This is a genomic window from Nocardiopsis sp. SBT366 (assembly GCF_001083815.1).
Lineage (GTDB): Bacteria > Actinomycetota > Actinomycetes > Streptosporangiales > Streptosporangiaceae > Nocardiopsis > Nocardiopsis prasina.
In genome coordinates this window covers 1-115,343 of record NZ_LAVM01000003.1, presented here as the reverse complement: position 1 = coordinate 115,343, position 115,343 = coordinate 1, and the positions used below count along the sequence as shown (strand labels likewise).

The following is a 115,343-nucleotide window of genomic DNA, read 5'->3' as shown; positions in this document are numbered from 1 at the left end:
TTCTGCCCCAGGGAGGCGATGGCGCGGTTCTCGCGGACACGGAGCACGAAGGACAGCGCGTAGGAGACGAGGCAGACCACCAGCACCGGGACCGGGCCACAGGTCTGGTGCCAGGACAGGCTCCAGACGGCGACGGCGAGGAGAGCCGGGTACACCGCCCAGGCGACGCCCATGCCCCAGTTCCCCGGCTTGTCCCTCGTCGCCCGCGGCGGCTGCGTGCGTGCGCACTCGAAGGCGTGACCGACCGCGAAGAGGAGCAGCACGGCGAGGATCCCCGCGCTGGTGAAGTGCAGGTGCCCACCGGAGGTGGGCGTGACGGCCAGGGTCCCGAGGTAGGCGTACAGGCCCAACAGGTACGAGCCCCTCATCTGTCGTCCTCCTTCCCGGATTCGGTGCGTTCCCTCAGGTAGGCACGGGTGCTCAGGACAGCGAAGCCCGTGGCGGTGGGAACAGGGCGAGGGGCCAGAGTGACGGGACTCCGACCGGGTGGATCAGGTTCAGTGCGGCTGGCAGCGCCGCGACCAGAGCCATGGGCCAGGCCAGCCACACGAAGACGACGCTGACGAGCGGCGGCCTCGCTGTCCCGGAGAACCGGCCGGGCAGGGCCGGGGCGATCACCACGAGGATCTGCCCGACCAGCACCGCCACCAGAGCGAACAGCATGAGCACGAAGAAGGGTCGGCTCTGGTTGATGGATCCGTTGGTGAGGATCGTGTACAGCATGAAGCTCACCAGAGCGGCGGCCACGGTGGCGGCGCAGAAGCTCTGTGAGGCGGCCGTCGAGTACCCGCGGGGTGCCTCCGGAACCGGGCGGCGGTGGGCCCGGGTGGCGAGGAAGGCCAGAACCAGAGCCGTGAGCGGAAGCAGGAGGAGCGGCCAGAGCCACGGCAGGAGCCCCGTTTCGGAGAACACCAGGGACAGGGGGATCACCGCGAACAGCCACGGCATCCAGACGAAGGCGACGGCCTGTTCCGGTCGCGCCGAGGGCGCTCCGGGGCGCTGGGGCAGGGCCGCCAGGTACAGGACGCCCAGGCTGGAGAAGGCCAGGGCGAGAAGGTTGGTGGAGCCGTGGTGGAGGGGGTGACCCGTGGTGAGGGTGAACCACAGGGTGACGCAGAGAATCGCGGACACGATCGAACCGATTCCGAGGCGCGAGGACGCGTGGATCGGGGGCCCGGAGGGGGAGGGCACTGGGGGCCTTTCAGGGGACTGTCCAGGCTCGGGGCGGCGGGTTCGCGGCCTCCCGCCGGACACAGTCAAAATACTGACATTCCCGTCTTAACGGTCCCTTTGGCCGTTTCTGGTCAGCGCCCGTTGAGGGTGTCGATGACCGCCTGCTCCCGCCGCTGGGCGAGCCGGTCGGCCCGCTCGAAGTGGCGGTTGGCGAGTTCCGCGCGGGCGGGGGCGGTGCGCACCGTGGGCCACAGGGCGTCGATCTCGGAGTTGAGCGAGGACCCCACCAGCACGGCGATCGCCATGACGTACAGCCACGCCAGGATCGCGATGGGGGCGGACAGCGAGCCGTAGATGCTCACCTGTCCGAAGGAGGCGTCCAGGTAGGCGCGCAGGCCGGCCGAACCGGCCAGGAGCACGAGGGTGGCCAGCAGCGCCCCGGGCAGGTGCCGCCACAGCGGGGTGCGGACGGGGACGCTGAGCGCGTAGAGCAACGTGACGGCGGCGGTGACGAGCAGGGCCACCAGCGGCCAGTAGAAGAGGTTGAGGTGACCGACGGTGAGCGGGAGCAGATCGTGGACGATGTCGGGGCCGGCCACCAGCACCGGCAGCAACAGGACCGCGAACAGCAGCCCTCCCAGGTAGGCGAAGAAGGCCAGCACCCGCTGCCACAGCCAGCCGCGCAGTTCGTCCAGGCCGTAGGAGATGGTGATGGAGCGGATGAAGACGTTCATCGCCCGCGAACCCGACCACAGGGACACCAGGAAGGTGACGGAGAGGACACCGCCCGGGACGCCGCCGAGGAAGTCGTCGACCAGCGGCTCCACCACGCTCTCGACGGTGGCGGGAGTGAGGATGCGCGCCGCCAGGTCCAGCATCCACTCGCGGATCTCCACCACGAGGTCCTCCCCGAACACCATGGCCAGCGGCCCCAGAGCGCCGAGAAGACAGAGCAACAGCGCGGGGAGGGAGATCAGTGCGAAGAAGGCCGACTCGGCGGCCAGGCCGACGACCCGGTCACGGGAGAAGGCCCGGATGGTGCGCAGCACGAGCAGCGTGCCGCTGTGGAAGACGGGATGGCGTCTGAGCCAGGCGTCGACCATGCGCCACAGGCTTTCCCAGAATCCCACCACAGGGAGAACGTTAGCGCTCCTCAGGACGGTCGGCACCATCGCGGCATGACGTGACTCACATTCGGGCCCGATCGGCACGCCTGGACAAGCGCCGGACGCCCGTGCCATTCTCGAAACATGAACGCTGTTCTCGACCCCATGCTCCGCGTGCGCCGCCACGTGGACTTCCTGCGGGTCAGCAGCGCCATCTGTTGCAGCGTCGGATAACTTCTCGCCGCCTTTTGACGCACCCTCAGGGGTGCGCGCGGCCCCGGCGCTCCCCCTCTTCCTTCAACTCCCACACGGGCTTCACCCGTGACACCAGCCACGACGACGTGCGGTGTCCACGGGCCAGTGGTGCGGGCGCCGGGATCGTGAGCACCCCGCGACCCCAACGGAGACACCCGCGATGCCTCCCTCTTCCGCGCAGCCCGGCAAGCCACCCACGGCAGCCAAACCCAAGCGCCGCCGTGGTGAGGGCCAGTGGGCCCTCGGCTACCGCGAACCGCTGAACAAGAACGAGGAGAACAAGAAGAACGACGACGGGCTCAACGTCCGCGATCGGATCATCAACGTCTACGCGAAGGGCGGGTTCGACTCCATCGACCCGGCCGACCTCCGTGGGCGCTTCCGCTGGTTCGGCCTCTACACCCAGCGTGCCCCGGGCATCGACGGCGGCAAGACGGCCGTGCTGGAGCCCGAGGAGCTGGACGACCGCTACTTCATGCTCCGCGTGCGCATCGACGGCGGCCAGCTGTCGGCGGCCCAGCTGCGCGCGGTCGCGGAGATCTCCCGTGACTACGGGCGCGACACCGCAGACATCACCGACCGGCAGAACGTGCAGTACCACTGGATCCGCGTGGAGGACGTCCCCGCGATCTGGGAGAAGCTGGAGTCCGTGGGGCTGTCCACGACGGAGGCCTGCGGGGACACCCCGCGCGTGATCCTGGGCTGCCCGCTGGCCGGGGTGGCCGAGGACGAGGTCCTGGACCCCACCCCGCAGATCGAGCAGATCTACGACGAGCACATCGGCAGTCCGCTCTACTCGAACCTGCCCCGCAAGTTCAAGTCGTCGCTGTCCGGGTGCACCGTGCACTGCGTGAACCACGAGATCAACGACATCGCCTTCGTGGGCGTGCGCGACGAGGCGGGAGAGGCCGGGTACGACCTGTTCGTCGGCGGCGGTCTGTCCACCAACCCGATGTTCGCGCAGCGGCTGGGCGCGTTCGTGCGCCCGGACCAGGTGAGCGAGGTGTGGGCCGGGGTCTGCGGGATCTTCCGCGACTACGGTTTCCGGCGCCTGCGCACCCGTGCCCGGATCAAGTTCCTCATCAAGGAGTGGGGCGCGGAGAGGTTCCGGGAGGTCCTGGAGCAGGAGTACCTCGGCTACGCGCTTCCCGACGGCCCCGGTCCCGTGCTGGACCCGGGGGTGCGCCGCGACCACGTGGGCGTGCACCGCCAGCGCGACGGACGCTTCTACGTGGGCTTCGCGCCCAAGGTGGGCCGGGTCTCGGGCGCCTCGCTGCTGCGGGTCGCCGAGATCGCCGAGGAGCACGGGTCGGACCGCATCCGCACCACCGCCGACCAGAAGCTGGTCATCCTCGACATCGAGGAGGAGCGGGTCCCGTCGATCACGGCCGCGCTGGAGGCCGAGGACTTCCAGGTCAACCCGAGCGTGTTCCGCCGTCAGACCATGGCCTGCACCGGCATCGAGTTCTGCAAGCTGGCGATCGTGGAGACCAAGGGCCGCGCGGCCACACTCATCGACGAGCTGGAGAAGCGGCTTCCGGACTTCGAGGAGCCGGTGACCATCAACGTCAACGGCTGCCCGAACTCCTGCGCGCGTATCCAGGTCGCCGACATCGGTCTCAAGGGCCAGCTGGTCATGAACGACCGGGGTGAGCAGGTGGAGGGCTACCAGATCCACCTGGGCGGCGGCATGGGGCTGACCCAGGCCTTCGGCAAGAAGATCCGCGGGCTGAAGACGACCGCCGACGATCTCCCCGACTACGTCGAGCGGGTGCTCCGGCGCTTCCAGGAGCAGCGCGAGGACGGCGAGAACTTCGCTGCCTGGGCGGGCCGCGCCGACGACGCGGACCTGAAGTGACCACCTGACACCCAGAGGCCCGGGCGGTGCGCGCCCGGGCCCGCCCGACCCCCTCACCCGGGCCGGGTCCACCGGAAGGAAGAGGTGCGCCGTGTCCGAAAGGGCCGCGCCTTACTACTGCCCCTACTGCGGCGACGAGGACCTGATGCCCGAGGAGGGCGCCGCCGTCAAGGGTGAGGGCTACCCCTGGGCCTGCCTGTCGTGCGCCCGGGTGTTCCGAGTCAAGTACGTGGGCCTGCGCTCCGCCTCGTTCTCCGCGGGCGGAGCCCCCTCCAGACCGACGGAAGGCAGCGAATGAACGCCACCATCACCGAGACCGGCGGACCGGAGCTGGCCGAGCGGGCCGCCCGAGAACTGGAGGAGGCCTCGGCGCCGGAGATCATCGCCTGGGCGGCCGAGACCTTCGGCTCCGAACTCTGCATGACCTCCTCCATGGCGGACGCGCTCATGGTGGACCTGGCGTCCAAGGCCGCTCCGGGGATCGACGTGATCTTCCTGGACACCGGTTACCACTTCCCCGAGACCATCGGCACCCGTGACGCCGTGGCCTCCGTGTACGACGTCAACCTGATCACCGTGGAGCCGCTGCGGACCGTGGCCGAGCAGGACCTGGCTCTGGGCCCCCGGCTGCACGGGCGCGACCCCGGCATCTGCTGCCACCTGCGCAAGGTGGAACCCCTCCAGCGGGCGTTGGAGCCGTACTCGGCGTGGCTGACGGGGCTGCGCCGGGAGGACTCGGTGACCCGCCGGGACACCCCGGTGGTGCAGTGGGACCGGCGTCGGCGGATGACCAAAGTCAACCCGATCGCCCGGTGGACCCAGGAGGAGGTGGACGCCTACATGTCCGAGCACGGGGTCATGGTGAACCCGCTGCAGTACGACGGCTTCCCCTCGATCGGCTGCGAGCCGTGCACCCGTCGCGTGGAGCCGGGCGAGGACCCCCGTAGCGGCCGCTGGGCCGGGACCGGCAAGACCGAGTGCGGAATCCACGTATGAGCGCCGGTGCGGGGCACCGACCGGGCACCTCGGTCCCGCTTCTGGCGGTGGCGCACGGAAGCCGGGACCCGAGGTCGGCCCAGGCGGTCTCGGCCGTCTTCGATCGGGTGCGTGCCCTGCGGCCCGGGCTGGACGTGCGCCTGTCCTTCCTGGACCACGTGGCCCCCGCGGCCGAGGAGGCCCTGGACGAGCTGGCCTCCGGCGGGGCCGGTGAGGTCGTGGTCCTGCCCGCCCTGCTGACGGCGGCCTTCCACAGCAAGGTGGACCTGCCTTCGGTGCTCGACCGGGCGCGTGAGCGCGGCCCGTGGCTGCGGCTGCACTACGCCGACACACTGGGCCCGCACCCGCTGCTGTTGGACGCGGTGGAACGGCGTCTGGCCGAGGCAGGGGCCCACGCCGAGCCGGGGACCGCGCTGGTGCTGGCCTCGGCCGGGTCGAGTGACGCCGGGGCCAACGCGGTGATCCGGTCGATGGCGCGCGAGCTCGCGGAACGGGGCCCGTGGGGCGAGGTGGTGGCCGCCTACGCCTCGGCGTCCGAGCCGAGCCCGGGCCGGGCGGTGCGGGAGCTGCTGGAACGCGGCCACCGCCGCGTGGCGGTGAGCGGCTACCTGCTGGCTCCCGGTTTCTTCTCCGACCGGGTGCGTGAGCAGTCGACTGCGGCGGGGGCGTCCGTGGTCGCCGACTCCCTCGGAGACGTGCCCGAGCTCGCCCGTGTGGCGCTGGAGCGCTACGACGCGGCGGTCGCGGCCCGGCACGCCGACGTGCGGGAGTCTGCGGCACGCCCGTGAGGGGTCGAGGGCGGGCGGCCAAGGTGCCGCCCGCCCTCACGTGTTCCCGACCGGCGGCGCCCCGGCGAGAGGGACGGCCAACGGCCGCATCAGGCGGCGGCCGGGTCAGGCGGCGGTGACGGCCGCGGCGAGCAGGATCACGGCGGAGAACAGCAGCGCGCCCGGGGCTCCCACCGCGCCCGCGACGCCGGCGGCCGCGGCCGGTACGGCGACCTGGCCCACGCGGTTGCCCCAGATGCGCAGGGCCAGGGCCGCCCCTCGGGACCCCTCCGGGGCCAGGGTGGCGACCTGAGCCATGGTCAGGGGCTGCCCCAGACCGAGCAGGAAGCCGCCCACGACCAACACCACCGCCAGGACGGCGAACCCGCCCAGGGGCAGCGCCACCAGGGTGAGCGCGACCGCGGCCACGGCGGTGCTGGTGACGACCAGCGCCCTGCGCGACCACCGGCGCCGCATCCACGGCAGTGTGAGGCGTGAGAGCAGCGAGGCACCGGCGCGCATACTCAACAGGACGCCGACGAGCATCGGGGACAGGCCACGGCTCTCGGCGATGAGCGGCAGGTAGGCCGTGAGGATGTCCACTGCGGTCAGCAGCGCCAGGCTGGTGAAAAGTGCCGAGGGCATGCGGCGGCGGCGCAGGAGGTCCCTGGTGGGGACCGGGGGCGCGGCCCTCTGCTCGGCGGTGCGTCTCATCGGGCGCAGCCGCGCCAGGGGGATCAGCGGCAGGACTCCGAGGGCGGCGACGACCCCGGCCACCAGCAGCGCGGTGGAGGTCGCGGAGAGCAGTTCCGCTCCCGAGGCGTCGGCGAGGATGGCCCCGGAGATCAGTGGTCCGGCGAGCTGGCCCAGGGAGGCGGCGGCGGTGAACCAGCCGAAGTCGCGGTCCAGGTGTTCGGGGCGCGAGTAACGGGCGATGAGTGCCTGAGCGGAGACCATGCACAGCAGGTGCCCGACACCCACGACCGTGCTGGCCAGGGCCAGACCGAGCAGCCCACCGGAACCGGCCAGGAACAGGCTTCCCACGGCCAGGATGACCGAGCCCAGACCCGCGATCCAGGCGATGCGGGCCGCGCGGTCGGTGAAGCGGCCCAGGGACACCGCGATCACCAGCGGAAGCAGTGCGTAGGCGGCGGTGACCAGCCCGACCTCGACGGCGTCCCCGCCCACGGCGATGGTGCGGTAGGAGATGAGGGGACGGACGAGGTTGAGCGCGGTGTGGGTCAGGACCACGCTGCCCAGCAGTCCCCAGAGCCACCGGGAGCGTTCCGTCGGTCCCGAGTCCGTCATGGTCCCCCTCGCGGCGTGTCCTGTGTGGACACCTCGCGGATTCGTCCCGTGACGGGATGATGGCATGAGCGGGGTGTCGTACGGCGTCGGGCATCGTATCGAAGGGGCCGGTCAGGGAGGCCTACCGGGGGTCCGGGGTGGGCCGCTCCCGGGTGGCGGCGGGTTTCCTCGGGGCCAGCGTCGGCGAAGCCGTGCGCGGTCGACCAAGCGGAGGCAGCCGAAGTTTCGGGCGGTCGGCGTCCGTTCCCGGCCCCGGTTGAGTAGGTTCGGGGTACTGGAACCGAGCGGACGGAGTGGGCGATGACCGGGCGGGACGGAATCCGGGACATGCTGCGAGGACTGCGGGTCTTCGCGGGGCCCATGGCTACCTTCGACCCCTCCGCCGCCCCGGACGACCCGGTGGACCTGTTCGTGGAGTGGCTGGGCGAGGCCATCGAGGCGGGCGTGCCCGAACCGCACGCGATGACGGTGGCCACGGCCGACGCCGACGGGACGCCCTCCGCGCGCGTCCTCATCCTGAAGGACCTCACCGCCGACGGGTGGTCGTTCGCGACCACCACGACCTCCGTCAAGGGTCGGGAACTCGCACGGAACCCGAAGGCCGCGCTCCTCTTCTTCTGGGGGCTCCAGGGGCGTCAGGTACGCCTGCGCGGCCCCGTGGAGCTGGCCGGGCCCGACGAGCGCGCGGCCGACTTCACAGCCCGCTCGTTGGAGGGCCGGGTGGCGGGCCTGCACGGACGCCAGAGCCAGCCCCTGGACAGCCTGGAGACCATCCACACGACCGCTGAGGAGAGCCGCGCCCGGCTGGAGGCCGACCCCGGACTGGTGCCCGACAACTGGGGCCTGTACCGGCTCGCGCCCACCGAGATCGAGTTCTGGCAGGCGGACCCCGACCGGCGCCACACCCGTCTGCGGTACCGGCGCGAGGACGTCTCGGCCCCGTGGGAGCGCGGACTCCTGTGGCCCTGAACCGTTCGCCCCGCGTCCGTGCGCCTGAGCAGGAGCGGACCGGGGAAGGGCGTCGCGTAGACGTCACCGAACCGGCTTCGGTCGGGGGTTCCGGGCAGGGATAGGATTCCCGCACCCGCCCCACCCCCGAACCAGGATCGGAGCCGGAATGCCCGACACACACGAAGTGTTCAACCAGGCCACTCCGCTCGGTGACTACAGCGCCGCCGACGACCCCGCCCTCCTGGAGGGCCTGCGCCGCGAGGGCGCGGGCTGGGCTGAGGCCGACGTCCGCGAGATCGGAGACGCGGCGGGATCCGAGCGCGTGCGCGCGTGGGGCGAGTCCGCCAACGCCTATCCTCCGGTCCTGCGCACCCACGACCGCTACGGCCACCGCGTGGACGAGGTCGACTACCAGCCCGCCTACCACGTGCTCATGGACCAGGCCGTGGAACACGGTCTGCACGCCGCGCCCTGGGCGGACGAGCGTGAGGGCGCCCACGTGGCCCGAGCGGCCAAGTTCTTCCTGTGGTCGCAGGCGGAGAGCGGTCACGGCTGTCCGATCTCCATGACCTACGCCTCCGTCCCGGCGCTGCGTCACTCCCCCGAGCTGGCCGCGCGGTACGAGCCGCTGCTCACCGCGCGCTCCTACGACTTCGGGCTGCGGTCGCCGCTGACCAAGCGGGGCCTCCTCGCGGGCATGTCGATGACCGAGAAGCAGGGCGGCTCGGACGTGCGAGCCAACACCACGCGGGCCGTGCCCACGCCCGAGGGTCACCACCTGCTCACCGGTCACAAGTGGTTCACCTCCGCGCCCATGAGCGACGTCTTCCTGACCCTCGCGCAGGCTCCCGAGGGACTGACCTGTTTCCTGGTGCCGCGTGTTCTGCCCGACGGCTCCCGGAACCGGATGTTCGTCCAGCGGCTGAAGGACAAGCTGGGCAACAGGTCGAACGCCTCCGCCGAGCTGGAGTACGACGGTGCCGTGGCCCACGCGGTCGGCGAGCCGGGCCGGGGCGTGCCCACCATCATCGAGATGGTCAACAGCACCCGGCTGGACTGCGTGATCGGTTCCGCCTCGGGTATGCGCGCCGCCGTGGTGCAGGCCCTGCACCACGCCGAAACTCGGAGCACCTTCGGCTCACCGCTCGTGGACCAGCCGCTCATGCGCAACGTCCTGGCCGACCTCGCCCTGGAGTCCGAGGCCGCCACCGCGCTCATGACCCGCCTGGCCGGTTCGGTGGACCGCGCGGTGCGCGGCGACGAGGGCGAGGCCGCCTTCCGCCGCCTGGGCGTGGCCGTGGGCAAGTTCTGGGTGACCAAGCGCCAGCCGGTGCACGCGGCGGAGGCCCTGGAGTGCCTGGGCGGCAACGGGTACGTGGAGGAGTCGGGCATGCCCCGCCTGTTCCGGGACTCGCCGCTCAACTCCATCTGGGAGGGCTCGGGCAACGTGGCCGCACTGGACGTGCTCCGGGCGATGGCGAGGGCGCCGGAAGCGGTGGAGGCCTTTATGGCCGAACTCGGCACCGCCGCGGGCTCCGACGACCACTACGACGCCGCCCTGAAGCGGCTGGGTCAGGCCCTGGGCGATCTGGAGGAGGTCCAGTACCGGGCCCGCGCCGTGGTGGAACTGATGGCGCTGACTCTCCAGGCGTCGGTGCTCCTGCGCTACGCGCCCACCCCGGTGGCCGAGGCGTTCACCGTGTCCCGGCTGGGCGGCGAGTGGGGACACGTGTTCGGGACGCTGCCCAGGGGCGTGGACGCGGAGCTGATCCTGGACCGGGCGCGGCCCCGGCGCTGATCGTCGGGCTCCGCCTCCGCAGGCCGACGCCGTGACCCGTGTGCCGACCGCTCCCCTGGTGGGACGGTCGGCACCGCTGGTTCACGGGCCAAACCCCACCGACACCATTCCCACCCCTTTCACCGTCGCTCACATAAGCCGCAGAAAACGCAGAACGGGCACCCGAGAACGAACATCGGCCCAGTTCGGCATACTTCCGCGGCCGAAGCGGAAGAAAGAAGTCGTCACCATCAAAAACGCCCTTACGGGCCCTGAAACCTAGAGACTGACGACGCCTATGGTGGAAGTGTGGCCAGGTAGTTCCTATCCGCTCGGTGCGACCTACGACGGTTCCGGCACCAATTTCTCGCTCTTCTCCGAGGCGGCCGAACAGGTGGACCTGTGCCTGTTCGACGACGACGGCGAAGAGACCCGCATACCCCTGACCGAATACGACGGCTTCGTCTGGCACGGATACCTGCCCGGCATCGGTCCGGGACAGCAGTACGGGTACCGCGTCCACGGCCCCTACGCTCCCGACCAGGGGTTGCGGTGCAACCCGAACAAACTGCTCACCGATCCCTACGCGAAGGCGCTCAACGGCGACCTCACCTGGCACGAGTCGCTCTTCAGCTACCACTTCGCCGACCCGGACCGAAAGAACACGGCCGACAGCGCGAGATACGTGCCCAAGTGCGTGGTGGTCAGCCCGTTCTTCGACTGGGGCAACGAGACGCGCCCCAACACCCCGTACCACCAGACGGTGATCTACGAGGCGCACCTGCGCGGGCTGACGATGCGCCATCCGGCCATCCCGGAACACCAGAGGGGCACCTACTCGGGCCTGGCCCACCCGGAGGTCATCGACTACCTCACCTCGCTGGGGGTGACCGCCGTCGAGCTGATGCCCGTCCACCACTTCGTGCCCGAGCACGCGATGGTGGCCCGTGGGCTGACGAACTACTGGGGCTACAACACCCTGGCCTTCCTGGCTCCGCACAGCGGGTACGCCGCGCGCGGTTCGCGCGGCCAACAGGTGCAGGAGTTCAAGGCCATGGTGAAGTCGCTGCACGAGGCGGGCATCGAGGTGCTGCTCGACGTGGTCTACAACCACACCGCCGAGGGCGACCACATGGGCCCCACGCTGTCCTGGCGGGGCATCGACAACCTCGGCTACTACCGGGTCAGCGACGAGGACCAGCGCTACTACCTCGACTACACGGGCTGCGGGAACAGCCTGAACGTGCGCCACCCGCACTCGTTGCAGCTCATCATGGACTCGCTGCGTTACTGGGTCCTGGAAATGCACGTGGACGGGTTCCGCTTCGACCTCGCCTCGGCCCTGGCCCGCGAGTTCCACGACGTGGACCGGCTGAGCACGTTCTTCGACATCGTCCAGCAGGATCCGGTGATCTCCCAGGTCAAGCTGATCGCCGAACCCTGGGATGTGGGCCCGGGCGGCTACCAGGTGGGGAACTTCCCGCCGCTGTGGACCGAGTGGAACGGCAAGTACCGCGACACCGTCCGCGACTTCTGGCGCGGCGAGCCGGTCAAGGGCGAACTGGCCTCGCGGCTCGCCGGATCGAGCGACCTGTACCAGGACGACGGGCGCCGCCCCGTCGCCTCGATCAACTTCATCACCTGCCACGACGGCTTCACCATGGCCGACCTGGTCTCCTACAACGACAAGCACAACGAGGCCAACGGAGAGAACAACCGGGACGGCACGGACGACAACCGCTCCTGGAACCACGGCGTGGAGGGCCCCACCGAGGATCCCGCGATCCTCACGCTGCGCCGCAGGCAGGTCCGCAACTACCTCACCACCCTGTACCTGTCGCAGGGCGTGGTGATGATCTCGCACGGGGACGAGATCGGGCGTACCCAGGGCGGCAACAACAACGCCTACTGCCAGGACAACGAGATCGCCTGGATCGACTGGGAGGGGGCGGGGCTCACCGGCGACTACCCCGGCAACGACCTCCTGGCCTACGTGCGCGACCTGGCGCGGCTGCGTCGCGAACACCCGGTCTTCCGGCGCCGACGGTTCTTCCAGGGCAGCCCGGTGGAGGGCGCCAAAGCGGGGGCGGACGGTCTCCCGGACATCTCGTGGCTGCGACCGGACGGCTCGACCATGGAGGGTGACGACTGGGACACCGGTGAGCGGGCGCTGGGAGTGTTCCTCAACGGGGACGCCATCACCGAGCCCGACTCGCGTGGGCGCCGCATCCGCGACAGCTCCTTCGTGCTGCTGCTCAACAGCGGCCCCGAAACGGTGGAGTTCAAGCTTCCGGGCACCGAGTACGGCATGGCCTGGGAGACCGTGCTGGACACCGCCGATCCGGACGTGGAGGGGCGTCCGTTCGTCACGGCGGGCGGACCCGTCCGGGTGATCGACCGCGCCCTGACGCTGCTGAGGCGCGTCTCGCACCGCCACGGCTGACCGGGCACCCGTCCGGGACGGCTCCCCGGTACCGGAGGGGCCCGGGGAGGGGCCGGGGACCCGCGACGGGACCCGGCCCTACGCCGTGCGCCCGTCCCGCACCCCTAACCTGGGTGACCATGTCGAGCACACACAGCGCGGGTCCCGCCCCGGAGCCCGCCCGCTTCCGCGAACTCCTGCCCGTCCCCGGCAACACCGACGTGGACCTGGCCGAGGCCTACGCCTATCCGTTGGCCCTGGACCGGCCCTGGGTGCGCGCCAACATGGTCGCCAGCGCCGACGGCGGGGCGATCGGCCCCTCGGGGCGCAGCCGCGACCTGTCCTCCGACCCCGACCGCAGGGTCATGGGACTGCTGCGCGGGCTGTGCGACGTCGTCCTGGTCGGCGCCGCGACCGCACGCAAGGAGGGCTACCGCCCGGTGCGTCCGCGCGAGGTGTGGGATCGGCTGCGTGAGGGCCGTCCGTCCACGCCCCGTATCGCGGTGGTGTCGCGCTCGCTCGAACTCGACGCGGAGCTGCTCACCACGGCGCCCGACGACGCCCGCACGATCGTGTTCACCGTCGCGGACGCCCCCGCCGAACTCCGGGAGTTCGTGGCCGAGCACGCCGACCTCGTGGTGGTCGACGGCGTATCGGTGGGACCCGAGCACATCGTGAACGCCCTGGCCGAGCGCGGTCTGTACCGGGTGCTGACCGAGGGCGGCCCGCACCTGCTGGCGGAGTTCGTGGCGGCGGGGCTGCTGGACGAGCTCTGTCTGACGGTGAGCCCGCACCTGCTCGGCGCGGGCTCGCCCCGGATCGTCACCGGCGGCCCGGGGACGCCCGGCACCCTGGAGCGCACCTCCGCGAGGAGCACACCCGTGCGGATGGCGCACCTGTTGGAGGCGCAGGGCCACCTCTTCACGCGTTACCTGAGGGAATAGGGCGCCGCGCGGGTCCTCCCCGTAACCGCTCGGTTTCGGCCACCCCACAACGACGCATGAACCATCCCGCAACCGGACATACCCGTTGTGTGCCTCCCTAGGGAGGCACTCCGAATGGACACACCGCACCGGCGGGGCTCACCGGTGCGGCCCCTGGGCGAGAGGATGAACGTGGTGCCGACGTCCGAGAACGGGTCCCCTCCGGTGTACCGGGAGATAGCCGAGGAACTACGAGGACGGATCCGCTCCGGACGGTACGCCGACGGCGACCGCCTCCCCGGGGAGAACGCCCTCATGGAGCGCCACGGCGTCGCCCGGGCGACCGCCCGGCAGGCCCTGTCCGTGCTCATCAACGAGGGCCTGGCCGTGGCCGTGCGCGGGTCCGGCATCTACGTGCGCGCCTTCCGCCCCCTGCGAAGACACGGTGCCCGACGCCTCTCGAAGGACCTGTGGGGTGCCGGACGGTCCATCTGGCAGACCGACGGCGGCACACGGGGGTACGAGGTGGCGGGGCTCGCCGTCGACGAGCTCGTCCCGTGCGACCACGTCCTGAGGGCTCTGGACCTGGACGAGGGGTCCACCGTGGTGCGCCGCTCCCGTCTCTACCTCGTGGACGGCCGACCGGTGCAGAGCGCCGTCTCACACCTGCCCCCGCACCTGTGGGCGGGACGGGAGGAGGCCCCCGCCGCGCGCCGGGTCCGGGCCGAGGACAGCGGCCCCGGAGGCATCTACGCGCGACTCGCGGAACTCGGCCACGCCCCCGCCCACTTCACCGAGGAGATCCGGGTGCGCATGCCCACACCCGAGGAGGCGGAGGAGCTGAACCTGGCCCCGGGCACCCCCGTGCTGGAGGTGGCCCGGACCGCGCTGACCGCCGATCACCGGCCAGTGGAGTTCAACGAGATCACCATGGACGGTTCGGCGTACGTGTTGCAGTACGACTTCGACGCCTGAACACTCCCCGGAGGCGTCCCCGCCCCGCCTCGGGTCACGCGCGCCCCCGCGCCCGTTGATCGTGCACCCTCCCCACCTGGGGAAGACGCGAGGGGCGCCCCGTGTGGGGCGCCCCTCGCTCTCTCGTGGCGGACCGGACACGGCCCGCCGTTCGTCGCTACCTTGTGACGCTCGCGCTCGGACTCCGCGCGGTCACGGACTCCCCGCTCGGGGCCCCCGTGAGGTGGTCGCCCACGCGCGGACGCACCACGACCGGGACCACCTCGCTCGGAACCTCACCGTGTGGAGTCCCCTCGCTCGAGCTCTCCGTCTCCGCGCTCGGGGCTCGACCGCGACGGGAGACGAAGACCAGGTACGAGAGCGGTAGGAGGGTGAGTCCCACCGCCACGGCCCCGGCCGCCGCGAAGAACATGGTGTTGGACGAGGTCATCGCCCACTGCGCCATGCCCATCCCCAGCACTACCGCCACCACCAGGGCTCCGACGGCGATCGCCGTCACCAGCCCGAACAGCTTGCGGTCGCCCCAGGGCTCCGGCCGCGCGTACTCGATTCCGGCGACGGTGGAACGCAGGCTGAGCTCGGCGGCCCAGCGCAGTTCCCGTCCCACTCTCCGGCCCACGCGGGCAGCGCCGTCCCCGACGACCCGCACCCGTGACCGTGGTCCGGCGGTGGTCTGGTCCAACCACCACAGTCCGTACCGGATCCTGCCCACGCGCAGAGGCCGCTTGCTCACTCCGAGTGCCTCTTGAGCTGTAACAGCCATGCCACCTGCCTCAGTGCCCTCGATCACTGACCCCTGCAGGAGCCCCTACCCGCATGTTTGACCACCGAACGTCATCGAAGGTGAAGTTAGGCGTATGTGGCTTTTAAGGATGATTTACCTGAAGAGTGGGCTTAAGCCCGTTTTCTTCACACCGTGTCCCCTGTCGGCACCGGAGCGCGTTTCCGGGTAGCGTCGTCACCATGGCTGACGCAGCGGACCAGGCCCCGGACACCAACGGCGGGGCACCCAGGGACCTTCCCAGGAGCGACCAGGAGTGGCGCGAGCGCCTCAACGAGCAGGAGTACGCCGTGCTCCGCCTCTCGGGCACCGAACGCGCCTGGACCGGGGAGTACGTGGACACCAGGACCACCGGTGTCTACCGTTGCCGGGGGTGCGGAAGCGAACTCTTCCGCTCCGGCGAGAAGTTCGACTCCCACTGCGGGTGGCCGAGCTTCTTCGACCCGGCCGACACCGACGCCGTGACCCTGCACAGGGACGCCTCGCTCGGGACGGTGCGCACCGAGGTGCGATGTGCCACCTGCGCCTCCCACCTGGGTCACGTCTTCGAGGGCGAGGGGTACGACACCCCCACGGACCTCCGGTACTGCATCAACTCCGTCGCCCTCACCCTGGAGCCCACGGAGTAGGCGGCATGGCATCCTGGGTCGGGGACCGCCCGGACACCCGAACGGGACCGTCCCCGGATGCCAGCCGATCCCCGTTCCCTCCGGATCGGCGATAATCTCACCAGCGCACCGACGATCGGCCAGAAGTCGACCGGAGGGCGCGCGCGGCGGGACCCCACCCGGTGACCGCGCACACGCGAACCCGGCCCTCGCCGGGTTCACCCCTCACAGCGGTAACCGATGTGCGGGCGACCGACCGACCCGCGACGAAAGCGCTCGATGACCGACGACTCACCTTCCTCCTCCGTCTCCCCGCGCCCCCCGGCCAGACCACGCTTCGGCATGGCCCAGGGTTCCGCCCCGTGGCTGGTGCCCGCGCTCGGCGCGGCCGGCGTCGCCGCCCTGTCCGCCCGGCGTTCCCGGGCCGGGGCCGTGGTCGCCGCCCCGGTGATCGCCCTGGCTGCGGGAATGACCTGGTTCTTCCGGGACCCCAACCGGGGTCCGGCGACCGGGCGGGTACTGTCCGCGGCCGACGGCGTCGTACAGAGCCTCGACCCCCAGCCCGACGGGCGAATCAGGGTCGCGGTGTTCATGAACCCCCTCAACGTGCACGTCAACCGTGCGCCCCTCGCCGGAGTCGTGACCGGCGTCGAGCACCGCCCCGGGGGTTTCCGCCCCGCCTTCGACAAGGACAGCGAGCGTAATGAGCGCGTCATCTGGACCCTTGAAACCGAGATCGGTGAGATCACGGTCGTTCAAATCGCCGGCGCGTTGGTCCGGCGTATCGTCCCGTATCTCGCTGCGGGGCAGAAGGTCGAACAAGGCGAGAGGATCGGCCTCATCCGGTTCGGGTCACGCGTCGATGTCTACCTTCCGACCGGGGTCACCCCGGCGGTGGAGGTCGGCCAGAAGGTCCGCGCCGGAGAAACCCGTCTTGACGCCGACTGAGACCGTCCCCGCAGCACGGGCCGCCTCCGACCTCTCCGGTGAGGCGCCCCGGCTCCGTCTCGGCGTGGCCGACTACCTGACGCTGGGCAACGCCCTGTGCGGGTTCCTCGCGGTGTGGGCACTGGCCACGGCCCAGGCCGCGCACCTGGCCGGGGGCGCGGCGGGTCCGCTGCCGAAGTCGGCCATGGCCACGGCCGTGGGTCTGTTGATCGTCGCCGCCACCCTCGACGTGCTCGACGGCCGGGTCGCCCGCAAGCTGGGCGGCAGCGGCATGGGCGCGGAACTGGACAACCTCGCCGACGTGATCAGCTTCGGGTTCGCCCCGGCGTTCTTCTTCGTGGTGTGGGGCACCATCACGGGTGGCGCCGGAGTGCTGCCCGTGCTGGCGGGCGGCGCCGTGCTGCTCGCGGTGATCGTCCGGCTGGCCAGGTTCTCCTGCCAGGCCCCCGACGCGAACTACTTCACCGGACTTCCGTGCCCGTTCGGGGCGATGGCCGTGGTGACGATCGTGCTGCTGGACCCGCCGCTGCTGGCCGGGGTCGCGGCGGTGCTGCTCGTCTCGTGGCTGATGGTCAGCCGGATGGAGTACCCGAAGCCGCGTGGGAAGCGGATCTACGTGGTGCTGGGCATGCTCGCCACGGGCGTGGCCTTCATCGCCGCCTGGGGTCTGGGGCTGCCCGCCGGTGAGGCGCTGATCTACCTCATGAGCGCCCTGGTGCTGCTCACGATCGTCTCGCTCCCCTTCTACGTGATCGCCACACGTCGCGCGACGCCGCACGTCGGTCCGCACGTCGGTCCGCACATCGGCCCGCACGTCGGCCCGCACGTCGGCCCGCACGTCGAATAGCGTTCGCGGACGCCGGTCTGCGGCGTGTCGACAGCGAAGGACGGCCCCCGCGCCCAACGGTGCGGGGGCCGTCCTCGTCATACGGGGCGTTACGGCAGGGAGTCGACCAGCTCGGCCACGCTCTTGCGGCGCCCGGTGTAGAAGGGCAGCTCCTCGCGGGTGTGCAGGCGGGCCTTGGCTCCGCGCAGGTGGCGCATGAGGTCCACGATGCGGTACAGCTCGTCGGCCTCGAAGGCCAGCAGCCACTCGTAGTCGTTCAGACCGAACGAGGAGACCGTGTTGGCCCGCACGTCCGGGTACGGGGCGGCCATGCGGCCGTGCTCGGCCAGCATCGCGCGGCGCTCGTCGTCGGGCAGCAGGTACCACTCGTAGGAGCGCACGAACGGGTACACGCAGATGTTGTCGCGCGGCTCCTCCCCGGCCATGAAGGCGGGAACGTGGCCCCGGTTGAACTCCGCGGGGCGGTGCAGGCCCATGACCGACCACACCGCGGTGCCGGCGCGGCCGATCCGGGTCCGGCGGAACTCGGAGTAGACGCCCTGGAGCTGCTCCGGGGTGTCGGCGATCCACCAGAACATGATGTCGGCGTCGGCGCGGAAGCCCTGGACGTCGTAGCTGCCGCGCGTGGTCACGCCCTGCTCGGCGGCCTTGTCGAGGAGGCCCTGGAGCTCCTCGGCGGCGGCGGCGCGGTCCACGCCCTCCAGGCCGTCGACCCGGAAGACCGACCACATGGTGTAGCGGATGAGTTTGTTGAGGTCGGTGCCGTCCTGGGCGACGGCCTCGTTCTGCTGCCCCGTCACGGGTTGACTCCTTGCTGGTTCGGTCCGGCGGCGCTCTGGTCGCCGCCGCTGGTGCGGCTGTGGTCGGTGAGGGTGTCGGCCAGGCGCGCGGCCTCGAGGCTCGCGTCGGCGACACAGGCGGGGATGCCCACTCCCCCGTAGGCGGCGCCGCACACACCCAGCCCGCGGTGGCGTCGCACACCGGACCGGACCCGTTCCACCCGGTCGGCGTGGCCGACCCCGTACTGCGGCAGTCCGTCCGTCCACCGGGTCACCCGGGTCTGCACCGGCGTCCCGCGCAGACCGGTCACGTGCGCGAGGTCCGCGAGGGCGGCTCGGGCCAGTTCCTCGTCGGAGCGGCGCAGCGCGCCCGCGTCGCCGAACCGGCCGATGGAGCAGCGCAGGACCAGCAGGTCCTCCCCCGGGTTGACCCTATCCAGCTCCTGGGCCAGCCAGGGCCACTTGTTGCTGGAGAACGTGGCCGCCTTGATGGTCAGTCCCTCGCCCGCCGGGACCAGGAAGCCGGTGCCGGTGAGCGGGCGCGGGAAGGCGGCGGCGGGCAGGGCGAAGGTCACCAGCGCCATGCTCGCGTACTCGATCCGGCGCAGTTCCCCCGCGGCCCCGGGTTCGGTGTCGGCGAGCAGGCGTGCGGCCTCGGGGGCGGGGCAGGCGAGCAGGACCGCGTCACAGTCGACGCGCTCCTCGCCTACCGTCCCGTCCGCGCCCTCCAGACGCACCCTCCAGCCCCCGGGGGCCCGCTCCAGGGAGTGGGCCCGGGTACCGGTCCGCAGGTCCTTCTGCCGCGACGCCAGCGCGTCCACGAGTGAGGCGACGCCGCCGCGCAGGGAGGCGAAGACCGGTCCGGACCTGGTGGGGGCCGCGCCCCGACCGCTCAGACTCGTGTGCACGGCGCTCATCAGGGAGCGGTCGCGGCGGGCCATAGGGGCGATCTGCGGGAGGGTGGAGTCCAGGGAGAGTTCGTCGGCCCGTCCCGCGTAGACGCCTCCCAGGAGGGGTTCGACCAGGCGGTCCACCACCTGACGACCCATGCGTGCGCCGACGTAGGCGGCCACGGGCACGTCGGAGCGCACCGGGGTGCGGGGCCACACCAGGTCGAGGGCGGCGCGCAGGGTTCCGGCCGGGGAGAGGACCCCGCTGCGGGCCAGGGCCCGAAGGTCCCCGGGCACGCCCATGAGCTGCCCCTTGGGCAGGGAGCGGACGCGGCCGCGGCTGTAGATGGCCGCGCCACCGGACCCGGGGTGCACCACCTGGTCGTCCAGGCCGAGCTCACCGAAGAGGTCGAGGGCCTCGGGGCGGCGTGCGAGCACCGCCTCGGCACCGGCGTCGACGGACACACCGGCCACGGGCGAGGCGCGGAGCTTGCCCCCCGGGACGTCGGCGGCCTCGACCACCGTGGTGGTGACCCCCCGACCGTTCAGGCGGTGCGCGGCGGTGAGTCCGGAGACCCCGCCCCCGATCACGACGACATGCGGTGCTTCAGGCATGTCACCAGCTTCCCAGATGCCGCGCGTCACAGTGATCCGACGTCCCCGAAGACGGCCGTTGCCGTCCCGTTACGGCGCGGGGGAAACGATGCCCGCCCGGGCCGCGTCGAAGCGGCATGGACACCTCAGCGTTGACGCCGCCCCGCGCGGGCCGTACCGCCGGACTGACCGTCGCCTCCGGCCTGGCCGTCCTCCTGCTCGCCTCCTGTGCGACCTCCTCCGACAGCGGCGCGCCCGAACCCGCGCACCTGACCGCTCCGGAGCGGCAGGCCGACTCCGAGGCCGAGGCTGGAGCGGGGGCGGGGGCGGGGGTCGAGTTCTCCGCGCAGGGCCCTTCGGAGACGGAGGAAGGAACCAAGGGCGGTGGCACGGACGTGGAGGTCGCCGACCGGCGACTGGTCCACACCGCCGACATGACCGTGCGCGTCGAGGACGTGGCCGAGGCGGCCGAGCTGGCCAAGCGGCTCACCCTGGACACCGACGGCTACGTGGAGTCCGAGAGCCTCTCCACGCCCCGGGACGGCCACCCCGAGGGCCGCCTGACCCTCCGCATCCCCGACGAGGACTACGAGGGCGTGCTGGAGGACCTCGCCGACTTGGGCGACCGCTCCATGCTGGAGCGGTCCGTGCAGGACGTCACCGAGGAGGTTGCCGACGTCGAGAGCCGGATCGAGTCCTCCGAGACGGCTCTGGAGACCCTGCGCGGCTACCTGGAGGAGGCCCGGGACGTAGACGACCTCCTGCGGGTGGAGGGTGAGATCCAGCGGCGTCAGGAGGACCTGGAGGCGCTCCAGGCCCGGTTGAGGGTTCTGGACAACCAGACCTCCTACTCGACGGTGCACCTGACCCTCCAGCCGCCGACGACCTACCTGGAGGAGCCGGTCCGGGACTCCGTCGGTTTCCTGGGCGGCCTCGAACGCGGGTGGCGCGCGCTGGTGGACCTGGGGCAGGGGCTGGCCGTGCTCGTGGGCTGGCTGCTGCCCTTCGCCGTGGTGGTCGCGGTGGTCGGGGCCTGGCCGCTGTGGGCGTGGCGCGGACGCCGCAGGGCCCGCCGGGAGCTCGGCTCCGAGAAGGTCGCCAGCCCGGGAGCCGGGGCCCCGGGCGGGAACGACGGCGCGCGGACCGCCGCGCCGGCGCGGGACACGGAGACGGGCCCCGACACGAGGGACGACGGGGGCCGCGGCTGACCCGGACGACGCCCCCCGGAACGCGCCGAGGCCCGGCTCCCCACTCGGGGGCCGGGCCTCGGCGCGTGTGAGCGTGGCGGTGCGCCCCGGCGTGTTTTCTGGATGCTTTCGCCGGTGGCGGCCGAGCCGCCACCCATGCGAGCGGCCGCCTCCCCTACTGTGCGCTGCACGCGAGCTCCGCGGTCTCGCACAGCGGGGGTACTAGCTGGCTGTCTCCTCGTGCACGAAGGCGGTGAGGCGTTCGAGCATGCTCGGGTCCGTGCTGGGCAGCACGCCGTGGCCGAGGTTGAAGATGTGGCCGTCGGCGGCGCGGCCCCGCGCCAGGATGTCGCGCGTACGGTCCGCGACGACCTCCCAGGGAGCGAACAGGGTGGCCGGGTCCAGGTTGCCCTGGAGCGCCGTGCCCGGCTGGACCCGCTGGACGGCCTTGTCCAGGGGCACCCGCCAGTCCACGCCCACCACGTCGGCCCCGGCCTCGCTGAGCAGGCTCAGCAGCTCGCCGGTGCCCACGCCGAAGTGGATGCGCGGCACCTCGTACTCGCTCAGCTGACCGAAGATCCACGAGGTGTAGGGCAGCACCGAGGCACGGTAGTCCTCGGCGCTGAGCGCCCCCACCCAGGAGTCGAAGAGCTGGACCGCGCTGGCCCCGGCCTCGATCTGGGTCCGCAGGAAGGCCAGGGTGATGGTCGCCAGCCGCCGCATGAGCTCGTCCCACAGCTCGGGCTCGCCGTACATGAGCGCCTTGGTGCGCTCGTGGTTCTTCGACGGCCCGCCCTCGATGAGGTAGGAGGCCAGGGTGAACGGCGCACCCGCGAATCCGATGAGCGGCTTGTCACCGAGCTCACCCAGGAGCTGGCCGACCGCCTCGGTGACGTACGGGACGTCACCGGGTTCGAGCTCGCGCAGGCGTTTGATCCCGCTGGCGTCGCGGATCGGCTCGTCGACCACCGGGCCCACACCCGGCTTGATGTCCAGGTCGATCCCGATGGCCTTGAGCGGAACCACGATGTCGCTGAAGAAGATCGCGGCGTCCACGTCGTAGCGGCGGACCGGCTGCATCGTGATCTCGGTGATCAGGTCGGGCCGCGCACACGCCTCAAGCATCGGCACGTCGGCGCGGACCCGTCGGTACTCGGGCAGGGAGCGCCCTGCCTGGCGCATGAACCACACCGGCGTGTGGGACACCGGGAGGCGCCGGCAGGCGCGAAGGAAGGGAGATTCTTGAAGCGTCACCCTTGAATCGTGCCATGCCCGCCCCGGTGGTCTCACTCGGATCGACGTAGTCGGTGGTCACCGTCGGGGGAACGATCCGGGCCGGGCGGGGGCGAACCGGGTCGGACGGACTTCCGGGCGGTCCCAAGATCATCACAAAACACCGACACGCCGGGGGAACTGCGACTCCGCGCGGGTCTGTCGTGCCACGGTCGACTTCGTGCCCACCATCACACCATCGGCGGGGCACGTCCCGACGACCCCCGCCAGGACGCGTGATCACCACCAAATGAAGGCTGACGTTTCCACCATGCCCGATGTCGGTAGCGCCGAGAACGCTCAAGAGACGTTCCGGCGAGCGGTCGAGGCCCTGCGCTCTCCCCTCATCCGCCCCGAGATCGCCGTTCGGGAGATCCCCTCGCCCCAGCGGCTGGCGCCGCACTCCGCCGCCGTGTCCGCCGAGGTCTCGGTCCAGGGCGAGGAGATCGCCTGGGGACGGCTGATCGTCCTGTACGACCCCGAGGGCACCCGCGACTGGCCCGGCCCCTTCCGGGTGGTCTGCCAGGCCAACTCCGAGCTGGAGTCGGAGATCGCGACCGACCCCCTGCTGGGCCCGGTGGCCTGGAGCTGGCTCACCGACGCGCTGGAGGCCCACGGCGCAACCCACCACACCCTGAGCGGCACGGTGACCCGGGCCACCACCGAGGGGTTCGGCACCAAGGCCCACGAGGGAGCCACCACGGAGGTCGAGATGCGCGCCTCGTGGACCCCCGAGTCCGAGGACCTGTCCGGGCACATGAACGCCTGGCTGGCGTTGCTGGCGTCGGCTTCGGGGCTCCCGCCGCTGGACGTCACCGACATCGCACGCCAGCGATCCCGCCCCTGAGCACCCCTCGGACGCGCCCCCGACCCCGGCGCCGGACCTGGGAGGCCGGTATCGCCCGCCGATCCCGAAAGGGCCCGTATCTGCGTTCGGTGGCGACAGCGCATACCGTAGTGGTGTGGCGAACGCGTTGAACTCCAAGACAGACCCCCGCGAACCCGAAGACGACGCGGAGAGGGCGCCCCTACTGCGGGAGCCGCGCGAGGGCCTGCCCGAGGTCACCTCCGACGCGGCCTCACTGGCCGGAGTCATAGCCGCTCTGAACTCGGGTTCGGGGCCCGTCGCCGTGGACGCGGAGCGCGCCTCGGGGTACCGGTACGGGCAGCGCGCGTACCTGGTGCAGCTGCGCCGGGAGGGCTCGGGGTCGGCTCTGATCGACCCGATCGCCTGCCCGGACCTGAGTGAGCTCAACTCCGCGATCGACGGCGCCGAGGTGGTGCTGCACGCCGCGCACCAGGACCTGCCGTGCCTGACCGAGATCAACCTGCGCCCGAACCGGCTGTTCGACACCGAGCTGGCCGGGCGGCTGCTGGGCTACCAGCGGGTCGGGCTCGGGTTCATGGTGGAGCGTCTGCTCGACGTGCGTCTGGCCAAGGAGCACTCGGCGGTGGACTGGTCACAGCGCCCGCTGCCCGAGGACTGGCTGCGCTACGCGGCCCTGGACGTGGAGATCCTCATCGAGCTGCGGAACTCCCTGGAGACGGAGCTGGAGGAGACCGGGAAGCTGGAGTGGGCCCGCGAGGAGTTCGACTCCGTGCTGGCCGCTCCCCCCAAGGAGCCTCGCGCCGATCCGTGGCGACGCACCTCCGGTATCCACAAGGTCCGCAACCAGCGTGCCCTGGCCGCCGTGCGCGAGCTCTGGTACGAACGCGACCGCATCGCGCAGGAGCGCGACATCTCCCCGGGGCGGGTGCTGCCGGACGCGGCGATCGTGGAGGCGGCCACGGCGATGCCGCGCTCCGCGACGGACCTGACGAAGATCCGCCAGTTCGGTATCAAGCTGGCCCGCCGGTACGTGACCACGTGGATGAAGGCGCTGAACCGGGCCCGGGAGATGCCCCAGGCGGAGTTGCCGCGCCCCAACGCGCCCGGTGACGGCCCGCCCCCGGTGAACCGCTGGGCCGACCGCGCCCCCGAGGCGGCGCGCAGGCTGGAGGCGGCGCGGGCGACCGTGACGGGGATCGCGGAGGACGTCGTGATGCCCACCGAGAACCTTCTGCTGCCGGACACCGTCCGAAGGTTGGCGTGGGCTCCGCCGGAGCCCGTGGACGCGGACTCGGTGGGCGAGTTCCTGCGCACACGCGGCGCCCGGAACTGGCAGATCGGGCTCACTGCGGGACCCCTCGCCACGGCGCTCCTGGGTGCTGAAAAAGGCTGATCAGTACCCTCTTCAGCCGCTTTGAACCCAGACGTGACTGAACTCACCCCAACACGAGGGTGGTTCACGCCTGTTCCATAGCCCGCTGTCCGATTAAGTTATAGAAACGTGCTCTGAAAACTCAGGGCCGTTTCGTCAACGGGTGTGTACCGAATCGTGGGCTCACAAGGCTCTCGGCTCGTGTGATCAGGGAAATGTGGTGAGTCTGCTTGTCGTTCTGGCGTGCGCTGCTACGCGAGGCGGGGTTGACGCGTTCTGCCAAGGTCGAGTCGACCGAGGCCGCCATGCCCGCTTCCGACGATCAGTTCGAGGAACCCGCCGCCGTACCCCAGCAGGTACCGGCCTCGGCGGGCAGGGTGGCCGGGCAGCGACCGCTGCCCCAGCGGACGGCCGTGTCCGGCACGGTGGCCAAGGCCCCCACGGCCGGGACGCGGGCGGCTTCGCTGGAGCGCACCCTCCAGTCCCTGGTGGAGCGTCTGGGCACCGAGCACCCGGACACCATCACCGCCCGGAACAACCTGGCCACCAAGTACGCCCAGATGGGTCGGCGCCAGGCCGCTGTGCAGCAGTTCGAGCTGGCCCTGGGCGAGGCCGTCGCCGTCTACGGCGAGGAGCACCCCCGGACCGAGATCATCCGGGAGAACCTCGCCTGGGCGCTGGAGGACGTGGGCTGCCCCGCCGACGCCGCCGCGCAGTGGGAGATCCTGCTCGGCCAGCGGGAGAGCCAGTTCGGCCCGGCCGACGAGGACACGGTGGAGGCGCGTATGCGCCTGGCCGTGTGCTACCGCCGCAGCGGCCGGGTGGACGCCGCGGTGGCCCACTACGCGCGGGCCATCGAGGACGTCGCCTCCACCGAACGTCGTGAGGAGCTGCGGCTGGGCATGAGCGCGGCGCAGAGCATGGCCGGCCGGTACGAGGAGGCCGTCTCGCAGCTGCGCATGGTGCTGGCCGGGCGCCGCCGTCGCCTGGGCAAGGGCCACCTGGACACCCTCGCGGTGCACCACCGGCTGGGCCGCGCCTACACGCAGGCGGGCCGGGCGGACGAGGCGGTCGAGGTGCTGCGCGAGGCCTACAGGGTGGCGCTCAACTCCTCGGGCGACCCGGAGGTCAGACGGTTGACCATGAGACTTCGCCGCGACCTGGCGGGTGCCTACAACGCCGCCGGTCGCCACCGCGAGGCCAACGCGCTGCTCTGACCCGGGCGACACACCCGACGCTCACCGGGGCCGGGAACTCCATGGGGGTTCCCGGCCCCTTCCCGTGCCCGGGTGTGCGCACCGCGGGCGGGGGAAGGAGCCAGCCACGTGCGAAATCCATTCGCGTCCACCCGCCCTGCGCTGACATGATCCGTCCGTCGTCAGCCCCACCGGAGAGAGCCATGCGCGAACTGAGCCACGAGGAGATTCGATCCTCGTTCGTCAACTGCCCCAAGGGCGAGACCAAGCGGTTGAGCTTTCCCTCGACCCTGCCGGTCCTGGACTGGGAGGACACGGACTTCCTCGGTTGGACCGACCCCAAGGCGCCGGGCCGGGCCTACCTGGTGGTCGACTCCGGCGAGGAACCCCTTGGGATCGCCCTGCGACTGCCGACCGGGAACCGCAAGGCCAACTTCTTCAAGTCGATGACCTGCTCGTTCTGTGTGACGGTCCACCCCGCCGGTGGGGTTCGGCTGTTCAGCGCGCCCAAACCCGGCAAGGCCGGTCGGCAGGGGGACACGGTCGGCCTGTACATGTGCGCGGACCTCGCCTGCCCGCTCTACGTGCGGGGCAAGCGGGAGTCCGCGCTGATCCAGCCAGCGGAGACCATCACCCGTGAGGAGCGCATCCAGCGCCTGCACCTCAACGTGGACCGCTTCGCCTCCTCCTTCCTCACCCTCGGCTGAGTCCTCCGGGACACGGGCTCCGTGATCAGGTGAGTTCGCGGGCGGGCGGCAACGGAGAGGGGGAATCGGCCGGGGCCGCGTCCTCCTCCGGTTCCGGGGCGATGAGCTGCCCGGCGGCCAGGTCCCGGTAGAGGCCGTCACGTTCGACCAGTTCGGCGTGAGTACCCACCGCGCGGACCCGACCCGCCTCCAGGACCACGATCCGCTCCGCGCTGGTGACCGTCGACAACCGGTGCGCGACGACGATCACGTTGGTGTCGCGTGCCGCCGCCAGCATCACCGCCTTGAGGGCACCCTCGTTGGCGGCGTCCAGCTGGGAGGTGGCCTCGTCCATGAGGAGCAGCCGGGGGCGGCGCAGCAGGGCACGGGCGATCGCCACGCGCTGGCGTTCGCCGCCGGAGATGGTCACGCCCCGGTGGCCGATCGGGCTCTCCAGTCCGTCGGGCAGGCGTTCGACCAGGTCCGTGAGGCGGGCGGTGCGGATCACCTTCCGGAGCTGCTCCTCGGTGGCGTGCGGGGCGGCCATGGTGAGGTTGGCGCGCAGGGTTCCGTCCAGGACCGGCGCGTCCTGTTCGACGTAGCCGATCTGCGAGCGCAGAGCCTCGAGGGGCCAGTCGCGGACGTCGGTGCCGTCCAGGCGCACACTGCCGGAGGTGGCGTCGTAGAAGCGCTCGATCAGGGAGAACACGGTGGTCTTGCCCGAACCCGAGGGGCCGACCAGGGCGGTCAGGCCCGGCCCCGAGGCCTCGAAGCTCACACCGTGGTGCACCAGGGGCAGCTCGGGGTGGTAGCGGAAGGTGACGTCGGTGAGGCAGACCTCGGCGGGGCGTGCGGCGGCGGGTTCGGTGCGAGCGGCCCCTGGGTCCTCCTGTTCGAGGTCGGCGACCTCGTCGATCCGGCGGACGGCGGCCAGTCCGGTCTGGAGCTCGGTGGCCGACCGCACCAGGGAGCTGATGGGTTCCATGAGGTAGAAGAGCAGCAGCAGGAAGGCGATGAGGGAGGACACGCTCATGCTCCCCGCCGCCACCATGCCGCCGCCCACGCCCAGCACCACGAGGAAGCTGGTGTTGACCGCGAGCATGGACAGCGTGCCGGCCAGCGCGGTCCATCCGGCCACGGAGACTCCCCTGCGCCAGGACTCCACGGCGGCCTCGTCGAGGTCGGCGATCTCGGCGCGTTCGGCGGAGGAGGCCTTGACGGTGCGGAAGGCGCCGAAGATCCGTTCCAGGAGTGATCCCATCACTCCGAGCGAGGCCTGGGCTGCCTGGGTGGCGCGGCCGATCCTGGGCAGGACGACCCCCATGAGGAGTCCGACCGCCAGGATCATGCCCAGGGTGATCAGAAGCAGCGTCGGGCTGAGCACCCCCATGACGACGATGCCGCCGACCAGCAGGACCGAGCTGGTGAAGAGGTTGGTGATGCCGCTGGTGGCGACCGAGCGGAGCAGGGTGGTGTCGGCGGTGAGCCGCGAGACCAGGTCACCCGGCTTGAGCCGGTCGAGTTCTCCCACGCGCAACCGGACGAGACGGCCCACGAGGGTGCGCCGCACGCCGAGCACCACGCTCTGACCGGTGCGTTCGAGGACGAAGGAGCCCAGGGCACCGATGACGGCTCCGATGAGCACCACGGCCAGCAGGGCGAGGATCGGCCCGGAGATGGGCGCGCCGCCGCCCAGGGCGTCGATCACGTACTTGGCCATGAGCGGCTGGACCAGCCCGGTGACGCCGCCGAGGAACGTCAGGGCACCGCCGACGAGGAGCATCCGCCAGTGGGGCCGGGCGTACTCCCACAGTCGCCGCAGGGGTGCCCTGGGCGCCCGTCTGAGCAGTTCCTGGTGTTCGGTGTCAGGTCGTGGCATCGTCGTCCCCGTGTCGTCCCCGTCAGGTGTCCACTCACAGGTAACCGTCATCGCGTGTGCGCCCACAAGCGCCGAAGGTAGGGCGATCGTCCTACTTCGGAAGTGATCGGCCCCGCCGCTCGCACTATTTGTTACCGGCGAGTAGCATGGGCTCATACAGTCCACCCAACGCTTGGAGAAGGAGGGGCCATCGTGTCGCGAACTGCCCGCGATGTCGTGTTTGTCGATGGGGTCCGCACCCCGTTCGGCAAGTCAGGCAAGGGCCTCTACGCCGAGACGCGCGCCGACGACCTGATCGTCCGCGTCATCCGCGAACTGATGCGCCGCAACCCGGGCCTGCCCCCGGAGCGCGTCGACGAGGTCGCCATCGCCGCCACCACCCAGATTGGCGACCAGGGCCTGACCCTCGGGCGCACCGCCGCGATCCTCGCCGGGCTGCCGCGCAGCGTCCCCGGTTACTCCATCGACCGCATGTGCGCCGGCGCCCTCACCGCCGCGACCACGGCGGGCGCGGGCATCTCCTTCGGTGCCTACGACGTCGTGATCGCCGGTGGCGTCGAGCACATGGGCCGCCACCCCATGGGCGAGGGCGTCGACCCCAACCCCCGCATCATCTCCGAGAAGCTGGTCGACCCGTCCGCGCTGGTCATGGGCAACACCGCCGAGAACCTGCACGACCGGTTCCCGACCATCACCAAGGAGCGCGCCGACGCCTACGCGGTGCGCAGCCAGGAGAAGGTCGCCAAGGCCTATGCCGACGGCAAGATCCAGCCCGACCTGGTCGAGACCCTGGTCCGCTCGGCGGAGAAGGGCTTCGGACTGGCCACCCAGGACGAGCCGCCGCGTCCTGGCACCACCATGGAGTCGCTCGCGGGCCTCAAGACCCCGTTCCGCGCGCACGGCAACGTGACGCCCGGCAACGCGGCCGGTCTCAACGACGGCGCCACCGGCACGCTGCTCATGGCCGAGGAGGTTGCCGAGGAGCTGGGCCTGGAAGCCAGGATGCGTCTGGTCGACTTCTCCTTCACGGGCGTCGAGCCCGAGGTTATGGGTGTCGGACCGGTCCCGGCCACCGAGAAGCTGTTCGCCCGCCAGGGCATCACGATCGACGACGTCGGCCTGATCGAGATCAACGAGGCCTTCGCCGTCCAGGTGCTCGCCTTCCTCGAGCACTTCGGTATCGCCGACGACGACGCCCGCGTCAACCCGTGGGGCGGCGCCATCGCCGTCGGCCACCCGCTGGCCTCCTCCGGCGGCCGTCTGATGATGCAGCTCGCGCGCCAGTTCGCCGAGCGCCCCGACGTCCGCTACGGCATCACCACCATGTGCGTGGGCCTGGGCATGGGCGGGACCATCCTGTGGGAGAACACCAACTACGAGGGGGGCAAGTGAGCACCGCCATCGAAGAAGCCCGCGAGCTTTTCAAGGACGAGGTCGTCACCAACGCGATCTCCCGCGATGTCGAGCTCCCCTACGGCGCGGGCACCGCTGTCCTGATCACCTTGGACAACGGGCATGACCACACCAAGCCGAACACCTTCGGCCCCGGCGGTCTGCTGAGCCTGGACGCGGCGATCGAGGCGGCCAGGACGCGCACGGACATCGTGGCCGTGGCCGTCACCGGCAAGCCGTTCATCTTCGCGGTCGGCGCCGACCTCACCGGTGTCCCCGCGCTCCAGAACCGCGAGCAGGCCGAGGCCATCGGCAAGCTGGGACACGACGTGTTCCGCAAGCTCGGTGAGCTGGACGTGCCCACCTTCGCTCTGGTCAACGGCGCGGCCATGGGCGGCGGCGTCGAGGTGGCGCTGCACTGCTCGTACCGCACCGTGTCCTCCGGCGTCCCGGCCTTCGCGCTCCCCGAGGCCTTCCTCGGCCTGGTCCCCGGTTGGGGCGGCACCTACCTGCTGCCCAACCTGATCGGCGCCGAGAAGGCCCTGAAGCTGATCGTTGACAACCCGCTCGCCCAGAACAGGATGATCAAGGGCAAGCAGGTCTTCGAGATGGGGATCGCCGACGCGATCTTCGAGCCCGCCGACTTCGTCGAGGAGTCCCTGCGCTGGGCCGCGAAGGTCGTCAAGGGTGACCTCACGGTCGAGCGTCCCGAGGTCGACAAGGGCGAGGCCTGGGACAACGCGGTCAACATGGCCCGTTTCGTGGTCGAGGGCAAGTTGCACGGCGCCGCCCCGGCCCCGGCCCGCGCCGTCGAGCTGGTCGCCGCCGCCAAGACCGCCACCCGCGACGAGGGCTTCGACGCCGAGGACCAGGCGCTCGCCGACCTGATCATGAGCGACGAGCTCAAGGCCGGCCTGTACGCCTTCGACCTCGTGCAGAAGCGCGCCAAGCGTCCCGCCGGGGCGCCGGACAAGTCGCTGGCCCGCAAGGTCACCAAGGTCGGCGTCGTCGGTGCCGGTCTGATGGCAGGGCAGCTGGCCCTGCTGTTCGCGCGCCGCCTGGACGTGCCGGTCGTCATGACCGACCTGGACCAGGACCGCCTCAACAAGGGCGTGGACTACGTCCACGGCGAGGTCGACAAGCTCCTCAAGAAGGGGCGCGTCAACCAGGACAAGGCCAACCACCTCAAGGCCCTGGTCTCCGGTTCGCTCACCAAGGACGCCTTCTCGGACGCCGACTTCGTCATCGAGGCCGTCTTCGAGAAGATGGAGGTCAAGCAGCAGGTGTTCGCCGAGGTGGAGGCCGTGGTCTCCCCCGAGGCGATCCTCGCGACCAACACCTCCTCGCTGTCCATCACCGAGATGGCGTCGAAGCTCCAGCACCCCGAGCGGGTCGTGGGCTTCCACTTCTTCAACCCCGTCGCCGTCCTGCCGCTGCTGGAGATCGTGCGCGGCGACCGTACCGACGACGCCTCGCTGGCCACGGCGTTCGCCACGGCCAAGAAGCTGAAGAAGACCTCGGTCCTGTGCAAGGACGCCCCGGCGTTCGTCGTCAACCGCCTGCTCACCCTGTTCATGGGTGAGGTCCTGGCCGCGGTGGGCGAGGGCACCGAGCCCGAGGTGGCCGACCGCGCGGTCGCGCCGCTGGGTCTGCCGATGTCGCCGCTCATGCTGCTCCAGCTGGTCGGCCCGGCGGTCGGTCTGCACGTGGCCGAGACCCTGCACGGGGCGTTCCCGGAGCGCTTCGCGGTCTCGCCGCAGCTGGAGGCCGTGGTCAAGGCGGGCAGGACGGAGATCTTCGCACCGGACCTGACCATCGACCCCGAGGTGAAGGAACTCCTCAAGGGCGGGGACTCCCCCTCCGAGGAGAAGGAGATCCTGGACCGGGCCCTGCGCGCCATGGCCAAGGAGATCCAGATCATGCTGGACGAGGGTGTCGTGGCCGAGGCCGCCGACATCGATCTGTGCCTGATCACGGGCGCGGGCTGGCCCTTCCACACCGGCGGCATCACCCCGTACCTGGACAAGGTTGGTGTGTCCACCGAGGTGAACGGCAAGCCGTTCCACGAGGGCGCCCCGAAGGCCTTCTAGGCTCCCCGGTCGCCAAGGGCCCGGTCCCCCCACCAGGGGGCCGGGTCCTTTTCGTGTCACAGGGGACGACCCGGTCGGTCCGCGAGACCATGCTTCCAAGGAACCGGCAGCAACGGCCAGCGGGCCTTGGAGGAGCTCATGATGACGGACACCTACGAGTACACGAGTGCCTGGACCGAGAGCCTCAGGGCCGAGGGAAGGGCCGAAGCAAAGAGCGAGTCCGTCCTGCGTGTGCTCGAGGCCCGGGGGAAGTCCCCCGACGACGCGGCGCGGGAACGGATCGCGGCCTGCCGCGACCTCGGACAACTCGACGTCTGGTTCGACCGGGCCCTGAGCGTCGACTCCGTCGACGAGGTCTTGCGGGACTGAGGCGGATTCGGCCGACCGCCCGGGACGAGCGGTCGGCCGAAAGTAGAATGCGGCCATGAACGAGGCGAGTGGGTGGGTCTCCCCCCTGTGGCGACTGACCGGGTTCCGACTGATCAAGCTCGGCGAGCTCCTCCAGGCGACCACCGCGTCGGCCTTCGAGGAACTGGAGGTCAGCCCACGCCAGTTCCACGTGCTCGCGGCGACGGCGTCCATGGCCGACCCCTCGCAGCAGGAGCTGAGCCGCGCCCTGGGCATCGACCCCAACGTGATGGTCGGGGTCGTCGACGATCTGGAACGGCAGGGGCTGGTCGAACGCGTGCGCAACCCCCGGGACCGCAGGCGCTACATCGTGACCCCCACCGCACGGGCCCTGGAGGTACTGGAGCGGGCCCGCGCGGAGGCCGAGCGGTTGGAGGGCGCGTTCTTCGCCGAACTGAACGAGGACGAGCGCGCCGCCCTGCACGAGCTGTCCGGCCGTCTCGTGGCGGCGCACCCCCGGGTCACCAAGACCGAGTAGTCAGTGGCTCAGGCCCAGCCTGGCGTGCATGCGGCGCAGGGGCGCGGGAGCCCACCAGTTGGCCCGACCGGCCAGGCGCATGGTGACCGGGACCAGCACGCCCCGGATCAGGGTGGCGTCGACCAGGATCACCGCCGCCATCCCCACCGCGAGCATGATCAGGTAGAGGACGCTGGAGGTCGCGTAGACCGCGAAGGAGGCGGCCAGCACCACGGCAGCGGCGGTCACCAGCGGGCCGCTGCGCTGGAGCCCGGCCGCCACAGCGGACGTCGTGTCGCCGGTCAGGTCGTACTCCTCCTTGATCCTGGCCAGCATGAACACCTCGTAGTCCATGGACAGCCCGAAGGCCACGCAGAACATCAGGATCGGGAAGGTCACCTCCAGGGTTCCGTTGGCGGTGAACCCCAGGACACCGGACAGGTGGCCCTCCTGGAACACCCAGACGATCACACCGAACATCACCGCCAGGCTGAGCACGTTGAGCAGGATCGCCTTCAGCGGCAGGAGCAGGCTCCCGGTCATCAGGAACAGCAGTACGAAGGTGACCGCCAGGATCATCCCCACCACGAGCGGCACCCGTTCCAGGAGGGCGTCGCCGAAGTCGGTGAGGTCGGCCGGGTAACCGCCGATCGCGGTGTCGGCCGGGGCGGGCACGTCACGGAGGAGATCGATGAACCCGGAGGCGTCCTCCAGCGCCGTTGAGGCGGGCACCACCGAGAACCACGTCGCCCCCTCCGGGCCGAAGCGTTCGGCGGCGTCCCCGGGTGTGATCGTGAGCCGCCCGTCCTGGTAGGTGCCGGTGCGGGCGTCGACCTGGGCCACCCCGGACACCCGGGACAGGGCGGCGGCGTAGGCGTCGACCTCCTCCGTCGCGGTGTCCGTGGAGTCGACCAGAACGTGCACGGCGTCCATCTCCTCCTGGGAGAAGCCCGCCTCGATCTGCTCCTGGACGTCGCGGCTGGAGTGGCCCTCGGGCAGGACGCGCGCGTCGGGCAGGCCGAAGTTGATACCGAGCGCGGGCAGTGCCAGCAGCAGGACCAGGCCGAGGGCGGGCACACCGTAGAGCAGGGGGCGGCGCGTCATCCGCAGCGCGGTGGCGTGCCACCAACCCCGGTCGGCGCGCGGCTCGCTGCGGGGCCGGACCCGGTGCCCCACCCTCGCGAGCGCGGCGGGCAGAACCACCAGGGCGGCGACCACGGAGGTCAGGACCACGCCCACTCCGGCGTAGGCGAACGACTGGAGGAAGGGGAAGGGGAAGAGCATCAGGCAGGACAGCGCGATCGCCACGGTGAGGCCGCTGAACACCACGGTGCGCCCGGCTCGGGCCACGGCCAGCTCCACGGCCTCGGGAACTCCGTGGCCCCGGGCGAGCTCCTCTCGGAACCGGGTGATCACGAACAGGCCGTAGTCGACTCCGAGCCCGATCCCCATGACCAGAGTGAGGTTGGCGGCGAAGGTCGACACCTCGGTGAGTGCGGCCACCCCGCGCAGCAGGGCGAGGGTGGTGACCACCGAGTACACCCCCATGGCCAGGGTGAGCGCGGCCACGGAGACCCTGCGGTAGAGCAGCAGGAGCAGGGCGAAGACCAGCGGCAGGATGATGATCTCGGCGCGCACGAAGTCGCTCTGGGCCTGGGCCGCCGCCTGGCGGAAGATCTCGTCGCCTCCCCCGACCTCCACGCGGATCGCGTCGTCGTTGCGGGTGAAGTCGGGTGAGATGTCGGCGAGTGCGGTGCGGGCCTCGGTGACCGACCCCGACATTCGCACGGTGACCAGTGCCTGGGTGGCGTCGTCGGAGCGCATCGCGGGTGAACCGTCGCGCGACCAGTAGGAGGCGGTCTCGACGACACCGTCACGGGCGGCCAGTTCCCGTTCGAGTCCGGTGGCGGCCTCCACGACCTCCGGAGAGTCGACGGTGCCCCGTTGGGCGGTGACCAACAGCAGGAAGTGGTGCTTGCCGGTGCCGAAGCCCTCCTCCAGGGACTGTTCGACCTGGTGGGACTCGGAGCCGGGGCTCTCGAAGCGGCTGAGTTGGAGGCGGTCGAGGACTCCCGCGGCCAGGAAGAGAGCGGCGAGAGCGACGGCCGTGGCCAGCAGCAGGACGCGACCGGAGTGGCGGGCGACCGTGCGGCCAAGCCTGGCAAGCGGTGATGGTCGGGCGGGGGTGGTGACGGGTGGGGCGGCCATGACTTCTCCTGGAGAGTGCGTGTGGCGCCGGGTCAGGTGCACCGATCCCTGATTGATAAAGCGAACATATCGTATGTACTAACTATGATTATGGGAAGCGCTCCCCCGGCAACACGGGGACCCCGCCCGGCACGGGGCCGGACGGGGTCCTGGGGATGCGATCGGGGCTGGTCAGACGCCCGCGGTCACCTTCTCCCGCTGTTCGACGGGAGCGGTCGCCTCCTCGTCGTCACCGCCCTCGGAGATGCCGATCCTGTCGTGCAACCACCGCAGCGGACGCGGCAGCCACCAGTTCCAGTCGCCGAGCAGACGCATGGTGGCGGGCACCATGACCGCCCGGACCAGCGTGGCGTCCACCAGCACGGCGAGCGCGAGCCCGATACCGATGATCTTCAGGAAGAGGAGACCGGAGGTACCCATCGCCACGAGCACCACACCCAGCAACAGGGCGGCGCTGGTGATGATCCGGCCGGTGCGCTGGAGGCCCAGGGCCACCGAGCGGGTGTTGTCCCCGCTGCGCAGGTACTCCTCCCGCACCCGGCTCAGCAGGAACAGCTCGTAGTCCATCGCCAACCCGAAGGAGACGATCGTGATGAGCACCAGGTACGTGGGGTCGATGGTGCCCACCGCGTCGAAGCCGAGCAGCCCGGCGAAGAGCCCCTCCTGGAAACCCCAGATCACCACGCCCAGCGAGGCGCCCAGCGACAACGCCCCCATGAGGACCGCCTTGACCGGCAGCACCACGGAACCGAAGGCGAGGAAGAGCAGGACCAGCGTGGAACCGATGATGAACGCGACCGTCTTCGGAGCCTCCTGCACGATCGCGTCCAGGTTGTCCAGCTGCATGGCGGCCACGCCACCCACGAGGGTCTCCTCGGCCCCCTCGGGCCCGGGGTCGGCGCGCACGTCGCGCACCAGCTGCTGCACCTCGGGGTCGTCCGTGGCGCCCTGGTAGGCGACCTCCACGTGCGCGACGCCCTCCGCCGTCCGGGCGACACTCGTGCGGACCGCGCCGGGCAGGGCGTCGAGGCGCTCCACGTACTCGTCGAGCTGCCCCTCGTCGCTGTCACCGCGCACCGCCACGTGCAGCCTGCCGACCTGCCCGGCGGGGAAGTCCTCCGCCATCGACTCGGTGCCGATCCGACTGGAGGCGTCGACCGGAAGGTAGCGCTGGTCGGTGGAGCCGAACTGGGTGGAGGCCAGGCCGGAGCTGAAGGCCACCAGGACACAGCCGACCGCGACCAGGGAGACTGCGGGGCCGCGCATCACGGTGCGGGCGAACCTCGCCCAGGCCCCCGCGTTCTCGTCGATCACGCCGGTCACGGTCCGACGCGGCAGGGGCAGTCTGAGCCGGTCGATCCGGCGGCCGACCACCGCCAGCAGGGCGGGCAGGAACACCAGGGCGGCGATCAGGTCGAAGGCCACCACGGCGATGCCGCCGAAGCCGATGGACTTGAGGATGGGCTGCGGGAAGAACAACAGGCCAGCGAAGGCGATGCCCACCGTCACACCGGAGAAGGCGACCGTCCTACCGGCCGTGTCGACAGTGCGGCGCACCGCGTCCGGGACGGTGCGTCCCCGGCCCAGCTCCTCGCGGAAACGGCTGACCATGAACAGCCCGTAGTCGATCGCCAGCCCCAGGCCCAGCAAGGTGGCGACGTTGATGGCGAAGACCGACACCTCGGTCACCGAGGTCAGGGCGCGCAGCACGGTGAGGGAACCGAGGATCGCCAGGCCTCCGACCGCGAGCGGCACCAACCCGGCGACCAGACCGCCGAAGATCAGGACCAGCAGCAGGAGCAGGACCGGAAGGGTGATGAGCTCGGCGCGGATGATGTCGCTCTCCGCTGTTTCGGAGAGTTCGTGCTCGACGGCGATCGGGCCGCCCAGGTGGGTCTCCAGCGGCCCGGACTCCAGGGCGCGCGCCGCAGCCTCGAACTGGTGCAGACGTTCGTCGTGCGTCTGGCCCGCGAGGGTGACCGGCACGTAGGTCGAGTGCATGTCCTCGGACACGAGCATGCCGCGCTCGACCTCCGACAGCTCCTCGTCCAGGTACAGGTCGTACCCGGTGACGACGTCCTCGGGCAGGTCGTCGGCGATGCGCTGGACGGCCTTGGCGAAGGTCGGGTTGTCCACCGTCATCTCGTCACTGCGGTAGACCGCGATGACGTCGATGTCGTCGTGCCCGAGCTCCTCCTGGAGCACGTCCATGGCCCGTGAGGACTCCGAGTCGGGGTCCTCGAACCCGCTCTGGCTGACGTCCGAGAAGACGCCGAGCCCCCACACCACGGAGAAGGCCGCGAAGAGCCCCGTGAGCGCCAGAATCCACCATCGGCCCCGGTGGGCACCGAGCCCCAGTCGGCCGAAGATCCCCGTGTGTGTCGGCATGGGCCGCCCTTTCAAGCGAACACTCGTCATGTTCGTGAACACTGTTTGCTAACGGTGTTCACTAAAGCGTGCAGGCATTACGATGTCAATATCGCCTAGAGAACGAGAGCGCCTCGACCCTGGCGCGTGAGACGGGGTGTACCGCAGCACATGACGAAACCGCCGGTCACAAGCGAGCATCGGGCCGGGGGCACCCTCAGCCGCCGCGAACGTGTGCGCGAAGCCACACTCGCCGAGATCAAGGAGATCGCCCGCAGACACCTCGTGGAGTTCGGGGTCGTCGGGGTGTCCCTGCGCGCGATCGCCCGTGAGATGGGCATGACCGCGCCCGGCCTGTACCGCTACGTGCCGGGGATCGACGCGCTGCTCGTGCTGATCACAGCTGAGATGTACGAGGAGCTGGCCGACGTGGTCTCCGCCGCCGACGCGAGCATGCCCGTGGAGGACACCGACGGCCGCATCCTCGTCTCACTGCGCGCCTTCCGGAACTGGGCCATCACCCATCAGGCGGAGTTCTCGGTGATGTTCGGGCCGAGGACCCGCCTGGACCCCGAGGCCGACATCTCCCGCGCCCTGGAGGCGGGCCGTCGTTTCGGTTCCACGTTCTTCACCCTCTTCGACCGACTGGTCTCGGAGGAACGTTTCCCGCTGCCAGCCGACGAGGAGATCCCGAACGCGCTCCGCCCGGAACTGCGTTCCTTCGCCGAATCCGTCGGGGTCACCTCACCCGATATCTCCGAGGGTGCCGTCATGGTACTCACCGCTTGCTGGGTGCGCCTCTATGGGGTGGTCTGCATGGAAGTGTTCCAACATCTGAGTTTCGTCGTGCGGGACATGGAACCATTCTTCGAGTCCGAGCTTCAGAACATGGCGAAGGACCTCGGGGTTCGCTATTCCCCGCCCCAGCAGGCGGGGGGCACCTGACCGGGACCCACCCGTTCAAGCCCCATACTGGAGGTCTGCGGATATTGCCGGATTCGTTGGTACGAATCCGGCACGCCGCTCCCGTGTAGGCGCGAAGACGAGGACGATCCCGTGGAGAACCGAACCGGAGCTGACCAGCCCGGGGAGAATCCTCCCCACCCGGACCGGACCGGCGCCCACCAGCGACCGCCCGAACGACCGGACAGGGTCGGCCACGACGCCCCTCCCCCGCCCAGGACCCGGCCGCCCAACGCTCCGGGCCCCTCGGCCACGCCGCACACCCCACAGACTCCTCAGGTGCCCCCCAATTCACTGGGACACCAGGAACCCAGGCTCGCCCCACAGACACCGCAGCCGCCTCAGGGTCCCCAGACAGCACCGGGCGACGCCTCCCAGGAATCCCGCCTGCCGCACGCTCCACAGGTCACCCAAGGGCACCTGAGACCCATCCAGGCGCCACAGGACCAGCGGCCCGGGCCGGCGCCGGGACCGCCCGTGGCCCCCGGTCACCAGGCGCCCGGAACCCCCCAGGGACAGCCGCCGCGCTCCGGTCGCCAAGCGCACCCGAACAACCCGACGTACGGGCCCCAGCCGCCACACGCCCCGCAGGCGCCGTGGGCGCCGCCGGGACCACAGGCCGCCCCGGGGCAGTCGGCCCCGCACGGGCCGCGGGTTCCGCAACACCAGTGGTGGCCCCAGCCGACGCACCAGGCTCCCGGGTGGCAGGGACAGCCCCGCCCGGCGCAGTTCCCCGGCAACGTGCCGCCAGGGGCGCCTCCTCACCAGCATCCCGGGCACTTCCCGCAGCCGCAGTGGCACCAGGGCCCTGCGCAGTGGGGGGTGCCGCCACGGCCTCCGCGCGACAGGGGCCGGGCGGTGCTGGTGGGTGCGTTCTCGGCGGCCTCGGTCGCCCTGGTCTCGCTCGTCGCCAGCGTGGTCATCGCGGTGAACACCCCGCAGGAGGAGGTGTCCACCGGTGGCACCGACCTGACGTCGTTCTACGACAGCACCCTGCACGCCCAGCCGAACCCGGGTCAGGTCGACATCGTCGACCACCCGCTCTACGACGTGCCCATGCCCGAACCCGTCGACTGCGGCCTGCCGGAACTGCGGACCGACTCGGACGACTCCTGGGAGGCGTTCGCCAACGAGGCCGGGACCTGCCTGAACGAACTGTGGGCGCCGGTCATGGGCGAGCTCGGGCTGGACCCCGAACTGCCCGAGATCACCGTCACCGACGAGTCCCTGGAGACGGACAGCGAGGACTCCTTCACCCTGGCCTACTACGAGAGCGACCGGGGCCTGATCACCGTGGTCCTGCCGAACGTGCGCCAGGTCGGCGAGCAGATCCCCGACACCCACCAGGCGGACGTGTGGCTCGCGCTGATGGGCCACGAGTACGCGCACCACGTGCAGTACGCGACCGGCATCCTCAGCATCTCCCACGACCTGCGTCGCAGCGCGGGCAGCGAAGCCGACGAACTGGACACCCTGCGCCGCACGGAACTCCAGGCCGAGTGCATGGCCGGGGTGGGGCTGCGCGGCCTGACCGACCCCGAGGGCGACGCCCTGGACGTGGTCAACCTGCACTTCAACGGTGGTGGCGACCTGGACACCCACGGCAGCGCGGCCAACCGCGCGTACTGGCTGGAGTCGGGCTACACCAGCCCGACGGTGGGCGGCTGCAACACCTACGACGCCTCCGCCGGGGACGTCACCTGACTCAGTCCTGCCCCAGGATCCTCCGGTAGGCGTCCCAGTCCCTGAACTTCACGCGTTCCCCCCGCTCCAGGTCTGCCGCGTGGTCGGCCTCGGCGGTGTCGATGCGCAGCCAGCCCTCGTAGTCGCTGTGCCGCAGCCCCCGGTCGTCCAGGACCCGCTCCAGGGCGACAGGGTCGGGAACGGACTCGCGGAGCAGCGGGGCGTCCTCCAAAAGTGCGCGGACGGTCCCCGCGGCATCCGACTTGTTCGTGCCGATCACCCCGGTGGCGCCGCGTTTGATCCACCCCGCCACGTAGTCGCCGGGCACCGGCCCGCCCCGGGCGTCCAGCACCCGGCCCGCCTCGTTCGGCACAGTCCTGGCACCGGGATCGAAGGGCACGCCTTCGAGGGGCACACCCGCGTACCCGACCGAGCGCAGCACCATGCCGACGTCCAGGACCTCGTGCTCACCGGTTCCCTCAAGGCGGCCCTCCGGGTCGAGCCGGGTGTGCCCGACGCGTAGGCCGTTCACCCGGTCCGTACCGAGGATCTCCTCGGGCCGCGTCCAAAAGCGCAGTTCGACGCGGCGCGCACGCCCCTCCGGGACACGCTCGGCCAGTTCCCGCAGAAGCCTGAGGTTGGTGCGTGCCGCCCGGGAGACCTCACGCAGCTCGGGGCTCCGGGTGCCGATCTCGGTGAGGTCGATGTCCACCTGTTCGGGGCGCACCACGACGTCCACACCGGGAAGCTCCATCAGGTCACGGAGTTCGGGCGCGGTGAACTTGGCCTGGAGCGGGCCCCTGCGGGCCAGGAGGTGGATCGTACGGACCCGGCTGGCGGCGAGCACTTCCAGGACGGTCTGGGGGATGTCGGTGTGCCGGAGCTCGTCGGCGGTCTTGGCCAGGACGCGCACCACGTCGAGGGCGACGTTGCCCGCGCCGACCACCGCGACCTCCTCGGTGTCGAGGCCGAAGTCCTCCCACTGGTTGTCGGGGTGACCGCAGTACCAGTTGACGAAGTCGGTGGCGGCGACACTGCCGGGCAGGTCCTCACCTGGCACGCCCATGCGGCGGTCCACACTGGCCCCGGTGGCGTAGACGACGGCGTGGTGGGAGCGCGACAGGTCGGCGCGCGTGAGGTCGGTGCCGAACTCGATCCCGCCGACGAACCGCACGTGCGGGTGCTCCAGGACCCTGCGCAGCGTCCGCGCCACGCCCTTGATCTTGGTGTGGTCGGGGGCCACCCCGTAGCGGACGAGGCCGTAGGGGGTGGGCAGCCGGTCCACGATGTCGACCCGGACCGGTACCCGGCGCTGGCGGGTGAGGGCGTCCGCGGCGTAGACACCGGCCGGGCCGGAGCCGATCACGGCCACCCTGAGCGGAGTCTCGTCCTGGGCGCTGGGCTGGTCGGTCATGAACCCATTCTGGCAGCACCGGTGTCAGATCCAGTGCTGCCAGGAGGGTGTGGGTCAGGCCTTCTCGTCAGCCAGTTCGGGCCGGGTTCCGCCCAGCTCGGTGTGGCGGGAGACGGTTTCCGTGAGCTTGCGGGACAGTTCCTGCGGGGTCAGCCCCTGCTGCTGGAGGATGCGGTCGCGCTTGGCGTGGTCGAGGAACTCCTGCTCGATGCCGAAGGTCCGCACGGGCACGTCCACGTCGTGGTCGCGCAGCAGGCGGGCCACGGCGTCGCCGACGGCACCGGTGCGGCCGTTGTCCTCGACGACCGCCACCACGGAGTGCTCGGCGGCCTCGGCCACCAGCGCCTCGTCCAGCGGCTTGACCCAGCGGGGGTCGATGACCGTGACGCCGATGCCCTGGTCGGCCATGCGGTCGGCCACCTCACAGGCGACCTGCGCCATGGTGCCCACCCCGACGATGAGGAGGTCCTTGCCGTGACCGCCGTCGGTGGCGCGGCGCAGAAGGTCCATGCTGCCGACCTTGCCGATCTCGGTGAGCTCCTCGGCCACCGCGCCCTTGGGGTAGCGCACGACGGTGGGGGCGTCCTCGACGGCCACGGCCTCGCGCAGCAGGGTGCGCAGCCGGACGGCGTCACGCGGTGCGGCCAGGCGGAGCCCGGGGACGACCTGGAGGATGGACATGTCCCACACGCCGTTGTGGCTGGCGCCGTCGTTGCCGGTGACGCCCGCGCGGTCCAGGCAGAAGGTGACGCCCTGGCGGTGCAGGGCGGCGTCCATCAGCACCTGGTCGAAACAGCGGTTGAGGAAGGTCGCGTAGACCGCGACCACCGGGTGCAGGCCGTTCATCGCCATGCCGGTGGCGGCGGTGGTGGCGTGCTGTTCGGCGATGCCGACGTCGAAGACGCGGTCCGGGTAGGCGTCGGCGAACTTGTTGAGGCCTGTGGGGTGGAGCATCGCGGCGGTGATGCCGACGATGTCCTCACGCTCCCCGGCCAGTTCCACCATGGTCTCGGCGAAGACCGACGTCCACTTCTCGACCTTGGGGCCGGGCTTGGCCGCACCGGTGTCGATGTCGAACGGGCCGGGGGCGTGGAACTGGTCCTCGTCGTGGTTCTCGGCCGGGGCGTAGCCCTTGCCCTTCTGGGTGATGACGTGGACGATCACCGGTCCGCCGAAGTCGCGGGCCCGGCGCAGGGCCTTCTCCACGGCGGGCTCGTCGTGTCCGTCGATGGGGCCGAGGTACTTCAGGCCGAGGTCCTCGAACATCATCTGCGGCTGGATGGTGTCCTTGAGGCCCTTCTTGAGGCCGTGCAGGGCCTCGTAGAGGGGCTGCCCGACCACCGGGGTGCGGTTGAGGGTGTTCTTGGCCAGGTCCAGGGCCTGCTCGTAGCCGGGGGCCATGCGCAGCGAGGAGAGGTGGTCGGCCAGGCCGCCCATCGTGGGCGAGTAGGAGCGGCCGTTGTCGTTGACGACGATGACCAGGCGCCGGTTCTTGCGCTCGGCGATGTTGTTGAGGGCCTCCCAGGCCATGCCTCCGGTGAGGGCGCCGTCTCCGATGACGGCGACCACGGTCCGGTCGGTGCGGCCCTGTACCTCGTTGGCCCTGGCCATGCCGTCGGCGTAGGACAGCGATGTGGAGGCGTGGGAGTTCTCGATGAAGTCGTGCTCGGACTCGGCGCGGGAGGGGTAGCCGGACAGGCCGCCCTCGGACTTCAGATCGCTGAAGTCGTGGCGCCCGGTGAGGACCTTGTGCGCGTAGGCCTGGTGCCCCGTGTCGAAGAGAATGGGGTCCTTCGGTGAGTCGAAGACCCGGTGCAGCGCGATGCTCAGCTCGACGACGCCGAGGCTGGGACCGAGGTGTCCCCCGGTCTGGGAGCAGGAGTCGACCAGGAAGTCCCTGATCTCCCGGGCCAGCGCAGGGAGCTGGTCGGCCGGGAGCTTCTTGAGCGCTTCCGGATTGTGTATCGACTCGAACAGTGTCACTGTCTCGTCAGTCCCCTCGTCCAGCGTGTCCACGTTACGTATGCCCGCTCCGGCCCCTGACGTGGGCCGAGCTTGGCTACCGGCAGGTATACCCGAGTTTATGGGCCTTCGCCCCCGGGTCACACCCGGCGTCGCCCCAGAGGCTACGGTTTTGACGGTACCCCCGACATAAGGGCGTGACCGATTCCGGCGGACTCCGCCGGGACGACTCCCGCCACGGAGGTTTCGGCGTAGATTACTCCCTCTTGGGAGCGGCTTTACCGCAGAACACCCGAGTTGCCGAGGCTAGCCGAGCGCGGCCTGTGTGAGGAGGCCGATCGCGGAGACGGTCACCACACACAGCAGGGCCGTCCGCATGCGTCCCGGATCGACCCAACGACGGACCCCGTTGCCGACGAGGAATCCGAGGCCCACACAGGGAACGGCGGCGATCCCCGCGGCGGCGGTGCGAGCGTCCAACTGCCCGCCGATCCCGAGGGAGAGCAGGGAGAGGGCACCGCCGAGCAGGAAGAACGCGGCCAGGGTGGCCCGCACCCGCTCGGGTGGTTCGTGCTGGTAGAGCAGGGCCATGGGTGGTCCGCCCACTGAGGTGGCGGTGCCCGCGAACCCGGAGAGGGTGCCCGCCGCGACCAGGGAGACCGGGGTGATGCGCACCCGGAAGGACCGCACGGTCAGGGCGACGGCCACGAGCACCATGACGCCGACCACCGCGGCGAGGGCGCGGGGTTCGAGGACCGCCACCACCCACACCGCCAGGACGGTGCCGGGCAATCGGGCGGGCAGCCCCCAGGCGAGGCCGCGCCAGTCCACGTGGCGCCACTCCTGGACGAGGGTGAACATCGGCAGGATGATCACGGCGATCAGGAGCGAGCCGGGCATGAGCGTGGGGTCGAGGAAGGAGATCACCGGGGCGGCGACCAGCCCGAGGCCGAGTCCGACCATGCTCTGGATGGCCGCTCCGGCCAGGACGGCGGTGGCCGCCACCAGCAGGAAGACCCAGGCGTCGATCTGCCCGAACAGGGCGTGGGCGGTGGGTGTGAGGAGATCAGCGAACATGAGGGGGACGACGTTATATCCCCCTCAGCCCGATCGGGATTAGGAGATAGGGACATGGGATGACGTCGCGGACGCGCTCCGTCGCACGTCGTCCACGTAGGCAGTCGCCCGCTCCGGGTGCAGGAACCAGTCGATGAGCCCTGCGGGGTCACCGAAGGCGTTGGCGAACCGGTCGGCGGTGGGCTGGTGCCGGTCCGCCAGGCGGTACAGCTCCCACACGTGGTGCGGTCCGGTGAGCATCACCCTGCTCCACGCGGTGACCTGCCGTGCGTGGCGCCAGTAGGCGGCGAAGGCAGCGCGCATGAAGCGTTCGTCGAAGGGTCGCGTCCCGTGGTCGACGATGGCGCGGCGGTACACGTCGGCGCTCAGGGAGGCCATGTTGGCTCCCTGCGCCGTGACGGGGTCGTTGTTGACCACGGAGTCGGCCATGCCCAGGACCGGGGTGCCGTCGGTCAGCCGGGCGACCGGCTCGCGCACGACCGGGGTGTGGGCGCCGTGGAGGGCGGCGAGGGGGTCGGCCAGTCGGGCGTGCGTGAAACGCTCGTGTTCCCAGGGGGCGTGGCGACGCAGGATCCCCAGCAGGGCGTCGAGCACCTCCTCGCTGGTGGCACCGCGCGGCAGGGGGTGGTCGAGCGGCCCGCCGGGCACGGCCTCCACCATCAGGGACTGGCAGACGCCGCTCACGGAGAGGGTGGGCAGGGTGAGGAGTTCGCCCGCGCCGGGAACGGCCGTGCGGCCCATGACGGGACCGTGGGGGTGCGGGTCGGCACCGGTGACGTAGGCCAGGGACAGCACGCGCTGGGGTGCGGTGAAGGGTGAGCGGCGTTCGTCGCGGGGGAAGAGCCCGGCCAGTTCGCCGCGACCGGCCGCGATGACGACCAGGTCGTGGTCCGCCCTCAGGGACACCAGGTCGTGGGGGGTGACCCGGTGGCGGAGCACACGGCCGCCGCCCTGGGCGAACAGCTCCGCCCACACCGCCAGCTTCAGGCGTTGGTCCACCGAACGCGCGGGCTCGTCCAGGCGCCCCACCCAGTCAACCTCGGGCGCGGTTCCCCCGTCCGCGGCCACGCGTACGCCGACCCCGGTGATGTCGGGTGCCCGGTCTCCCCAGAAGTCCAGGCCGTGGCGGCGTTCGCGGCGCAGGGCCGGTCCGAAGAGGCACTGGGTGGACATCACCCGCCCCGCCCGGACCTCCTCGGGTTCCCGGGGGTCGACGAGAGTGACGTCGTAGTCCTCCGCGAGCAGTCCGAGGGCGAGCTGGAGCCCGGACTGTCCGGCACCGACGACGAGGATCTTGCGCATGGTTCTCCTGGCTGGACCCCGTGCTCGGCGAAGGGGGCGGACGCCGGGCGCACGGGTGCTGGGTCGAGGGACGCGGCGAACCTAACAGTGCTTTTGAGGGCTCCGATTCCGCCCCTGACCTCGGGACCTTCGGCCCCACGGGCCCCGGGACCAAGGTCTCCGGGCACGGGAGTGCCCTGCGTCACGGCGCCCCTGCGGGCCAACCGCCGAAGCCCCGGGAGCGTGACCGTGTCCGGGCAGGTCAGCCCGGATGCCTCCGGACGGTCAGGGGAGAATTCGGGATCGTGGAGCGCTCCCCCGCTCCGCGGCGGCGTGGCCGGTCAACCCACGCACAACGCACCCTCGCGCACGAAGCCGACAAAGCGACACACCTCACACGCCCGTGCACGCGCACGCGCACGCGGCGGGCCTTCGGGCCAGAACGGTGGCGTGATGACGCTGTTCCGCCCGCGCACGCACACGCGGCGGGCCCGGACCGGTGGGAGTGGGAACCGGCCCGGGCCTTTCGGCGGACCCGGGTCCGCCGCTCCGGGAGGGGAACGTGTGGGGGCTGGCTAGGCACCGCCCCTGGCGTGGGTCTTGCGTCCCCGACGCGAGAGCGCGTCGAGAACGACCGCGATCAGCAGGACGGCCGCCGTGATCATGAAGCGCACCGAGGTGTCCATCTGGAGCAGCAGCAGGCCCGAGGTGATGGCGCCCAGCACCAGGCCGCCGAGCAGGGCCGAGTAGGCGTTGCCGCGCCCGCCGAACAGGCTGGTGCCGCCGATCACCGCCGCCGCGATGGCCATCATCAGTTCGGCGCCACCGCCTGTGGAGACGCTGGCCGCGAAGTTGCGGGACACCAGCATGACACCGCCGAGGGCCGCCAGGGTGGAGGCGATCCCGAAGACGGAGATCCGGATCAGGTCCACGTTGATGCCGGCCCGGCGCGCCGCCTCCGAGCTGCCTCCCACCGCGTAGACCATGCGTCCGTAGCGGGTCTTGCGCAGCACCAGGTCCAGCACCACCACGAAGCCCACGAAGATGAGGAAGGCCAGCGGCACGCCCTTGTACTGGTTGAGCACCCACACGCCGCCCGCCAGCGGCAGGGCCAGCAGGAGGGTCCGGAACAGCACCTCGGTCACCGGCTTGTAGGGCAGCCCCGCCGAACGGCGCCTGCCCTCCACGACCAGCACGGACACCAGGTAGAGAGCCAGGGCCACCAGGACCAGGAACCAGCCCACGACCGGGACGAAGTAGGTCTGGGTGAGCATCGCGATGGGACCGCTGGAGCTGGTGTTGATGCTCCCGTCCCCGCCCATCAGGTACAGGTGCACGCCCTGCCAGCCGAGCAGGCCCGCGAGCGTGACCACGAAGGCCGGTACGCCCATCTTCGCGAAGACGAACCCGTGGAGCAGGCCCACCAGGAGGCCCACGCCCACGGCCGCGCCGATGGCCGCCCACTCGGACCAGCCGTGCCGGACCGCGAGGACCGCCAGCACCCCGGCGGACAGTCCGGCGACCGAACCGATGGACAGGTCGATCTCACCGAGCAGCAGGACCATGATGACGCCGGTGGTCATGAGGCCGATCGCGGCGATCTGCACGGTGAGGTTGGACAGGTTCTGCGGGGACAGGAACCGGTCGTTCATCGACTGGAAGACGACGGCGATCAGCAGGAGACCGACGATGACCGGGGCCGCGCCCAGCTCTCCGCCCCGGAGATTGCGGCGCAGGGCCCGGAGCCATCCGCCGGGCGAGGCGACGGTGGCCAGCAGGCGTGGGTCGCGCCGGGGACCGCTCGCCGGAACGGAGGTGTCGTCGCCCTGGGAGACGTGTGTCTGCTGGCTCATTCCTTGTCCTTCGTGGCCGTGGCCGATGAGCCGGTACGGGTGGATCGACGGGTCACCGGGTTGTCCGAGGCGCCGGTGATGGCGGCCACGATCTCCTCGTAACTGGTCGAGGCGATGGGGAAGTCGCCCGCGTTGCGGCCGAGGCGGAGCACGACGGCCCGGTCGGCGACGGCGCGGACGTCGGCCATGTTGTGGCTGATCAGGACCACGCCCAGGCCCTGGTCGCGCAGTCGCTCGATCAGGTCGAGGACCTGCGCGGTCTGAGCCACGCCCAGCGCGGCGGTGGGTTCGTCGAGCATGACCACGCGGGGCTGGCCCAGGAGGGACCGGGCGATGGCGATGATCTGCCGCTGACCGCCGGAGAGGGCGGCGACGGGCACGCGCAGGTCGGGGATGCTCACCGACAGGGAGTCGAGGAGCTCCACGGCCCGCCGTTCCATCTCGACCTCGTCGAGGGTGCCGGGGAAGTGGAGCCGCTCGTTGCCAAGGAAGAGGTTGCCGACGATGTCCAGGTTGTCGCACAGCGCGAGGTCCTGGTAGATGGTGGCGATTCCGAGGCGTTGGGCGTCGGCGGGCGCCCCGATGGTGACCGGCGTGCCGTCCCAGTGGATGGTTCCGCCGCTGTCGGCCGGGTGGGCCCCGGCGATGACCTTGACGAGGGTCGACTTGCCCGCGCCGTTGTCCCCGAGCAGGGCGACCACCTCCCCGGGGTCGACCTGGAAGTCGACCTCGGAGAGGGCCTTGACGGCCCCGAAGGTCTTGGAGATCCCGGACAGTTCCAGGACGGGTGTACTCATGTGCCTGTTTCTCTCTCTCGCCCCGAAGGGGGCCGGTTGCTCCGCGCGCGGCCCGGCCTCGCGGGGCGTCGCGTCCGGGCCGCCTCGGACGATGGGGCGGCCCGGACGTGGGGCCTGGCTAGAGGGCTTCCTTGCAGAAGTCGAAGTCGGCGTAGTCGTCGGTGCAGATCTGCTCGATGGTGTAGAAGCCGTCGGAGACGACCGTGTCGGCGATGTCGTCGACGGTGACCGCGACGGGGTCGAGCAGGATCGAGTCGACCATCTCGCCGTCGGCGTCCTCGACCTCGGTGACGGTGTGCTCGCCGGATTCGAGGTCGTCGCCGGTGGCCAGGGAGACGGCCATGGCGGCGGCGATCTCGGCCTCGGGGCGGATGGCCTTGTAGACGGTCATGTACTGCTCACCGGAAATGATGCGCTGGATGCCGTGCAGCTCGGCGTCCTGACCGGTGACCGGCGGCAGGTCCTCCACGGAGACTCCGGCGCTGCGCAGGGCGGAGATGATGCCCGCCGCCATGCCGTCGTTGGCCGAGTACACGCCGACGATCTCGTCCAGACCGAGGGAGGTGATGGCGCCCTCCATCTGGCTGTTGGCCTCGTCCGGAGACCAGTCGGGGGTGTCGAACTCCTGGCCGATCTCGACCTGGCCCTCGAAGATCTCGTGGGCGCCGGCCTTGAAGTCGCCCGCGTTGGGGTCGGTCGGGGAGCCGTTGATCATGACGATCTGGCCCTCTCCCGCGGTCCCCTCCTCTTCGAGGGCGCCGAGCAGCGCCTCGGCCTGGACCTGGCCGACCCGGAAGTTGTCGAAGGAGACGTAGGTGTCGACGCCCCCCTGGGCGAGGCGGTCGTAGGCCACGACCGGGACCCCCTGCCCGCGTGCCTCGCTCACGGTCCCGGCGGCGGCCTCGGAGTCGACGGCGCCGAGGACGAGGACGTCCACCCCGGAGGTCAGCATCGCCTGGGCCTGGGTCTGCTGTTTGTCGATGTCCTGGTCGGCGTTGGCGTAGGAGAGCTCGCAGTTGGGGCAGAGGTTCTCCAGCGCCTCCTCGAAGTAGGGCTTGTCGAAGGCCTCGTAGCGGGCCGTCTGGAGCTCGGGGAGCAGCAGACCGACGTGGAAGCCCTCCTCGATGCTGTGGGTCTGGGTCTCACCGGCGGAGTCGTCCGTGGTGAGCGAACCGCACGCGGTGGCGAACAGGGCCAGGGCCGCACCGGCGGCGGCGACGCCCAGGGTGGCGGTGGGGCGACGGAGTGGGGAGCGTCTTGTGGTCAACGCGGGGGGCCTCTCTTGCGGAACCAGCGCGGATGAGAATGCGCGATCGATGGTGTGAAGTAGAACCCCGCGTCCACCTTGCCGTCAACTGTTGAACACATAACCGAAACATTACGAGTCTTGGGTTCATGAGCTGAAATCAAAATAGGTGCAGGCCAGGACGCTTGTGTACAAGGCGGGCGCCCTGCGGGGCGTGCGGCCCACGCGTGTGAAAGACCTTCACAGGGGAACGAACGGGCCCCGGGGATCAGCGCAGGCTGTGAGCGGCCGTGAGCAGCGCGCCGCGGATCGCCGCGTCCTCGCCCAGAGCGGTGGTCTCCAGTTCGAGCTGGGCCAGGGCACCACCCAGGGTCCCCAGCTCCATCGCCCGGCGCATGGGGTCCAGCAGGAGGTCACCCGCACCGGCCAGATCGCCGCCGACCACCACACGGTCCGGGTTGAACAGGTTGGCCATGATCGCCACCCCCTGCCCCAGGGCGCTTCCGGCCTCCGCGATGATCCGGCGGCTGCCGGGGTCCTCCCCCAGCGCGGAGGCGACCACCTCCCGCAGGCGGGTCCGGTCCGTGCCGGGAGCGAGGTCGTAGGTCCGGGGCAGCATGTTCAGCAGGTACCCCGTGCCCACGAAGGTCTCCAGGCAGCCCCGGTTGCCGCAGCGGCACACCTGCCCGCGCGGGTCCAGACCGATGTGCCCGATCTCCCCCGCGGTGCCGCCCGCGCCCCGGAAGAGCTGGCCGGACATGACGATGCCCGCCCCCACGCCCTCGCCGAGGACCAGTTGGATGACGTGGTGGGCGCCCTGCGCGGCGCCCAGTTCGCGTTCGGCCACCACGGCGAGGTTGGCGTCGTTCTCGGCCCGCACGGGCAGGCCGAGCCGCTCTCCCAGCGCCTGGGCGGGGCGAAAGCCCGCCCACCGGGCCAGGCACGAGATGGCGCCGACCTCACCGGTGTCGGGGGCGATCGGCCCCGGCACGGAGGCCACCACGGAGGCCACGGTGCCCAGGTCGATCCGGGCGCCCAACAGGGTGGTCTCTGTCAGCCAGGCGGCCCGGCGGACGGCCCGCTCGGCGTCTGCGGCCACTTCGTAGGCGATGGACTCGCGTGCCAGCAGGTTGCCCTCACTGTCGCCCACCGCCACGCGTACGCGGTCGGTTTCGAACTCCACGGCGACGACCGTGCCCGGGGGACGCAACAGTGTGACCGCCCGGGCCCTGCGCCCGTTGGAGGAGGCGTCGCGCACCGACACGGTCCCGGCCGCGCGCAGGCCGCGGACGATGTTGGAGACGCTGGCCGCCGACAGTCCCGTGGCGCGGGCGAGTTCGGCCTGCGTGCGGGTGCCGTCCCGGCGCAGCACGTCCACGACGCGGCGCTCGTTGGCCTCCCGCAGCGCGGACTGGGATCCGGGGGTCGTGCCGGTCTCGGTCACCGCGTACCCCTTCAGTCCGCTCGCTCTGGCCTTGTTCGGTCGAATGTTACAAGCATTGAACGGGGAGGCGGACCTCGGAGTCACCGTCGGGGCGGGGCCGGGGCGCGCGTGCCCTAGGTTCGGTGTCATGGCGAGGGTGAGCACCGACCGTCCCGGATGGGCGGAGCACGTGGCCGGGGCGGTTCTGGGCGCCGCCCGCAGGGGCCCGCGCGTGCGGGTCGTGGCGGTGGAGGGGCGTTCGGGGTCGGGCAAGAGCACCGTGGCTGCCCGGGTGTGCCTTTCCCTGGCGGACCGGGGAGAGGAGGTGGCCCTGTTGACGATGGAGGACCTCTACCCCGGCTGGGAGGGCCTGGCCGAGGCGGCGGCGCTGCTCGGGGAGTGGGTGCTGCTGCCGCTGGCCGAGGGGCGCGTGCCCGCCTGGCACCGGTACGACTGGGAGCACGGTGCGTTCGGCGCGGAGTGGGTCGGCCTCCCCTCCGACCTCGTCGAACGCGGGGGCACCCTGGTCGTGGAGGGGTGCGGTTCGGGTGCCTCCCCCGTGCGTGACCTGACCGATCTGCTGGTGTGGGTCGAGGCCGGTCCGCGTACCCGGGCCCGAAGGCTCGACGGCCGGGAGGACGCGGAGCTGTACTCCCCGCACCGTGCCTCGTGGGCCCGCCAGGAGGACGCCCTGTACGCCGTCGATCCGCCCAGGGAGCGCGCCGACCTGCTGATCGACAACGACTGAGCCGGACACCGACGCGGATCCGGGGTGCGGACGGGGCCGCCACGGGCCCCGTGGCGGCCGATCCGGTCCGCCTCAGTAGGCCTTGCGGGGCGGTCGCGAGCAGAGCTCGCGGGCGCGGCGGATGTCGGCGTCCATGCTCCGCAGGCCCGCCGCCAGCGCCTGTCCCTGGAGCGGGATGTTGCGCAGACGCAGGTCACGGGCCTCCCGCGCGACCCTTCCCCCGAGGCTCCCGTTCTCCCTGAACACCATGATCAGCGCGACTCCCCCCGCAGCGAGCGACGACAAGAAGAACAGCATCCCCAGCCCCGACCCGTTAAGGGCCACGCCCAGAATGAGGGACAGGAAGAGGAAGATCACGGCGGCGGCCACGAACATGGACCTGATCCTGGAGATCTGCCCCGCCTCGGTGGCCTCAGCGGCCAACGAGTGGTGTTCCCGGCGCAGCGACTCCCGCTGTGTGGCCCAGACCCCGCGCTGGCGGATCAGGGTCACCACGGCCGACAACGAGCCGTAGACCGCCGCCGCGTACCCCGCGCGTTGGGCGCCCGAGGCCAGCTCGACGCGCGACCAGAGCGCGCTCGTCCAGTTGGCCGCGCCGGGCATGTCCCCCGGGTCCGGGGGCACCATGAGGTCGGGGTTGAGCAGGAAGGTGAGCGCCAGCGCCGGGTCCATGCGGCCCTCGAACCCGCGCCAGCCGTTGAGGTTCTGCGCCAGTTCCCGTTGGAAGGCCATCCCGGTCCGCTCGGCCTCCTCGACGTCCTCGGCCAGTCGGCGCAGCTCCGGGCCGTCCTCGTGCCGGTGCTCCGACATCTGCCGTAGCAGCTGCGGCCGGGCCAGCAGCATGAGTTCGTTGGCCTCGTGACCGCCGGTGATCAGCGGGCGCGGATCGTGGAAGAGCTCGCGCAGCCCCGCGAGGGTGAGCTCGTGCCCCCGGAAGAGCGGTGGCAGGTCCGGGCAGGCGCCTGGCCGTCGGGGGCGGGAACCGTACCCGCGACCAGGTGGTGGAGCAGGGCGGGAGCGTCGGGTCGCCGCTTCGGGTTCTTGTCCAGACAGGCCAGGATCGTGCCCAGCAGGGGCCCGGACAGGTCGCCGGTGTCGGGTTCCCCGGAGAGCACCCTGGCGATGCGCGCGGCCTGGGTGGGGCCGTGGAAGGCGTCCCTGCCGGTGGCGGCGAACACCAGCACCGAGGCCCAGGAGAAGACGTCCACGGCCGCGGTGAGGCGCATGCCCTCCAGCTGTTCGGGGGCCATGTACCCGACCGTCCCGACGATGCCGCTCGCGGTCACGGAGGTGGACTCCACGGCGCGGGCGATCCCGAAGTCGATCACCCTCGGGCCGTCCGGGGCGAGCATGATGTTGTCCGGCTTCAGGTCCCGGTGCACCACGCCGGCCGCGTGGATGGCCGCGAGCGCGGTGGCCGTGGCGATGGCCAGGCGCTGGAGCTCGGCTCCGGTGCGCGGTCCCTCAACGGTCACGGCCCGGTGGAGCGTGGGGCCGTCGATGAACTCCGTGGCGATCCACGGCTGGGCGGCGTCGGGGTCCGCGGCCAGGATCTCCGCGATGCAGAACCCGCTCACCCGGCGGGCCTGCTCCACCTCGGCTGCGAAGCGTCGTCGCATGTCCGCGTCGCCGGACCAGTTGGCGTGCAGGAGCTTGACGGCCGCTCGGGTGCCGTCCCCGGCCTCGCCGAGGAACACCTCCCCGAAGCCGCCTCTGCCCAGCGATCGCGTCAGGGTGTACGGACCGACCGCGCGGGGGGCGGGCGTCAAGTCCGTGGTCTCGTCCACGAGCGCGTCCTTCCTTCTCTTGTCGTGTCGCCCGAGCGGCGGGGCCCGTGCCCGCCGGCGGGCTCAGCTGGAGGTGATCGCGCGCGCCTGGGCCAGGTCCGCGCGGATACGCTCGACACCCGTGGTCAGCTGGGGCAGCTGGTGGTTGGAGTTGTGCAGGTCCAGGAGCCGCTGCCGTTGGCGGTCGGCGGTGCCGCACATCACCAGCCGGGTCGCGAAGGCGCCGACCATGCCGACCAGCCCGAGCATCGCGACCCACATCAGGAGGTCGGCGAACACGTCCCACACGGGGGTCACGGAGAGGACGAGTCCGAGGGGCAGTCCGATGAGGGAGAACCGGCACCAGCGGATGATCCGTCCGGTCCGGTTCTGGAGCTCCACCTTGTTCACGAGTTCCTCGTGGGTGGTGGACACCTCGGAGTAGCGGGTCTCCCAGTAGCGGCGCTGCCTGGCCAGGGCCTGGAGGGTGCCCAGCGAGCCGTAGACCGCCGCCGCGTACCCGGAGTTCTCGGGCGTCCCGGAGTTGGAAACGCGCTGCCACAGGATGTCCACCCACTCGGCGACCCCGGTGTCGCCGGTGTCGTCGGGCGGGACCATCAGCTGCGGGTTCAGGAGGAAGGCCAGCACCAGCGCCGGATTGACGTTGGGCTGGCTCGACCGCCACCCCACGAGCCGCTGGGAGAGCTGTTCGTGCAGGAGGGTTCCGGCGCGCTCGGCGCGGTCCAGGTGTTCGGCCAGCCGCTGGTACTCGGCGCTCTCGGGGCCCTGGTGGGCGCTGAGGACGCGCAGGAGTTCGGGGCGGGCCAACAGGACCATCTCGTTGCTGAGCGGGGCTCCGGTCAGGAGGGGGCCGGGGTCGGCGAAGAGAGCCCGGAGCTCGGCCAGGGACACGCCCCGCCCACGAAAGACCGGCGGCAGGTCGGGGCGGGTCTGCGCGACGAAGGAGGCGACGGCGAGGTTGGCGTCCCGGACCTCGCGCCGGAACAGGGAACGGTCGACGATGGTGTCTTCGAGGTCGTCCATGAGCCAGGCGCCCAGGGCGGCGCGCTCGACGGGGTCGCTGAAGACCTGGACCGCGGCGCCCCAGTTCTGCTGCATGGCCTCGGCCAGGCCGCCGGGTTCGTGGAACCGGACGCTGACGAAGTGGTACGGCGGTGTGGCCCCCGAGTGCCCGGTGTTCGAGGTGTGGAACCCGCTGGGGGGCGGAGGGTAGGGGCCCGACGTGGCCGCGGAGTACCGGCCTCCCCCCTGCGGGGTGTACGCCCCGTTGGGGGGCGAGGGGTAGGGGCCGGACTGCTGGGCGTGTGCGGCGCCCTCCCGCGCGTCGGACGGCGCCATCCGCGTGTAGGTACGGGTGGGGGCGGCCTTGGCGTCCCCGGCCACCCTGGTGGGGTTGAGGGGGTTCGCACCACCGGGCGACTGACCGGCGACCCTGGTGTGGTCGATGCCGATCCGGGTCCGGGCGTCCGGTCCGTCGGCACCGGGGGCGACCGTGGTGGGCGCGGGGTCGCCGCCGGGCCCGGCGGCGCGGGCCGGACCGTTCCCGGCCGGGGCGGAGATGAGCCACCGCATGAGGGTCTCGGCGTCGGGCCGGGCCGAGGGTTCCTTGTCCAGGCAGACGCGGATGGTCTCGGCGAACGCGCCGTCCAGTCCTTCGAGATCGGGCTGTCCACCGAGGATGCGGGCGATGCGCGCGGCCTGGGTGGGGCCGGGGAAGGCCTCCCGTCCGGTGGCGGCGAACACCATGACCGAGGCCCAGGCGAAGACGTCCACGGCAGCGGTCAGCCGGGCACCCTCCAGCTGTTCGGGGGCCATGTAGCCGATGGTGCCGACCACCCCGCTGGCCGTCACGGAGGTCGACTCGACGGCGCGGGCGATCCCGAAGTCGATCACCCTCGGGCCGTCCGGGGCGAGCATGATGTTGTCCGGCTTCAGGTCCCGGTGGACCACGCCCGCCGCGTGGATGGCGGCCAGGGCCGTCGCGGTTCCGATGGCCAGGCGCTGGAGCTCCACTCCCGTGCGAGGGCCGTCCGTTTCGACCGAGGCCTGGAGAGTGGGGCCGTCGATGTACTCGGTGGCGATCCACGGCTGGGCGGCGTCGGGATCCGCGGCCAGGATCGTGGCGACGCAGAAGCCGCTCACCCGCTGGGCCTGCTCCACCTCGGCTGCGAAGCGGCGCCGCATGTCCGCGTCCCCGGACCAGCTCGCGTGCAGAAGCTTCACCGCGGCACGGGTGCCGTCCCGCGCCTCGCCGAGGAACACCTCGCCGAAACCGCCCCGCCCCAGGGAGCGCAGCAGTCGGAAGCCACCGGCCTCCTCCACTCGCATGCCCTGGCCCTGAGGGTCGTCCACAGCCCGCCCCGTCTCTCATAGGTCGTTGTCCGGCCCCGAGCGGGGCGCCATGTCAGGGTGCCACAGTGAACTGACCCCGCGTACACGGACTCGGTTCCGTCCCCGGGGCATCCGATGCCCCGCCGTTACCTGCGGGTGCCCCTGTGGTCACCGCGCAGGACGCGATCGACCAGGTCGTCCCGCAGGGCCCCGTAACCCGTAGCCGCCCAGACGCTCTCCTCGGCCGGTACCTCGTAGTAGGGCACCTCACTCCGCCGGTGGTGGTCGGGGAGCACCCGGGGACGGCGCCGCTCCCGGACGGCCCTGGCGCACTCCGCGCACAGCGGGACGCGGACGGTGCGGGTGCCGCCGAACTCGCGCCAGTCCGTCTGCCTGGTGGTGGTGCCGTGCAGCGGGTTGGCATAGCAGTGCGACCGGGGCTTACGGGACCGGGACCGACTCCGCAGGATGGCGTCCTCCGCCATGTCGAGCAGGACGAGGACCCCGGCCGCGTCGGGCAGCGTGGGTTCGGTGGCGAGCATGCGGTCGTGGACCTTGGCGGCGGCGGATCGGGCGTCCAGGGCGTGCTGGAGGAGCCGGGTGGCCTCCTCGCTCTGGGAGCGCGAACGCAGCTGGCCCAACCGCTCCCCCAGTTCGACGAGATCCGTGGCGCCCCGCTCCACCAGCCTGTCCAGGGCGGCGCGGTCGGCGTTGTCGAACCCGGCGTGCTGGGTGACGGCCAGGGTAGGGAGCGAGGGCACCCGGGCACGGCGGGAGCGCCAGACCGCGCCGACGGCCAGGAGGAGCGCCAGGGCGGCGACGGACGGCCACAGCCAGCCGGGCGCTCCCGCGCCTCCGCCCCGCCAGAGACCGGACATCGGGCCGGCGGCGTCCTCCCTTTGTTCGTCGTAGGCCTCGCTTGCGGCGGTGTAGGCGCCTTCGGGGTCCTCGGACAGGGCCGTCTCCACCGAGACCTCGACCAGCTCACCGAGGTTGCCGCTGAACCCCGTGGCGTAGGAGGAGGTGAGGGCGCCGTAGTGGGCGGGAAGGTCCGTTCCGCTCCCGAAGTCCCGCCCGTGCATGCGGTCGTTGGCGAACACCAGGATGTGGGCCCGGCCCCCGCCCATACGGTCGTGGACCAGGACGGCCAGGTTCTCGGGGTCGCCGTCCCAGGTGTCACCCTCGACCATGGGCACCGCGATCACGTACAGGGGCAGGTCGGAGCCCTCGATGAGTTCGACGGTCTCCTGGCGGACCTCCTCGGGCAGGGCGCTGGAGTAGGCGGGGTCGACGTGGACCGGCGACTCGGCCAGAGAGGAGGTGATCGTCTCGGAGGCGTTCTCCGGCATGGTGTCGGCCGGTGAGGCGGCGGCGGGAGCCGCCGCCAAGAGGGTGAGGGCCAGGGCCGCACCCAGGACGGAAGGGACCTCGAACCTACGCATCGCTCTCCTCCAGAATCCCGTCGACGAGTGCGCGCTGCGTCGATCCGTAGTTGGTGTGCACCCAGACGCGGTCCAGGCTCAGGTGCGGGACCCAGGCCCCGCCGATCCGCAGTTCCAGCACGCGTGCGGCGCGGGCGCCGTTCTGGAGGTCCAGGCAGGCGTCGCACAGCGGGCGGCGCCCCGGGACGACCACGACCCTCCCGTTGCGGTCCGCCCGGCCGTGCAGGGGGTTGGCCGAGCAGACCGGCCGCCGTGCGACCCCGGGGTCCCCGGAGATGGCCGCCCGGGCGCGCCGGGCCAGGACCGTGACCCCGAGGAGGTCGAGGGCGTCCGTGGGGCGCCGGAGCACGACCAGGGCGGCATCGGCGTCGCGCATGGCCGACGCGGGAACCTCGCCGTCCCCGGCCGCCTCCAGCTCCCGGACCATGGCCCGGGTCTCCGAGAACGCGAGTCGGCGCAGCGCGCGTGCCCTCATGCGCGTCCGGCCGCCGACCGTACCCCCGCGCACGCCGCGCAGGGCGACCACCAGGAGGAGCAGCGCACCGAAGACGATCCCGGAGAGCACCGGGCCGACCACCAGGAGACAGGGCAGGAAGCCGTCACCGAGGAACCGCGCGGACCTCGGCCCGGGATCCTCGGCGTGGAAGTACGCGAAGCGGGGTTCGGTGTCGGGCTGGCCGGGGTCAGTGGGAAGCGCGGTGAGGGCGGGCAGCGCGGCCTCGAGCGCCTCGGCCGGGGAGTCGGCGGCCACGTCCCGGACGGCCGAGCTCAGGTCGTAGGGGTCGATGCCCAGACCCGAGGATCCGGCCGCGAGTTCGACCCGGCCCTCGAAGCCGGTGGTGGCGACCAGGTACAGGGACGGTCCCTCGGTGAGCGCGGCCAGGGAGTACGCCAGCACCTCGGGGTCGCCCTCCGACTCGTCGGACGGGCTCATGGACATCACCAGGGCGCGGACCGGGATCTCGGTGTCCTCCAGCCGCTCGGCGGTCGCGGACAGACCGGAGCGGTCCATCGTGACCAGGGGCGCGACGTACAGCGGCGCGGACTCGGTCTCGGAGACCAGGCGTTCGACCCGCTCGGTGTTGGCGACGTAGGGCGGGGCGGACCGGACGTCCGGGGTCTCCCAGGCGGTCTCCACTCCTCCCTCGGGCACGCTCATCATGTAGGCGTGGGGACCGGCGACGGCGGCACCGGCCAGGACCAGGGTGACGACGGTCACCAGGGGTACTTCGTGGCGCCGTCGACGGCCGCGCACGGAGCGCCACCACACCCAGATCACGCCCGTCCCGAGGAGGAACCCGGAGGAGAGCCCGGAGAGGGTGCCGAGGTTCTCGGCGCCGACCGAGCGGGTGGGGTCGACGTCGTCGAGGAACTCCGTCCAGAGGACCGCCAGCGCGCCCGGTTCGGTCTTCTGCTCGTGGCCGTGCGCGGGCGCGGAGGCCTCGCCGCGGAGGCGTTCGACGATGACGGCGGCCACCTCGTCGACATCGGAGTCGTACTCCAGTCGGGGGTCGTCGCCCAGGGAGCGCACGCTCTCCTCCACGGGGAGGTCGAGGCCGCGCACCTGGATCTCCTGCCCGTAGGTGTCCGGCCGCAGGTGCACGTACAGGCCGTCGCGCCCGAGCCGGTCCACCACCGGAGTCAGGATCGAACCCGCTTCCCAGTCCGGCCCCGGCCCGGGGAAGGGGCTGGCGATCACGTGGTAGGGGACGTCGAGGGTGGAGAAGAGCGCGTGCAGCTCCCGTTCCAGCTCCGCCACGTCACCCTGGCCCGCGAGGGAGTCGTCCACGACCACGGCCGCGCCCTCGGGGCGCTCGGCGAGCTCGTCCGCGTAGTACTCGGCCGGGGTCCGGGTGTCCTCGTGGGCCTCGACCGCCTCGGGTGAGGGTTGTGCCAGGGCCGCGGGCGCCGTGGCGAGCACCGCCAGGAGCGACGCGGCGCACGACACCAGGGTGCGTCGGAGCAGGTCCGTGCGCCATGGGAGGAGACCTGGTCCGGGGGGCGAGGGCATACACAAGAGCATATCCGGACTTTTCGGTCAGGCCAGAACGCGCGAGGGGCCCCAACACGAGAAGGGCCGCCACCGTCGGTCGGACGGTGACGGCCCTCGAAGCACCGCGATCGCGCCTGTGGGCGCGGGCGGCGGTCTCGGAACGCCTCTCGCTACTTGGCGATCAGCTGGCGCAGCACGAACTGGAGGATGCCGCCGTTGCGGTAGTAGTCCGCCTCACCCGGGGTGTCGATCCGCACCACGGCGTCGAACTCGACGCCGGTGTCGGTGGTGACCTTCACCGTGGTGGGGACACGGCCCTCGTTCAGCTCGGTCACGCCGGTGACGGAGAAGGTCTCCTCCCCGGTCAGGCCGAGGGAGTCCGCGGACTGGCCCTCCGGGAACTGGAGCGGCAGGACGCCCATACCGATGAGGTTGGAGCGGTGGATGCGCTCGTAGGACTCGGTGATGACCGCGCGGACGCCCAGCAGGCTGGTGCCCTTGGCCGCCCAGTCACGCGAGGAACCCGAGCCGTACTCCTTGCCGCCCAGGACCACCAGCGGGGTCTCCTGCTCGGCGTAGTTCTGCGCGGCGTCGTAGATGAACACCACCGGCGCGTCGGCCTTGGTGAAGTCGCGGGTGTAGCCGCCCTCGGTGCCCGGCGCGATCTGGTTGCGCAGGCGGATGTTGGCGAACGTGCCGCGGATCATCACCTCGTGGTTGCCGCGACGGGAACCGTAGGAGTTGAAGTCGCGACGCTCCACGCCGTTGGCCTTGAGGTACTCGGCCGCCGGGGTGCCGGGCTTGATAGCACCGGCCGGGGAGATGTGGTCGGTGGTGACCGAGTCGCCCAGCTTGGCCAGCACGCGGGCACCGGAGATGTCGGTGACCGGCGCCGGGGTGTGGCCCATGCCCTCGAAGTACGGGGGCTTGCGGACGTAGGTCGAATCGCTCTCCCACTCGAAGGTGTTGCCGGTGGGCGTGGGCAGCTCGCGCCAGCGGTCGTCACCGGCGAACACGTCCGAGTACGCGCTGGCGTACATGTCCGAGGCGATCGCGGAGTCCATGACCTCCTGGATCTCCTCGGCGGTCGGCCAGATGTCGGCCAGGTAGACGGGCTGGCCGTCCTTGCCGGTGCCCAGGGGCTCGGTGGTGATGTCGACGTCCATCGACCCGACCAGCGCGTAGGCGACCACCAGCGGCGGCGAGGCCAGGTAGTTCATCTTCACGTCCGGGTTAATCCGGCCCTCGAAGTTGCGGTTGCCGGACAGGACCGCCGAGACGGCGAGGTCGTTGTCCTGGACCGCCTGCGAGATCTCCTCGGGCAGCGGGCCCGAGTTGCCGATGCAGGTGGTGCAGCCGTAGCCGACCAGGTTGAAGCCCAGCTTGTCCAGGTACGGGGTCAGGCCGGAGCGCTCGTAGTAGTCCGTGACGACCTTGGAGCCCGGAGCCATGGAGGTCTTGACCCACGGCTTGCGGGACAGACCCTTCTCGACCGCCTTCTTGGCCAGCAGGGCGGCGCCCAGCATGACCGAGGGGTTCGAGGTGTTGGTGCACGAGGTGATCGCGGCGATCACGACGGCGCCGTGGTCGATCTCGGTCTCCGTGCCGTCCGCCATGGTGACCTGGACGGCCTTGTGCGGACGCGCGCCGTTGGCCGGCTGGGCCGGGGAGTCGGAGGCCGGGAAGGACTCCGCACCCGCCTCGTCGGCCTGGTCGGAGACGTAGTCGCTGATGTCGTGGCGCCAGGTCTGCTTGGCCGCCGACAGGGCGATGCGGTCCTGGGGACGCTTGGGACCGGCGATGGAGGGGACGACCTCGGCGAGGTCGAGCTCCAGGTACTCGGAGAACTCGGGCTCGTTGGCCGGGTCGTGCCAGAAGCCGTTGGCCTTGGCGTAGGACTCGGTCAGGGCGACCTGCTGCTCGGAGCGTCCGGTCAGGCGCATGTACCGGATGGTCTCGTCGTCGACCGGGAAGATCGCGGCGGTGGAACCGAACTCCGGGCTCATGTTGCCGATGGTGGCGCGGTTGGCCAGCGGGACGGAACCGACGCCCTCGCCGTAGAACTCGACGAACTTGCCGACGACGCCGTGGTCGCGCAGCTTCTCGGTGATGGTGAGCACGAGGTCCGTGGCGGTGGTGCCGGGCTTGAGCTCACCGGTGAGCTTGAAGCCGACCACGCGCGGGATGAGCATGGAGATCGGCTGGCCGAGCATGGCGGCCTCGGCCTCGATGCCACCGACGCCCCAGCCCAGGATGCCCAGGCCGTTCTGCATGGTGGTGTGCGAGTCGGTGCCGACGCAGGTGTCGGGGTAGGCCTGGCCCTTGCGGTCCATGGTGACGCGCGCGAGGTGCTCGATGTTGGCCTGGTGCACGATGCCGGTGCCGGGCGGGACGACCTTGAACTCGTCGAAGGCGGTCTGGCCCCAGCGCAGGAACTTGTAGCGCTCGTAGTTGCGCTCGTACTCGATCTCGACGTTGCGCTCGAAGGCGTCGGGGCGACCGAAGAGGTCGACGACGACGGAGTGGTCGATCACCAGCTCGGCGGGGGCGAGCGGGTTGATCTTGTCCGGGTCGCCGCCCATGTCGCGGACGGCCTCGCGCATGGTGGCGAGGTCGACGACGCACGGGACGCCGGTGAAGTCCTGCATGATCACCCGCGCGGGGGTGAACTGGATCTCCTGGCTGGGCTGGGCCTTGGCGTCCCAGTTGCCGAGGGCCGTGATGTGCTCGGCGGTGACGTTCGCGCCGTCCTCGGTGCGGAGGAGGTTCTCCAGCAGCACCTTCAGGCTGTAGGGAAGTCGGTTGTAGCCCTTGACGGCGTCCAACCGGAAGATCTCATACGACTCGTCGCCAACGCGCAACGTGTCACGGGCGCCGAAGCTGTTCGCGGACACGGTGTCTGCCTCCTGATCTCGCCACTTTGTCCCCAGCATCCTGCCCCATGGGGTGGATGCGGGACCTACTGAGGCCGCCCTAACCGGATCACCGGGGCACGGGGGTCGCGGGTGAGCACTCCCACCGCCTCCGTAATCCATCAGGGCCGCTTTGACCTGCGACGACGCCACATCGTCACCGGTCGCGGCCAACTGGCCGCGGACACTCACGGGCCCGGGACGCGCTGCCGAAAAGCGGTCGACCTCACAGGCCCGGGCCGGGAGCGGGTGGGGGGAACCCCGCTGTTATCTTGATGTCAAGGTATCCAACTTGTATCTCGATATCAAGTTATTGGGCGGGGCGCATCCCCCTCGGACACCCCCCGTGCCCGGTCCCCTTCAGTCCAGTTGCGGTGCCACCGCCGAGGCGACCAGCTCCAGGTGGTCGAGGTCGGACAGGTCCAGGACCTGCAGGTACATTCTCTCCGCACCGGCGGCCGCGAACCGGCCGATCCGCTCCACGATCTCGTCGGGAGTCCCGGCCAGACCGTTCTGGCGCAGTTCCGACACGTCGCGTCCGATCCGCGCGGCCCTCTTGGACACCTCCGCCTCGTCACGACCCGCGCACAGCACCTGCGCCGCCGAGTACACCATCGGCACCGTACGCCCGGACGCCCGCACGGCGTCCGCGGTACGCCCGAAGGCCGCCTCGGTGTCCTCCAGCGAGCAGAACGGAACGTTGTACTCGTCGGCGAACTTGGCCGCCAGCCTCGGCGTGCGCTTGGGGCCCGTTCCGCCGATCAGCACCGGCGGGTGCGGCCCCTGCTGCGGCTTGGGCAGGGCCGGGCCCTGCGCCAGTCGGAAGTGCCTGCCCTCGTACCGGAAGGTGTCCCCCACCGGGGTGGACCACAACCCCGTGATGATGTCGAGCTGTTCCTCGTAGCGGTCGAAGCGCTCCCGCGCGGAGTCGGGGAAGGGGATCCCGTAGACCGCGTGCTCCTCCTCGAACCACCCCGCGCCGAAGCCGAACTCGACCCGGCCTCCGCTCATGCGGTCGACCTGCGCGACGGAGATGGCCAGCGGGCCGGGGTGGCGGAAGGTCGCCGCCGTCATCAGGGTGCCCAGGCGGATCCGGGAGGTCTCCCTGGCCAGACCGGCCAGGGTGATCCACGCGTCGGTCGGGCCGGGGAGCCCGCTGACATGGTCCCCCATGGACAGATAGTGATCGGACCGAAACAGCCCGTCGAAGCCGAGGTCCTCAACGGCTCGGGCGACGGCGAGTTGGTCCTCGTAGGTGGCCCCCTGCTGGGGTTCAAGGAAGATCCTGAGGCGCATACGCCCCATTTTCTCCCACCGCACCGACCGTTCGGAAACCGCCGCGCGGGTACTGTGGAAAAGCCGAGGTCAGCGCCGACAGAACCCGGCCGCCCCCGCCCGAACCGTTCCGTCCCCGACCCGCGATAGCCCTCCACGTGAAGCTTCTCCGCCGCGCACGACGACGCGCACCCGCCTACGGACCCGACAGCGCCGATCCCGTGCTGTTGTCCGCCGTCGCAGCTGGGGAGACCGAAGCCCTGGAGATCCTGCACCGAAGACACGCTCCCTGGCTGCGGGCCCGGCTACGCTACCGCTGCTCCGACAACGACCAACTCGACGCCGCCCTCCAGGAGACCTTCCTGGCTGTGTGGCGCAACGCCGGTTCCTTCAGCCCCCGCCCTGGGGACAGCGACGCCGGGGCCTGGCTGTGGACCATAGCGATCCGCCAGCTCATCTCCCAACTGCGCAAACGCGCCAACCGTTGGATCGCCGAGAGCGAACCCGAACCGTACGAGACGATCGGCGACGCGTCCGCCGAGGACACCGTGCTGCTCAACATCGAGCACGGCCCCCTGGGCGCGGCCCTGCACGAGCTCTCCCCCGAACTGCGCTCGGCGATCCAGGCCACCGTGCTCGACGGCCTGACAGTGCGCGAGGCGGCGGAGATCCTCCAGATACCCGAGGGAACCGTGAAGACACGGGTCATGCGCGCCAAGGCGCGGCTACGGGAGGCACTGACCACATGAGCTGGCACCTGACCCACGACCAACTCCACCGGTACGCGGCCCACACCGCCGACGACGTCACCGCCATGTCCGCCGAGGCCCACCTGACGCACTGCGCCCACTGCCGTTCCCTGCTGCCCGCCGACGAGGACTGGCTGGACCGCAGCTGGGCCGACCTGCGCGACATCGTGGACCAGCCCCGGCGCGGCGTGGCCGAACGCCTGCTCTCCGCGATCGGCCTGCGCGAGAGCACCGCCAAACTCCTGGCCGCCACCCCGCAGCTCTACCGTGCCTGGCTGGGCGCCACCGTGCTCGTGCTGGCCATGGCGCTGGCCTTCGCGCACGAGGTGCCGCGCGGCTCCCTGCTGTTCTCCATCACCGCGCCGGTCGTGCCACTGATCGGGGTGGCCCTCGCCTACGGGCGGGGGGTCGACCCCGCACACAGCCTCACGTCCGTCACCCCCCTGGCCGGGTACCGGCTCCTGTTCCTGCGAACAGCGGCGGTCCTGGTCCCCGCCCTGGTGCTGTGCACCGCGGCGGCGTTCCTGATGCCCTCGGTCTCCACACTGTCGGAGGCGGTCTTCTGGTTGCTGCCCGCCCTGGCCATGGTGGCCGGGTGCCTGGCGCTGGGCCGGTGGATGGCGCTGAGCCTGGCCGGAGGGGTCGTCGGCGCCGCGTGGCTGCTCGCCCTGGTCCTGCTCGGGGCGACCGACGGCCTCGACCCGCTGCTGCTCTTCACACCGACCGCGCAGGCCAGCTGGGCGACGGCGCTCGCCCTGTTGGCCGGGGTCGTCCTGCTCCGGGTGAGGGCCGCGTGAACACCGGCGCCAGGAGCGAGGCGGTCTCGACCGCGAACCGGGTCAGCGTGAGCGGGCTGATCCGCAGCTACGGCACGCGCCGGGCCCTGGACGGGATCGACCTGGAACTGGGGCCTGGGGTGACGGGCCTGCTCGGCCGCAACGGCGCGGGCAAGACCACGCTGATGCGCTGCCTGGCCACCGACCTGGAGGCCACCGGCGGCCGGATGCGGGTGCTGGGACGCGACCCGGAACGGTCCGCCGACCGCACCGAGATCCGCCGCCGGATGGGCTACCTTCCGCAGTTCCCCTCGTTCTACCCGCACTTCACCGTGTTCGGTCTGCTGGACTACGTGGCGGTGCTCAAGGAGCTGGGCGGGCGCCGGGAACGCCACGACGAGGTCCGCCGCGCCATGCGCAGGGTGGACCTGTACGAGCGCAGGCACAGCCGGGTGCGACGTCTGTCCGGCGGGATGCGCCAGCGCCTGGGGCTGGCCTCGGCGCTGCTCGGCGATCCCGAGCTCCTGCTGCTCGACGAGCCCACCATCGGCCTGGACCCCGAACAGCGCATCCGGTTCCGCGACCTCGTCTCCGAACTCGCGGTGCGCAGCACGGTGGTGCTGTCCACGCACCAGATCGAGGACGTGTCCGCGTTGTGCCGCCGGGTGCTGTGCCTGGACCAGGGCCAGGTGATCTTCGACGGCACGCCCGGCGAGCTGGTGGCCCGGGCCCGCGGTCGGGTGTGGGAGCAGGGTTCGCGCCCCGAGGAGGGCGTGACCTCCTGGCGGCTGGCGGACGGCCGCTACCGCGTACTCGTGCCCGAGGGCGTCGAGAACCCGGACTCGGCCGCGCGCGTCCCGGTGGAGCCGTCGCTGGAGGACGCCTACCTCCTGCTCACAGGGGCACGGAGCAGCACCCGGTGAGCGCCGTCCCGACCTTCTGGGCGCTGACCCGGTTCAACCTGCGCCACCTGTGGGTGAGCCCGGTGTTCCTGGTCGTGGTGCCCGTGACCCTGGTCGGGCTCGTGTACTCGGCGTACCAGCCTCCGATGCCGACCTGGTCCGACCTGATCGACCAGGTCAGGCTCCAGGCGCTGGGGCTGGCCGCGGTGATGTTCGCTGTCACGACGTTCCCCGCGATCCGGGAGGTGCGCCATTCGGAGGGGTTCGCGCTGCCGTTGTCTGCGCGCGCCCGCCTGTTGTCCCTCTCGCTGGCGTCCGTGCTGGTCACGTCGGTGTGCGTGGGTGTACTGGTCCTCGCCTACCTGGTGGTCAACTCGCAGCCGACCGCCGGGACGGCCAGCCCGCCCGCGGTCCTGGCCCTGTTCGTGCTGGCCTGGTGCGGGCCACTGGGTGCGGTGGCCAGTGCCGTCTGGACCCGTTCGTACACCCCGCTGGTGGTGTTGCTCCTGCTCGTCCCCGCGTACCTGCTGTACACGGTGACGTCCATGGGGACCAGGGCCGACGAGATCCTGCGGCGGCTGAACGGCGTGGCCCGGTGGGTGCTGGACCCCCTTCCCATCGACGAACCCGCCGTGACAGCACTCGGTGTGCTGTCCCTGGTCCACATCTCGTTCATGGCCGCCTTCCTGCTGGCGTTCGCGCTCGCGCGGCGGGAGGGCTCGTGGGTCATGCGGCCGGTCACGCTGGGGGCGGCGGCGCTGCTGCTCGCTGGAGTGGCCTTCGTCAACGTGTACGCGCAGCGGACCTACTCCTACGAGACGCCCTTCACCGACCAGGACCTGTACGGCGCCGAGGCCGACCCGTGCCGGGTCCGGGAGGGCGTGACCTACTGTCCCCTCCCCGGCTACGAGTCCTGGATCGACTACTGGCACGCCGCGCTCTCTCCCACGGTGGCGCGGATACCCGATCACGCCCGGGACCGTCTGCCAGTGGTGTGGCAGGGCACCCAGCACCTGCGCCGGGACGTCCGCGAGTTCCAGACCGGTGGGTTGGTCTTCCCACGCTCCACCCAGCCGTTCCCGCCGCCGGGGACGGTCATCGTGTTCGACGAATGGGACCCCGAGGTTCCTTACTACCGCGACGCCCTGGCCATCGAGGTCACCATGAACGTGCTCGGCCTCCCCAGGCACTGGGACCACTCGTGCTCGGGCCAGGGACAGGCCAGGATCGTGCTGGGGGCCTGGCTGGTGTCGGCGGACGAGCGGTTCTCCGAACCGGAGGGCACCGAGGCGGCGGAGGAGTTCCTCTCCTACTACGACCCCTCCGAACTCGACCTGCGGATGACGCACGCCCTGCTCGACCTGCCGCCGAGCACCGTCTCGGACGTGCTGGAGGAGCACTGGGAGTCGCTGCTGTCAGCGGACACCACCACCGAGGAGCTGGCGGAGCTCCTGGAGCTGCCCCTGACCGCTGACGGGACGATCCCCGCCCCGGCCTGGGAGTTCGCCCAGTGGAGTGTCAACCCCTCCCCGTACGACTCCGACTGGCGTCACCCCGTCTGCCGCTGACCCCGCCCGCGGACTCGTACTCACGCACCACGCGTGTGCGCCCCCGCGACCGGTCTCCACCTCGGTCAAGAGAACCCCGAGGTGTCCGGTTGGTCCGGTTCACGTTAGCGTGGGGGTGTGAACTACTACTGGCACAAGGTCCTTCCGCCGCTGTGCGCCTGACCGGGCGCACCCGCTGACCTCCCCGGACCCCGAGGCCCCACCGTCCCGGTGAGCGGCCGGTCCGTCGTGCGCCCGTCAACGCATCCATCCCAGGCGTCCAGACGGAAAGTACGAACGTGCCAGAACACTCCTCCCCCACCACCACGCCACAGCACCGGCTCACCGGTGGCGCGCTGCCCATCCTCGGCGCCGCCGTCCTGTGGGGCACCACCGGAACCGCCAGCTCCTTCGCGCCCGACGGCGCGCACCCGGCCGCGATCGGCTCCGCCGGGCTGGTCCTCGGCGGCCTCCTGCTCTTCCTGGCCGGCCGGGGTTCCACGGCCCTGGTCACCGGCTCCGACGCCCGGACCAGGTGGGTGCTCCTGCTCGGGGCCGTCGCCGTCGCGGGATACCCGCTGTCCTTCTACCCCGCCGTCGCCAACGCCGGAGTGGCCGTCGGCACCGTGATCACCCTGGGCAGCGCCCCGGTCTTCTCCGGGCTGCTGGCCTGGTGCGTGGACCGGGTCAGGCCCACCGCGCGCTGGGTGACGGCCACCGTCGCGGCCGTGCTCGGCTGCGCGGTGCTGGTCCTGGGCCCCGAGCTCACCGGCGCCGCCAGCTCCACCAACGCGCTGGGCGTGTTCCTCGCACTGGTCGCCGGGTTCTCGTACGCGCTGTACGCGATCATCGCCGAGAAGCTGATCCGGCGCGGGCACACCTCGGGCGCGGTCATGGGAACGATGTTCGCCGGGGGCGGTGTCCTCGTGCTGCCCGTGGTGCTGGCCACGGGAACCGCGTGGCTGGCCACCGTCAGCGGCGCGCTGGTCGCCCTGCACCTGGCCCTGTTCACGGTGTTCCTCGCCTACTGGCTGTTCGGCCACGGGCTGCGGCGCACCTCGGCCTCCACCGCGACCACACTGAGCCTGGCCGAACCTGCCGTGGCCGCGGTGCTGGGCGTGGCCTTGGTGGGTGAACGCCTCCCCCTGGTCTCCTGGTCCGGGCTGGTCGTCCTCGCCCTGGGCCTGGCCGTCCTGAAGGCACCTCGGCGCCAGCGCTCCTGAACCCCGGGTGGCGCTCCGCAAGGGCGGAGCGCCACCCGCCTCCGGTCAGCCGAACCTGCCCGTGTGAGGGCGGTTTCGGCGCATCGGTCCGGGTCAGGTCCCCACGGTGACCTCGACGGGCCCGGGGTAGAAGGCGACATGGTCGGCGATGTCGGAGACGGCGTCGTAGGGCTGCTCGTAGGCCCACACCGCGTCGGTGAGTTCCTCGTCGCCAAGGACCAGGTCGTAGTAGGCGGCGGTGCCCTTGTAGGGACAGTAGGTGGTGGTCGAGCTCCGGCGCAGGACACCGGGGTCGACATCGGCGAGCGGAACGTACCGCACCGGCGGGTAGCCCGCCTCGCGCAGAGTCAGCGCGGTGGTGCTCCGCGCGATCAACCGGTCCCCGACGCTCACCCGCACCGCCTCGGTGGTGGGTTCGACGGTGATGGGGTGGTCCTCCCCCGGAACTCTGCCGTTCTGTGCCATGAGGGCGCTCCTTCACTGGTGGTTCCCGATCCCACCGTACGGCGGGGGGTTATCGAAGTGCCTATGGCCCTTCCCCTGGTAGACGGCGTACGAACGTCAGTACGCTTCCCGGCAACATCCCCCCACATCCCCTGATCGAAGGAAACCCCTTGCGCAGATCCGCGGCGGCCCTGGCCGCCCTGTCCCTGCTGGCCACGGCCGCCGTGCTCGACGGCACGGAAGCCCCCGCCGAGGCCGCTCCCCTGGACGGAGCCTCCGTGGTGCCCCTCCAGGTCACCGGTGATCCCTCCGAACGGTTCAACCTGGTCCTGCTCGGCGACGGCTACACCGAGGATGAGCTGCCCCTCTTCCGCGAGCAGGTGGACCAGCACCTCAACGTGCAGTGGAGCATCGAGCCCTTCCGCTCCTACCGGAACTACTTCAACGTCTATCTCGTGGAGACCCCCTCGGCGGAGTCCGGTGTGGACTGCGACCCCGCCCACGGGTGGGAGCGGCGCGACACGGCGCTCGGCATGGGGTTCTTCAACGGCTGCGACGAGTCCGCCCTGGAGCGCCTGCTCACCGTGGACTCGTCGGCCGCCAACGCAGCCGCCGACATGGTCCCCGGTGTGTCCGCGAACAACCGGCAGATCCTGGCCCTGGCCAACAGCGAGACCTACGGCGGCGCGGGCGGACGCCTGGCCACCGCCTCGTCGGGCAACGCGCTCTCCGCACTGATCAGCCCCCATGAACTGGCGCACTCGCTGGGTGCGCTCCAGGACGAGTACCCGTACTACTTCCGGGACACCAGCCTGGGCCGCTACACCGGCGCCGAACCCACCTCGGCCCACCACACCCTGATGACCTCCGAGCGGATGCTCGACGAGGAGGCCAAGTGGTGGCGCTGGCTCGGTGAGGAGAGCGAGTCCGGCGGCACCATCGGCGCCGCCGACCCGAACGGCCACGAGGGCGGCCTCTACCACTCCGAGGGCGTGTGGCGCCCCAGCAACCACTCCATGCTCAAGACCCTGGGCTACTACTTCGACCAGGTCGGGCGTGAGGTGATGACCCACCGGATCTCGGGTCTGCGGGACCGGGCGACCCTGCCGGTCTCGTCCACCCCCGAGGGCGAGGTCGGCGCCGAGGACGCCGTGTGGGTCGAGGGCCCGCACCCGGTCCACCACGAGCTGGACTACACCTGGACGGTGGACGGCGAGGAACTGACCGAGGCCGCCGGTGCGCGCGGCCTGGAGCTGGCCGTGCTCGACTTGGAGGCCGGGGCGGAGATCAGCGTCCGGGTCCAGGACCCCACCGAGTTCGTCCGCGACCCCGACATCCGCGCGTCCGCGGCGATGACCCGGACCCTCACGTGGACCGTGGGCGAGTCCCTGGAGCCCGTCGAGTCCGAGGCCGGGTTCACCCGCCACCGCGACACCGAGCGCGCCGTCAGCGCGACCGAGGTCGTCTACGCGGAGACCACCCGCCCCACCAACCGGATCATGGAGGTCGCCTGGGAACTGGACGGGGCCGCCGTGTCCACCTCGGCGGACGGCCGCACCCTCGACCTCGGCGAGTTCGACCTCCCGACCGGTGACCACGCGCTGTCAGCGACCGTGACCGACCCCCAGGGATCCGGGTCCCAGACCCTCACCTGGACCGTGGACGCCACCGACCCGAGCGCGCCGCGCGAGCTCTCCGAGGCCGCCGCCACGGTCTCCGGCGGCGAGCACCACCTGTACCTCAACGAGTTCTCCATGCGCCTGTCCCCCGAGGACGACGGCGACGGCCACGTGGTCGGTGAGTTCCGGGTCGACGGCGACGGCTGGCACCACTACTACGGCTGGCCCGAGGACTCCGAGGCTCCGTTCCGGTTCACCCCTGACGGGACCAACGTCGACGACCTCGTCTATGGAAGCCTCGGCAGCGGTGGTCTCTCCATGGCGGTCTTCGAGGTCGACTCCCACGAGCCGGGCTGGGGCACCCACACCGTGGAGCACCGGGCGATCGACGCGGCGGGCAACATCGGGGCCCCTGAGTCCTTCACCGCGACGGTCGTCCCCGGCGCCGAACCGGAGTGCACCGAGACCGTGAACGGCGCGGTCAACGGTGGCCTGCGGGTCGACGAGGGCGTGGTCTGCCTCGATGGCGCCGACGTACGCGGAACGGTCACCGTGACCGGGAACGCCTCCCTCGTGGTCGAGGGCGGCTCCCTGAGGGGCGGGCTCTCCGCCTCCGGCGCGCACACCGTGCGGCTGTCCGGCACCCAGGTGAGCGGCGCGGTGTCGATCACCGGCACCACCTCCGAGGTGACGCTCCTGGGTTCCAGCTTCTCGGGAGCGCTGGCGCTGCACAACAACACCCAGGTGCCCGCCGACACCTGGAGCGGCGACGCACCGGGGTACGGGCCGATCCTGGCCGGTAACACCGTGCGCGGCTCCCTCGCCTGCTCCGGCAACGACCCGGCCGTCGCCGACTTCGGCGCGGCCAACGACGTCACGGGCTCCGTCGCGGGGCAGTGCTCCGACCTGTGACACCACCGCCCGCGCGCCCCGTCCGGCGCGCGGGCGGCCCTGGGACGCGAAGGGGCCCGGGACCAGTGCGGTCCCGGGCCCCCGGCGGTTCTAGTCCTGCTCGGCCTCGCGGTGGCGACGGGCCAGCTTCACCGGCTCCAGGACGGCCAGGCACTCGACATGGTGCGTCATCGGGAAGGCGTCGAAGGCGCGCAACCCCACCAGACGGTAACCGGAGCGGTCGAACTCGGCGAGGTCGCGGGCCAGGGTCGCCGGGTCGCAGGACACGTAGGCGATCCGGCGGGGCTTCATGCCCGCCACCTTGCGCACCACCTCGACACCGGCGCCCGCGCGCGGCGGGTCCAGCGCCACGACGTCGGCGCGCACGTCGGCCCACTCACGCATCTGCTTGGCCACGTCGGCCCGCTCGATCCGTACCTGCGGCAGGTCCTTGAGGTTGTACTGGGCGTCGCGCACGGCGTGCTCGCCGTTCTCCACGCCCATCACACGCCCCTCGGCGCCGACGGCGTCGGCGAGCGCGCCGGTGAACAGGCCCGCGCCGCAGTACAGGTCCAGTGCGGTCTCGCCCTCGCGGGGCTCCAGCCCGTCCAGCACGGCGGCGCTCAGGGTCTCCGCGGCGGCGGGGTGGACCTGCCAGAAACCGCCCGCGCCCACCCGGTACTCACGTCCGGCCACGTCCTCGCGAACGCCCTTACGGCCGCGCACCGACTGCACGCGACCACCCTTGAAGCGGCGCAGCACGGCGCTGGAGGCCTTGAGTTCGGGCAGCGTGCCGAGCTTGGCGGTGGTGGGGGTGACCACGATCGCGCGGTCCGCGCGGGTGGCGGAGGCGACCGCCTCGACGTCCTTGACGCCCTCCCACTTGACCTCGGTGACGCCGAGCTCGCTGACTCCCGGGTGGGCGATCAGGCACTGGTCGACCGGCTCGATGTCGTGGGAACGGTGGCGCCGCAGGCCGGCGTGGCCGTCCTCGTCCACGGAGAACCGCACGCGGGTGCGCCAGCCCAGACCGTCGGGTGTCCCGGGCAGCTCCTCGACGGCCACGTCGAGGTCGATTCCGGCGATCCGGCTAAGCTGGTCGGAGACGACCTTGCCCTTCATCCTGCGCTGGGACTCCAGGGTGGCGTGCTGCCAGTCACAGCCGCCGCACATGCCGGGGCCGGAGAACACGCACGGGGCCTCGACCCGGTCCGGGGAGGCGGTGAGGACCTCGACGGCCTCTCCGCGCAGGAAACGGGTGGTCTTCTCGGTGACGCGCACCCGGACGCGCTCGCCCGGCAGGGCGTGGCGGACGAAGACGACCTGGTCGTCCAGGCGGCCCACACACCATCCACCGTGGGCGACGTCGTCCACTGTCAGTTCGATCTCGTTGCCCACACTGGTCATGGCGGTGTCCTTCGCTGGTCGGGTCGTGTTACGGGTGACCCTGCGCGCACAGCCACCAACCGACCCCAATCTACCGGCCTCGGGACACCACACGCGCTGGTACGGACACGGTGGGGCCGGGGTGGTCACCCGGATCGGGCCGTTGTGTGCCAAGGTGGAACCGTCGGGGGCGCGTGGGTCTGTCCGTGCCCCTGGGGGTGGACGGCTATCCGACGGGAGTGCGGACGAGGTGCACATCGTGATCATGGGGTGTGGCCGCGTGGGTTCCACGCTGGCACACACCCTGGTGGATCTGGGCCACTCCGTGGCGGTGATCGACCAGGACCCCGAGGCGTTTCGCCGCCTCCGCACGGCCGTGGCCAAGCACGCGGTGCGCGGCGTCGGCCATGACCGGGAGGTCCTGCTCAACGCGGGCATCGACCGCGCGGCGGCCTTCGCGGCGGTCAGCAACGGCGACAACTCCAACATCATCGCCGCCCGGGTCGCCCGCGAGGCGTTCGGGGTCCGCAACGTGGTGGCCCGGATCTACGACCCCCGCCGCGCGGAGGTGTACCAGCGCCTGGGCATCCCCACCGTCGCGACCGTGCGCTGGACGGCCGACGCCATCCTGCGCCGTGTGGTGCCCGGGGACGACCTGCTCGGTGCCGCGCCCGAGTGGCAGGACGCCTCGGGCAGCCTCACCATGAACGAACTCACTCCACCGGAGCGCTGGGCGGGCCGGTCCCTCGCCGAGCTGGAGGACGACTTCCGTCTGCGCGTGGTCTACCTGGTCCGGCAGGGGCGCATCGCGCTCGCCCGGTCCGAGGAGACCATCGCGGAGGGCGACGTGCTGCACGTGGTGGGGCACAGCCGGGACATGGCCGACCTGACCCAGCGGCTGGGCGGGCGGCACGAGGACGAGACGGGGCGTGGGTGAGATGCGGATCGCCATCGCGGGAGCCGGGAGCGTGGGCCGCTCCATCGCCACGGAGCTGGCGGGCAACGGCCACGACGTCCTGCTGATCGACCGGGACACCCGGGCGATCGGGGTGGACGACCTTCCCCAGGTCGAGTGGCTGCTCGCCGACGCCTGTGAACTGGCCACGCTGGAGGACGCCCGGCTGGGTGACTTCGACGTGGTCATCGCGGCCAGCAGCGACGACAAGGTGAACCTCGTCGTCTCCCTGTTGGCCAAGACCGAGTTCGCGGTCGACCAGGTCATCGCCCGGATCAACGACCCGGCCAACGAGTGGCTGTTCGACGACTCCTGGGGGGTGGACCTGGCGGTCTCCCCTCCGCGTCTGATCGCCGACCTGGTCGAGGGCGTGTCCGAGGAGGAGGACCAGCCGGAGGAGGGGACCCTTCCCCCGCTGCCGGGTGCCGAGATCGCGGAGTCGGTGCTGCACGCGGCCAGTCCGTTCGCGGACCGGCCCGAGAGCGACCTCACCGCCGAACTGCCGGAGGGTGTGGCCCTGGTCGCGGTGCTCGGTCCGGGCGGAGTGCGCCCGCCCGACCCTGAGCGAACGCTGTCCGTGGGCAACACCGTGGTGTTCCTGGCCGAGCCGGAGGCGCTGGGCCCCCTGGAGGAGCTGTTGGATCGGGTCGAGGACTCCGAGGAGTCCGCGCCCGGGGCCTGAACCCCGGCCTCGGCGGGCGTTCCCGCCCGCTTCCCCTTGTTCAGCGGCCCTCGGCGGTGCCGTCGGCCTCGGTGCGCTCCAGGGGGGTGCGTCCGCGCGCCAGCACCCACACCATGCCCGCGAAGGCCGCCACCTGGAGCGGCCAGCCCATGGCCACCTTGGACAGCCCCAGCAGGGCGAAGGTGTTGGCCCAGTCGTTGGTCTCGGCGAGCCAGAGCGGGTACTGCACCAGCACGCGGATGACGCAGGGCAGGACCAACAGCCAGGTCAGCCGGGAGGCGAGCTTCACCACCGCAGGGTTGCTCCGCCAGGAGGTGAAGTCCTCCTTGTTGCCGATGAACGGGCCGATCATGAGGCCGACCACGGGCCAGCGCACCAGGACCGAGAGGCTCAGCACCACGGCGTAGACCGCGTTGTAGATGATCCCGGGCAGGAAGGCGTCCTCGGCGTTGCCGCTGCGCATCGCGAAGACCGCCGCCAGGCCGATGCCGAAGAGGCTGGTGAACACGTACTGCAACGAGGACCGCTGCACGAGACGGAGCACGCCCAGAAGCAGGGCCGCCCCCACACCGAGGATGATCGCCAGCCGCAGGTCCTCGCCCACGACGTACGAGATCGTGAAGGTCAGTGTGGGGACGGCCGTCTCGACCATGCCGCGCTTGCCGCCCAGGGCCTCGGCGAGCTTGGTCCGCACCAGCGCCTCGACCGTGCCCTCGGTGACGGCGGGCTTCTGCGCCCGCTCCTCGGCCTGGGCCGCCTCATCGGAGGCCCGCTGCTGCTCAGTCATCCCGCTCCCGCTCCGGTGTCGCCGTACGGCCTGTACGGCCGCCAGCCATGATGCACCACCCTATGCGACCTGTCACAGCCGGGGAGTGGCGTTCTCGTCAACCGGAGACCGCCCCGGTACGGGCTTGCCCTCCTTTGTCAGGTGTTGCGGCGTGCCGCTTCTCACCACGGCCGCTGGCCTCGGGGCGGCGTCCTTCCGTACGCTGGCGGCCCACCCGCTCTCGTGAGGAGTCACCCCGATGACCACCAGGCAGGAAGCACCCGACGAGGAGCACCTCCGCTTCGCCCTCACCCTGGACCCCGAGCTGGTCGAGGAGGGGGCCTCGCACGTGTGGTCCCCGTACTCCGTCGGCGCCGTCCTCGGACTGTTGGCCACCGGCGCGGGCGGTGACACACTCAAGGAGCTGGTGGACCTCGTGGCCCCGGCCAGCGGCGATCCCCGGGGGCACCTGGAGGTCCTCGACGCCGCCGTCGAGGCCGCCGACGGCCTGGACCTGGCCACCCTGAACGGCCTGTACGTCCCCGCCGACCTCCCCCTGCGCGCGCGGTTCGAGGAGCGGGTCGCGGCCCAGCCCGACGCCGAGGTGGACCGGGTCGACTTCCGCGGTGACTCCGAGGGGGTGCGCACGCGGGTCAACGGCCGGGTCTCGGACGTCACCCGGGGGCTGATCCCCGAGCTGCTCGCACCCGGCACCGTCCATCCCGACGTCCGCATGCTCCTGGTCAACGCCCTGTGGGTAAAGCTGGTCTGGGCGCAGCCCTTCGATCCCTCCCTGACCCGTGACCTCGACTTCCACGCTCCGGACCGCACCCACCGGGTCCCCGCCATGCGCCGCACGGGTTCCCTGACCCACGCGGAACACGCGGGGTTGCGCATGGTCACCCTGGAGGGCGAGCACGGTCTGGCCCTGGACGTGATCGTCCCCGACTCCCCCGGGTCCGCACGCGCGCCGCTCCCGCCGCTCACGCCGCGGGTCCTGCGCGGTCTGTACCAGGCGCGCAGGAAGGAGCAGGTGACCCTGGCCCTGCCGCGCTTCACCGTCCAGACCGACACCGCGCTGCTCGACCCGCTCGCCTCCACGCCAGCGCGCGTGCGGACCCTGGCGACCGACGCGGCCGACTTCGGCGGGATCAGCGACGAGCCCCTGAAGGTCGACGCCATCGTGCACCAGGCGGTGCTGCGCGTGGACGAGAAGGGCGCCGAGGGGGCCGCCGCCACCGCCGCCGTCATGCTGATGTCGGCCGCGGTCCCGCCGCCCCCCAAGGAGTTCCTCGTGGACCAGCCCTTCCACTTCGTGCTGCGCCGCCGGGGCGCGATCCTGTTCACCGGCCGGGTCACCGACCCCGTGGACCCGGGTCCGGCCGCGTGATCGCCACCGGTCTCAGGACCCCGGCAGGAAGTCGGCGGTGACGTCGGCCAGGGCCTCGTGCGCCTGGTCGTCGGTCAGCTCCGGTTCGGCGTCTCCGGACTGCTCGCCGTAGGCGCCGAACTGGGCGTGGTTCATGCCCTCGACCACCTCAGTGACGGCGTCGGCGGGCAGGTTCGCTCTTCGTTCGGTGACCTCCGCCGGGACCAGGACTCCGTCCCGTCCCCCGGCCACCGACAGCACCGCGAGGTCGTCGCGGTCGGCGAGGTCCGCGCTCTCGGTGGCGTAGGAGGCCCACAGGATCAGGCCCGCCCACGCGACGTCGCCGTTCCCGGAGCCCAGGTGCTGTGCCGCGAAGGCTCCGCCCATGGAGTGCCCGCCCAGGTACCACTCGGTGATCCCGGGTGCGGCGTCCACCGCGCTCTCACCCCGTGCGGAGTCCACCAGGGCCAGGTTGAGGCGCAGGTCCGGCACGACCACCGTGGCGCCGGTCCGGGCCACCACCGGCGCCCAGGAGGCCACGTAGGCGTCGGCCTCCACCCGGGCCCCGGGATAGAAGACGATCCCCGTCCCGGAGGGATTCTCCGTTGGGGTGATCAGCACACCGTCGGAGAGCCGCTCCACGACGACGGCCGGGTCCTGTTCGGCCCGCGCCAGCGGCTCGGGCTCGGCCCGGTACGGGTCGAGCGCCCAGACCACGAAGGCCGTGGCCGCCACCAGTACCAGGGCGGTGAGCGCCGCCAGGGTCCACAACAGGGCACGTACGCCCCGGCGTCCCCGCGCCCGTTCCCCGCCCGCGCCGTCACTGTCCATGTCCGCCTCTTCTCGGTTCCGGGCGCCTGCGCCTCGGAGCTGTACGGAGCCCCCGGCGGTGTGCGAACCATGGTCGGGCACACGCGGGCACGACGAACCGAACACGCGACCCACAGTCTCCGTAAGCGCCCTCGGCCCGGGCGACTCCACGTCCTTTCGCACCGTATCGCCCCGTTCGCGCCATCTCGCGTCGGGTGGTCCCCGGCCGGAACCCCACCGCGCGAGAGACGGTGGGTCAGGTCTCGAAGACCTCGAAGGAGGTGGCCAGGGGCACCCCGGCCCACTCCCCCGAACGCACCGCGCCCTCCCGCAGGAAGGTCCGTTGGTCGAACCCGTCCAGGTTGGCCAGGTACACCTCGTGCGCGTCCAGTGAGGCCACACCGGCGGCGAGGTCGTCCTCACCCAGTTCGACGTAGTGGGTGGGGTCCGGGGCCGCGCCGAAGGCCACGAACCGCACGCCCCGCCAGCGCTCCAGCCCCTCGGCCAGCTGGTCGGTGAACACCCAGCGGTTGTCGGCGTCGCGGACCGCGTCCAGCAGGGCCGGGCCCAGGACCCGGTGGTCGGCGTGGTTGAACCCGCTTCCCCCGGCGAAGTGCTCACGGAAGTTGATGGAGACGATCACGTCGGGCCGGTGTCTGCGGATCGCCCCGGCCAGGGCCCGGCGCAACGGCAGGCCGTACTCCAGGGTGCCGTCCGGGAAGTCCAGGAACTCCACGGTGGAGGCGCCGACGGCCGCCGCCGAGGCGCGCTGCTCGGCCATCCGCAGGGGCGCGCAGGCCGCCGGGTCCAGGGAGTCGATCCCGGCCTCGCCCTGGGTCACGAGGAGTTCGACGACCTCCTTGCCCTGTGCGGTCCACCGGTGGATCGCCGAGGAGACACCGAACTCCAGGTCGTCCGGGTGGGCCACCACCGCCAGGGCGCGACCCCAGTCCTCGGGTAGCGGCCGGGGAGCGCTGTTCTTCGTTGTCTGAGCCATGTGGCCCACATTACGGAACGGCGCACCCCCGGACACGGTTGTCCACAGGCCGGATCAGCGAGGAGTCAGGAACCGGCGGTCGGCCCGTCCGCGGAACCGCTGGGCGGTCCGCTCGCCGAACCGTTGGGCGAACGGCCGGCGTTTCCGGTCTGGGCCGACTGCTGGGCGGCGCGCTGCTGCGCGGCGGCCGCCATCTGCTCCTGGATCTTCTTGGGCACGGTGATCTGGAGGAGCTCGTTGGGCGGCACCGGCTGCTCGCCGCGCACCACCACGATGTTGGCGAAGACCTGCTCGATCTCGGACATCACCTCGGGCTTGCTGGCGCCCTCGCCGCGGATCACGCCGCGCAGCACCCACCGCGGGCCGTCCACGCCGATGAAGCGCACCCGCTGGCCAAGCTGCCTGCCGTCCTCGGTCTTCTTCCCCTTGATGGGGATGACCGCCTGGAGCTCGGGACCGAAGGTGCCGTCGTGGTCCTCGGCCTTGCCGCCCTGCTGGGTGACCTGCTCGCGCAGTTCCTCACGCATCTCGTCCCAGAGGCCGGACGACTTCGGCGCGGCGAAGGGCTGCACCTGGAGCGCGGTCTTGCCGCGCACCAGCGTGACCCCGATGATCTTCTGCTTGTTCTGCTTGTCCTGGGCGACGTTCACCTGGATCTCGGTGCCCTGCTCCATCGGCAGGAGCATGCTGCCCAGGTCCATCCGCTCGGCCTCGGGGGCGTCCTCGGTGGAGTCCCACGGTCCGGTCAGCCGGTACTGGTCGGCGTCCTTCGCGGGCTGCTCGGAGGCACGCTCCGGCTCGATCTCGTTCTCGAACGAGACCGCGCCAGCGGCGCCCTGCCGCTGCGACCGGGCCTCCGTCTCCGTGGCTCTCTCGGTCTCTTCGTCCCGCTTCTTGCGGCGGCGTCCAAACACGCCTTCACCTCTCCGCTTCTTCCGTAGGTCCCGGGATCACACCGGGGAGTCAGGGGACGTTCACCGCTGCGCGGCGTGGCCCCCGGTCGAACCGAAACCACCCGCACCGCGCACCGAGTCGGGGAGCGTGTCCGCCTCGACGAACTCCGCCCGCTCCACGCGCTGGATCACCATCTGGGCGATCCGGTCGCCGCGCGCGATCGTGACCGGGGTGTCGGTGTCGGTGTTGAGCAGGGTCACCCTGATCTCGCCCCGGTACCCGGCGTCGACGGTCCCAGGGGCGTTGACGACCGTGACCCCGTGCCGGGCGGCCAGCCCGGACCTGGGGTGCACGAAGGCGGCGAAACCGTCGGGGAGGGCGATGGCCAGACCGGTGGGGACCGTGGCGCGCTGTCCGGGGTCGAGCCGGACGTCGACGGCGGCGTACAGATCCGCGCCCGCGTCACCCGGGTGGGCGTACGCGGGCAGCGGGAGGCCGGGGTCCAGGCGCCGGACGGTGATGGTCAACTGTCCGGCTTCCAGGGATGAGGTACTCACATTCGCCGAGCCTATCGCTCCCGGGGCGCTGCCTTGGTGTCCCGCGTGCGAAACGACGGGGGCGGGTCCGAAAGTGTTCGGACCCGCCCCCGGTGTGTCTTCGCCGGTGTCGCCTACTCGGTGGTCTCGGCCAGGGTGACCTCGACGCTCAGCTCACCGTCGTCGGTGGTCTCGAAGTCGATCCCGGCGGCGCGACCCGCCGCGGCGATGTCGCCGGAGGCCGCGCGGGCGGACTCGGCCTGCTTGCCGCAGACACGGACGAGTTCGACCTCGGCGCGCATCGACAGCTTGGCCTCCGACTTGGCCTTGCGGACCGCGCGCAGCACCTCGGCGGTGGCGGCCAGGACGGCCGGGTCGCCACCGGCGGCCGCGGCACGGTACTCGGCGGCGTCGGGCCAGCTCTGGGCGTGCACCGAACCGTCCTGCCACCAGCTCCAGACCTCGTCGGTGACGAAGGGGACGAAGGGGGCGAACAGCTTGTGCAGGGCACCCAGGGCGATGAGCAGCGCCGCGCGGGCTGAGGCGCCCTCCGCGGCCTCGGTGTCGTAGGCCCGGGTCTTGACGAGCTCCAGGTAGTCGTCGCAGAAGTCCCAGAAGAAGCGCTCGGTGCGCTCCAGGGCCCGGGTGTGGTCGTAGGCGGTGAAGGCCGCCGTGGCCTCCTCGACCACGTCCGCCAGCGCGGCCAGCATCGCCCGGTCCAGGGGCTCGGTGACCTGGGCCGGGTCGCTGGTGGCGTTCTCACCGGCGACCGACATGACGAACTTGCTGGCGTTGAGGATCTTGATGGAGAGTCGGCGGCCGACCTTCATCTGGCCCTCGTCCAGGGCGGTGTCGGTGCCCAGACGGCCGCTGGCCGCCCAGTACCTGACCGCGTCGGAGCTGTACTTCTCCAGCAGGGCGACCGGGGTGACGACGTTGCCCTTGGACTTGGACATCTTCTTGCGGTCCGGGTCCAGGATCCACCCGGAGATGCCGGTGGTGCTCCAGGGCAGGCTGCCGTTCTCGAAGTGGGCGCGGACGACCGTGGAGAACAGCCAGGTGCGGATGATGTCCTGGCCCTGGGGGCGGAAGTCCATCGGGAAGACCCGCTCGAACAGGTCCTGGTCGCGTTCCCAGCCCGAGGCGATCTGCGGGGACAGCGAGGAGGTCGCCCAGGTGTCCATGACGTCAGGGTCGCCCATGAACCCGTTGGCCCGGCCCCGCTGGTCCTCGGTGTACCCGGCGGGCACCTGGGAGCTGGGGTCGATGGGCAGCTGGTCCTCGGTGGGCAGCAGCGGCGCGTCGTAGTTCGGGTTGCCGTCCGCGTCCAGCGGATACCAGACCGGGAACGGGACGCCGAAGAAGCGCTGACGGCTGATCAGCCAGTCACCGTTGAGCCCCTCGACCCAGTTCTCGTAGCGCTGACGCATGTGCTCGGGGTACCAGGTGAGCTCGCGGCCGCGCTCGATGAGCTGGGCGCGCACGTCCTCGTCGCGGCCGCCGTTGCGGATGTACCACTGGCGGGTGGTGACGATCTCGAGGGGCTTGTCGCCCTTCTCGTAGAACTTCACCGGGTGGGAGATGGGCTTGGGGTCGCCGACGAGGTCGCCGCTCTCCTTGAGCAGCTCGACGGTGCGCTCCCGGGCGGTGTGGACCGTGGCCCCGGCCAGCCGGGCGTAGGCCTCGCGGGCGGTGTCGGACTCGACGCCCTTGGGCGGGTCCGCGATGACGCGGCCGTCCCAGCCGATGATGGGGCGGGTCTCCAACTGGAGCTCGCGCCACCAGGTGACGTCGGTGGTGTCACCGAAGGTGCAGATCATCGCGATGCCGGACCCCTTCTCGGGGTCGGCGAGGCGGTGCGCCTTCACGGGGACCTCGACACCGAAGACCGGGGTGGTCACGGTGGTGCCGAACAGGTCCTGGTACCGCTCGTCGTCGGGGTGGGCGACCAGGGCGACACACGCGGCCAGCAGCTCGGGGCGGGTGGTCTCGATGTGGACCGGGGTGCCGTCCGCCTTGTGGAAGGCGACCTTGTGGTAGGCGCTGGGACGCTCGCGGTCCTCCAGCTCGGCCTGGGCGACGGCGGTACGGAAGGTGACGTCCCACAGGGTGGGCGCCTCCGACATGTAGGCCTCGCCCCGCGCCAGGTTGCGCAGGAAGGCGCGCTGGGCCGCCGCACGGGAGTTCCCGTCGATGGTGGCGTAGGTGTGGCGCCAGTCGACGCTCAGGCCCAGACGGCGCCAGATGGACTCGAAGACCTTCTCGTCCTCGACCGTGAGGATGTCGCACAGCTCGATGAAGTTGCGGCGGGAGATGGGGACCTGCCGCTTGGGGTCGGGCTTGTGCGGCGGCTCGAAGTCCGGGTCGTAGGGGACCGAGGGGTCGCAGCGGACGCCGTAGTAGTTCTGGACGCGGCGTTCGGTGGGCAGGCCGTTGTCGTCCCAGCCCATCGGGTAGAAGACGGCCTTGCCGTTCATCCGCTGGAAGCGCGCGACGGTGTCGGTGTGCGTGTAGGAGAACACGTGCCCGATGTGCAGCGAACCCGAGACCGTGGGCGGCGGGGTGTCGATCGAGTAGACGTCCTCGCGGCTGCGGGTGCGGTCGAAGTGATAGACGCCGGACTCATCCCATACGTCCACCCACTTCGCCTCGATACCGTCCAGCGAAGGCTTGTCGGGCATGCGGAAGGAATGAGAGCGGTTGGTCATGCGGGCAATATTAGCCCTCCGCGCGCCCTGGTCGCTCCCGGTTTTCCCCCTCTGGCAGGGAGAACGGGGGCTGGCCACGGCGGCGGCCGACGCTGCGCGGCGGGGGTGCGCGTGAAAGGATTCCCCCAGCGGACCGCGTCCGCGCGCACCATCGTACGCACTAGGGAACGGTGAACGATTCACATGGCAAAGAAGGACGGTGAGGTCGCGCCGGTCATCATCGGCATGGTCGCGGGATTCGCGGCCGAGTTCGTCACACGCAAGGCTCTGACCTTCGCGTGGACGCGCGCCACCGGTGAGGAACCGCCTACGGACCTGGAGTCCCCGGACGTCAGCCTGGGCCGTGCCCTCGGCTGGGCCGTCGTGGCGGGAGTGGGCGTCGAGGTGGCCAGAGTGCTGGCCGTCCGCGCCGCCCGCAAGCAGATGGTCGGCTCCGGCGGGCGGGACCTGGAGGTCTGAGCCCCGCCCGGGCCGGGCAGCTCACGACGACGGTGGACGGCCCACCACATGGGATCGAACCCACGTGCGGTCGGCCGTCCACCGTCGTGCTGCGAGCCACCGTCCGACGGTCGAACGAATCCGGGTCCCGCACCCCTCAGCGTCCTCGGATACCGTGGGGAGACAGGCTAGGAACCGTCGCCGTCAGTGTCAGGCGCACTCCTTGCAGACCAGCTGACCGGCGCGCTGCTCAGCGAGCTGACTGCGGTGGTGCACCAGGAAGCAGCGCGAGCAGGTGAACTCGTCGGCCTGGCGGGGAAGCACGCGCACGGCGAGTTCCTCGCCGGACAGGTCGGCACCGGGAAGCTCCATGCCCTCGGCCACCTCGTCGGGGTCGACGTCGATGGTGCCGGTGCCCTTGTCCACGCGCCGCGCCTGCAGCTCCTGGAGGCTGTCCTCGTTGATGTCCTCGTCAGTCTTGCGCGGGCTGTCGTAGTCGGTCGCCATCTCTGCTAACTCCATCCCCCTCGTTTAGTGCCTCGTCGCGCGGGTGTAACGCTTGAGAGACCTTCGTTGTGCCCGAATCGGCCGACGAGTTTTCCCGGTGTCGTCCGACCGTGCCCCCTCCCGGGTCACAGTCCACAGGTCAGCAGCACTTTCACGGGATCGTGACCGGAGGCGGCCAAGGTTGGGTGGCCCCTCACGGGTCGTTCCCTGCGGTACTACCCGACACCAGGTGTCTCGTAGACCCGAACACACGCTTGCGCCCACATGCCGGACCAGCCTGGAGCACTCCCCCGAGTACGGGCGAAAACCCAGACATGCCCACGTCAGGAGGGATTCCCTCCGTGTCCACGCCCGGGGAAGCATACCCACCGCAGGTCGACACTCGTGACAGGGGTGGGCGTGTCTTCGGACACGTATAGATACCACGAAGCTGGGCGGTACGCAGCTCGGCCCCCACCTCTATCGGCGTTCGGCGTTCTCCGTCGCGTTGCCCGAAGGCACGGGCAGGCACACCGTGACGACCAGACCGCCGCCCGCGCGCGGCCACGCGGTCACCACGCCAGCGTGGGCGCGCACCACGGATCGCACGATGGACAGACCCAGACCGGCGCTGCGCCCGGAGCCCACGCGGTCGCCGGAACCGCGCCGGAAGGGTTCGAACAGGCCCTCGATCTCGTAGGCGGGGATGACCTTGCCCGAGTTCTCCACCTGGACGGCGGGCATCCCCTCGTACATGCCGCTCCGGACGGTGATCTCGCCTTCGTCGACGTTGTACTTGAGGGCGTTCTCGACCAGGTTGGCCACGAGGCGTTCCAGGAGCACGGGGTCGCCGACCACGGGGGCCGGGCGCAGGTCCTGGCGAAGCGAGAGCCCGGACTTGTCGATGTCGCCGGAGAGCTGACTCAGGACCGTTCCGGCGACCTCGCTCAGGTCGACCCTGGCCTTGGACTCCAGCTCGCGGTCGCTCTTGGCGAGGAACAGCAGGCCGTCGATGAGGCGTTCGTGGCGGGCGTTGGTCTCCAGGAGGGTCTGTCCGACGGTCTTGAGGTCCGGTGAGACGTCCGGAGCGCTCAGGGCCACCTCCAGGAGGGTGCGGTTGATCGCCAGGGGCGTACGCAGCTCGTGGGAGGCGTTGGCGACGAAGCGCCGCTGCCCGTCGAAGGCACGGTCGAGGCGTTCGAGCATGCCGTCGAAGGTGTCGGCGAGCTCACGGATCTCGTCGTCGGGCCCGGACAGGGCGATGCGCTCGTGCAGGGAGCGCTCGGAGAGCCTTCGGGCGATACGGGTGATCTTCTGCAGGGGCGACAGCGCGCGGCCCGCCACGGCGTATCCCAGGGCCACCGCGAGCAGGCCCACGAGGAACAGGGCGAGCAGGGAGAACCGGGTGACGTGGGTGAGGACCTGCTCGATGTAGTGGCTGTTCTCGATCAGCTCGGCCGGGCTCTCCTCGGCGAGGAGCGCGTTGAGCAGGACCGCGACGACCAGGTAGTTGACCAGGACCAGCAGGGAGCCCGCGGCGAAGAACAGCATCCCGTAGATGAGCGTGAGGCGGGCACGCAGGCTGAGGTTGTCGGTGAAGCGGTGGACCGTGGCGTGGACTGTCGCGTGCGCGGAGGAGCGTTCGGCCCCGTCGCCGCTCGGGGCGACGGAGTTCAGGCTGCGCCAGGTCCCGGTGTCCCCGGGGCGCGTGGGTTCGACCTGCCCCGGTTCCGGGCGCTCCCCCGGTCTCACAACCGGTACCCCGCCCCCGGAACGGTCTGGATGACCGGTGGGTCACCGAGTTTCTTGCGCAGGGTCATGACAGTGACCCTGACGACGTTGGTGAAGGGGTCGGCGTTCTCGTCCCAGGCCTTCTCCAGCAGCCCCTCGGCGCTCACCACGGTCCCCTGGGCGCGCATGAGTACCTGGAGGACGGCGAACTCCTTGGGCGTGAGCGAGACCTCGCGGTCGTCCCGGCGCACCTGGTGGTTGGCGGGGTCCAGGGTGATGCCGCCCCGCTCCAGCACCGGCGGCAGCGGGGGCGCGGAGCGCCGTCCCAGGGCGTGCACGCGGGCGATGAGCTCGGCGAAGGCGAAGGGCTTGGCCAGGTAGTCGTCGGCTCCCAGGGTGAGTCCCTCGACCTTGTCCTCGACACCGTCGGAGGCGGTGAGCATCAGGATGCGGCCGTTGTAGCTCTCGTTGACCAGGGAGCGGGCGACGTCGTCCCCGTGCGTGCCGGGCAGGTCGCGGTCCAGGACGACGACGTCGTAGTCGTTGACCGAGGTGTACTCCAGCGCGGTGTCGCCGTCGTAGACGACGTCGACCGCCATGGACTCCCTTCGCAGCCCGACCGCCACGGCGTCGGCCAGGACCCGTTCGTCTTCGACCACGAGTACGCGCAAGGTTGTCCTTCTGGAGCGTCGGTGTCTGGAAACAAAAAGGGGGCCGCTGCCGGCGCATCCCCCAACACACCGGCAGCGGCGTTCTTGGTCCCGGCCGCGTCAACCGTTCTCCCACAGTGGAGGTAAGGAGACGGTAAACCCGTGGGTTTCCTCGTTCCCCTCGCCCCCGTGTGGCACGGGCGCTGGGCCGGGAGCCTTGCGGCTCCCCCTGTGCACGGGGTGGCCGCCGCCGGCGAATCCCCCAACCGTCGGCGACGGCTCAACCCCGCACATCTCAAATCTGACAGATCAAGAATAAGAAACAAGTAAGCACAAGCCCTGTTCGGAAAATGTGTCTTGCGACACTCTTTACCGACGCTTGGCCCGTGTTCACGCGCCCGTGCACGGCTGGGCCCCGGCGTCCCGCTGAGGCGCATCTTTCCATCCTACGGAAGCGACCCCTCCCCCGCCGGGGAATCACGGAACCGTCACACGCGGGGGGTGGGAGTTTGACCCGGATCACAGTGCGGTACAGGTAGGAGACGCACGCGTGGACACCGGGAACCCACCCGGACCGCGACGGGCACGCATGTCACAGGGTCGTGACGTCTTCGATTCGTGCGCACGCGCAGGCGTGCGCATACGGATTGCGCCGGGGCACCACCATGCCCCGGTGCCTACCCCTGGAAGAGGTGCAATGGGCGAGTTCATGGCGGAGATCAAGGTCCGTATCCATGAGACCTACCGGTCGATCGAATCGGCGAGGGACGCCGGGGACGAGTTCCTCGCCGACACCCATGCGTCAGAGCTGGAGGATCTCTACCGCATCGCGGCCCGCAACGGCGTCGACGCCCACTCCTGACCGGAGCGGCGGACGCCGCCCCCGCCTCCTGGGGCTCAGGGGCAGGCTACGTCGGGGCGGGGCGCGCCACCTCCTCGTGAGGGGCCGCGACCCCGTCTCCCCCGCGCCCCGGGTGCCACCGGCACCCGGGGCGCCCTCGTGTCCGCGTCAGCCGTCGGTGTCGGCGCCGAGCGGCGCCAGGAGCGCCTCGAGGTCCTCGTAGAGTCCGGAGCGGGCGACGATCACCAGGTCGTTGCTGGGCGGCCCCGCCTGCGGTCCGCCCACGCGCAGACCGGCCTCGCTGGCGATCAGCCCGGGAGCGGCCCAGTCCCACAGGTGGAGTCCGCGCTCGTAGTAGGCGTTGTAGCGACCTGTGGCCAGGCCGGTGATGTCGACCGCCGCGGAGCCGACCCTGCGGATGTCACGGATGTGCGGGATCACCCCGGTGAGCACCTTCGCCTGCTGGAGGCGGCGTTCGGGGAGGTACCCGAAACCGGTGGCGACCAGGGCCCGGTCCAGCGGTACCGCCTCGGGTGCGCGGAGCACGCGGCCGTCGAGCCGGGACCCGCCACCCAGGACGGCCTCGAACATCCGCCCGTGCGCGGGGATGTGGACGGCGGCGGCCACGATCACGCCGTCGACCTCCGCGCCGACGGCCACGCCCCAGTCAGGGCTTCCGTACAGGTAGTTGACGGTGCCGTCGATGGGGTCGACGACCCATCGCACGCCGCTGGATCCCTCGACCCCGCCGCCCTCCTCACCGAGGACCGCGTCGCGCGGTCGTGCCGCGAGCAACCGGTCCCGGATCAGGTCCTCGGTCGCGCGGTCCATCTCGGTGACGACGTCGGTGGGGCTGGACTTGGTGTCCAGGACGGTGATGCCCTCCTGCCCCTTGGCCGCGAACTCGCCGGCCTCGGCCGCCACAGCGACGGCCAGGTCCCGCAGCTTCTCCGGATCGTGGGGGGACTGGATGGTGGTCACGGGTGCCCTTCCGCTCGTGGTCTCCGGGTCCGTCGCGCCCGGAGCGTCCGCCACCGCACTCTATGCGGCGCCCCCAGCCGACGCCCGGGGAACCGGACCGCTCCGGAGCGACGAGTGATCGACGACCACATCGTCTGGTTCGACACCGAGCGGGGGCATTCAACGTTCAAGGGCCTGAGCCCGGTTCACTACCGGGCCCAGGCCCTTGCGGCTTGGGTTTCCACTCAGCCGGTCCAACTGTCGGGGACCAGTGCGGTGCCGAGGCCCTCCCAAGGCGCCCGCGGGTGGGGCGGAGCCACTAGAGCAGCTCGGGCCTGATCCACTCCTTGCCGTGGACGTGGTGATCCAGGAAGGCGAAGATCGTCTCGTACCAGACCTGTGCGTTGCCCGGGGAGAGGATCCAGTGGTTCTCGTCCGGGAAGTACAGGAACTTGGCGTCGACCTCGTGCAGGAGGAGGTCGCGCCACAGGCGCAGACCCTCGCCGATCGGCACCCGGTAGTCCTTGTCACCGTGGATGACCAGCATCGGCGTGCGAATCTTGTCCGCGTGCAGGTGGGGCGAGTTGAGCTGGTAGCGCTCCGGCTGGGCCAGGGGCGTGCCGAACTCGCTCTCCCAGACCGGCGGGTAGTCCGTGGTGCCGCTGAACCCGTCCAGCTGCCACAGGGAGGCGTGGGAGACGATCGCCTTGAACCGGTCGGTGTGCCCGGCGATCCAGTTGGCCATGTACCCGCCGAACGAGCCGCCCATCATGGCGGTGTGCTCGGCGTCGATGTCCTCGCGGGCCTCGGCGGCGTCGGTGATGGCCATGACGTCGGCGTGCGTGCGCGGACCCCACTGGCCCCACGCGCGACGCAGCATGTCCTGGCCGTACCCGGTGGACAGGGCCGGGTCCGGGAGCAGGACCGCGTAGCCCCGAGCCGCGAGGATCCACGGGTTCCAACGCCAGGTCCAGCCGTTGAAGCTCATGTAGGGGCCGCCGTGCACCCAGAGCATGAGCGGGGCGGGCGACTCGGCGGAGGCCTCCTCGGGCAGCACCAGCCAGGAGCGGATGCGGGTGCCGTCGTCTGCGGTGGTCTCGATCTCGGTGAGGGTGCCCGGCATGGTCAGCTCGGAGCCGGGGGTGCGCAGGTACGTGGGCTGGCCGTCGGTGGCGTCGACGTCCAGGCGGACCGGCGCGGGCGGGGCGTCCCAGGCGTCGCGCAGGGCGAAGACGTGGCGGCCGTCCGGAGACGGGTTCAGGGCGCTGTAGGCACCGTGGTCGCCGGTGATCCGGGTCAGCTCGCCGGTGGCCACGTCCAGGCGGAAGACCGGGCGGCGGCCGTTCTGGTCCGCGATGAGGAAGACCGAGCCGGAGTCGGCCGACCACGCGTAGTCCCGGGGCCACAGCTCGTGCTCGGGCAGCAGGTCGCGGCCCTCGCCGGTGGCCAGGTCGGTGATCCACAGCGTGGCGTCGCGGGGCTCGCCGTGATAGCTGCCCTCGGTGGTCGCCTGCGTCAGGACCCTGGTGCCGTCCGGGGAGACCAGGGGTCCGCCGAACTCGTGGTCGGCGTCGGGGCCACCCACGACGGTGCGGCGTGCACCGGAGTCGGTGTCGATCGCGACGACCTCGTCGCGGCGGGAGCCGCCGGAGGTGGGCACGGCCCAGCCGATGAGCAGGGTGGAGCCGTCCGGAGTCAGCTCGGGGGCGGAGCCGAGCAGGGACAGACCCGCGTCGGAGGTGAGGTCGCGGGGCTCACCCAGGCGGGCCTCGTCGTCCTCGGGCGGGGTGGCCGTGAACACGCGGGGGTGGTCGGGGCCGATGTCGCTGTCCCAGGAGCGGACCGGGAGCGCCTCGTGGAGGATCGCGGTCACTCCGGCCTCGTCCCGGGCCTTCCTCGCCTCGGTGTCGGCGTCGGCGTCCTCGGAGCGGGGCAGGAGGTTGCTGGTGAAGGCGACCAGCCCGGAGTCGCGGGCGACCGCGAAGGCGCCGACCCCGCCGGGCCGGGAGGCGACCTGGCGGGCCTCGCCACCGTTGGCGGGCAGCAGCCAGAGGGCGGACTTCGGCTTGTCCTCGGCCTTGGCCTCGGGGTCGACCCGGCCCGTGGTGAAGAGCACCGATCCGTCGGGAAGGAACTCGACGTTGGACTCGCCCTTGGTGGATCGGGTGAGGCGTCTGGGGGCGCCCCCGCCCTCGGACTCCGGGGCCACGTCGATCTCCCACAGTGCGCTGCGGAAGGACTTGGCGTCAGGGGCGATGTCGCTCACGGGGGCGACGAGTCGAGTGCCGTCCGGGGACAGGCGGAGCCCGTTGACGCGGCGCAGGCGGACGTATTCTGGAAGTTCATACCAGGAACGAACCAAGACAGTTACTCCCGAAAAGGTCGACTTGTGGTCCTGGCCGACCCTATCGCTCTCCCAGTGAGCTGAATCACCCCACCTCAGAGGTGGTCAACATTGTTGACACGGGGGCGTGTGGGGAGCCGGTTTCTCAGGAGGTCGGCGCCGCTCCCCCGCCCATGACGCCCAGGATGTGGCGCAGGCTGTTGTTCACGTGGGCCGACGCCGCGCGCGCCGCCTCGTCCTCGGCGCCCTCGCCCACGGCGGCGCAGATCAGGGCGTGCTCGCGGGCGCTGAGCGCCATGCGGTCCGGGGTGCGGCGGGCGATCCTGCGCAGCCTCCGCAGGTGCTGGCGGACGAAGGTGAGGGATTCGGCCAGGTAGGGGTTGGCCGCCCCTTCGGAGACCTCGGTGTCCAGCCGCTCGGTCAGGGCATAGTAGCCCGAGTCGTCACCCCCGGTGCCGTCCTCGAACCGGGCCCGCCATCCCAGGAACTCCCGTTCCAGGTCGGAGAACACGGTGCGCTGCTCGGCGCGGGCGCACAGCCGGACCGCGTAGGTCTCCAGCGCCTCGCGCATCTGGAACTGGTGCACGACGTCCCGGAGCGCGATCTCGGTGACGAAGGCGCCCCGGCCCGGACTGATCCGCACAAGGCCGTCCCGGGTGAGCCGGTGCAGCGCCTCACGCAGGGGTGTCCTGGACACACCCAGGCGCTCGGCGAGCCGGGTCTCGTTCAGGTGCGTGCCCGGGGCCAGCTCCCACTCCACGATCTCCTCGCGCAGCCGCTCGTACACCAGATCGCCCTGTCCCACTCCGTGCTCCTCCCGGGTCCGCGCCGGAGGGGTCCGGCGGCGTTCGACCGCGCCGCTTGACATCGTCCACCCTGGCGGGCCAAGCTCTGACCGAATTGTATACAAGCGGTATCCAGGGCGTGCACAGCGATTGCGCCGCCCTGGACACGAGGAGAGGGGCCCGGGCATGAGGGCGACCACACGTCTGCGCGGGATGGTCGACGGGGGCGGAACCCACGTCGCTCCGGGGGTGTTCGACGGGCTGACCGCCCGGCTGGCCGAGCGGAGCGGGGCCGAACTGGTCTACGCCAGCGGTGGGGCGATCGCCCGCGGCCACGGAGTGCCGGACATCGGTCTGCTGGGGGTGACGGAGGTCGCCGACCGCCTGGCCCAGATCACGGCGGTGACGTCGCTGCCGGTCATCGCCGACGCCGACACCGGGTTCGGCAACGCCGTGAACGCGGTCCGTACGGTGGGCCTGTTCGAGCGTGCGGGCGTGGCCGGGCTGCACCTGGAGGACCAGACCTTCCCCAAACGCTGCGGCCACCTGGACGACAAGTCCCTGGTCCCCACCGTCGAGATGGTGGGCAAGCTCCGCGCGGTGCTGGACGCGCGGACCGATCCGGACCTGGTCGTGATCGCCCGCACGGACGCGATCGCGTCGGAGGGGGTGGACTCCGCGCTGGAGCGTGCGCGCGCCTACCTGGACGCCGGTGCGGACGTCATCTTCGTCGAGGCGCCGGAGAGCGTGGAGCAGATCGAGCTGATCGCCCGGGAGGTCCCCGAGCCCAAGCTGATCAACATGTTCCACGGGGGGAAGACCCCGGTCGTGCCCAGGGAACGCCTGGCCGAGCTGGGGTACCGCCTCGTCATCATCCCCTCCGATCTCCAGAGGGCCGTGATCAGGGCCTGCGAGGACGTGCTGGCGGCGATCGTCCGCGACGGTGACAGCTCGGCCGTCGCGGACTCACTCGCGTCGTTCGCCGAGCGCGAGGAGATCGTCCGGACCACGGACTACCTCGCGCTCGGAACCTGATCCCGGTCGCGTACCGGGGCGTCCGGTGCCGGTACGGCGGCCACCGGGCCCCGGCCACAGGGCAGCGGTGGTCAGCGCTGCTTGCAGCACTGACCGCCGGCCTCGGCGCAGCGCGGCAGGGCGGCCAGCCGTCGCTCGTCGGTCCGGCCGGTGTACTCACGCACCAGCTCGGTCACCATCGACACGAACGCGGGGTGCGTGCCGGGGCTGAGCGCCCGCTCGTAGCCGATCCCCAGCTTCTCGGCGGTCTCGCGGGCCTCCACGTCGAGGTCGAACTTCACCTCCATGTGGTCGGAGACGAACCCGTGCGGAACCACCACCACGGCGGGGACCCCCTCGGTGGCCAGCTCCTCCATGCGGTCGTTGACGTCCGGCTCCAGCCAGGGCTGGCTGGGCGGGCCGCTGCGGCTCTGGTAGACGAGCTCATAAGGGTAGTCGCGGTCCAGGCGCTCCACCACCAGGCGGGCGACCTCGGCGAGCTGAGCACCGTAGGCTCCCGCCTCGCCGTAGCCCTGCTCCGGGCCTCCGCTGGCCTCGGCCATCGCGGTGGGGATGGAATGCGCGGAGAACAGGAGACGCACCCCCTCCCGCTGGTCGTCGGGGAGCCGCTCCAGACACTCCTGGGTGTACTGCGCCAGGGGCTCGACGAAGCCGGGGTGGTCGTAGAAGGGGCGGATCAGGTCGACCTCGGGGGCGTCCTCACCGAGCGCGGCGAGGGCGCGCTCGATGTCCTCGTGGTAGGCGGTCCGACTCGACCAGTTGCAGTAGGCGGAGGTGGGCATCGCCAGCACACGGCGCACGCCGTCCTCGCGCATCCGCTCGAGGGTGTCGGTGAGCATCGGCTCCCAGAACCGGTTGCCCCAGTAGATCGGCAGGTCGATGCCGTTGGTCTCGAAGTCGGTGGTGACCGCGGCGAGCAGGTCCCGGCACTGCTGGTTGATCGGGCTCACTCCACCGAACAGGAAGTAGTGCTCACCGACCTCCGCCAACCGTTCGCGGGGGATGTTGCGCCCGCGGGTGACGTTCTCCAGGAACGGGATGACCTCGTCCTCGCCCTCCGGGCCACCGAAGGAGATCAGCAGAAACGCGTCGTAAGGCCTCATGCACCTCATGAAACCAGCTTTGCGCGACCTCCTCGATCCGGCCCGGCCCGAGTGACGGGACTTTCGTACCTTCCGTGACCAGGGACACTCCTGGTCTGGTCACGCAAGTGACCGATGGGTAATGTCGCCGCATGACTGATGTGTTGTGGCACACCTGGGCCGACACCCACCAGGCCCGCCCGCGCCGAACGGCGACCCCCAACAGCACCGAAGACGTCGTCTCCGCCGTCACGTCAGCGACGGCGGAGGGCCTGCGTGTCCGCATGGTCGGCACCGGGCACTCCTTCACGGACGTGGCCGTCACCGACGGCCTGCTCCTGGCCCCCCACTCCCTGACCCGCGTCCGATCGATCGACGTCGGGGCCGGGACCGCCACCGTCGAGGCGGGGATGCCCCTGTGCGACTTCAACGACGCCCTCGCCGCCGAGGGTGTGGCACTGGCCAACATGGGCGATATCGCGGTGCAGACCGTCGCCGGAGCCGTGCAGACCGGCACCCACGGCACGGGACGGGACGCGGGCGGCCTGGCCAGTCAGGTCGTGGGGCTGGAGATGGTGCTCGCCGACGGCTCCGTGGTCGAGTGCTCGGCCGACCGCGACCCCGAACTGTTCCACGCGGCCAGGGTGGGGCTGGGCGCGTTCGGCGTGCTGACGGCGCTGACCTTCGCGGTGGTGCCCGCCTTCCTGCTGCACGCCCAGGAGGAACCCATGCCCCTGGACGAGGTGCTGGAACGGCTCCCCGAGCTGCGCACGAAGAACGACCACTTCGAGTTCTTCTGGTTCCCGCACACCGGGAACACCAACACCAAGCGCAACAACGTCTCCGAGGGCCCGGCCGAGCCGCTGTCGGCCTTCAGGGGCTGGCTGGACGACGACTTCCTGTCCAACACCGTCTTCGACCGGATCAACCGGGTGTGCCGCCGCTTCCCTTCGGCCGTTCGCACGGTGAACCAGATCAGCTCGCGCGCCCTGTCCGCGCGCAGCTACACGGACGTCTCGCACAGAGTCTTCGCCTCGGTGCGCGACGTGCGCTTCGTGGAGATGGAGTACGCGATCCCTGCGGAGCACCTGGTGGACGTGCTCCGGGAGGCCAGGTCCATCGTGGACCGGGGCGACCACCGTGTCAGCTTCCCGGTGGAGGTGCGGTTCGCCCCGGCCGACGACGTGTGGCTGTCCACGGCGTACGAGCGCGAGACCGCCTACGTGGCGGTGCACATGTACCAGGGGACGCCCTACGAGAGGTACTTCGCCGACATGGAGGCGGTGTTCACCTCCGTGGGCGGCCGTCCGCACTGGGGCAAGATGCACACCCGCGACCGCGCCTACCTGGAGGCCGTCCACCCCCGCCTGGGTGAGGCGCTGGCGGTGCGAGACCGGGTGGACCCGCACCGCCGCTTCGGCAACGCCTACCTCGACAAGGTGTTCGGGTGAGGCCGGTCGCCGGTTGAGGCGGGCGGCCTAACCGACCGGGGTCGTGGCGGGCTCGGGGGCCGGTTCGCCCTCGGGCTGGGGCCGCGACCCGGGGTCGGGGGCCTCTCCACCGCCCGGTTCCTCCGGCTCTCCCCCGTCCACGGGGGGACCGGTCGGGTCGGTCTGTCCACCGCCGGGCGCCTCGGGCTCGGTCTCGACCGGGGGCGTGTCGGTCTCGGGACCGACCGGCTGCTCGGTCTCCGGCAGCTGGGTCCCGGTGTCGCCCTCATCGGTGGGCTGGTCCCCGCCGTCGGTCTCGGGCGTCTCGGACGTGTCCTCCTCAACCTGCGCCGGAGCGGAGTGGCCGCCGAACAGCGAGGGCGAGGTGGGCTCATCCTGCCCCTGGGTCCATGCGGTCAGCGAGCGCCCGGTCATCAGCTCGAAGGTCAGGATCACCAGCATGACCAGGGTGAACACCGCGGCCGCGGAGATGGCCACCGCGCGCCAACCGCGCTTGGGGCGGTCCGCGCCGGACTCATCGTCCGCGCCCTCGTCGTCGGCCGCAGCAGCGAGGCGACCGGTGCGGCCGCCCACCGAGGGGATCAACTCGGTGGCGTCCACCTCGGTGGGGCCGCTGAGCAGGGTGGGGTCCTCGGGGTTTCCGAAGCCGTGCGCGATGGTCTGGCCCGGAAGGTCGCGCCCGACCGTGGGCATGGCCATCGTGCGGGTGGCGTCGTCGTCCTCGGGGAAGTCGAACGCCCCGGGGAAGCCGGTGTCCGCGACACCGGTCGTGCCGGGAGCCGCGCCCGTGGTCCCGAACCCGGTCTGACCGATACCGGCCTGACCGGACTCGGCCGTCTCGGACCCCGACAGCTGTTCGTCGGTGCGTGCCTCGGCGTCGGTGTCCACGAGGGAGCGCGCCACGGTGTGCTGGGCGGCCTTCTTCTCCGCCAGGCCCTTGGCCTGCTCGCCGCTACGGGTGATCCAGTGCTGGATGATCGGCGCCGCGCTGGTGCTGAGCACGGCCATGACGCCGGTGCCGATGACGGTTCCGTAGACGTTGAGGTAGGAGGCGGCGGTGGCGGCGGTCAGCGTCGCGACCCCGGCTCCGGCGACCTGGGCCACGCTCAGGTCGATGCGTTTCCTCCTGCCGCGCTCCTCCGGGTCCTCCCCTCGCGCCTCGGACTCGTCCTCGTGATCGGGTCTTGGCATCGCGCCCTCCCCCCTCTGTCGGCCGCGGTCAGCGCGGCGGGGCACCTGGTTCGTGGGATGGGTGTGTGGCGGGGACGGACACACCCGCGCACCCCAAACTTCGCAAACAGCCCATAAGTGGAAACTTCACCTTACGGGCGACTGGCCGCTGATAACGCCATGAAATTGGAATGATCACTGTGTGGCATCCAACGGCGTGTCGAGTTGCGAACCAGGGGGTGCGTCATGTTCGGACTCGGCCGAGATCGGAGTTTTCCCCGGGCCTGGGGGGATTCGAGGCGCCCGAGATACCATCACGGCGGAGCCTTCGTGCGGGATCCGCGACATTCCCCCACGATCGCTCCCGGTCACGGAAGGTTCACCGTGTCAAGATTGGCACCGGAAGTGACCATAAGAGCCCCGGCCCCGGGGCGGCTCCCACCGTGGTGTCCACCACGGGCCGGGAGGCGGGCACAGTTCGGACATGCCGGGCGCGGTACTGGCCGAACCGTTGTCGGCCGACCAGACTTGGAGAACGCGGGGGAAGGTCCACCGGATCGACCCTCGACGGGACGCGAAAGGGAGGGCGATGCACGAGCTTCGCCTCGTGGCCGTGAGCGAGGACGGCACCTACCTGGTGCTCTCGAGCACCGGTCGTGGCACCCGCTTCATGCTGCCCGTCGACGACCGCCTCCGTGCCGCGGTACGCGGCCAGTTCTCCCGGCTCGGCCAGTACGAGATCGAAGTGGAGAATCCGTTGCGCCCCAAGGAAATCCAGGCCCGCATCCGGTCCGGCGAGACCGCGGAGGCCATCTCCGAGATCTCCGGGATACCCATCGAACGGGTGCGCTGGTTCGAGGGACCCGTCCTCCAGGAGCGCGGGTACATCGCCCAGCAGGCCCAGCGGGCCACCGTGCGTTCACACGGTGAGACCGGACCCGGCCCCTCCCTGGAGGAGGTGGTCAGCAAGCGGATCGGCGCCCACCAGTTGGAGACCGGCGACGCCGAGTGGGACTCGTGGAAGCGCGAGGACCGCTCCTGGCAGCTCAAGCTGGTCTTCCTGCACGGCGGCGACGAACGGGTCGCCCACTGGCTGTACGAGCCCAGACACAACAGCGTGACACCCGCCGACGAGGAGGCCGCCCGGTTCTCCTCCAACGAGCCCCTGGACGCCGTACCGGCCCCCGGGACCAACGTCACACCCTTCTCACCGCGACGCGGCGAACCCACCGACCTGCCCCGCCTGGACGCGCAGTCCGCCGCGGAGCGACGCCCCGACCACGTCGCCCCGCGCCGCCTGTCACCCGCGCAGGACACGCCGTTGGACGAACCCCTGCGCCCCGTGTCCCATCCGTCCGGCACCGATCAGTTCGGGGTTCCGATCCGCGAGGAGCGCCGCCGTCAGGCGCCCCCGCGTCAGGAGCCCGAACCCCGGCGCGCCTTCGAGGCGCCCGGCGACAGGTTCGCGGGCCAGCGGAACGAGATGCCGCCGGCCGCGCCCCGGCCCGAGGCCCCGAGGCACGCCGCGCAGCGACCGGACCCGGCTGCCCCGCGGCGGTACGCCGAGCCCGTCGACTCTCCGCCCGCGCGCCACGAGCCCCAGCGGTACGAACCACAGCGCCCCGAGCCCCGTAGAACGGTCTTCGAGGAGAGCGCCGCCGCCCACGAGGCCCCGGCGCGCCCCGAACCGCTCAGGCACGAGGTCCAGCCCCACGAGTACCGTCAGCCTCCGGAGCCGCCCTCGGCACCGGACTGGCTCGACACCCGGCCCGCACCGGCGCCCGCGCCCCACGTGGAACCGGCCGAGACTGCGGCCGCCGAGGACCCGCAGCAGCGTCCGCGCCGCCGCCGGGCCAGCATCGACCTCAACGACAAGGGCACGCCGCGCCGCGCCGCCGACCAGGCGCCCCCGGCCCCGGCCCCGGCCGTCCCGACGGCAGCGACGGGTTCCCCGGCGGGCGGAGCGGCCAAGCGCAAGGGACGGGGGCGCCGGGCCTCGGTGCCCTCGTGGGACGAGATCATGTTCGGCTCGAAGAAGAGCGAGTGAGCCAGCCCGGCCCCGGGGACCAGTGGTTCCGGGGGCCGGGGCGAACAGCGGTGAGGGGCGGTCGCCATCGTGCGACCGCCCCTCACTGCTGTGTTCCCACTGGTCAGACGCCTCAGACCCGGCGTGCCTCCCCGGCCCCGGCGTCACCGGGCAGGTGCTCCTCCGTGGCCAGGAAGGGCCGCACCATCTCCGGGGTGATCCGCGCGGCGAAGGCCACGGACTCGTCGAGCGCGGCGTCCTGCGCGGTGTAGCCTCCCGTGCCCGCGCCCACGGTGACCTGGAGGTTGGCCAGCGCGGAGCGGCGCTGGAAGAGCGTCTGGGTCCAGGTCCACCCGATCACCGCCGACCGCTCCACCGTGGCCTGCGAACGGGACAGCGAACCCGACCGCACGCTCACCCGTTCGCCGTCGTAGCCGTGCCCCAGTGAGCGGTAGCGGTCGATCCCGAGGGGCACGCCCAGCAGGGCCAGGGCCCCGGCGCCCACGGCCAGCCAGGTGACGTCGAAGTACACGGCCACCACGGCAACGGCCGCGAACGGCAGGACAGCGCGGGTCAGACGCCGGAACAACGCGGCGCGGGGGTGGCGGACCAGTCGTCCCCGGAACAGGGTCAGCGCCCGGTCCACCACCGGCTCCACCGTCGACCTCGGGCCGACCGGCAGGAGCACGGCGCGCGTCGCGGCGTCGCCCAGGCCGGTGACGATGGCGCGCAGCCCCACCACTCCGCGGGTGCGTTCGAGGGGGTTGTCCTGCAGCTCGTACCCCCTGATGCGCCGTTTCTCCAGAGTGACGCTGCGCCGGGTGAACAGGCCTCGCTCGGCGACCAGCGACCCGTCCCGATCCCTCAGGGAGAAGCCCCAGTGGGTGATGGCGTAGGAGACCACCGCGAACACCGGCATCAGCAACACCAGGACACCCGCGAACACCGCCCCGAACAACACGAGGAAGGCACGGTCCGCCGTGGTCACCCAGTCGATGAAGAAGTCGGTCACCATCTGCCCGGCCGACTGCTGCACCATGCCGAACAGGGTCGCCAACACCACGAACGGCGTCAGCAGGTAGCCCAGGCTGAGCGCCCCGTACAGGTACCACCTCCGGGGCATGGTGAAGTGCGTGACGGTGTCGTCCGGGGCCTGGTCTCCCGAGGGCGCACCCGTGGTCGCGGAACCGTCGGTGAGGGGGGCTCCCCCGCCACCACCGGACTCACCCGGCACGGCCGGCTCCTGGCCGCTCCCCTGTTCGGTGAGCACGGCCCTGCGGTGCAGCAGGACCCGGCGCAGCCGCTCGGCCTCCTCGGCGGAGACCGCGTCGAGCTTGCCGTCCTCGGTCCCGGCAGCCGAACCGGCGGCCGCCTCGATCCGGACCACGGCCACACCCAGCAGGCGGTGGAGCAGGGAGCTGGTGACGTCCACCCCCCGCACCCGTTCCAGGGGGATCGTGCGCCGTGACCGCCGGATCAGGCCCCTGCTGATCTCGACCCGGTCCGCACCCACCTCGTAGCGGAAGGTCTGCCAGGTGACGAACCCGCCGACGAGGAGCACGACGACGCCCATCCCCGCGGCGGCCAGCAGCCAGGGGTTGAAGCCCCCGAGCACCAGCCCGACGAGGACCGGAAGGAGGAGGCTCCTGAGCTGGTTGATCGGCCCGACCACCATGGTGCGCGGACTGAGCCTCTGCGCGCGCTCCGCCCCGAACCCCGTCGAAGGAGGGGGCGGCTGCGCCTCTCCCCACCAGGAACGGGAGGTCTCGCCACCGGGAGTCCCTCCGCCAGTGACCTGCCCCGGAGGCACGGGGTGCCAGGGGTACGGTCCACCGCCCTGCGGCTGAGGCTGTTGCGGCTGCGGGGGCTGCTGCTGCGGCGGGTTCTGGTGGTACGGCTGGTTCCAGGGCGCGGGCCGCGGGCCCTGGCCGGGATCCGGACCGCCCGTGCCCCAGCCCGCGTCGCCGGGGCGGTTGACCGGCTCACCGCCCTGCCAGGGTGCGGGTCCCTGGCCTGACCAGGCCCCCGGGGCGGCGCCCGGCCCCTGCCCGGGTCCCGGGTCACGGCCGGTCCAGGGGTTCGGTCCCGGGACGGGTCCGGGAACGGACCCGGTGTGAGGACCGGCGTCCGGCTGTTGGACGGGGCCGTGTCCGGGCGGCCCGGTGTGGGATCCGGGTCCGGGCTGGTCGGCACCCTGCCCGGGGTGGTTCCCGGTCCAGGACTGCGACCCGGGCTGGTCGGCACCCTGCCCGGGGTGATTCGCGGTCCAGGACTGGGACCCGCGTCGGCGGTCCACCGGCCACGGTTCCGAGCCGTGGCGGGGAGCCGCCCCGGGGGCTGCCCAACCGCGCCCGGCCGGTGGAGTCGGGGGTTGTGAGGGGGTGCTGCCCGGGGCGACCCAGGGGCTCGCTCCCCCGGCCGCGCCGGAGTCGGAACCGGCGGGGTCCAGGCCGGGCCCGTCCGGCGTGCCCGGCCCGTCAGGCCCGTCAGGCCCGTCCGGCGCGTGCTCTTCGTGGCGTCCGTGCTGTTCGTCCATCAGGTCGCGTCGTCCCGCAGCGTTCCGGCGCGCACGGCCAGCTCCTCGCTGAGCCTGCGGGCCTCGTCGGCGTCCAGCCCCTCGATGGTCGAGGAACCGGCGTAGGAGGCGGTCTGCACTTGCAGTGTGGCCACACCGAAGATCCGTTCCAGCCATCCCTGGGTGTGGTCCACGGTCTGGAGCCGGTTGACCGGGACCAGCTGCCAGGCGCGGCTGATCCACCCCTCACGGGTGTAGATGACGTCGTCGGCGACCTCCCAGCGGTGCACCCGGTACCGCCAGGACGGGACGATCGCGATCTTGGCCACGGCGTACACCGAGTAGGCGACCGGCAGCGCCCAGGCGTTGTGTGAGGCCCACTCGGGGATCCAGCCCCAGGGGGCCGCGCTCGCGGCCCAGGCCACCAGGCTCAACAGGACCAGGTTGAAGACAGCGCCGAAGAGCAGCCGGAGCGTCCACACTCCGATCGCACGCCCGCTCACCATGCGCAACGGGGGTCGCAGCCGCGCGGTCCCGGCCGGTCCGGGCGGATCGGGGAACTGTCCCGAGGGGGGAATGGCGTCGTGGGGCGGGGTGTTCATCACGTGCACGAGTCTAGGACGTCCCACCCGAACCACGGCGGGCACCAATGATGTCAGGGCGGGGCGAACCATGCTGTCAGCGTTCTGTCAGTGCAGGTCGGCACACTTGGGGACAGACGTTGAAACGGAGGACCAATGACTGACGCCATCCGCGCGGAGGGTCTGGTCAAGCACTTCAAGGGCAAGACCGCCCTTGGCGGAGTGGACCTGACGGCGAGGGCGGGGGCCGTACTGGGCGTCCTGGGACCCAACGGGTCCGGCAAGACGACGACCGTACGCATCCTCTCCACCCTGCTCAGGCCCGACGCCGGACACGCCACCGTCGGCGGCCACGACGTGGTGCGCGAACCACACGAGGTACGCCGCCAGATCGGCCTGACCGGCCAGTACGCGGCGGTCGACGCCGAGCTGACCGGTACCCAGAACCTGGTGCTCATCGCCCGCCTGCTCGGGTTCGGGCGCGCCGGTGCCAGTGCCCGGTCCAGGGAGCTGATGGAGCGGTTCGGACTCTCCGACGCCGCCGACCGCCCCGCCAAGACCTACTCGGGCGGCATGCGCCGCCGCCTGGACCTGGCCGCGAGCCTCGTGGGCCGCCCCGCGCTGCTCTACCTGGACGAGCCGACCACCGGTCTGGACCCGCACAGCCGCAACGGCCTGTGGGACGTGGTGCGCGACCTCGTCTCCGACGGCGTGACCGTCCTGCTCACCACCCAGTACCTGGAGGAGGCCGACCAGCTCGCGGACGACATCATCGTGCTGGACCACGGCAAGGTGATCAGCCGGGGCACTCCCGAGGAGCTGAAGAACCACGCCGGCAACCAGGTGCTGCAACTGCGCACCGTGGACCCCGCGCAGCTGCCGCTGGCCACCCGGATCGTCGAGGCCGTCACCAGTTCACCGGTGACGACCGACGGGCTGCTCGCCAGCGTCGCGGTCACCGACGTGGGCGTGCTGCCCGAGACGGTGCGCCGCCTGGACGAGCAGGGCGTGGCCGTCGCCGAACTCTCCCTGCGCAAGCCGAGCCTGGACGAGGTGTTCCTCGCCCTGACCGGCCACCCCGCCGAAGACGAGACCGCAGGTCAGCCCGCGAACGAAGGGACCCCAGCATGAGTGCCGTGACGACCCGGCCGAGGTCGGCACAGGAGGGCGCGCCGGTGGCGCCCGCGCACATCTCCCCTCTCACAACCGTCCAGCACGGGCTCCAGCTCACCTGGCGCAGTGTCCTGAAGATCCGGGCCAACCCCGAAGAGGTCTTCGGGCTCATGCTCCAACCGGTGATGTTCGTGACCCTGTTCGTCTTCGTCTTCGGACAGGCGATGATGGGCGACTGGCAGAGCTACCGCGACTTCCTCATGCCCGGCATCGTCGCGCAGTCGGTGGTGTTCGCCACGATGGGCACGGGCTTCAGCCTGAGCCAGGACGTGGAGAAGGGGATCTTCGACCGGTTCCGGTCCCTGCCCATCGCGCGTTCGGCCCCGCTGATCGGCGCGATCCTGGGTGACCTGGTCCGGTACGCGATCACCGTCGTCATGGTCATGCTGGTCGGCGTGGCGATCGGCTTCCGCCCCGAGGGCGGGTTCCTCGGTGTGCTGGCCGCCAGCGCCCTGATCCTGCTGTTCGCATTCGCGCTGTGCTGGATGTCGGCCTTCGTCGGCATGCTCGTCCGCACACCGATGGCGGTGCAGTCGTTCGGGATGATCCTGCTGTTCCCGCTCACCTTCGGCAGTTCGGCGTTCGTCGCTCCGGACAACATGCCGGGCTGGTTGGCTCCGATCGCGGCGAACAACCCGGTCACGCACGTGGTGGACGCCATGCGCGGGCTCATGCTCGGCGGTGACGCCGCCGCTCCCGTGGCCTGGACCCTGTTCTGGACCGTGGTGATCACGGCGATCTTCTTCCCGCTGGCCGTGTGGGCCTACCGCCGCCGCACCTGATCCCCGGGCCGCTGGGCGCCGCCGTGTGAGGCGGCGTCCAGCGCGCCGGGGCGCGGCCCAACGGCTGGGGGCTCCGCCGGGCGGGTGCTCACGGTGCCCAGTCACCGAGGTCGACGTCGTCCGGGACGATCGGGGCGAGCCACCGCGCCACCCGGTCCCGAGCGGCATCCCGATCGCTGCCCTCGCCCTCCGCGAGCCGACGCGCGAACCCCTGCGCGCCCAGATCCTCCTCCAGCCGTTCGCGGACCCGTCGTCCCTTGGGCGTGGCGGTGTCGGCGACCCCCCGCAGCTGGGCGGCGTAACCGAGCATGAGCGCGGCCCACTCCGGTTCCTCCCCCGCCACCATGGACGCCATGGTGTCCAGGACGTCGGCGCCGAACGGTCCCAGCCCGAACCGGGCCAGCCACCAGGCTCGGCCCACCTCCCGCCAGGCCAGCTCCGTCTGGCCCTCCGCCCAGGCGAGGTCGGCGGCCTGCACCCGCCACGCGGGTTCGACGTAGGCCAGGGCGAAGCCGCCCAGAGCGGCCACGGAGGGTTCGGTCTCCTCCAGGAGGCGCCTGGCCTCGACCGTGCGTCCGGCGGCGCACAGCCACTGGATCTGGGTGAGCCGGAGGGACACCAGGTGCTCGTCCTCGGCCGAACCCCCCAGGAGCCGCTCGAGGTCCAGCTCGGCCTCCGCCACCTCACCGAGGTCGACCAGGATCTGGGTGCGCCGGGTACGGAACATGGCGACGACCCCCTCCAGCCCGCCCTCCTGCGCCAGGACGATCCCCCAGTCGAGCAGGCGGCGGCAGCGTTCCAGGTCGGTGTAGCGGACCACGTCCACCAGGTGCACGATCGCGTTGCACTGCCCCCACACGTCGCCGAGTTCACGCATGGACTCCAACGCGGTGGTGGCCCGTTCCACGGCCCCGCGCGCATCGCCGTGGACCCCGTCCAGGAGCGAGAGCATCAGGTGCGTCATCGCCCGGGCCCAGGGGTCCCTCTGATCCCGGAGGCTCTCCTCGAGGCGCGCGCGGGACCGGCCGCCCGGGTACCCGTCGGTCATCGATCGGTACACCAGGCAGAGGATGAGCACGGGGTGGTCCTCGGCCCGGAGCCCGGCCCCCGCCAGAACCTCCTCGACCCGGCCGAGGCGTTCGACGACGGTGGCACGGCCCGCGTCCATCTCCCCCGAACGGTGGAAGAGGCAGCTCGCGTAGGCCACCTCGTGTCCCTCAGGAGGAGAGTCCCCCACCAGCTCCAGGACCTGACGGGACCACCGGGCGGTCTGCTGCCAGTGCTCGTCCAGGGACCAGTACCACTGGGAGTGCTCCACCAGGTCCAGGGCCAGGGATGTGTCTTGGCGCCGCACCGCCCAGTGGAAGGCCGCCACGCAGTTGTCGGACTCCGCGCCGAGCCGGGCCAACCAGTGCCGCTGGCCGGGGCCGCGCAGTTCGGGGTCGCCCCGACGCCACAGGTCGCGCGCGTAACGGGCCTGCGTGTCCCGGACGCGCTCCTCCTCGCCGCTGGCGGTGAGGCGTTCGGTCGCGTAGGCCCGGACGGTCTCCAACTGCCGGTAGCGGGCGGGGGTGTCCTCTCTCTCGGGGTTCTCCGCCACCACGAGCGACTTGTCGACGAGGGCGAAAAGGACCGTCCAGACGTCGTGCCCGGCCACGGTCCCGTCCGGGCCGTCCGGATCGGAGCCGACCCGTTCGACCGCTTCCAGAGTGGCGCCGCCGGGCATGACCGCCAGGCGACGCAGGAGGCGGCGTTCGGGTTCGTCGAGCAGCTCCCAACTCCAGTCGACCACCGCCCGCAGGGTGCGGTGGCGGGGCAGCGCCGAGCGGCTACCGCTGGTGAGCAGGCGGAACCGGTCCCGGAGACGGTCGGCGAGCTGGGCGGGCGACATCGCGCGCAGGCGCGCGGCAGCCAGTTCCAGCGCGAGCGGCATGCCGTCGAGTTCGCGGATGATCCGGACGACGTGGCCCACGTTGTCGGCGTCGACGGTGAAGCCGGGGAGCACCGCCCGCGCACGTTCGGAGAACAGGGTCACGGCCGGGTAGCTCCGCACCTCCTCCACCTCCGCGCCCTCGGGCGGTTGGTCGAGCGAGGGCACCGGCAGCAGGATCTCGCCCCCGACTCCCAGGGGTTCCCGGGAGGTGACGAGCACGCGCAGGTCAGGGCAGCGCGTGAGCAGGACCTCGACCAGGCGGGCGGCGGCGTCCACCACGTGCTCGCAGTTGTCCAGCACGACCAGCCCTGAGCGTTCCCCCAGGTAGGAGACGGCCCGTTCGAGGGGGGACAGCGCAAGCACGGCGGCGCGTGTCTGGAAGACGGCCTGCCCGCGCAGGTCCAGGGCGGTGGCCAGCGCGTCGGGTAGGTCAGCGCCCTGACGCACCGGGGCCAGACCGACGAACCACACACCTCCGGAGGCGAGTTCCGGTGCGTGTTCGGCCAGGTGGGCGGCGGCCTCCACGGCCAGCCGGGTCTTGCCCGAGCCACCCGGGCCGGTGAGGGTGACCAACCGCGCGTTCGAGAGGCCGTCCACCGCCGCACGCACCTCCGCGTCGCGGGGGACGAATCCGGTCAGGGGCCGGGGCAGGCGCACCACCGCTGGCGGCTGCGGTTGCGCCGGCGCGGAGCCGTCGGGCACGAGTTCTCCGCGCAGTAGCCGCAGGTGGACCCGCCGGAGGTGGTCGGAGGGGTCCAAGCCGAGTTCGTCGGCCAGACGCGCCCGGAAGGCCTCGTGAGCGGCCAGCGCGTCGGCGGTCCGTCCGTTGCCCGCCAGAGCGCGCATGAGGAGTTCGACGGGGCGTTCGCGCTGCGGATCCCTGGCGGCCAGCGCCTCCGCCTCGGGCAGGGCCTCCACGAAGCGGCCGAGGCCGAGCCGGGCCTCCAGGTGGTCCTCGCGCGCGGTGCGTTGGGCCTCGTACAGGCGCAGGGCGATGTCCTCGGCCACGCCGTGGGCGGTGAGGTCGGGCAGGGCCGGTCCGCGCCACAGGGCCAGGGCCGCCGACAGGGCGCGCTCGGCCTCCTTGGGTCGGCCAGCCAGGAGCCGTTCCCGCCCGTGCCTGGCGAGCTCCTCGAACTCGTGGAGGTCCACCTGGCCGGGGGCGACCTCCAGCCGGTAGCCGGAGGCGTCACCATGGAGACGCGCGCCACCGCCCAGGGCGCGGCGCAGGCGCGAGGCCAGGGCCTGGAGCGCGTTGCCCGAGGCGACGCGGGCGTCCTCACCCCAGATCGCGTCGGTGAGCTGTTCGGTGGACACCTGCTGGCCGGGGCGGAGCAGGAGGAGCGTCAGGAGGGCGCGCAGGCGGGCGCCGCCGATGGTGAGGGGCTCTCCGGAGGTGTCGTGCACCTGGAGGGGCCCCAGAATGGAGAACCGCACCGACCCATCATCACCGATCCCGTGGGCGACCGGGCGTCGCGCCCGGGTCGCGGCGAGCGGGCCCGGACACCCTCGCGACGCCGGTCCGTGAACGGTCCGCAATGCCGTGGTCGCGGCCGATCGCAGTAGGGTTCGCTCAGGACCGTGTCGCGCCGACCGTCGAGGTGCTCGTGCGCACGGTTCCTCCGTGACCGGCCCGGGGTCCCCCCGCGCCCGGTCCGACGTACCTCGAGTCTCGCCTTTTGGCCCGAAAGTCCAGCAGGAGCCCCATTGTTCCCGGTCTTGCCTTCCCTCCGGACCACCGCCGCGCACGGTGTGCCCCGAACCTCCCCCGGTACCCGCGCGGGTGCCGTGGCGGTGGGCGCCGCCCTGCTCGCGTCGACCGGTTGCGGGGTCTCCTCGGAGCTGAGCGGTGAGATGCCGACCGACATCAACGTGACCAGCCCGATGATGCAGGAGGGGCAGCCCCTGCCCGCCGCGTACTCGTGTGAGGCCGACGGCGAGCCGGTGTCGCCGCCGCTGAGCTGGTCGGGTCTGCCCGACGACGTGGGTTCGATCGCGCTGGTGGTGGACGACCCGAGCGCCGCCGTCGTGTTCTGGATGGTCTACGACCTGGACCCCCAGCTGGTCGAGCTGCGGCAGAACACCGTCCCGGGCGACGCGAAGCAGGGGCAGAACACCGCCGGGGACGCCGCCTACGGGGCTCCCTGCCCCGAGGAGAGCGACGTGCACGAGTTTCGGTTCACCGTGTACGCCCTGGAGGGGCACCTGGACCTGCCTGAGGGGGCGGCGCTGGACCTGACCCTGGAAGCCATCGCGAACCAGGCCGTGGCCCGGGGTACCCTGCTCACCAACAGCGAGTGAAATGGGTCATAATCAGCGATTCCCCTCGCCCGGAACCGGGCGGACCCGTCCGACCGACGGCACGGGGAACAACTGAGGAAGCACCCGTCGCCCTCTGCACACAGCGCGCGACAGCGCATACAGTGGGTCCGTGCCCCTCACCCCATTTCAGTTGACCGATTCCCGTCCAACCGCCCCGCGGCACCCTGCCCCGAGACCGCGTCGGATCACCGGCGGTCGCGCCCTGACAGCCACTGGGCCCCGGCACGTCGGGTCCACGCGAAACCGGGCCTCCGCCTCCCACCCCCGACCGGTACTCGCCAGGCCGGTCCCAGGCGCTCCCCGGGCGCGGCCGACCTCCCCAAGGTAGTGCGTACACCATGACCGTCACCGTCATCATCATCACCGCCGTCATCGTCGTGCTCGCCGTGCTCGTACTCCTCCTCCTGGGGATGCGCGCGCTCAGCATCGGCTCGCGCGAGGACGACTACGACGACGAGTACGAGTACGACGACGTCGAGGACAACGACCGCGACGACCGGCGCGACCGGCGGGAGCGGGACGACGACCCCGAGGACGACGGGACCGCCCCGAGGGGCAGGTCCCGCAGATCGCGCCAGGACGCCGGGGGCAGGGCGGAACGGCGTCCCAAGGGCAAGCGCCAGCGCGGTGTGGACTGGGAGGACGACTCCGACGGGCTCTCCGACAACGACTTCTGGTCGAGTCTGAGCGACGAGGACGCGGCCCCCGCCCGCTCCGGCGGGCGCGCGGACGCCCCCGACCCCGGCGCCGGCCCCGGTGACGACGACGGTTACGCGGACGACTACGACGACTACGAGGACGACCGGGTCTCGGCGCGACAGGACACCATCATCCAGGCCCCGCCCGCCGGGACGGGTGCCCTGCCCCCCGCCCAGCCGGAGCGCGGCCCCACAGGCCCCACCGACCTGGCGATGCTGGCCAGCCTGGGGCAGAGCAACACGCCCACGCCTCCGGAGCACGCCCCGCGCCACCAGGAGCAGCACCCGCCCGAGCAGGGGCTGGGACAGGGCCCGGCGGCGCTGCCGCCGTCCCAGGGTCTGCCCCCCACGCAGGGCCTGCCCCTCACGCAGGGGCTCCCTCCAGCACGGGCCGCGGCTCCCTCCCCCTCCTCTTTGAACGACGACCCGCTGGGCACGGGTTCCTGGAGCCCGCGTCCCCCCTCGACCGGCGACCCCTTCGAGGGCCGCGAACCGATCCGGCCCGCGGAGCGGCGTGAACCGGTCGCGCAGGACCCACTGGGTGACGGTTCCCTCGGCGGCGGCAACCCGGGTGGCAACCCGCTCAGTGGTGGACCGCTGGGCGGCGGCAACCCGAGTGGCGGTCCGCTGGGTGAGGGTCGTTCGTCGTACGACGGCGGCTCGACGAACCGCTCCGACTACCCGCCCCTGACCGGCGGCACGGGTCCCGGTGGCGGTGTCGGCGGGGCGGTCCCCGTCTCCTCCGACCCCCTGGACCCCGGGTTCCGTCCGACCCCGGCCAGCGGCGGCGACCTGAGCTCACCGATCTGGTCCAGCATGGACACCGGGGCCCACCAGCGCCCCGACCTGTCCTCGCTGGGCGGCTTCGGGGCTGGATCGGGTCACGGGGGGCCGAGCGGCGCCCACTCCGCTCCCGGCACCGGCGCGCAGCCCGCGCCGGGTCAGCCGATGGGCGGCCCGTCCGTCCCCGGACACCAGCTCCCCGGTTCCACCGATCCCCTGACCGGTGGGTACGCGGCGAGTTCGTTCACGCCCGGCTCGTCCTACGACAGCGGTTCCTTCTCCCGGTCGGAGTACGACACCGGAACGCACCAGCGCAGCCCCTACGACACCGGCGCGCACTCCCGCGACTACCAGTCCGGAATGCCCAACCAAGGCGGACTCGGCGGACCCGAATACGACACCGGAACCCACCACCGCCCCACCTACGACACCGACTCCTTCACCCGCTCCGAGTACGACACCGGAACGCACCAGCGCAGCCCCTACGACACCGGCGCGCACTCCCGCGACTACCAGTCCGGAATGCCCAACCAAGGCGGACTCGGCAGCCAGAACGGGTTGCCCGGACAGAACACGCCCGGTGTCCCCGGCGGCTCGAACGCCCCACTGTGGGGCGGGCAGGACGACTCGGGCGGCTTCGGCCAGCCGGTTCAGCCGGGTCAGCCGACGGTGCCGGGCGGGGGTCACCATGCGGGTCAGCCCTCCCCGTTCGGACAGGGGCCGGTTCCTCCCGGACCGGGCGGCCCGGTCGGCGGCCACGGTGGTCCCGCCTATGGAGGGCCCGCCTACCCGACCGGCGCCTACCCGGCGGACCAGCTGCGCGGTGAACTCCCGACCACGTTCCCGGGACACACCCAGCAGGGCGACCCCTACGGTCAGCAGCCCCACGGCGGCCAGGGCGGCTTCGGAGGACCGGACTACAACGACCCGATGAGGGGCGGGTTCGCGCCGCAGCGGCCCGAACCCGACTACGGGTACCCGCCGGTGGAGGGGTGGCAGCCGCCTCCCCCGGAGGGCACCAACGGCCATGGCGGAACCGGACAGCAACAGGGTCAGGGCCCCTACGGGCAGGCGCCCTACGGCCGCCCCGCCCCGGACCAGGAGCACTACGAGGGCGGCTACGAGGACGGTCGGTTCCGCTAGGTCACCGCGGACCGTCCCGGCGCGACGGACGCCATCACCACTTCACACCACCGAGGTGGCGGGTAACCCCCGCCGCCTCGGGTTTTTTCTGTCCTGGTTCGTCCCCGCGTACATGTGAAGTCGGGAAAATGGTCACCAACAGCACAACAGTCCGTAACACACAGTCATTCTCGTTGACTACAGTTAGTTATTGACGAAGCACCCTTCGCGGTCTCGTCGTCGTGACGCGTTCAGCCACGTACCCCCCGTTCGGACTCTGCCGTCCCCGTGCGCCTACGCATTCGCCTTGCCTGGTCCAACCCGAACGGAGTAACCATGCGCAACGACGCCCAGGGAGCACCACCCGGCCGACCGGAGACCACCTCCGAACGGCCCGGGACCCACACGGATCGCAAGGGGGTCGCCGCCGACTTCGGCGCCTCCCTCGTGGTCTTCCTGGTCGCCGTCCCCCTGTCCCTGGGGATCGCGGTCGCCTCCGGCGCCCCGCTGATCGCCGGAATCATCGCCGCCATCGTGGGCGGTATCGTCGCCGGTCTGGTCGGCGGATCGGTCGTGCAGGTCAGCGGCCCGGCCGCCGGACTCACCATCATCGTCGCCGACCTGATCATGACCTACGGATGGCGGGTCACCTGCCTGATCACCCTGCTGGCCGGGCTGGTCCAACTCGCACTGGGCGCGTTCCGCATCGCGCGGGCCGCCCTCGCCGTCTCCCCCGCCGTCGTGCACGGCATGCTCGCGGGGGTCGGAGTCACCATCGCCCTCGCCCAGCTCCACGTGGTCCTGGGAGGGGCTCCGCAGAGCTCGGCCCTGGCCAACATCGCCGACCTGCCCGAGCAGATCGCGCACAACCACACCGCCGCGGTCGCGGTCGGCGTCATCACCATCGCGATCATGTTCGGCTGGAACCGGCTGCCCGCCATCGGGAAGGTCCGGCCGGGGATGATCCCCGCAGCGCTGGTCGCGGTGGGCACCGCCACCATCATCGCCACCCTCGGCCGCTGGGAGGTCGAGACCGTGGCCCTGCCCAGCTCCCTCGCCGACGCCTGGAACGGACCGATGCTGCCCGAGGCCGGCCAGTGGCACGGCATCGCCCTGGCCGTGGCGGCCGTCGCCATGGTCGCCAGCGTGGAGTCGCTGCTGGCCGCCATCGCGGTGGACCGGCTGCACACCGGCCGCCGGGTCCAGCTCAACCGGGAACTGTGCGGGCAGGGCGCGGCCAACACCGTCAGCGGCGCCCTGGGCGGTCTGCCCATCGCCGGTGTCATCGTGCGCAGCACCGCCAACGTGCGGGCCGGGGCCCGCAGCCCGCTCTCCACGATCCTGCACGGTGTGTGGATCCTGCTGTTCGTCGCGTTCTTCGCGCACGTGGTCGAGCTGATCCCGATGCCCGCCCTGGCCGCGCTGCTCGTCTTCATCGGCGTGCAGATGGTGTCCCTGGCCCACCTGCGCGACCTGCGCAAGCACCACGAGGCCAGCGTCTACCTGGTGACCCTGTTCGGTGTGGTGTTCATCGGGCTGCTGGAGGGGGTGTTCATCGGCTTCGCGCTCGCGATGATCGTGTCGCTGCGCCGCCTGACCAAGCTCACCGTGGTCACCGAGGAGCGCGCGGGCCGGGTGCACGTGACCGTGCACGGATCGCTCACCTTCCTCGGGGTTCCCCGGCTGGCACACGTGCTGCGGACCATTCCCGAGGGGTCCAGCGTCGACCTGGACCTGCACGTCGACTTCATGGACCACGCCGCCTTCGAGGCCATCCACGCCTGGCGGGTGGACCACGAGCGCACCGGCGGCAGCGTCGACATCGACGAGGTCCACGAGAACTGGTACGCGCGCAGCTCCGAGAGGTCGGCCCCGGCGGCCAAGACCATCCCCAAGGGCCGCTGGTGGGCCCCATGGGACATGCGCCGTGATTCCGGCGCCGACCTGGCGGTGAACCCGCTGGGGCTGCTCACCGCCGGGGCCCGCGAGTACCACGCCAGCACCGCGGACCGGATGCGCGCGGTGATGAGCCGCCTCTCGCACCGCCACAACCCGACGGCCCTGTTCATCACCTGCGCGGACTCGCGCGTGGTACCCAACCTGATCACCGCGAGCGGCCCGGGCGACCTGTTCACCCTGCGCAACATGGGCAACCTGGTGCCTCGGCACGGCAGCGCAGACGGTTCCGCCGGTGCGGCCGTGGAGTACGCGGTCAACGTTCTGCGGGTGCCCTCAATCGTGGTCTGCGGGCACTCACACTGCGGGGCGATGCGCGCCCTGGCCGAGGGAGCGCACGAGGGGCCCGTGGAGGAGGAGACCTCGCACATCCGCCGGTGGCTGGCCAACGGACAGGGGAGCCTGCGCCGAGCAGGGGCGGACCACGGTGAACTGGCGGGACTGCCCGCGTCGGAGGCCCTGCGGCGACTGGCCCAGGCCAACGTGATCGAGCAGCTCGGCAACCTCATGGGGTACCCGGTCGTGCGCGAACGGGTGGAGTCGGGGCAGCTCACGCTGTCCGGGATGTACTACGACCTGGAGACCGCCAAGGTGCACCTGCTGGACGCCGAGACCGGGGAGTTCTCCCCCGTTCAGGGCGTCCAGGACGTGCCCGAGGCCGTACCGCACCCTCGTGAGGAAGCCGCCGAGGGTCAGTCGCTGGACGAGTCGTCGTCGGGTGCGTCGTCCCGTCCGTCCTGCTGAACACCTGAGGCCTGGTAGGTGGCGAGCAGGATGATCGCCACGATCGCCAGGATCGGCAGGCCGAAGAGGACCACCCAGAAGGCGGTGGAGTCGAACAAGAGTCACCCATTCCCGTGAACGCGGATGCCCGTCGGGCCGTCGACCCCGGTCGGCCCACGGGCGTTCGCGCTCCGGGGCTTCCCGGGGTACGGAGCGCAAGGGCCAATCTACCGCCCCACAAGGCGATCCGGCCATCACCATGGCGATCAGGAATGTGTCCCCGAGGCCTTCGAGTCCGGCCGAAAGTGCCGCCAACCCCCCTGTACGAATCGGATCGCGCACCCTACTCTCCAGGGGACCGAAGGAAACCATCCGTTCGAACCCCCGTCTTCGGCAGGTTCCTTCACAGGAGAGAAGATGTGCGAATCCTGCACGGCGCCCGTCTGCGACCCCCGCGCCTGTGAACCCACCCCCTGGTCACGCCGCATGCTGTTCGGCACCGCACTGGGTGCCGCGGCGGCAGTGACCGGCCTGGGCGGCACCGCCCACGCCGCGTCGGCGATGAACGCCTCCTGGTGCAACCCCGCCCTGGGCCACTTCCCCACCGGCGGACACTTCGGTGCGCCCCGGGGTGGCAGCACCCACGCCGGGCAGGACGTCACCAACAGCACCGGCACCGCCGTGTACGCCGCGGCCGCCGGAACCGTGGTCGGCCGGTCCTGGGGAGGCGGCCTCCCCGGCCGGACCGGCGAGGCCATCGTCGTCTCCCACGGCAACAACGTGTACACCTACTACGGTCACCTGAGTGTCTACCGGGTCGCCCTGAACGGGCGGGTCAGCGCGGGCCAGCGGATCGCCGACATGGGCGCCACCGGCAACGTCACCGGCCCCCACCTGCACTTCGAGACCCACGCCGGGCGCCTGGGCGGTGTCACCAACCCGGTGCCCTTCATGCGGAACCGGGGCGTGGAGCTGGGCGGCGGCTGGCCGAGCGTGGATCCCGAGGCCAACGGGGTGACGGTCACCGTCATCCAGCACCTGGTGACCCAGCGCGGCACGTCCCTCGTGGCCGACGGCTACTACGGCCCGACCTCGGTGAACGCGGTCAGGGCCTTCCAACGGGGCAAAGGCCTGGTCGCCGACGGCCAGGTCGGTCCGAGGACCTGGCCCCACCTGGTGTACGAACTCGAGCAGGGTGTCGGCGACGGATCCCACGTGCGAGCGCTCCAGAGCGCGATGAACAAGCGCAGCGCCGGACTGGTGGTCGACGGCAACTTCGGGCCGGTCGTGAACACCGCCGTCCGCGAGTTCCAGCGGGTCAACCGGCTGGTCGTCGACGGTGAGGCCGGTCCCCTCACCTGGCGGGCCCTGGTGGGTTGAGTGAGCCGCTCGGTCCCGGCCCGGACCCGGGGCCGAGCACCCGGACAGCGGACCCAGGAGACGTGGAGGAGAGGGAGTCGGCCGGTAAGCCGGATTCCACCACGCCCGTTCCGCTGACCTCGACCGAAACCCACAGAAGCCGCGGCACCTGCAATGACAGGTCTCGCGGCTTCTCCCTGTTCCTCGGTGCTCCCCACTCTCCGAGCAAGCACAGAGCAAACACGAACTCACCACATGCGTGGGAGCAGACCGGGCGAACGGCCAATCTCGGGCTTCCAGGCCGATGAGTCAGCGACCTGGGACTCTGGCCACTCATTGCTTGTCGCCTCCACGCACCCTACGCCGACTCCAAATAGATCATCTTAGTCCCTACTCAGGTTGTTAATTTCTGCATAGGCGGAACTCGCAACATCTACATAGGCCATAGCTTCGCCGGTGGTGGGCTGCTCACTGCTATGCGCGATGCTGTTTCTCGTCCTACGCAAACTGTCCAGGTGCCTGGAAAGCTCATACGTGAATATGTTATTTTCACCGAGCTGGCGCAATACATCATAAGTGCGCCTTGGGTTTTCAACTTCCACCCCCTTGGCCTTGCACAAATCTACCAAGGCCTGCTCAATACGCCTCCATGATTCAACTACCGCCGCCGAAGGAGAGTGCTCCGCTATCGGGGCCACTTCTTCATAGAGGTCAGCGGGAGAGAAGGGGTCGTCTGGTTCATGTTTCTCTTGAGGCAAGGATGAGAGCTCTCGCTGCTGCTCCTCCAACTCCTTGACCTCACGACCAAACTCAGCGTCCCCAATGGGACTCTTGATGGCTTTCACGTTTGCAATAAGATCGGATATCGGCTCGCGAAATATCATGACAACAAGAAATACCACAACTGGCCATGAAATGATATACCCAATAACGGAAGAAGAGAACTCGATCCAATTCACACGGGAATCCTATACCCAGAGGGGCACCTGGACACGACAGGATGCGGTGATACGTGTTCATAAAAGAAGAAAGTACTCATAAGAGTTCCATTCGACCAAATGAGTACTATGTAGCCGAAGACGGTGATATCTCCGAGAGGAGGTGCTTGATCGCGCCAAGCACCTCACACCTGAGTGCGCCAACTCGCCTATCGTTCCACCTCTGCCTCCCGCATTCTTCTCTGCCTTCTGCGCCCCTCTAAGGCTTCATCTTCCGTGTGCTGCCTCCCGCCTCCTGGCTGCTGCTGGCCCTGGACGTCTGGGAGTCTCCGCGCTGCTCGGATTGGCCGTCCTGTCGGCCCACCACACCCCCTGTGTCTCCTGGACTGTTGTTGCCCCTGGTTCGCATTCTCCCTGTGACGAACCGCCGTGCCCGTCTTCCTGGGCTCGGCGGGGCTCGCTCGGGCGCCCCGCGCGGAACGCTGGCGGGAGCGCCCGATGGCGCGCCTACCGCCGGACACCCTTTGGGCGTCCCGCAACCGCGCTCCGCGCACTCTGGTTGCTCGCGTACACCAACACGCCCCCCCCCCCCCCCGCCTCTTGCTGATCGAGGGACACACCCCGTGGATCGGCCGGGTCGAGGTGCCCGCCAGCGCTTCCGCGCTGCTGGAGTACCGCCTCGGGGAGAACGACCACGACTTCGTGGGCTACGCCATC

92 protein-coding genes and 2 pseudogenes (1 of these 94 running past the window's edge) are annotated in these 115,343 nt (G+C 71.3%); 47 read left to right on the top strand and 47 right to left on the bottom strand.

Going from position 1 to position 115,343, the window contains the following annotated elements; genetic code table 11:
- The 3 genes from ADX84_RS01815 to ADX84_RS01805 form a co-directional block, all read right to left on the bottom strand.
- On the bottom strand, positions 1-368 hold the 5' portion of the coding sequence (locus ADX84_RS01815) for a hypothetical protein (protein ID WP_049566303.1). Its footprint begins 40 nt before the window's first position; 368 of the gene's 408 nt are visible here — the first part of the coding sequence; the start codon lies at positions 366-368; its stop codon lies off the left edge, out of view.
- A 52-nt stretch (positions 369-420) separates the two neighbouring features.
- On the bottom strand, positions 421-1,131 hold the full coding sequence (locus ADX84_RS01810; protein ID WP_156208001.1) for a hypothetical protein: 711 nt from the start codon (positions 1,129-1,131) through the stop codon (positions 421-423).
- 173 nt (positions 1,132-1,304) lie between these two features.
- Positions 1,305-2,306 (bottom strand): YihY/virulence factor BrkB family protein, encoded by a 1,002-nt coding sequence (locus tag ADX84_RS01805; protein ID WP_049566297.1) that lies wholly within the window; start codon positions 2,304-2,306, stop codon positions 1,305-1,307.
- A gap of 117 nt (positions 2,307-2,423) precedes the next feature.
- Between ADX84_RS01805 and ADX84_RS27060 the strand changes: the two genes are divergently transcribed.
- The 5 genes from ADX84_RS27060 (at position 2,424) to ADX84_RS01785 (ending at position 6,176) form a co-directional block, all read left to right on the top strand.
- The gene (locus ADX84_RS27060) at positions 2,424-2,513 is read left to right on the top strand and encodes a putative leader peptide (protein WP_338042027.1); all 90 of its coding nucleotides are present in this window, start codon (positions 2,424-2,426) and stop codon (positions 2,511-2,513) included.
- A 181-nt stretch (positions 2,514-2,694) separates the two neighbouring features.
- Positions 2,695-4,392: a nitrite/sulfite reductase gene (locus ADX84_RS01800; RefSeq protein WP_049566294.1), complete on the top strand. Its 1,698-nt coding sequence runs from the start codon at positions 2,695-2,697 to the stop codon at positions 4,390-4,392.
- Positions 4,393-4,483: 91 nt separating this feature from the next.
- The gene (locus tag ADX84_RS01795; protein ID WP_049566293.1) at positions 4,484-4,690 is read left to right on the top strand and encodes a hypothetical protein; all 207 of its coding nucleotides are present in this window, start codon (positions 4,484-4,486) and stop codon (positions 4,688-4,690) included.
- Positions 4,687-5,388: a phosphoadenylyl-sulfate reductase gene (locus tag ADX84_RS01790; RefSeq protein ID WP_049566289.1), complete on the top strand. Its 702-nt coding sequence runs from the start codon at positions 4,687-4,689 to the stop codon at positions 5,386-5,388. The genes ADX84_RS01795 and ADX84_RS01790 overlap by 4 nt, the downstream gene beginning before the upstream one ends.
- Positions 5,385-6,176 carry a sirohydrochlorin chelatase gene (locus tag ADX84_RS01785; RefSeq protein ID WP_199776446.1) on the top strand — a complete coding sequence of 264 codons (792 nt, stop codon included), beginning with the start codon at positions 5,385-5,387 and terminating at the stop codon, positions 6,174-6,176. Before ADX84_RS01790 ends, ADX84_RS01785 begins: the two co-directional genes overlap by 4 nt.
- A gap of 105 nt (positions 6,177-6,281) precedes the next feature.
- On the opposite strand, the gene ADX84_RS01780 is transcribed toward ADX84_RS01785, so the two are convergent.
- A complete protein-coding gene (locus tag ADX84_RS01780; RefSeq protein WP_049566283.1) occupies positions 6,282-7,463 on the bottom strand; it encodes an MFS transporter in 1,182 nt (393 codons plus the stop codon).
- Between the two features lie 300 nt (positions 7,464-7,763).
- Between ADX84_RS01780 and ADX84_RS01775 the strand changes: the two genes are divergently transcribed.
- The 5 genes from ADX84_RS01775 (at position 7,764) to ADX84_RS01755 (ending at position 14,511) form a co-directional block, all read left to right on the top strand.
- Positions 7,764-8,432, top strand: a complete 669-nt coding sequence (locus tag ADX84_RS01775) for a pyridoxal 5'-phosphate synthase (RefSeq protein WP_049566279.1) — start codon at positions 7,764-7,766, stop codon at positions 8,430-8,432.
- Positions 8,433-8,580: 148 nt separating this feature from the next.
- Complete coding sequence (locus tag ADX84_RS01770; protein ID WP_049566277.1) at positions 8,581-10,212, top strand: acyl-CoA dehydrogenase family protein; 1,632 nt, start codon at positions 8,581-8,583, stop codon at positions 10,210-10,212.
- Between the two features lie 277 nt (positions 10,213-10,489).
- Positions 10,490-12,634 (top strand): glycogen debranching protein GlgX, encoded by a 2,145-nt coding sequence (glgX, locus tag ADX84_RS01765; RefSeq protein WP_049566275.1) that lies wholly within the window; start codon positions 10,490-10,492, stop codon positions 12,632-12,634.
- Between the two features lie 119 nt (positions 12,635-12,753).
- Positions 12,754-13,557 (top strand): pyrimidine reductase family protein, encoded by an 804-nt coding sequence (locus ADX84_RS01760; protein WP_049566271.1) that lies wholly within the window; start codon positions 12,754-12,756, stop codon positions 13,555-13,557.
- Between the two features lie 165 nt (positions 13,558-13,722).
- Positions 13,723-14,511 (top strand): GntR family transcriptional regulator, encoded by a 789-nt coding sequence (locus tag ADX84_RS01755; RefSeq protein ID WP_049566338.1) that lies wholly within the window; start codon positions 13,723-13,725, stop codon positions 14,509-14,511.
- A gap of 325 nt (positions 14,512-14,836) precedes the next feature.
- Here the strand turns inward: ADX84_RS01755 and ADX84_RS01750 are convergent.
- Positions 14,837-15,223: pseudogene (locus ADX84_RS01750) on the bottom strand (hypothetical protein); the annotation flags it as partial.
- A gap of 251 nt (positions 15,224-15,474) precedes the next feature.
- Here ADX84_RS01750 and msrB point away from each other — a divergent pair.
- From msrB to ADX84_RS01735, 3 genes are all read left to right on the top strand, one after another.
- Positions 15,475-15,921, top strand: a complete 447-nt coding sequence (gene msrB, locus ADX84_RS01745) for a peptide-methionine (R)-S-oxide reductase MsrB (RefSeq protein WP_049566268.1) — start codon at positions 15,475-15,477, stop codon at positions 15,919-15,921.
- Between the two features lie 258 nt (positions 15,922-16,179).
- Positions 16,180-16,848 (top strand): phosphatidylserine decarboxylase, encoded by a 669-nt coding sequence (locus ADX84_RS01740; protein WP_049566265.1) that lies wholly within the window; start codon positions 16,180-16,182, stop codon positions 16,846-16,848.
- Complete coding sequence (locus tag ADX84_RS01735; RefSeq protein WP_049566261.1) at positions 16,835-17,695, top strand: phosphatidylcholine/phosphatidylserine synthase; 861 nt, start codon at positions 16,835-16,837, stop codon at positions 17,693-17,695. Before ADX84_RS01740 ends, ADX84_RS01735 begins: the two co-directional genes overlap by 14 nt.
- 89 nt (positions 17,696-17,784) lie before the next feature.
- Here the strand turns inward: ADX84_RS01735 and hemQ are convergent, their stop codons facing one another.
- Both hemQ and hemG read right to left on the bottom strand, forming a co-directional pair.
- Positions 17,785-18,495: a hydrogen peroxide-dependent heme synthase gene (gene hemQ / locus ADX84_RS01730; protein WP_049566256.1), complete on the bottom strand. Its 711-nt coding sequence runs from the start codon at positions 18,493-18,495 to the stop codon at positions 17,785-17,787.
- Entirely contained in the window at positions 18,492-19,979 is a 1,488-nt protein-coding gene (gene hemG, locus ADX84_RS01725; protein ID WP_049566252.1) for a protoporphyrinogen oxidase, read from the bottom strand. Before hemG ends, hemQ begins: the two co-directional genes overlap by 4 nt.
- Before the next feature lie 116 nt (positions 19,980-20,095).
- Between hemG and ADX84_RS01720 the strand changes: the two genes are divergently transcribed.
- The gene (locus ADX84_RS01720; protein WP_049566248.1) at positions 20,096-21,166 is read left to right on the top strand and encodes a DUF4349 domain-containing protein; all 1,071 of its coding nucleotides are present in this window, start codon (positions 20,096-20,098) and stop codon (positions 21,164-21,166) included.
- Positions 21,167-21,367: 201 nt separating this feature from the next.
- On the opposite strand, the gene hemE is transcribed toward ADX84_RS01720, so the two are convergent.
- Positions 21,368-22,336 (bottom strand): uroporphyrinogen decarboxylase, encoded by a 969-nt coding sequence (gene hemE / locus ADX84_RS01715; RefSeq protein ID WP_234003816.1) that lies wholly within the window; start codon positions 22,334-22,336, stop codon positions 21,368-21,370.
- Positions 22,337-22,688: 352 nt separating this feature from the next.
- Between hemE and ADX84_RS01710 the strand changes: the two genes are divergently transcribed.
- The 4 genes from ADX84_RS01710 (at position 22,689) to ADX84_RS01695 (ending at position 26,521) form a co-directional block, all read left to right on the top strand.
- Positions 22,689-23,264, top strand: a complete 576-nt coding sequence (locus ADX84_RS01710) for a DUF3000 domain-containing protein (RefSeq protein WP_026129726.1) — start codon at positions 22,689-22,691, stop codon at positions 23,262-23,264.
- A 127-nt stretch (positions 23,265-23,391) separates the two neighbouring features.
- Positions 23,392-24,639: an HRDC domain-containing protein gene (locus tag ADX84_RS01705; protein ID WP_049566242.1), complete on the top strand. Its 1,248-nt coding sequence runs from the start codon at positions 23,392-23,394 to the stop codon at positions 24,637-24,639.
- A gap of 209 nt (positions 24,640-24,848) precedes the next feature.
- Positions 24,849-25,835 carry a tetratricopeptide repeat protein gene (locus ADX84_RS01700; protein ID WP_049566239.1) on the top strand — a complete coding sequence of 329 codons (987 nt, stop codon included), beginning with the start codon at positions 24,849-24,851 and terminating at the stop codon, positions 25,833-25,835.
- A gap of 182 nt (positions 25,836-26,017) precedes the next feature.
- A complete protein-coding gene (locus ADX84_RS01695; protein ID WP_049566235.1) occupies positions 26,018-26,521 on the top strand; it encodes an FBP domain-containing protein in 504 nt (167 codons plus the stop codon).
- A 25-nt stretch (positions 26,522-26,546) separates the two neighbouring features.
- Here the strand turns inward: ADX84_RS01695 and ADX84_RS01690 are convergent, their stop codons facing one another.
- Positions 26,547-28,379, bottom strand: coding sequence for an ABC transporter ATP-binding protein (locus tag ADX84_RS01690; protein ID WP_049566232.1), 1,833 nt, complete (start codon positions 28,377-28,379; stop codon positions 26,547-26,549).
- Positions 28,380-28,595: 216 nt separating this feature from the next.
- Between ADX84_RS01690 and ADX84_RS01685 the strand changes: the two genes are divergently transcribed.
- The 4 genes from ADX84_RS01685 (at position 28,596) to ADX84_RS01670 (ending at position 32,747) form a co-directional block, all read left to right on the top strand.
- On the top strand, positions 28,596-29,771 hold the full coding sequence (locus ADX84_RS01685; protein ID WP_199776448.1) for an acetyl-CoA C-acyltransferase: 1,176 nt from the start codon (positions 28,596-28,598) through the stop codon (positions 29,769-29,771).
- Positions 29,768-31,861, top strand: a complete 2,094-nt coding sequence (locus tag ADX84_RS01680; protein ID WP_049566226.1) for a 3-hydroxyacyl-CoA dehydrogenase NAD-binding domain-containing protein — start codon at positions 29,768-29,770, stop codon at positions 31,859-31,861. The genes ADX84_RS01685 and ADX84_RS01680 overlap by 4 nt, the downstream gene beginning before the upstream one ends.
- 141 nt (positions 31,862-32,002) lie before the next feature.
- Positions 32,003-32,230 carry a hypothetical protein gene (locus ADX84_RS01675; protein WP_199776445.1) on the top strand — a complete coding sequence of 76 codons (228 nt, stop codon included), beginning with the start codon at positions 32,003-32,005 and terminating at the stop codon, positions 32,228-32,230.
- Between the two features lie 55 nt (positions 32,231-32,285).
- On the top strand, positions 32,286-32,747 hold the full coding sequence (locus ADX84_RS01670) for a MarR family winged helix-turn-helix transcriptional regulator (protein ID WP_049566219.1): 462 nt from the start codon (positions 32,286-32,288) through the stop codon (positions 32,745-32,747).
- Here ADX84_RS01670 and ADX84_RS01665 read toward each other — a convergent pair whose 3' ends face one another.
- Together ADX84_RS01665 and ADX84_RS01660 are read right to left on the bottom strand one after the other, a co-directional pair.
- Positions 32,748-34,934, bottom strand: a complete 2,187-nt coding sequence (locus tag ADX84_RS01665) for an MMPL family transporter (protein WP_049566216.1) — start codon at positions 34,932-34,934, stop codon at positions 32,748-32,750.
- Positions 34,935-35,105: 171 nt separating this feature from the next.
- A complete protein-coding gene (locus ADX84_RS01660) occupies positions 35,106-37,322 on the bottom strand; it encodes an MMPL family transporter (protein WP_049566212.1) in 2,217 nt (738 codons plus the stop codon).
- Positions 37,323-37,472: 150 nt separating this feature from the next.
- Between ADX84_RS01660 and ADX84_RS01655 the strand changes: the two genes are divergently transcribed.
- Together ADX84_RS01655 and ADX84_RS01650 are read left to right on the top strand one after the other, a co-directional pair.
- Positions 37,473-38,246 (top strand): TetR/AcrR family transcriptional regulator, encoded by a 774-nt coding sequence (locus tag ADX84_RS01655; RefSeq protein WP_049566209.1) that lies wholly within the window; start codon positions 37,473-37,475, stop codon positions 38,244-38,246.
- 876 nt (positions 38,247-39,122) lie between these two features.
- Positions 39,123-39,968: a neutral zinc metallopeptidase gene (locus ADX84_RS01650; protein ID WP_049566206.1), complete on the top strand. Its 846-nt coding sequence runs from the start codon at positions 39,123-39,125 to the stop codon at positions 39,966-39,968.
- Position 39,969: 1 nt separating this feature from the next.
- Here ADX84_RS01650 and ADX84_RS01645 read toward each other — a convergent pair whose 3' ends face one another.
- From ADX84_RS01645 to ADX84_RS01610, 8 genes are all read right to left on the bottom strand, one after another.
- The gene (locus tag ADX84_RS01645; protein ID WP_049566203.1) at positions 39,970-41,361 is read right to left on the bottom strand and encodes an FAD-dependent oxidoreductase; all 1,392 of its coding nucleotides are present in this window, start codon (positions 41,359-41,361) and stop codon (positions 39,970-39,972) included.
- 54 nt (positions 41,362-41,415) lie between these two features.
- A complete protein-coding gene (gene dxs, locus ADX84_RS01640; RefSeq protein ID WP_049566331.1) occupies positions 41,416-43,344 on the bottom strand; it encodes a 1-deoxy-D-xylulose-5-phosphate synthase in 1,929 nt (642 codons plus the stop codon).
- 285 nt (positions 43,345-43,629) lie between these two features.
- The gene (locus ADX84_RS01635) at positions 43,630-44,400 is read right to left on the bottom strand and encodes a sulfite exporter TauE/SafE family protein (protein ID WP_049566199.1); all 771 of its coding nucleotides are present in this window, start codon (positions 44,398-44,400) and stop codon (positions 43,630-43,632) included.
- Positions 44,401-44,439: 39 nt separating this feature from the next.
- Positions 44,440-45,702 (bottom strand): styrene monooxygenase/indole monooxygenase family protein, encoded by a 1,263-nt coding sequence (locus ADX84_RS01630; protein WP_049566196.1) that lies wholly within the window; start codon positions 45,700-45,702, stop codon positions 44,440-44,442.
- 554 nt (positions 45,703-46,256) lie between these two features.
- A complete protein-coding gene (locus ADX84_RS01625; protein WP_049566193.1) occupies positions 46,257-47,534 on the bottom strand; it encodes a sugar ABC transporter permease in 1,278 nt (425 codons plus the stop codon).
- Complete coding sequence (locus tag ADX84_RS01620) at positions 47,531-48,331, bottom strand: ATP-binding cassette domain-containing protein (protein WP_049566190.1); 801 nt, start codon at positions 48,329-48,331, stop codon at positions 47,531-47,533. Before ADX84_RS01620 ends, ADX84_RS01625 begins: the two co-directional genes overlap by 4 nt.
- A gap of 118 nt (positions 48,332-48,449) precedes the next feature.
- Complete coding sequence (locus tag ADX84_RS01615; RefSeq protein ID WP_049566186.1) at positions 48,450-49,598, bottom strand: sugar ABC transporter substrate-binding protein; 1,149 nt, start codon at positions 49,596-49,598, stop codon at positions 48,450-48,452.
- A 247-nt stretch (positions 49,599-49,845) separates the two neighbouring features.
- Positions 49,846-51,021 (bottom strand): ROK family transcriptional regulator, encoded by a 1,176-nt coding sequence (locus ADX84_RS01610; RefSeq protein WP_049566184.1) that lies wholly within the window; start codon positions 51,019-51,021, stop codon positions 49,846-49,848.
- Positions 51,022-51,148: 127 nt separating this feature from the next.
- Between ADX84_RS01610 and ADX84_RS01605 the strand changes: the two genes are divergently transcribed.
- Positions 51,149-51,748, top strand: a complete 600-nt coding sequence (locus tag ADX84_RS01605; protein WP_049566181.1) for a uridine kinase — start codon at positions 51,149-51,151, stop codon at positions 51,746-51,748.
- Positions 51,749-51,820: 72 nt separating this feature from the next.
- On the opposite strand, the gene ADX84_RS26515 is transcribed toward ADX84_RS01605, so the two are convergent.
- The 7 genes from ADX84_RS26515 to ADX84_RS01570 all read right to left on the bottom strand — a co-directional run bounded on the left by ADX84_RS26515 (position 51,821) and on the right by ADX84_RS01570 (position 63,509).
- On the bottom strand, positions 51,821-52,591 hold the full coding sequence (locus ADX84_RS26515; protein WP_049566175.1) for a hypothetical protein: 771 nt from the start codon (positions 52,589-52,591) through the stop codon (positions 51,821-51,823).
- Positions 52,592-52,620: 29 nt separating this feature from the next.
- Positions 52,621-53,535 (bottom strand): serine/threonine-protein kinase, encoded by a 915-nt coding sequence (locus ADX84_RS26510; RefSeq protein WP_053107233.1) that lies wholly within the window; start codon positions 53,533-53,535, stop codon positions 52,621-52,623.
- 63 nt (positions 53,536-53,598) lie between these two features.
- A complete protein-coding gene (locus ADX84_RS01590; RefSeq protein WP_053107231.1) occupies positions 53,599-55,887 on the bottom strand; it encodes a serine/threonine-protein kinase in 2,289 nt (762 codons plus the stop codon).
- Positions 55,888-56,012: 125 nt separating this feature from the next.
- On the bottom strand, positions 56,013-57,308 hold the full coding sequence (locus tag ADX84_RS01585; RefSeq protein WP_049566172.1) for a hypothetical protein: 1,296 nt from the start codon (positions 57,306-57,308) through the stop codon (positions 56,013-56,015).
- Positions 57,301-59,319 (bottom strand): hypothetical protein, encoded by a 2,019-nt coding sequence (locus ADX84_RS01580; protein WP_234003815.1) that lies wholly within the window; start codon positions 59,317-59,319, stop codon positions 57,301-57,303. Before ADX84_RS01580 ends, ADX84_RS01585 begins: the two co-directional genes overlap by 8 nt.
- A 152-nt stretch (positions 59,320-59,471) precedes the next feature.
- Positions 59,472-62,234, bottom strand: a complete 2,763-nt coding sequence (gene acnA, locus ADX84_RS01575) for an aconitate hydratase AcnA (RefSeq protein ID WP_199776444.1) — start codon at positions 62,232-62,234, stop codon at positions 59,472-59,474.
- Between the two features lie 339 nt (positions 62,235-62,573).
- Positions 62,574-63,509 carry an LLM class F420-dependent oxidoreductase gene (locus ADX84_RS01570; protein WP_049566163.1) on the bottom strand — a complete coding sequence of 312 codons (936 nt, stop codon included), beginning with the start codon at positions 63,507-63,509 and terminating at the stop codon, positions 62,574-62,576.
- Positions 63,510-63,646: 137 nt separating this feature from the next.
- Here ADX84_RS01570 and ADX84_RS01565 point away from each other — a divergent pair, with 137 nt between their 5' ends.
- The 5 genes from ADX84_RS01565 to ADX84_RS01545 all read left to right on the top strand — a co-directional run bounded on the left by ADX84_RS01565 (position 63,647) and on the right by ADX84_RS01545 (position 68,685).
- Entirely contained in the window at positions 63,647-64,237 is a 591-nt protein-coding gene (locus tag ADX84_RS01565; protein WP_049566158.1) for an RNA polymerase sigma factor, read from the top strand.
- On the top strand, positions 64,234-65,034 hold the full coding sequence (locus tag ADX84_RS01560) for a zf-HC2 domain-containing protein (RefSeq protein ID WP_049566156.1): 801 nt from the start codon (positions 64,234-64,236) through the stop codon (positions 65,032-65,034). The genes ADX84_RS01565 and ADX84_RS01560 overlap by 4 nt, the downstream gene beginning before the upstream one ends.
- Positions 65,031-65,936: an ATP-binding cassette domain-containing protein gene (locus ADX84_RS01555; RefSeq protein WP_049566153.1), complete on the top strand. Its 906-nt coding sequence runs from the start codon at positions 65,031-65,033 to the stop codon at positions 65,934-65,936. The genes ADX84_RS01560 and ADX84_RS01555 overlap by 4 nt, the downstream gene beginning before the upstream one ends.
- A complete protein-coding gene (locus ADX84_RS01550) occupies positions 65,933-67,483 on the top strand; it encodes a hypothetical protein (protein WP_049566150.1) in 1,551 nt (516 codons plus the stop codon). The genes ADX84_RS01555 and ADX84_RS01550 overlap by 4 nt, the downstream gene beginning before the upstream one ends.
- Positions 67,484-67,761: 278 nt before the next feature.
- The gene (locus tag ADX84_RS01545) at positions 67,762-68,685 is read left to right on the top strand and encodes a DMT family transporter (protein WP_049566148.1); all 924 of its coding nucleotides are present in this window, start codon (positions 67,762-67,764) and stop codon (positions 68,683-68,685) included.
- A 93-nt stretch (positions 68,686-68,778) separates the two neighbouring features.
- Here the strand turns inward: ADX84_RS01545 and ADX84_RS01540 are convergent, their stop codons facing one another.
- A complete protein-coding gene (locus ADX84_RS01540; protein ID WP_049566144.1) occupies positions 68,779-69,150 on the bottom strand; it encodes a DUF427 domain-containing protein in 372 nt (123 codons plus the stop codon).
- A 149-nt stretch (positions 69,151-69,299) separates the two neighbouring features.
- On the opposite strand from ADX84_RS01540, the gene ADX84_RS01535 reads away from it, so the two are divergent.
- A complete protein-coding gene (locus ADX84_RS01535) occupies positions 69,300-71,660 on the top strand; it encodes a M64 family metallopeptidase (protein ID WP_049566141.1) in 2,361 nt (786 codons plus the stop codon).
- Between the two features lie 90 nt (positions 71,661-71,750).
- Here the strand turns inward: ADX84_RS01535 and ADX84_RS01530 are convergent, their stop codons facing one another.
- Positions 71,751-73,046, bottom strand: a complete 1,296-nt coding sequence (locus ADX84_RS01530; RefSeq protein WP_017544988.1) for a class I SAM-dependent RNA methyltransferase — start codon at positions 73,044-73,046, stop codon at positions 71,751-71,753.
- A 229-nt stretch (positions 73,047-73,275) separates the two neighbouring features.
- Here ADX84_RS01530 and ADX84_RS01525 point away from each other — a divergent pair, with 229 nt between their 5' ends.
- Both ADX84_RS01525 and ADX84_RS01520 read left to right on the top strand, forming a co-directional pair.
- Positions 73,276-73,962, top strand: a complete 687-nt coding sequence (locus tag ADX84_RS01525; RefSeq protein WP_049566138.1) for a TrkA family potassium uptake protein — start codon at positions 73,276-73,278, stop codon at positions 73,960-73,962.
- Positions 73,955-74,662: a TrkA family potassium uptake protein gene (locus ADX84_RS01520; RefSeq protein ID WP_049566135.1), complete on the top strand. Its 708-nt coding sequence runs from the start codon at positions 73,955-73,957 to the stop codon at positions 74,660-74,662. Before ADX84_RS01525 ends, ADX84_RS01520 begins: the two co-directional genes overlap by 8 nt.
- Before the next feature lie 40 nt (positions 74,663-74,702).
- On the opposite strand, the gene ADX84_RS01515 is transcribed toward ADX84_RS01520, so the two are convergent.
- Positions 74,703-75,449 carry a DUF3159 domain-containing protein gene (locus tag ADX84_RS01515; protein ID WP_049566133.1) on the bottom strand — a complete coding sequence of 249 codons (747 nt, stop codon included), beginning with the start codon at positions 75,447-75,449 and terminating at the stop codon, positions 74,703-74,705.
- A 238-nt stretch (positions 75,450-75,687) separates the two neighbouring features.
- Between ADX84_RS01515 and ADX84_RS01510 the strand changes: the two genes are divergently transcribed.
- Positions 75,688-76,818 (top strand): serpin family protein, encoded by a 1,131-nt coding sequence (locus ADX84_RS01510; RefSeq protein WP_049566130.1) that lies wholly within the window; start codon positions 75,688-75,690, stop codon positions 76,816-76,818.
- Between the two features lie 12 nt (positions 76,819-76,830).
- Here ADX84_RS01510 and ADX84_RS01505 read toward each other — a convergent pair whose 3' ends face one another.
- From ADX84_RS01505 to valS, 5 genes are all read right to left on the bottom strand, one after another.
- Positions 76,831-77,628 (bottom strand): alpha/beta hydrolase, encoded by a 798-nt coding sequence (locus tag ADX84_RS01505; RefSeq protein ID WP_234003814.1) that lies wholly within the window; start codon positions 77,626-77,628, stop codon positions 76,831-76,833.
- Positions 77,629-77,863: 235 nt separating this feature from the next.
- Complete coding sequence (locus ADX84_RS01500; RefSeq protein ID WP_049566128.1) at positions 77,864-78,604, bottom strand: PIG-L deacetylase family protein; 741 nt, start codon at positions 78,602-78,604, stop codon at positions 77,864-77,866.
- 65 nt (positions 78,605-78,669) lie between these two features.
- Positions 78,670-79,518, bottom strand: a complete 849-nt coding sequence (locus ADX84_RS01495) for a DUF3710 domain-containing protein (RefSeq protein WP_049566125.1) — start codon at positions 79,516-79,518, stop codon at positions 78,670-78,672.
- Positions 79,519-79,578: 60 nt separating this feature from the next.
- Positions 79,579-80,055: a dUTP diphosphatase gene (gene dut, locus ADX84_RS01490; RefSeq protein ID WP_026129334.1), complete on the bottom strand. Its 477-nt coding sequence runs from the start codon at positions 80,053-80,055 to the stop codon at positions 79,579-79,581.
- A gap of 113 nt (positions 80,056-80,168) precedes the next feature.
- The gene (valS, locus tag ADX84_RS01485) at positions 80,169-82,742 is read right to left on the bottom strand and encodes a valine--tRNA ligase (protein ID WP_049566122.1); all 2,574 of its coding nucleotides are present in this window, start codon (positions 82,740-82,742) and stop codon (positions 80,169-80,171) included.
- 183 nt (positions 82,743-82,925) lie between these two features.
- On the opposite strand from valS, the gene ADX84_RS01480 reads away from it, so the two are divergent.
- A complete protein-coding gene (locus tag ADX84_RS01480) occupies positions 82,926-83,201 on the top strand; it encodes a DUF4235 domain-containing protein (protein WP_049566119.1) in 276 nt (91 codons plus the stop codon).
- A gap of 189 nt (positions 83,202-83,390) precedes the next feature.
- On the opposite strand, the gene ADX84_RS01475 is transcribed toward ADX84_RS01480, so the two are convergent.
- The 3 genes from ADX84_RS01475 to ADX84_RS01465 form a co-directional block, all read right to left on the bottom strand.
- Complete coding sequence (locus ADX84_RS01475; protein WP_013153901.1) at positions 83,391-83,687, bottom strand: DUF4193 domain-containing protein; 297 nt, start codon at positions 83,685-83,687, stop codon at positions 83,391-83,393.
- 459 nt (positions 83,688-84,146) lie between these two features.
- Positions 84,147-85,418 (bottom strand): cell wall metabolism sensor histidine kinase WalK, encoded by a 1,272-nt coding sequence (locus ADX84_RS01470; RefSeq protein WP_049566115.1) that lies wholly within the window; start codon positions 85,416-85,418, stop codon positions 84,147-84,149.
- A complete protein-coding gene (locus ADX84_RS01465; RefSeq protein WP_049566112.1) occupies positions 85,415-86,068 on the bottom strand; it encodes a response regulator transcription factor in 654 nt (217 codons plus the stop codon). Before ADX84_RS01465 ends, ADX84_RS01470 begins: the two co-directional genes overlap by 4 nt.
- 676 nt (positions 86,069-86,744) lie before the next feature.
- Here ADX84_RS01465 and ADX84_RS26215 point away from each other — a divergent pair.
- Positions 86,745-86,909, top strand: a complete 165-nt coding sequence (locus tag ADX84_RS26215) for a hypothetical protein (RefSeq protein ID WP_017545001.1) — start codon at positions 86,745-86,747, stop codon at positions 86,907-86,909.
- A gap of 147 nt (positions 86,910-87,056) precedes the next feature.
- Here the strand turns inward: ADX84_RS26215 and ADX84_RS01460 are convergent, their stop codons facing one another.
- Positions 87,057-87,869: an inositol monophosphatase family protein gene (locus ADX84_RS01460; RefSeq protein WP_049566109.1), complete on the bottom strand. Its 813-nt coding sequence runs from the start codon at positions 87,867-87,869 to the stop codon at positions 87,057-87,059.
- Between ADX84_RS01460 and ADX84_RS27055 the strand changes: the two genes are divergently transcribed.
- A complete protein-coding gene (locus tag ADX84_RS27055; protein WP_369801036.1) occupies positions 87,846-88,187 on the top strand; it encodes an IS3 family transposase in 342 nt (113 codons plus the stop codon). The genes ADX84_RS01460 and ADX84_RS27055 overlap by 24 nt on opposite strands.
- Here the strand turns inward: ADX84_RS27055 and ADX84_RS01455 are convergent.
- Both ADX84_RS01455 and ADX84_RS01450 read right to left on the bottom strand, forming a co-directional pair.
- Positions 88,168-90,210, bottom strand: a complete 2,043-nt coding sequence (locus tag ADX84_RS01455) for a S9 family peptidase (RefSeq protein ID WP_049566106.1) — start codon at positions 90,208-90,210, stop codon at positions 88,168-88,170. The genes ADX84_RS27055 and ADX84_RS01455 overlap by 20 nt on opposite strands.
- 127 nt (positions 90,211-90,337) lie before the next feature.
- Positions 90,338-90,997 (bottom strand): GntR family transcriptional regulator, encoded by a 660-nt coding sequence (locus tag ADX84_RS01450; protein WP_049566103.1) that lies wholly within the window; start codon positions 90,995-90,997, stop codon positions 90,338-90,340.
- A gap of 166 nt (positions 90,998-91,163) precedes the next feature.
- Here ADX84_RS01450 and ADX84_RS01445 point away from each other — a divergent pair, with 166 nt between their 5' ends.
- Positions 91,164-92,012 (top strand): oxaloacetate decarboxylase, encoded by an 849-nt coding sequence (locus ADX84_RS01445; protein WP_049566101.1) that lies wholly within the window; start codon positions 91,164-91,166, stop codon positions 92,010-92,012.
- Positions 92,013-92,083: 71 nt separating this feature from the next.
- Here ADX84_RS01445 and ADX84_RS01440 read toward each other — a convergent pair whose 3' ends face one another.
- The gene (locus ADX84_RS01440) at positions 92,084-93,115 is read right to left on the bottom strand and encodes a ferrochelatase (RefSeq protein WP_082206240.1); all 1,032 of its coding nucleotides are present in this window, start codon (positions 93,113-93,115) and stop codon (positions 92,084-92,086) included.
- Between the two features lie 131 nt (positions 93,116-93,246).
- Here ADX84_RS01440 and ADX84_RS01435 point away from each other — a divergent pair, with 131 nt between their 5' ends.
- Positions 93,247-94,545, top strand: coding sequence for a D-arabinono-1,4-lactone oxidase (locus tag ADX84_RS01435; RefSeq protein WP_049566099.1), 1,299 nt, complete (start codon positions 93,247-93,249; stop codon positions 94,543-94,545).
- A 27-nt stretch (positions 94,546-94,572) separates the two neighbouring features.
- On the opposite strand, the gene ADX84_RS01430 is transcribed toward ADX84_RS01435, so the two are convergent.
- A complete protein-coding gene (locus ADX84_RS01430) occupies positions 94,573-95,736 on the bottom strand; it encodes a hypothetical protein (protein ID WP_049566096.1) in 1,164 nt (387 codons plus the stop codon).
- Positions 95,737-96,304: 568 nt separating this feature from the next.
- On the opposite strand from ADX84_RS01430, the gene sepH reads away from it, so the two are divergent.
- A complete protein-coding gene (gene sepH / locus ADX84_RS01425) occupies positions 96,305-97,762 on the top strand; it encodes a septation protein SepH (protein WP_049566094.1) in 1,458 nt (485 codons plus the stop codon).
- A gap of 112 nt (positions 97,763-97,874) precedes the next feature.
- Here the strand turns inward: sepH and ADX84_RS01420 are convergent, their stop codons facing one another.
- The gene (locus tag ADX84_RS01420) at positions 97,875-99,416 is read right to left on the bottom strand and encodes a PH domain-containing protein (RefSeq protein ID WP_049566092.1); all 1,542 of its coding nucleotides are present in this window, start codon (positions 99,414-99,416) and stop codon (positions 97,875-97,877) included.
- An 860-nt stretch (positions 99,417-100,276) separates the two neighbouring features.
- Positions 100,277-100,858 carry a PH domain-containing protein gene (locus ADX84_RS01415; protein WP_199776443.1) on the bottom strand — a complete coding sequence of 194 codons (582 nt, stop codon included), beginning with the start codon at positions 100,856-100,858 and terminating at the stop codon, positions 100,277-100,279.
- A gap of 135 nt (positions 100,859-100,993) precedes the next feature.
- On the opposite strand from ADX84_RS01415, the gene ADX84_RS01410 reads away from it, so the two are divergent.
- Together ADX84_RS01410 and ADX84_RS01405 are read left to right on the top strand one after the other, a co-directional pair.
- On the top strand, positions 100,994-101,968 hold the full coding sequence (locus tag ADX84_RS01410) for an ATP-binding cassette domain-containing protein (RefSeq protein ID WP_049566089.1): 975 nt from the start codon (positions 100,994-100,996) through the stop codon (positions 101,966-101,968).
- The gene (locus ADX84_RS01405; RefSeq protein ID WP_026129339.1) at positions 101,965-102,792 is read left to right on the top strand and encodes an ABC transporter permease; all 828 of its coding nucleotides are present in this window, start codon (positions 101,965-101,967) and stop codon (positions 102,790-102,792) included. Before ADX84_RS01410 ends, ADX84_RS01405 begins: the two co-directional genes overlap by 4 nt.
- Positions 102,793-102,880: 88 nt before the next feature.
- Here ADX84_RS01405 and ADX84_RS01400 read toward each other — a convergent pair whose 3' ends face one another.
- The gene (locus ADX84_RS01400; RefSeq protein ID WP_049566085.1) at positions 102,881-106,162 is read right to left on the bottom strand and encodes a BTAD domain-containing putative transcriptional regulator; all 3,282 of its coding nucleotides are present in this window, start codon (positions 106,160-106,162) and stop codon (positions 102,881-102,883) included.
- A gap of 270 nt (positions 106,163-106,432) precedes the next feature.
- Between ADX84_RS01400 and ADX84_RS01395 the strand changes: the two genes are divergently transcribed.
- The 3 genes from ADX84_RS01395 (at position 106,433) to ADX84_RS01385 (ending at position 112,350) form a co-directional block, all read left to right on the top strand.
- Entirely contained in the window at positions 106,433-107,026 is a 594-nt protein-coding gene (locus ADX84_RS01395; RefSeq protein ID WP_049566082.1) for a YbhB/YbcL family Raf kinase inhibitor-like protein, read from the top strand.
- Between the two features lie 359 nt (positions 107,027-107,385).
- Entirely contained in the window at positions 107,386-109,671 is a 2,286-nt protein-coding gene (locus tag ADX84_RS01390; RefSeq protein ID WP_049566080.1) for a hypothetical protein, read from the top strand.
- A 315-nt stretch (positions 109,672-109,986) separates the two neighbouring features.
- Positions 109,987-112,350: a bifunctional SulP family inorganic anion transporter/carbonic anhydrase gene (locus tag ADX84_RS01385; RefSeq protein WP_049566077.1), complete on the top strand. Its 2,364-nt coding sequence runs from the start codon at positions 109,987-109,989 to the stop codon at positions 112,348-112,350.
- On the opposite strand, the gene ADX84_RS26210 is transcribed toward ADX84_RS01385, so the two are convergent.
- Positions 112,299-112,448 carry a hypothetical protein gene (locus ADX84_RS26210; protein WP_199776442.1) on the bottom strand — a complete coding sequence of 50 codons (150 nt, stop codon included), beginning with the start codon at positions 112,446-112,448 and terminating at the stop codon, positions 112,299-112,301. The two genes, ADX84_RS01385 and ADX84_RS26210, sit on opposite strands and share 52 nt — an antisense overlap.
- A 298-nt stretch (positions 112,449-112,746) precedes the next feature.
- Here ADX84_RS26210 and ADX84_RS01380 point away from each other — a divergent pair, with 298 nt between their 5' ends.
- Positions 112,747-113,709, top strand: a complete 963-nt coding sequence (locus ADX84_RS01380; protein WP_049566075.1) for a peptidoglycan-binding protein — start codon at positions 112,747-112,749, stop codon at positions 113,707-113,709.
- Positions 113,710-114,071: 362 nt separating this feature from the next.
- On the opposite strand, the gene ADX84_RS25180 is transcribed toward ADX84_RS01380, so the two are convergent.
- Positions 114,072-114,647, bottom strand: a complete 576-nt coding sequence (locus tag ADX84_RS25180; RefSeq protein ID WP_156207999.1) for a DUF4145 domain-containing protein — start codon at positions 114,645-114,647, stop codon at positions 114,072-114,074.
- Positions 114,648-115,229: 582 nt separating this feature from the next.
- On the opposite strand from ADX84_RS25180, the pseudogene ADX84_RS25885 reads away from it, so the two are divergent.
- Positions 115,230-115,343 (top strand): annotated as a pseudogene (locus ADX84_RS25885) (PAC2 family protein); the annotation flags it as partial.

Excerpts from the sequence above, each read along its gene's own strand:
- ADX84_RS27060 (WP_338042027.1), top strand. The coding sequence starts at position 2,424 with ATGAACGCTGTTCTCGACCCCATGCTCCGCGTGCGCCGCCACGTGGAC.
- ADX84_RS01800 (WP_049566294.1), top strand. The coding sequence starts at position 2,695 with ATGCCTCCCTCTTCCGCGCAGCCCGGCAAGCCACCCACGGCAGCCAAA.
- ADX84_RS01790 (WP_049566289.1), top strand. The coding sequence starts at position 4,687 with ATGAACGCCACCATCACCGAGACCGGCGGACCGGAGCTGGCCGAGCGG.
- ADX84_RS01785 (WP_199776446.1), top strand. The coding sequence starts at position 5,385 with ATGAGCGCCGGTGCGGGGCACCGACCGGGCACCTCGGTCCCGCTTCTG.
- ADX84_RS01780 (WP_049566283.1), bottom strand. The coding sequence starts at position 7,463 with ATGACGGACTCGGGACCGACGGAACGCTCCCGGTGGCTCTGGGGACTG.
- ADX84_RS01775 (WP_049566279.1), top strand. The coding sequence starts at position 7,764 with ATGACCGGGCGGGACGGAATCCGGGACATGCTGCGAGGACTGCGGGTC.
- ADX84_RS01770 (WP_049566277.1), top strand. The coding sequence starts at position 8,581 with ATGCCCGACACACACGAAGTGTTCAACCAGGCCACTCCGCTCGGTGAC.
- glgX (WP_049566275.1), top strand. The coding sequence starts at position 10,490 with ATGGTGGAAGTGTGGCCAGGTAGTTCCTATCCGCTCGGTGCGACCTAC.
- ADX84_RS01760 (WP_049566271.1), top strand. The coding sequence starts at position 12,754 with ATGTCGAGCACACACAGCGCGGGTCCCGCCCCGGAGCCCGCCCGCTTC.
- ADX84_RS01755 (WP_049566338.1), top strand. The coding sequence starts at position 13,723 with ATGAACGTGGTGCCGACGTCCGAGAACGGGTCCCCTCCGGTGTACCGG.
- msrB (WP_049566268.1), top strand. The coding sequence starts at position 15,475 with ATGGCTGACGCAGCGGACCAGGCCCCGGACACCAACGGCGGGGCACCC.
- ADX84_RS01740 (WP_049566265.1), top strand. The coding sequence starts at position 16,180 with ATGACCGACGACTCACCTTCCTCCTCCGTCTCCCCGCGCCCCCCGGCC.
- hemG (WP_049566252.1), bottom strand. The coding sequence starts at position 19,979 with ATGCCTGAAGCACCGCATGTCGTCGTGATCGGGGGCGGGGTCTCCGGA.
- ADX84_RS01720 (WP_049566248.1), top strand. The coding sequence starts at position 20,096 with ATGGACACCTCAGCGTTGACGCCGCCCCGCGCGGGCCGTACCGCCGGA.
- ADX84_RS01710 (WP_026129726.1), top strand. The coding sequence starts at position 22,689 with ATGCCCGATGTCGGTAGCGCCGAGAACGCTCAAGAGACGTTCCGGCGA.
- ADX84_RS01695 (WP_049566235.1), top strand. The coding sequence starts at position 26,018 with ATGCGCGAACTGAGCCACGAGGAGATTCGATCCTCGTTCGTCAACTGC.
- ADX84_RS01690 (WP_049566232.1), bottom strand. The coding sequence starts at position 28,379 with ATGCCACGACCTGACACCGAACACCAGGAACTGCTCAGACGGGCGCCC.
- ADX84_RS01675 (WP_199776445.1), top strand. The coding sequence starts at position 32,003 with ATGACGGACACCTACGAGTACACGAGTGCCTGGACCGAGAGCCTCAGG.
- ADX84_RS01670 (WP_049566219.1), top strand. The coding sequence starts at position 32,286 with ATGAACGAGGCGAGTGGGTGGGTCTCCCCCCTGTGGCGACTGACCGGG.
- ADX84_RS01665 (WP_049566216.1), bottom strand. The coding sequence starts at position 34,934 with ATGGCCGCCCCACCCGTCACCACCCCCGCCCGACCATCACCGCTTGCC.
- ADX84_RS01660 (WP_049566212.1), bottom strand. The coding sequence starts at position 37,322 with ATGCCGACACACACGGGGATCTTCGGCCGACTGGGGCTCGGTGCCCAC.
- ADX84_RS01655 (WP_049566209.1), top strand. The coding sequence starts at position 37,473 with ATGACGAAACCGCCGGTCACAAGCGAGCATCGGGCCGGGGGCACCCTC.
- ADX84_RS01645 (WP_049566203.1), bottom strand. The coding sequence starts at position 41,361 with ATGACCGACCAGCCCAGCGCCCAGGACGAGACTCCGCTCAGGGTGGCC.
- ADX84_RS01635 (WP_049566199.1), bottom strand. The coding sequence starts at position 44,400 with ATGTTCGCTGATCTCCTCACACCCACCGCCCACGCCCTGTTCGGGCAG.
- ADX84_RS01630 (WP_049566196.1), bottom strand. The coding sequence starts at position 45,702 with ATGCGCAAGATCCTCGTCGTCGGTGCCGGACAGTCCGGGCTCCAGCTC.
- ADX84_RS01625 (WP_049566193.1), bottom strand. The coding sequence starts at position 47,534 with ATGAGCCAGCAGACACACGTCTCCCAGGGCGACGACACCTCCGTTCCG.
- ADX84_RS01620 (WP_049566190.1), bottom strand. The coding sequence starts at position 48,331 with ATGAGTACACCCGTCCTGGAACTGTCCGGGATCTCCAAGACCTTCGGG.
- ADX84_RS01605 (WP_049566181.1), top strand. The coding sequence starts at position 51,149 with ATGGCGAGGGTGAGCACCGACCGTCCCGGATGGGCGGAGCACGTGGCC.
- ADX84_RS26515 (WP_049566175.1), bottom strand. The coding sequence starts at position 52,591 with ATGCTGCTGGCCCGGCCGCAGCTGCTACGGCAGATGTCGGAGCACCGG.
- ADX84_RS01585 (WP_049566172.1), bottom strand. The coding sequence starts at position 57,308 with ATGCGTAGGTTCGAGGTCCCTTCCGTCCTGGGTGCGGCCCTGGCCCTC.
- ADX84_RS01580 (WP_234003815.1), bottom strand. The coding sequence starts at position 59,319 with ATGCCCTCGCCCCCCGGACCAGGTCTCCTCCCATGGCGCACGGACCTG.
- acnA (WP_199776444.1), bottom strand. The coding sequence starts at position 62,234 with ATGCTGGGGACAAAGTGGCGAGATCAGGAGGCAGACACCGTGTCCGCG.
- ADX84_RS01570 (WP_049566163.1), bottom strand. The coding sequence starts at position 63,509 with ATGCGCCTCAGGATCTTCCTTGAACCCCAGCAGGGGGCCACCTACGAG.
- ADX84_RS01560 (WP_049566156.1), top strand. The coding sequence starts at position 64,234 with ATGAGCTGGCACCTGACCCACGACCAACTCCACCGGTACGCGGCCCAC.
- ADX84_RS01540 (WP_049566144.1), bottom strand. The coding sequence starts at position 69,150 with ATGGCACAGAACGGCAGAGTTCCGGGGGAGGACCACCCCATCACCGTC.
- ADX84_RS01530 (WP_017544988.1), bottom strand. The coding sequence starts at position 73,046 with ATGACCAGTGTGGGCAACGAGATCGAACTGACAGTGGACGACGTCGCC.
- ADX84_RS01515 (WP_049566133.1), bottom strand. The coding sequence starts at position 75,449 with ATGACTGAGCAGCAGCGGGCCTCCGATGAGGCGGCCCAGGCCGAGGAG.
- ADX84_RS01510 (WP_049566130.1), top strand. The coding sequence starts at position 75,688 with ATGACCACCAGGCAGGAAGCACCCGACGAGGAGCACCTCCGCTTCGCC.
- ADX84_RS01505 (WP_234003814.1), bottom strand. The coding sequence starts at position 77,628 with ATGGACAGTGACGGCGCGGGCGGGGAACGGGCGCGGGGACGCCGGGGC.
- ADX84_RS01500 (WP_049566128.1), bottom strand. The coding sequence starts at position 78,604 with ATGGCTCAGACAACGAAGAACAGCGCTCCCCGGCCGCTACCCGAGGAC.
- valS (WP_049566122.1), bottom strand. The coding sequence starts at position 82,742 with ATGACCAACCGCTCTCATTCCTTCCGCATGCCCGACAAGCCTTCGCTG.
- ADX84_RS01480 (WP_049566119.1), top strand. The coding sequence starts at position 82,926 with ATGGCAAAGAAGGACGGTGAGGTCGCGCCGGTCATCATCGGCATGGTC.
- ADX84_RS01475 (WP_013153901.1), bottom strand. The coding sequence starts at position 83,687 with ATGGCGACCGACTACGACAGCCCGCGCAAGACTGACGAGGACATCAAC.
- ADX84_RS26215 (WP_017545001.1), top strand. The coding sequence starts at position 86,745 with ATGGGCGAGTTCATGGCGGAGATCAAGGTCCGTATCCATGAGACCTAC.
- ADX84_RS01445 (WP_049566101.1), top strand. The coding sequence starts at position 91,164 with ATGAGGGCGACCACACGTCTGCGCGGGATGGTCGACGGGGGCGGAACC.
- ADX84_RS01440 (WP_082206240.1), bottom strand. The coding sequence starts at position 93,115 with ATGAGGCCTTACGACGCGTTTCTGCTGATCTCCTTCGGTGGCCCGGAG.
- ADX84_RS01435 (WP_049566099.1), top strand. The coding sequence starts at position 93,247 with ATGACTGATGTGTTGTGGCACACCTGGGCCGACACCCACCAGGCCCGC.
- ADX84_RS01430 (WP_049566096.1), bottom strand. The coding sequence starts at position 95,736 with ATGCCAAGACCCGATCACGAGGACGAGTCCGAGGCGCGAGGGGAGGAC.
- sepH (WP_049566094.1), top strand. The coding sequence starts at position 96,305 with ATGCACGAGCTTCGCCTCGTGGCCGTGAGCGAGGACGGCACCTACCTG.
- ADX84_RS01420 (WP_049566092.1), bottom strand. The coding sequence starts at position 99,416 with ATGGTGGTCGGGCCGATCAACCAGCTCAGGAGCCTCCTCCTTCCGGTC.
- ADX84_RS01415 (WP_199776443.1), bottom strand. The coding sequence starts at position 100,858 with ATGAACACCCCGCCCCACGACGCCATTCCCCCCTCGGGACAGTTCCCC.
- ADX84_RS01410 (WP_049566089.1), top strand. The coding sequence starts at position 100,994 with ATGACTGACGCCATCCGCGCGGAGGGTCTGGTCAAGCACTTCAAGGGC.
- ADX84_RS01405 (WP_026129339.1), top strand. The coding sequence starts at position 101,965 with ATGAGTGCCGTGACGACCCGGCCGAGGTCGGCACAGGAGGGCGCGCCG.
- ADX84_RS01390 (WP_049566080.1), top strand. The coding sequence starts at position 107,386 with ATGACCGTCACCGTCATCATCATCACCGCCGTCATCGTCGTGCTCGCC.
- ADX84_RS01385 (WP_049566077.1), top strand. The coding sequence starts at position 109,987 with ATGCGCAACGACGCCCAGGGAGCACCACCCGGCCGACCGGAGACCACC.
- ADX84_RS01380 (WP_049566075.1), top strand. The coding sequence starts at position 112,747 with ATGTGCGAATCCTGCACGGCGCCCGTCTGCGACCCCCGCGCCTGTGAA.